The sequence below is a fragment of the Pseudomonas sp. MWU13-3659 genome, from assembly GCF_023757525.1.
Classification (GTDB): Bacteria; Pseudomonadota; Gammaproteobacteria; order Pseudomonadales; family Pseudomonadaceae; genus Aquipseudomonas; species Aquipseudomonas entomophila_E.
In genome coordinates, this window is sequence record NZ_JAMSHW010000002.1 from 437,829 (window position 1) to 528,830 (window position 91,002).

The window sequence follows — 91,002 nt, forward strand, 5'->3', positions numbered from 1 at the left end:
ATGGAGCGTTTGGCCGACTACATTGAGGAACGCAACACCCTGCGCGGCAAGATCATGACCGCGTTCATCTACCCCGGGGTGGTCGGCCTGGTGTCGGTGGGGATCGTCATCTTTCTGCTCAGCTACGTGGTGCCCCAGGTGGTCAGCGCCTTCACCCAGGCGCGCCAGGACCTGCCTGGGCTGACCCTGGCCATGCTCGCGGCCAGCGACTTCGTGCGGGCGTGGGGTGTGCTGTGCTTCGCCCTGCTGGCCGGGGTGTTCTGGGGCTGGCGCGCCTATTTGAAGGCGCCAGGGCCGCGCTTGGCCTGGCACAGGCGGGTGTTGCGGCTGCCATTGATCGGGCGCTTTGTGCTGGGCCTGAACACGGCGCGCTTCGCCTCGACCCTGGCGATCCTGGGCAGCGCCGGGGTGCCGCTGCTTCGTGCGTTGGAGGCGGCGCGCCAGACCTTGGGCAACGACTGCCTCGACCAGTGTGTCAGCGAGGCCACGGCGCGGGTGCGCGAGGGCGTGGGGCTGGCGTCGGCGCTGGCGGTCGGCAAGGTGTTCCCGCCGTTGCTGATCCACCTGATCGCCAGTGGCGAGAAGACCGGCGACCTGCCGCCGATGCTCGATCGGGCGGCCGACAGCCTGGCCAAGGATATCGAGCGGCGGGCGATGGGCATGACGGCGCTGCTCGAGCCGCTGATGATCGTGGTGATGGGCGCGGTGGTGCTGTTGATCGTGATGGCGGTGCTGATGCCGATCATCGAGATCAACCAGTTGGTGCAGTAACGCCCTGGGTTACTCGCCGAGGCGTTGCTCCCGCGAGGGCGGATAACCGAAGTAGGCGGCATAGCACTTGCTGAAGTGCGACACCGAGACGAACCCGCAGGCCACCGCGACTTCCATCACCGACAGGTCGGAATACTGCAGCAGGCGCCGGCTCTTGGTGATGCGCAGCTCCATGTAGTAGCGCCGCGGTGAGGTGCCGAGCTGGGCCTGGAACAGGCGGTCGATCTGCCGCCGCGAGCGGCCGGAGTAGGCCGCTAGCTGGTCGAGGCTCAGGGTTTCCTCGAGGTTGTTTTCCATCAGCTCGACGATGGTGCGCAGGTGCAGGCTCATGGACTTTTTCGCCCCGGGGCCGACCTGGCGATAACGCGCGCCGGAGAACGACAGGATCTCCTCGACACCTTCGGCCAGGGCGTCGCCGTGCAGGCGGCGGACCAGGCCGAGCATCAGCTCCATGGCGCCGTTGGGGCTGGCGGCGGTAAGGCGGTCGCGGTCGAGGGTGAAGCTGGCCGGGGTGATGCGGGTTTGCGGGCTGCATTCGGCCAGGCTGGCGCGTTGTTCGGGGTGGACGCTGCAGCCATAGTCGTCGAGCACCCCGGCGCGGCCGAGGAACCAGGCGCCGTTCCACAGCCCGCCGAGGGTCATGCCGTGGCTGGCGCAGTCGCCCAGCAGGCGGTCGAGCTCGGGGTATTTGAGCGGCGTGCGCAGGCCGCCGCAGATCACCAGCAGATCGAGCGCGTGCAGGGTATTCGGGGTGAGGGGAGTGGCGACCAGCTCAAGGCCCAGGTCGCTGAGCACCCGGTCGCCGCCCAGCGACAGCGGGGTGAAGGCGAAGCGCTCGGCGCGCAGCAGGTTGGCGGTGACCAGCACGTCCATGGCCACGGTGAAGCTGGCCATGGAGAAATGCTCCAGCAGCACGAAGGCGACCTGGTAGGGGCGTTCGGCGCTGCTGTCGGTGGGCTTGAGCCGCAGCATGTTGCTGGTGCTGGTCTTCTTGCTGAACTGGCGTGGCGTGGGCACTGCGGACTCCGCTTCCTGGCTGGCGGGGATGAGTGTGCGTCGGGGCGGGGGGAAAGACAACCGGGTGAGTGCGCGTTGGGCTATGCTGGGCGCCCGCTCACCCTGGACCTTTCTCACGATGAAATACGCCGCCGCCCTGTTGTTCAGCCTGCTCCCGTTGCTGGCCCAGGCCGTGGAGCCTGGCGACAGGCTCGCGCCCTGGACCTTGCTCGACCAGTACGACCAGCCCTACAGCCTGTCGGCCGACACCCGCATCCTGCTGGTGGCCCAGGACATGGACGGCGCCAAGCTGGTCAAGGCGGCGCTGGCGGGGCAGCCCAAGGGCTACCTGGAGGCGCGCGGTGCGGTGTTCGTCGCCGATATCCAGCGCATGCCGGCGCTGGTCAGCAAGCTGTTCGCCATACCGGCGATGCGTGACTACAGCTACCGGGTGATGCTGGACCGCGAAGGGCGGGTCGCCAGCCGTTATGCGGCGGCAGATGGCAAGGTGCAGTGGCTGACGTTGGACAACGGTGTGCTGGTGAAACGCCAGGCGTTTTCCGATACCCCGGCACTCAAGGCGGCCCTGGAACACCTGTAGGAGCCGGCCTTGCCGGCGAACACCGGCAAGGCCGGTGCCACCCACCGCGTCGCCTGGTTCGCCGGCAAGGCCAGCTCCTACAGGGAATGTGAACGACGACGCGCCGTGCTCCCCGTAGGAGCCGGCTTGCCGGCGAACACCGGCAAGGCCGGTGCCATCCACCGCGTCGCCTGGTTCGCCGGCAAGGCCGGCTCCTACAGGGTATGTAAACGACCACGCGCCGCGCTCCACCGTAGGAGCCGGCTTGCCGGCGAACACCGGCAAAGCCGGTGCCATCCAACGCGTCGTCTGGTTCGCCGGCAAAGCCGGCTCCTACAGGCCGTGTTCAGCTGAAGGCTTCCTCCAGCAACCTGGGCAACAATTCTCCCGCCTTGCCGGCCAGGGTGAACTCACGCGGATGGCTGGCCACCACCGGATGCGGATTGACATGCACCACCGTCGCGCCGGCCTGCAACGCTACCCGTGGTATCGACGCCGCAGGCTGCACCACCCCCGAGGTGCCTACCGATAGCAGCAAGTCGCAGTCTTCGGCAGCGGCAAAGGCCTGGTCCAAGGTCTGTTCGGGCAGCTGCTCACCGAACCAGACCACGCCGGGCCGCAGGTAGCCGCCACAGGTGTTGCAACGTGGCGGCTCAATACGCCGGCCTTGTTCGGCACCTTCTGCCAGGGGCAGGGCACTGCCGACGGGTTGTGCGCAACTGAAGCAGCGGAATGCATCCAGGCGCCCGTGCAAGTGCAACACTTCGCGGCTTCCGGCGCGCTCATGCAGGTCATCGACGTTCTGCGTCACCAGGGTGACTTTCGCCAGCCTGGCCTGAAGGTCAGCGATGGCCTGATGCGCAGGGTTGGGACGTGCCTGATTGATGCCCGCACGGCGCATCTCGTACCAGCCCCAGACTAGCGCAGGGTCTGCGGCAAAACCGTCGGCACTTGCCAGTTGCGCGGGGTCGAAGCGTTCCCACAGCCCATGGAGCTTGTCGCGAAAGGTGGCGATACCGCTCTCGGCCGACACCCCGGCACCGGTGAACACCACCAGGTGGCGGGCCTGGGCAAGCAGTCCGGGGTCGAAGGGCATGGTGGATCTCCAGAGGCAGGGCAGTCACTGTGCCAGCGGCTCGGCAGGCGAACAAGGTGAATTGACGCTTGACCTCGACTTAACCCGAGGTTTGATACTCGGCCGCTCTTCCCCTCGACGGAGCGATACCATGACCCAGCCACATGCCTTTCACCTGTCCAACCCGGAAGGCCTCTACGACCCCAGCGGCAACGCCTATTCCCACGTCGCCGACGTGCGCGCCGGCAGCCGCTTGCTGTATATCGCCGGGCAGGGCGGGGAAGATGCTCGGGGCGAGCTGTCGGCACATTTCGACGAGCAGGCCCGGCAGGCCCTGGCCAACCTGAAGACCGCCCTGGCTTCCAAGGGCGCGAGCCTGGCCGATGTGTTCAAGCTGACGTTGCTGGTAGTCGACCACTCGGAGGAACGCCTGCGCCAGTGGGTGGCCGAAGCCGAGCGGGCCTGGGGCGGGCGGATGGCGCCGACCTGCACCTTGATCCCGGTGCCGCGCCTGGCGCTGGGTGGCATGCTGGTGGAAGTCGATGCGGTGGCGGCGCTGCCCGCACAGTAGCATCGGCACGGACCTTGTAGGAGCGGCCTTGTGCCGCGAAAGGGATGCGTAGCAGCCCCCAGGGTTTCAGTGAAAAGCAAAGATCGCCGGGGCCGCTTTGCGGCCCTTTCGCGGCACAAGGCCGCTCCTACAGGGAGGTGCTTTCGCGGTGCAATCGGTGAAGATTTGATCGGATATGTTGTTTGCGTGAATGCCATCATTTGAATGGCACTTGTGCCTGCCAAATCTCCGGCGAACACATACAATCTCTCCTCACCAACGATCACCCACAGGCCCCCCGATCCATGGCGTTCGACGCTTCCACCTTGCTGACCCTGTCCATCGCCCTCGCGGCGGCGGCGGCGCTGTACCTGCTGATCGAGTGGCGCAGCGTGCGTGAACCTTCACTGCTGTGCTGGAGCATCGGCTTCGCCACCATCAGCATCGGTTCCTCGTTGGCCTTGCTGCGTGGCAGCGGCTACCTGTTCATCGGCATCTGGTTCGCCAATGGCCTGCTGGTCGGCGCCCACTGGCTGTTCCTGCTGGGGGTCTCGCGCTTTACCGAGACGCGCCTGTCACGGGCCTGGTACCTGGCGCTGGTCGCCTGGTCGGCGCTGCTCCTGCTGCCGCAATGGCCGACCTGGTCCAAGACCTTCCTGGTGCTCAACTCGCTGCTGGTCGCCCTGTTCACCCTGCGTGCCAGCGTGCTGCTGCGCCCCCATGGCCAGTCGTGGAGCGTGGGGGCGGCGCAGCTGCGCTATGTGCTGTTGCTGCATGGTGTGTTCTACCTGGCCAAGACCTTGCCTGCCCTGGTGCCGGGCACGCTGATCGACCTGACGGCCTTCCGCGGGCTGATCATCCAGGTGTCGCTGGTGGAGGGCACGATGGCGATCATGCTGATTGCCCTGTCGATGACCGGCACCGTGCGCTATCGCCGCGAGGAGCGCATCGAGCGCCTGGCCGCGCGTGACCCGCTCACTGCGCTGTACAACCGCCGCGCCCTGGAAGTGCGCGCGCCTAGCCTGTTCAATGGCGTCTCGCCGACGTGCCAAGGCGCGTTGCTGCTGATCGACATCGACCACTTCAAACAGGTCAACGACCTGCATGGCCATGTCGCCGGCGACCGACTGCTGGTGGCCTTGAGTGACCTGATCCGGGCAGTGCTGCCGGAGCGTTCGATCGCAGCCCGGCTGGGGGGCGACGAGTTCGTCATCTTGCTGGCCGGTGCATCGGCCGAGCATATCGAGGCGCTGGGCAGTCGCCTGCGCGAACAGTTCCAGCAGCTCGCCGCCCAGGCGTTCGCCACGCCCGAGGCGGTGACCCTGAGCATCGGCGCCCACCTGTTCGATCAGCCGCCCACCAGCCTGGCGGCGTTGATCGAGCAGGGCGACGTGCTGCTGTACGCCTCCAAGCGCGCCGGGCGCAACAGCTTGCAGATGCTCGACCGGGCCTCCATCCACGGCTGACCTACTTGTTGTTGATGCACTGCGACTGCACCGCGTAGCGCACGGTACGCAGGGTGCCCTGGCTGTCCTCGAAGGTCATCAGCCGCGGCACCACCTCGCAAGTACGCGGGTCCCCTGATTGGCGCACGAAGCGGGCGACATCCAGCTTCATGCCATAGCGGTAGTCGACGATCTCGGGCATCGGCTTGTCGCGTTTCGCCGCGTAGGCCGCCACGGCCTGCTGGTGGTCGGCGAACAGCTGCTCGTTGCGCTGCTCGGAAAAGCCGGTGGCCTGGGCCGAGAGTGAAAGCGCCAGCAGCGCGGCGCAGATGATCAGACGTTGCATGGGGTGGCTCCGAAAGGTCCGTGGTTTCGGAGCCCACCCTAATGAGGGCCGACCAACAGCGGCATGACGCCAGGGTTACAGATCTGCAAGGGTCGCCTTGTCCACTGTGCTCACCCCTAGAATGACGCGATTGTAATCCTCCCATCACCTTCCCGTTATCCGCCGGCGGCGAGCATCAGCCTCGGCCGAAGGGGCTGGGTGCGCCTGCATCTGGCCAAGCCAGGGACGCTCCAGCGCCAAGGGCCGACAACAAGAACAGCCGCAATCGAAGGAGCATCGGATGACAAACAGTCCCACATTTTCCCTGGCCGCGCTGCTGGCGCTGGCGAGTGCCGGCCCGGCCGCCTGGGCCGCCGAAGAGCAGCAGGAAGGGTTCATCGAGGGCAGCCGCCTGAGCGTGCTCAACCGCAACTACTACTTCAACCGTGACCACCGCGACGGCCCGGCCCCCACCTACAACCGTGGCAAGGAGAGCGATAACGGCTACTCCGAAGCCTGGGCCCACGCCATCATCACCCGCTTCGAATCCGGTTTCACCCAGGGCACCGTGGGGGTCGGCGTGGATGCCTTCGCCATGCTCGGGCTCAAGCTCGACACCGGCGGCGGGCGCAACGGCGGGCGCAGCTCGTTCGACGTGCTGCCGGTGGACAGCGACGGCCAGGCCCGCGACGAGTACAGCAAGGTCGGCGGCGCGGCCAAGCTGCGCCTGTTCGACACCGTGCTGCGGGTGGGCGATGTGTTCCCGGTCAACCCAGTGGTGGCGGCCGGCGACTCCCGCCTGCTGCCGGAGAGCTTTCGCGGCGTCACCCTGGAGAACACCAGCCTGCAGGGCCTGACGCTGCAGGCCGGGCGCCTGCATGCCATGAGCCAGCCGGTGTCCAGCGACTTGCGCGACAACTTCGTGACGTTCTACGGCGGCCCTGTGGATTCGCCGTGGATCGCCTACGGTGGCGGCGATTACGCGATCAACGAGAACGTCAGCGTGAGCCTGTTCGGCAGCCGCCTGAAGGACGTGTGGAACCAGTACTACGCCGGCACCAGCGTGACCTGGCCGCTGTCGGACGAACTGGCGCTGATCGGCGGCTTCAACTTCTACAACGCCAGGGATGAAGGGCGTCAGCGCCTGGGGCAGTTCGACAACGACATCTGGAGCGCCAAGCTCGGTGTGCGCTACGGCGCCCACACCCTCGCACTCACGCACCAGCGCAACAACGGTGACGACGACTTCGACTACCTGCGCCAGTCCGACTCGATCTTCCTCGACAACTCCATCCAGTACAGCGACTTCAACTCGCCGAAGGAGCGTTCGTGGATGCTGCGTTACGACCTGAACATGGCCGCCTATGGCGTGCCGGGGCTGTCGTTCATGACCCGCTACGGCCGCGGCAGCGACGCCGACTACAGCCACGCCAACGCCTACTACATGCGCCGCGACGACAACGGCGACCCGCTCACCGAGCAGAAGCGCTGGGAGCGCGACATCGAGGTCAAGTACGTGGTGCAGACCGGCGCGGCCAAGGACCTGTCGCTGCGCGTGCGCCAGGCCACGACCCGGGCCACGGCCTTCGAGTCGGACCTGGACGAGGTGCGGGTGATCGTCGAGTACCCGCTGTCGATTCTCTGATCACATCCTGGATTCACCTTGAGAAGCCTGCGTGCTCCTTTGGTTGAGGGTGAATGTTTTGGCGCCTCTTGCGAGGCGCCTTTTTTTATGGGTTTGAAGGTCGAATTGCAGCGACCATTTAACCGCGCGCCGCCCGCGCGGCGCATCGCGGCTAAAGCCGCTCCTACAAACATGCTGCGCTGCGCCTGTAGGAGCGGATTCATCCGCGATGCGCCGCGGGCGGCGCTCGACCTCAGCTGTCTTCCTTCGGCTGCACCACGATTGCCAGCGCATCCGGCTCGGGGCCGGCCTTCCAGCGCGCCTTCTCGGTCCAGTTGGTGGTGCTGATCACCGCGACTTCGTCGCCCCCGCTGATCGCCACATAGACCCGCTTGCCATCGGGCGAAACCACGGCCCCGATCGGTAGCGCCTCTTCACCGAGCATCGTGCGGCGGTACTCGGCACCCTCGCGGGCCAGGCCGATACGCTTGATCTCTTTCTTGGCCGCCACGTCGATGACGGCAAGCTCCGCCGATTTGGCGCAGGTGACCAACGCATGCTTGCCGTCCGGGGTCATGGCGACGCGGATCGGGAACAGGCCGGTGCGGATGCGGTCGGTGACCTCCAGGCGCTGGGCATCGACGATGACCACTTCGTTGCCGCCGCGGTTGCTGACCCACACCTGGCTGCCGCTGGGGGTGACCGCCACGCCTTCGCTGCCCGAGCCGGTCGGGATCTCGGCGATCTTCTTCTTGTGCAGCAGGTCGACCACCGACAGGGTGCCGCTGTCGACATGGGTGACATAGGCGCGGTCGGCGCCGGGCGACAGCGCGACCATGTGCGGCTTGCCGCCACCGACATCGATGCGGTCGAGCACCTTGCCCTGGGCCAGGTCGACGATCAGCAGCCGTTCGCTGGCTTCGGTGGTGACCACCACCCGCTGGCTGTCGGGCAGGAAGCGAATGCCATGGGGGCGGGCGTCCTGGCCCAGGTCGATGGTGCGGATGACCGTGCGTGTCGGCCAGTCGATCACGCTCAGGCTGTTGTTGGCCGTGCCTTGGGCGCCGTAGTTACCGACCACCGCCAGCAGGCCGTTGCCGCTGACCACCACTTCGTGGGGGCCGGTGCCGACCGGCAGGCGGGCCATCTCCTGGCCGTTGCGGGTGTCCAGGGCCGACACGCTGGCGTCGGCCTTGTTGCCGACCAGCAGTACGTCGTCGGCACTGGCCAGAGGTGCACAGGCGAGCAGGGCGCTGGCCAGGGCAGGAAGGAAGAAAGGGGGGCGCGAGTGAGGCATGGTCAATCTCCTTTGAGTGGCGTTCCTTGTTGCATGCTCAAAGGGTGTGACCGGTGATTCGGTGCCAGAGTTTCGAATCACATTGAACGGGCTGTATTGGCAGGCTAGTCGGGGAACAGTTCGTCCATGGGTTGCAGCGCTGCCAGCCTGGTCTGGAGCTCGACAATGCTTTGTTCGTGCCGGGCAATGTGCAGGCGGTGTTCCTCGATGCGCGCGCGCAAGCTGGCAGCAATGTCGTCGCTTGTTTCAGGTGCACACAGCCGGGTGATCTTCTTCGACAGTGAGATCTTCCTGTCCGCCTCCTGCCGCGCGGTGTCGTCCATCTGAGCAACCAGCCATTGGAGGTCGCCTGGCGATGTGATGGTCCGAAACTGTTCCAATGGCTTGAGATAGACCACGGACTTTTTCTGGCGCCCCAGCAGTTCGAGGACGTTGCCGAGGGTACCGGGGCTCTTGCAGTCCCAGATCATCAGGCCGTAGTCGCAGTCCGCCGCCATTGCCAGATCCTTGGCGGTATGGAAGGCGCGGCCTTTGGCGTTGGCCGGCGGCAGCACGGTCGTCAGCGGCCAGCCACCGTCGTTGTGGCGAGGGGTGTCGCCACTGCAGTAGACGGTGACGGCCGGGTAGAGGGCTTGATGGAAGTAGCGTTGCACGGCATGGTCCACACCGCCGGCATCCCCCACCAGCACGTCCAGCCCGGATGAGCGGATGTTGTCGAGCCTCGCCTCGACCTGTGGGGGGAGGCGCTTGATGGTGATGGAGCCGGCGATGAAGACCCTGGGCATTAGTGCCTCCGCGTCAGGGCGACGACAGAAATGCTGCGGATGCTAGCGTATTCGCGCAGGGCGGTACAGGCGGCCTCCAGCGATGCACCGGTGTCGTACAGGTCGTCCAGCACCAGGATGTCGGAGTCGGGCTGCAGGTTGGCGTTGACGGTGAAGCAGCCGGCCAGTGCCTTGACCCGCTCCTCGTAGCTGGCCAGGTCTTTCATCAGGCCGGTGCTCCAGCGTTTCTCCAGGGTTTGCTCGTTGTAGCCGGCGTCGAGCAGCGCGGCGGCCCGCTGGGCCACTTCATACACCGGCTGGCGCGGGCGCTGCTTGCTGGCGGGCATGGGCAGGACCACGTCGAAGCGGCGGCCGGCGAGTGCGCCGGCGACCGATTGGGCGAGGAATTCCACCTGTTTGTAGTTGTCCCGGTACTTGAGCTGGAACACCGCCTCGCCGATGGCGGTCCTGACCGTGTCGAACTGCATGTAGCCGTATTCGTTGGGGCCGACGGGGACGCTGGAGACGATGTGCTTGTCCAGGCTGATGCCAAAGTCCCAGGCGGAGTTGGCGGGGAGGGGATGGATGACCATGGAGTGCTTCCTTGTACGTCAGACTATGAGAGTGGCCCTCGTGGGCCGAGTTGCCATCTTGCGTCTGACTCGTGGTGGGATCGACTTCATGGTTTCCGTATTTGCTGTAGTCCTTTTCCTTGTTTTTCGGGGGCTTGCTGGATTCAACGTCGGCGTCTTTGGGGGCGGGAGAGTGGCAGAGACCATGAGATCGAGCGCCGCTCGCGCGGCGCTCGATCGCACTGACACTGCAACTCTCCCGTCGAACAGCCGAAAAACGCACGCTCCTCAAAGCGACCGCAGAAATGCAACCAAGGCCCGCCGCTCACCCGCCCTCAACCCGGCAAACCGCTGCCGCGCCGCCTGTGCCTCGCCGCCATGCCACAACACCGCCTCGCCCAACGTCCGCGCCCGCCCATCGTGCAGGTAGCCGCTGCCCGGCGCGATCACCTGGCTCAACCCCAGCCCCCACAGCGGCGGCGTCTTCCACTCACTGCCGCTGGCCTGGTAGTCCTCGCGGCCATCGGCCAGCCCTTCGCCCATGTCGTGAAGCAACAGGTCGCTATAGGGCGCGATACGTCGATGCGACAACCCCGGATAGTCAGGATGCATACCGGTTTCAAGGCTTGGCCTGTGGTACGCGGCACAGCCGATCTCAGTGAACAGCTGCTCGCCCCTGATCACCTCGGGGTTGTCGCGATCACGGCGTGGCGGCACGGCGAGGTGGGCGAAGTAGTAGTGCAGGTCGGCCAGTTGCAGGCCATCGAGCTCCGGCTCGCCACCGCTGATGGCTTGCTGGCAGGCCCGTTGGGCCGGGGAACAGTTCTGCAACGGATACAGCGGCGAGGTGATGCCCAGGTCACCGTGCAGGGCACTGGCGATCTGTTGGCGCAGATCGGGCTGGTTGGCCTTGAGGCCAAAACGCCCTGGCTCCAGGCGTTGACGCTCGATACTCCAGACCTGATTCACCCGGCCTTTAATACCATCGGGCTTGGGTTCAGTGGCCAGGGCCTGCAGGGTGGTGGCCTCGATCGCTTCCAGCAGACCGAGGCCGAACACCGGCGGGGCCACGCGCATCGAAGTCTTCACCTCGTTCAAAGGACCATACGCCAGCTCACCGAAGTGCACGCGCGGCTTGCGCAGTTCCACCTGTTCACCGTCGGCCAGGGTGACGGTATGCGTTTCCCAGCTCAGCGTGGCTCGACCACCACCGGGCACACCGGGAATGCCCTGTTCATTGAACTGGTCGCCATAAGCCGGGTGAGGACGTGGCCCGCCATGCCCATCACGGCCATCGACCGACAACCGCACCAGCATGCTACGCATCGGCTCGTCGACCTGGGACGGCGCTTGCCCCCGGCCATTGCGTGGATGGCAGGCGACGCAGGTGATGCGGTTGTACAACGGGCCGAGGCCATCCACGGCTTCATCGCGGGAGGGCGCTATCACCCAGGCCTGGTGGAACAAGCCACGCCCACGGAAGAAGCGCTCCAGCTGTGCATCCTCCGTCAATGACGGCAGCGGCCTGGCATACGCCTCGCGATCGCTGCGCGCCGCAACCGGGAGGCTCAGGCCCAGTGCCAACAGCAAAAGGGCGGGGCGCCTCACAGGCCCATTCCCGTGAGCAGGCGCTCGGCTTCGGCGAAGCGCAGCGCGGCCTGGAACTGCCAACCGATTTCCTGGCGACCGAGCGCGTCGATTTCGTTGCTGGGCGCCGGCTGCATGCCATGGTCCTGGCGCTGGGCGAACAGGGCCAGCAGTTCAGGCGAACGCGCCTGCTCGGCGTTGAGCGGCGGCTGGGTCAGGCAAGCGCGCACAGCCTGCAAGTCGTGCCCGCTGGCCTCGCCGGCGTGCACGCGGCCCCACAGCGCCACCAGCCTTGGGTGCGATTGGCCCAGCCACTGGCTGAACAGCGAAGTCACCAGCCCCAGGTGCTCGCGGGAGGCATCGTTGCCGTAGCGATAGGCACCCTGGCGCGCGGCGGCGAATGGGTCGTGGTAGCCCTGCGGCAACTGGGCATAAACGCTGGGGCGTGCCGGCAATTTGCGGATGTCCGGATCGGCCAGCAGTTTCTGGCCTTCCTCCGACAACACGAAGCCGACGAACGCACGTGCGCCTTCTGGGTGGCTGGCCTGGGCGGTGATGGCGATGTGCGCGGGGTTCAACCCGCCATGGGTGGGGTAGACGAAGCCCACGTCATCGCCATTGGCGATGGCCGAGGCGACGAAGAAATCAATGGACAACCCCACGGCGGCGCGCCCGCTGCCGACCTCGTCGCTGACCAATGTGCCGCCGCGGCTGACCAGGCGCGACTGCCCGGCCAGTTCGCTCCATAGCGCCCAGCCGCGCTCCCAGCCATAGGCGTCGAGCACGATGTCCAGCAAGACCGGGGCGAAGCCCACCCGCGCCGGGTCGGGCAAGGCGATGTGGCCACGCAGGCGTGAATCGAGCAGGTCCGGCCAGTCCCTTGGCGTGGGCACATCCAGCTGGCGCAGCAACCGAGGGTGGGTGGCAAAGCCGAACCCGGCCAGCTCGGTGGCCTGGTAGTGCTGCCCTGGGTCGCGCAATGCGGTGCCACCGATGCGCTTCGACAAGCCGGCGAGGTCGACCCCCAGCGGTTGCCAGCCTCCTTGCCGCGCCAGCCGGGCGAAGTTGCCCGGTGACGGCGCCCAGTACACATCCACGCCACCCTGGCCGGGTTGCAGGAGGAAGGGCAGGGCATCGAAGCCCTGGCGCCAGACCAGTTGCAGCCGGTGCTCGGGGTGAGCCCGGGCGAAGGCATCCTCGAAGCGGGTCATCATCGCCTCGGGGTAGCTGGTCAGCACCACCACCGGCTCGGCCCGGGCGACCCCGCAGAGCAGGGTCGCCGCCAGCAGCCAACCGTTACAGCGGCACATTGAACTGCACGAAGTAGTTGCGGCCCATTTCCGGATAGCCCTCGCTGTATTCATAGAGACGGTCGAACAGGTTGCGCACGCCGGCCTCGACGCGCAGGTCGTTGGCGAAGGTGTAGCCGGTCTTGAGGTTGTAGATGGCAAAGCCATCGGCGATCTGCGTGCCATCCGACGCGCTGTAGCGCCGCGACGCCGACTCGACACTGCCGGTGTGGCGCCAGGCGCCCTGGTTCCAGGTGGCCGAGGCGAACAGGTTGTGCCGTGGCGTATCCACCGGATGGATGTCGGGGTTGCTGCGGTTCTTGCGATCGAGGTAGGTGTAGCTGGCGCTCAGTTGCCAGTCGTCGATGTCGCCTTTCAGGCCCAGTTCCACCCCTTGGTTACGCGCCTTGGCGATGTTCTGGTACTGGCCGCAGGGGGCCGCGCAACCTGGCTGAGGCGCGACGGTGACCTGCTGGATGGAGTCTTCAATCTCGCTGACGAACAACGCCGCATCCATTGACCACAGGCTGCCGAGCGAGCCGGCATAGCCCAACTCGTAGTGGGTGGCGCGTTCGGACTTGAGGTCGGGGCTGGGGATCACCGTGCCGAAACGTGTCGAGTAACGGTCCTTGATGGTGGCGAAGCGGCTCTTGCGCGCCACGGTCAGGCGCACCTGGCCGTCATGGTCGATGTGCAGCAGGGGGCCGGTGTTCATGAACAGGCCCAGTTGCGCGTTGACCGCGTCGTCGCTGCCGGTGGGCTCGTCGTACAGGGTCTTGACCCGTGGCGAGGCGCTGCTGGTGCCGAAGTTCTCGGCGTCCAGGCTCTTGCGGTAGTTGTAGGAGACGCCGCCGACCACGCTGAAGATGTCGTCGAGTTTCCAGGTGTCCTCCAGGGCGAAGGACTGGGTCTGGTCGCGAAAATGCGTCCACGGATCACCGCCGTCGCGGGAGCGGTGCACGTCTTCCTTGAAGTGGTAGGCGATGCCCAGGCGGTTGCTGGCGGTCACGGCCAGGTCGCCTTCGATGGAGAAACCGCTGGACTCGTCGTCGTACTTGCTCGGGAAGCCCGGCTGCAGTGGCCCGACGATGCCGTTGTTGTAGACGAAGCTTTCCAGCGAGTTCTTGAAGGTGTCGTGGTAGACCCGGGTCTTCAGGCCGTGCTCGCCGAAGCGGGTGCTGGTGGCCAGGAACAGGCTGGTCTTGTCCCAGGTCGGCCACTCCCACCAGCGCTAGCGCTGGCCGGTGGCGGGCAGGTCGCCGGCGTAGGGCGGCTGGCCCTTGCGGCCTTGCTGCTGGACATAGCCGAGCACGTATTCGTCGGTGTCGTTGGGGGTGAGGCCGAGCTTGAAGCTGAACTTGCCGTCGCGCTTGTCGCTGTTTTCGCGGCGGCCTTCGCCTTGCTGGTTGTTGGTCGGCCTGAAGTCGTCCGGCAGCAGGGTGTAGTCGTAGTCGACATAGGACACGCCGCCCTGCATCCACCAGTTGCCCTGGTTGGAGCCGGCGTTGACGTAGCTGCGGTAGGCGTTGACGTTGCCGTGGTCGGTCAGCTCCAGGCCGCCACCCACTTCGCCTTCGAAGGCTTGGGTGGGGCGACGGGTCACCAGGTTGATCGCCCCGCCCAGGGTGTTGGGGCCGTACAGCAATGAGGAGAAGCCCTTGGCCACCTCGATGCGGGACAGGTCGTAGGTGGTGAAGCGGCCCAGGTCGATGTTGCCGTCATAAGGCACATAGGTGGGCACGCCATCGATGAACACCGGCACCTGCAGGCGATCGAAGCCGCGCACGAACACCACCTGCTCGGCGCGGCCCCCCATGTAGGCGACGTTCACCCCGGGTGCCAGGGCCAGGGCCTTGTCCACGGTCTCGCGATCGTGCAGGCGCATGTCGGCGGCCTCGACCACCGAGCTGCCGGTGGCCAGCTTGTCGTCCTGGGGGGCGGCGACGCGGATTTCACCAAGGGTGAAGGGGGCTTGCGGGTCGGCGGCGGGTGCGGCCGAAGTGGCCATGGCGGCGAGCGCGGCCAGGGACAGGCGGGGGGCTAGCGACTTCATGACAGCTCCTTGCTGGGCCTTGCCTCCAAGGGCGTGCGGCCTCGTTATAGATTTTTATATACAGCGATGGGCGTTAAAAAACCCGTCGATCAGCCCTCCCCAGGGGATCGACGGGTTAGTTTCACTTGACAATTAAAGGGAGCATTGTCGAGCGGCGCTCATCCTAGCCTTGGGTGTGCTGGGAATCAACGGTGTATACAAAAATATATATCGATTGGTGCGAGAAAGTATCTGCGCGCCACCCTCAAGATCAACGCTGCACCTGTAGGCGCCGGCTTTGCCGGCGAATGGGCCGGTGCGGACAGCCCAACTGCCTGCACAGGATTCAACTCACCCGCAACCAGATCGCCGAGGCGTCATCGCTCATTTTGAAGCGTGGATGGCGCAGGCAGGCGGCGTCCTCCTGCTCGATCTCCCGCAGCGTACGCGCCAGATCAATCAGGCCGTGGTTCAGCAGGCGCTCGACGAATGTAGCCGGTGCATACGCTTGATAGGTGTCGAACAGTGCGGCGAAGCCATCGCTCATCAACACGATGTCATCGCCCTGCGCCACCGGAGCACGGTTGTAGCAGGTGCCTGCCCGGGACAACTCGGCATCGACGCCGAGCACGGCCCGAGGCCGTTCGCGGGCCTGGCGGCGGTCGGCCAGCACCGCGGGCGTGCGCACGTTGTGGGCACCGGTGCCAGGGCCCAGGGCAGCCGCTTCGCCGCGTTCCGCCTCGCGATCGGGCTCCGGCGTGAGGAAGGCGACGCCTTGAGTGCTGCGGTGCAGGACCACGCAATCGGCCAGGTGCGCGCAGACCAGTTCGTCGCCTTCCAGCGCCACGGCGGCGAACGCGGCGCGTGGCAGTTCCCAATGGGCCACAGGTTCGCGTCGGCGGTCTTGCCGGTAATCGTTGGCCAAGGTGTGGAACACCGTTTCGCACAGCGTCTGCAAAGGGCCTGAGGCCGCGCTGAAGGCCCGCTGCGCCGCATTCGCCAGCCAGGCAGCGCCGCCGCGCTCGCCCAGTAAACCGGGCACGCCAAGGTCGGTGGCGCCGTCGATCACCCAGGCATGGCGGTCGCCGCAGCCGATACGATCATCATTGGGCACGTCCGGCTTGCCGGCCAGGCTGAGGGTCTGGATCAGGTCGAAATGCATGGGGATCTCCGTGTCGGGGCAGGGGCGTGCATTGGCCCCCGACCTTGAACCCTGTGCTGGCGCACGTCAAATCCAGGGCATGGCTGGCAGTCATCAGCGTTGACCGACGATACGTTCGGTATTCAGGCGAGGGTCTTGGCCATCTCCGTCGTGGCCGCCCAGCCGAGCCCTGCATAGACTGGCCTGCCAGCCTCGGTCGCATGCAGCACGGCAAAGCCAAGGCCACGCTGGGCGAACTCGGCCTCGGCCAGTTGCATCAGCCCGCGGGCCAAGCCACGGCGTCGATGGCTGTGCTCGACGTAGACATTCAGCACATAGCCACGCAAACCCAGGGTCGGGTGGTTCGGGTGCGGCGGCCATTCAATGTCCATCAGGCCGATGGCGGCGACCGGGCGCTCCTGGTCCAGCAGCACGAAACCGTAGTAGCGGCCGTCTTCCAGGCGTGGCCGCAGCCAGGGGGCGAAGTGTTCGGTCATCAGGCGCAGGCGCTCCGGTGCACCACCGGCCTCGAGGAACATGGCCTCGCGATGGGCACAGACCATGGCATGGTCTTCGGGGCGCACGCGGCGCACGGTCAGGCCTGGAACGTCGATGTGGGTGGGGATGTCGGTCATGTCGGCTACCGGGGCGGAGTGTTCGATGCTAGGGGTTGCAGCCCAAGGGCGGCAGATACAGATGCGCGCTGAATCCGGCATACAGCACGCTTGCCGCGGTCGTCGCAACGAGGCGATGATCGGCGCCAACACCACGCCCATCGACGAGGCTTGCATGTCCATCGCCTTGCTTCTGCGTTGCCCCGACCTGAACAACGTGCGCCGCCATTACCGTGACGTGCTGGGTTTTACCGTCACGGATACCGCCCAGGGCACCCTGACCGCGCGCCTGCAAGGTTGCAGCCTGGTCTTCACCGAGCAGGACCTGTGGCAGCAGCCGGTGGGCTGCTCGGGGACGTTCTACCTGGTGATCGACGATGTCGAGGGCTATTACGCACAGATCAGGGACAAGGCCGACATCGCCTGGGCGCTGCAGGACATGCCTTACGGTTCGCGCGAATTCGGTGTGCGTGATTGCAACGGTTATCACCTGGCGTTCAGTCAGCACCAGGCTGGGCGGGGCGTTGCTTGAAGGGGGCGTCATTAGCACCCTCTCTTGCAGTGCTTGCGAGATCGAGCGCCGCCGGCGCGGCGTATCGCGGATGAATCTGCTCCTACATTCGTTGCAACGTTCCTGTGCCTGCCAGGGCTGGCACGCGCAAGAACGATCAAACCGGCCTCGCGCACACTTGCTAAGGTGGCCGCGCTGACTGAGGAGCAATGGAATGCGCGGCATCGAACACATCCTGTGGTACATCGAATCGGCCCTGGATACTGACCTGGACCTGGCAAGTGTCGGCAGGCATTTCGGCCTGTCGCCGTTCGCCCTGGCGCGCCAGTTCGTCGCCGCCACCGGCTGGCCGGTGATGCGGTATGTCCGGGCCCGGCGGCTGAGCCGGGCGGCCCAAGCCCTGCGTGAAGGCCACCCGGACATCCTGGACGTCGCCCTGGCGGCCGGCTACGGCTCCCACGAAGCATTCACGCGGGCCTTCTGCGACCTGTTCGGCGTTGCGCCGAGCCAGGTGCGTGGGCAGGCCCATGAACCGATCAATCTGGTGGAGCCCCTTCGCATGAAAGCACTGAACTTCGTCTCCCTGTCTGAACCCCGTTTCGAACACCGTCCCGAATTCATCGTCGCCGGCCTGGGCGAACGTTTCACCTTCGAGCGCAACGAGGGCATTGTGGGGTTGTGGCAGGCCTTCGATCCCTATGTCGGCAGGGTGCCTGGCCAGGTGGGTGATTTCACTTACGGGCTGTGCTGCAACCCGGGGGAGGATGGCAGTTTCGAGTACATCGCCGGGGTCGAGGTGGCCCGTACCGCCGAGCTTGCGGCGAATTTTCGCTTCTTCCGGCTCGCGGCGCGGGATTATGCGGTGTTCCGCCACCTGGGCCACGTGTCGATGATCCACCAGACGGTATTCACCGTGTTCAACCAGTGGTTGCCGGCGTCCGGCTACCAGGCCGCCGACGCGCCGGAGTTCGAGCTGTACAGCCCGGATTTCGATCCGATGCACGGCGTCGGCTACGTCGACCTGTGGATCCCCCTGGCCGGCCGCTGATCGCACGAGGCACTCCACGCGAGGTAGAGGGCTAGACTCGACGGGACATGGCAAGGGCACAGGAGCCACCGACATGACCCCGAAGAACAGCATCTGCCTCTGGTTCGACGGCGACGCCGAAGCGGCGGCGAACTTCTATGCGCGCACCTTCCCCGACAGCAGGGTGACCGCGGTGCACCAGGCCCCCGGCGACTACCCGTCCGGCAAGCAGGGCGATGTGATCACGGTCGAGTTCACGGTGATGGGCATCCCCTGCATCGGCCTCAATGGCGGGCCGATGTTCAAGCACAGCGAGGCGTTCTCGTTCCAGGTGGCGACCGATGACCAGGCGGAAACCGACCGTTACTGGAACGCCATCATCGATAACGGCGGTGAGGCCAGCGTTTGTGGTTGGTGCAAGGACAAGTGGGGGCTGTCGTGGCAGATTTCGCCGCGCGTGCTCACCCAAGCGGTGGGTGGTGCTGACCGGGCTGCCGCCAAGCGGGCGTTCGAAGCGATGATGACCATGGGCAAGATCGATATCGCGGCGATCGAGCAGGCGCTCAAAGGCTGAGAACCGGGCGAGCGAGGCGCATCTCTGCGCCGGCCTGTTCGCCGGCAAGGCCGGCTCCTACAGGTGTGGGGCTGAAGCTGAGGTGATCATCGCGTCTGCGTCACTTTGGTCCCATGGGCGGCAATACGCTTGCCGGCCTGCAAGCCAACTTCCATTGCCTGGCCATCGCGTTGCTTGCCTTGGCGCGCCTGGCCGACCAGTTCGGGAATCAACGGCCCTTCGGGCAGGTGCCGCCAGAACCGGCCGGGCAGGTGCTGGCGCAGGGCGTCCGGGTTGAGTCGAGCGGGGTTGAAGGTGTGCCGGTAGTAGGTGAGCCACAGCTCGGCGTCTGGATCTTCGGCGTTACGTGCCCACTGGCGCCATTCATCCGGGCAGTGGCGGTGGTGGTGCAGGTTCTCTCCGTCGAAGCGGATGCCGTCGTGCGGTGTCGCGATCAGCCAGCGCTGCCGCCCCAGGCGCTCGGCGAAATGGCCGCTGGCACTGTCGAGGATGTCGTGGGCGGGTTCGTGATAGGCCACCAGGTCCAGTTGCAGGCGTTCGGCCAATGCGGCAGGCAGTGGCACGAAGCGTACGAAGGCGTGCAGGTGATGGGCCTCGCGACCGACCTGCTTGATACGCCGCTGCAGTTCACTGCCCAGGCGGTCACCGGCAAGCATGGCGGTACGGTCACCATGGGCGACACGCCAGAGCACTTCGTAGAGCAGGTTCCAGCGTTGCTCGCCGCGATAGCGTCCGGCCTGCTCCAGCTGGGCCAGCAAGGCCGCCGGCACGCGGGCGCGAAACGGGCCTGGGCCTTCGGGCGCAGGTGCCGCTACCGCGAGCAGATCATCCATCGGGCCTTGGCCCCAGGTGACCTCGGCCGGGTCGATACCATGGCCGAGCAGCTGCCGAGCCTGGTCGCGCCAGGTGGCGAAGTCATCGTCGCAGTCGAGCGCGATCATCCCCACAAACCCATCTGCACTGGTGCCTGGGGCTCGCGCAGGCGGGCGCGCAGCAGGCCGCTGCGAAGTTCGGCCTGGGCCGGGCGGTAATCGCTGGTGACGATGAACGGGCGGGCCTTTTCCAGTACACAACGCAACTGGATCAGGTCGTCGTAGCGCACCCGTCGTTCACGGCGCAGGGCCACCAGCCGCTGTACGCTGCGCAGGCCGATGCCGGGGATACGTGCCAGCAGCGCCGGTTCGGCGCGGTTCACGTCAAGCGGGAACACATCGCGATTGGCCAGCGCCCAGGCCAGCTTGGGGTCGATATCCAGCGCCAGGTTGCCGGCTTCGCCCAGCAGCTCACCGGCCTTGTAGCCATAGCCGCGCAACAGGAAGTCGGCCTGGTACAGCCTGTGCTCGCGCAGCAGCGGCGGGGCGGCCAAGGGGACGCTGCCGGGGCTGTCGGGGATGGGGCTGAAGGCCGAGTAGTAGACGCGCTTGAGCCCGTACCCCTGGTACAGCGACTCGGCGTTGCGCAGCAGCGTGCTGTCGTCGGTGGTGTCGGCACCGACGATCACCTGGGTACTTTGCCCGGCGGGCGTGAAGCGCGGTGCCCGGGGCTCGCCGGCCACGGCCTGTTGCCCCTGGTGGATCACCCCCATGGCCTGGCGGATGGTGCTGGCCTGCTTTTCCGGTGCCAGGCGCTTGAGGCTGGCGTCGGTGGGCAGTTCGATGTTGACGCTCAGGCGGTCGGCCAGGCGCCCGGCTTCCTCGATCAGCAGCGGGTCGGCGTCGGGAATGGTCTTGAGGTGGATGTAGCCGCGAAAGCCGTGCTCCTCGCGTAGCAGGCGCGCCACTCTGATCAGTTGCTCCATGGTGTAGTCGGCCGAACGGATGATGCCGGAGCTGAGGAACAGGCCGCTGATGCAGTTGCGCCGGTAGAAGTCGAGGGTCAGGCGTACCACTTCCTCGGGGGTGAAGCGCGCCCGTGGCACGTTGCTGGAACGGCGGTTGACGCAGTACTGGCAATCGTAGAGGCAGAAGTTGGTGAGCAGTACCTTGAGCAGGGATACGCAGCGGCCATCCGGGGTGAAACTGTGGCAGATCCCCATGCCATCGGTGGCGCCAAGCCCGTCACGGCCTCGCGAGCTGCGCTTGGGCGCGCCGCTGCTGGCGCAGGAGGCGTCGTACTTGGCGGCGTCGGCAAGGATGCCGAGCTTGGCGATCAGTTGCATGGGGATTCTCGAAATACTGATTATTCATACAGTATTTCGGGGAGTGACTGATTGCAAGTGCCAGCTCGATCATGCCTGAGCAAATCAGTCGACTAAGCTTGACCCAGGCTCAACACCGCAGGCCCTGTGCCTGTGGGTTGCCGGTGCAGGCAAAGGCGAACACGGGAGCGCACATGAACATTGTGAAAAGAACGAAATGGGCCTTGCTCGGATTGGTCCTGGCATTGGGCGTGGGGAGCGCCCAGGCCGCCGACACCAAGCGGGTCGACGTGCTGCTGGTGGGCGGCGGCATCATGAGTTCGACGCTGGCGGTCTGGCTCAATGAGCTGGAGCCCGGCTGGACGATGGAGATGGTCGAGCGCCTGGACAAGGTCGCCGAAGAGAGCTCCAACGGTTGGAACAATGCCGGCACTGGCCACTCCGCGCTGGCCGAGCTCAACTACACGCCGGAGAAGGACGGCAAGATCGACATCAGCAAGGCGGTGGAGATCAACGAGTCGTTCCAGGTCACCCGGCAGTTCCTGGCCTGGCAGGTGAAACAGGGTGTGCTGAAGAATCCGCGTTCGTTCATCAATACCACGCCGCACATGAGCTTCGTCTGGGGGGACGACAATATCCGTTTCCTCAGGAAACGCTACGAAGCCTTGCAGGCCAGCCCGCTGTTCAAGCCCATGCAGTACTCCGAGGACCCTGCGCAGATCGCCAAGTGGGTGCCGCTGATGATGGAGGGGCGCGACCCCAACCAGAAACTCGCGGTGACCTGGACGCCCATCGGCACCGACGTCAACTTCGGCGAGATCACCCGGCAATACGTGGGTTATCTGCAGACCCGGCCGAACTTCGACCTCAAGCTGTCCACCGAAGTCGAGGGCATCAGCCGTAACGACGATGGCAGCTGGCACGTCACGTACAAGAACCTCAAGGACGGCAGCACCGCGGCCACCGACGCCAAGTTCCTGTTCATCGGTGCCGGTGGCGCCGCGCTGCCGCTGCTGCAGAAGTCGGGCATCGATGAAGCCAAGGACTACGCCGGCTTCCCGGTGGGCGGCTCGTTCCTGGTCACGGACAACCCGGCCATCGCCCAGCGGCACATGGCCAAGGCCTATGGCATCGCCGCCACCGGCGCGCCGCCGATGTCGGTGCCGCACCTGGACACCCGGGTGCTCGACGGCAAGCGCATGATCCTGTTCGGGCCATTCGCCACGTTCTCCACCAAGTTCCTCAAGCAGGGCTCGTTGCTGGACCTGGTAGCCAGCATGTCGTTGCATAACACCTGGCCGATGGTGCGGGTCGGGGTGCGTGAATTCGACCTGGTGCAGTACCTGATCGGCCAGTTGATGCAGTCGGAAGATGATCGTTTCGCCGCGCTGCAGACCTACTTCCCTGAAGCGAAGAAGGAAGACTGGCGCTTGTGGCAGGCAGGGCAGCGGGTGCAGATCATCAAGCAGGATGAAAACCTGGGCGGGGTGCTGAAGCTGGGGACCGAGATCGTGACGTCGAAGGATGGCAGCATCGCCGGTTTGCTGGGGGCCTCGCCGGGCGCCTCCACCGCGCCGCCGATCATGCTCGACCTGCTCAACAAAGTGTTCAAGGACAAGGTCGCCACCCCAGAGTGGCAGGCCAAGATCAAGCGGATCATCCCGTCGTACGGGATCCGCCTGAACGAGCATCCGGACAAGGTGCAGGAGGAGTGGAACTACACCAGCGAGGTGCTGCAACTGGCGCCCGCCGAAGTGCCTTGAGTCGTTTGCGATCCAGGTAGGAGCCAGCTTGCTGGCGAACCGCTTTCGCCAGCAAGCTGGCTCCTACAGAATGGATTGCGCAACTGCCTGGATCTGCTGGCGAAACCACCGTCGCAACGGATCGGCATGGGTGCGCGCATGCCAGATCTGCATCACTTGCACTCTGGGCAAGTCGAGCGGCAACGGATGGATGCGCAGGTCCGGATCACGCTCGACCGCCTCTTCGGCCAATGACCTCAGGCAGGTCAGCAGCAGGTCGGTGCCGCGCACAAGCCGTGTGGGTGCAATGAAGCTGGACAGGCCGGCAATGATCCTGCGCTCACGGCCCAGGCGGCGCAGCGCGCGATCGACGCGGCCATCCAGGTCGCCGGTCAGGGTGGTGATCAGGTGCTCGCACTCCAGGAAAGCCTCGAGGTTCATGCCTGCGGCCAGATGCGGGTTACCGACCGATGCCAGCACGACGAAGTCCTCGCTGAGCAGATGCTGCTGGTGGAAGGTGTCCGGCAAGTCGGTGTAGAAGCCGGCGATGGCCAGGTCGCAGGTGCCTTTCTCCAGTGCCTCACGCGGCAGTTCGCCACGGGTGTTGTGGGTGACCAGGGTGAGGTTCGGTGCCTGGCTGCGCAGGGTCGGCAGCAGGCCAGGCAGCAGTGTCTGTTCGAGGTAGTCGGTGCTGTATAGATGAAGGCGGGCAGGGCGGGCCAGGAAGTCCTCGTTGTCGCAACGCTCGAAGAAACCCCTCAATTGCTCGGTCAGCGCCTGAACCTGGGGCGCCAGTTCGTGGGCGCGTGGCGTCGGGGTGAGGCCGCGTGGCGCACGCACGAACAGCGGGTCGCCGAACTGGTGCCGCAACTTGTTGAGTTTGTGGCTGAGGGCCGGCTGGCTGAGGGCCAGGCGCTCTGCGGCTCGGGAGGCGTTGCGCTCCTCGTAGAGCACCTGGAACAGGTGCAGCAGGTTGAGATCCTTGTTGGCGATATTCATAAATTGGATTACAGGAATAAAGGCTTTCGAATTATCGAATCTTAGCGCGATGGTTAGCATGTGCCCATTCACATCCATTCGGAGGCGCCAATGCCCATCGCCATCTTCGCCACTGTCCACCCCCGGCCTGAGCACCGCGACACCATCGAAGCGGCCTTGCGCCTGATGGTCGAAAACAGCCGCGCTGAACCCGGCAACCTGCGCTATGACCTGTTCGCCCACGAAGGCGACTCACCGGCATTCGAATTGTTCGAACTGTATGCCGACGAGGCTGCTGTCGAAGCCCACCGCGCCAGCTCCCATTACCAGGCTTATCGCGCCGCCACCGTCGACTGGCTGGCCGCACCGACACGGGTGCAACTGGCCCGTGTACTCGATATCAGCCCATTCAACTGATCAGGAGATCATCATGTCCAGACTCGCAACCGTCGCCCTGGCCAGCGCGCTCATGGCTGGCGGCGCCGTCGCCGCGCCCAAGGGCGAGGTGCTGGTGCTGCTGTCCAGCGAAAACCAGCTGGCGCTCAAGGATGGCAAGCACTACCCGACCGGTTACTACCTCAACGAATTCGGCGTGCCCGCCGACCAGTTGCTCAAGGCTGGCTACAGGTTGGTGCTGGTCACGCCCAAGGGCAATGCGCCGAGCGTCGACGAGCGTTCCGTCGACCCGATGTACTTCGGTGGCGACCAGGCGGAAATGCTGCGTATCCGTCAGGTCGTCGAAAACCTGCCGGGCATCCACGACACGTTGTCGTTGACCCAGGTGCTGGCGGGTGACCTGGACCGTTACGCCGGTATCTTCATCCCAGGCGGGCATGCGCCGCTGATCGACCTGGCCAACAACCCCCAGGTAGGGGCACTGCTGCACCACTTCCACCAGGCTGGCAAGCCCACCGCCGCCATCTGCCATGGCCCCATTACGTTGTTGTCCGCGCAGCAGGATCCGGTGGCCTACCGCGCGGCCCTGGCCCGTGGCGAGGCTCCGGCGGCCCGTGACTGGCGCTACCAGGGTTATCGCATGACCATTTTCTCCGACCCGGAGGAGCAGGTGTTCGAGGGTTCGCTGAAGGGGGAGCGCTTGCAGTTCTATCCGGCGAAAGCGATGGCTGGCGCCGGTGGTGACATGAGCTATGCCGATGCCTGGAAGCCCCATGTGGTGGTCGATCGCGAACTGATCACCGGGCAGAACCCATTCTCCGACAAGGCGCTGGCCAAGGCGTTGTTGGAAAAACTGGACCAGGATGGCAAGAACGGCGGTTGAATCGTTGGCAACAAGCAAAGGCCCTGCTCCTCTGTCAGGGCCCTTGTCGCTCAGGTGCCAGTACGCTTGTGCGGCTTATGCGGGCGACCTGCGTAGGCGGACGTTTCGATGCTGGAAAAGGCTGTAATGGCAGCGTCGGTGAGGAAACTGTCGTACTGTGCCGATGCACGCAAGCGAGCCAGCTTTTCATCGGCAATGGCCTTGAAGTGGTTGACCGATGCAGTGAAATCGCCGGGCTTGGTCATGTTCTGAGGTCCTCTTGATCGAGAGCAGCGTAACCATGGGCAAGGTTGTAGGCAAGGCCAATACCCCTGACCTGGCGGAAGCCATCCTGAGTGTAGGCGGCGCGCGCCTGGGGGAGCGGATTTCTGATCACCACCCACTTCAAGCCAAGCATCCAGGCGTAATAGCGCACGGCACTCAGGCAAAGCGGCGCCACGTATCCCTTGGTCGCGAGTGCGTCGTCCGGATTGCGCTGCAGATACAGCACCATGATCTTTTCCTTGCTGTCCAGTGGGGACGCCCAACACATGCCAGCCAGATGGTCGTCATGCCACAGGGCGATGTCGAGGGCACGGGCGTGGACGTGCCTGGTTTTCCAGCGCGGTACCCGTTCCCAACCGAAATCGTGCGGGTCGGGAAGCCACTGTTCGTGCGCCGAGATGGCGCGGGTGTCGATTTCGCCGATCTCCAGCAGGCTGGCCATTTGCCCGTTCATTCGCTCGATCTCCAGCAGCGCTTGCCCCCTAGCGGCCCGTTTGAGCCCGGTGAGTTGGGCCAGAAGCTGATCATCCATGTCGTTCCTGTTCGAAGCAGAAGTGAGGTGCAACGAGGGTAACGATGATTGTGCCAGGAGTGGCCTGAGAGTCTCGGAGGTAGTTTCCCTTAGGGCTGTAGTATTGGTCCGAGCGTGGTGAGCCGGGGCTACCTTCAGCGTTTGGTCGGTCTGGTCAATCCATCGACCACCAGCACCGCCGCACCGGCCATGATGGCGATATCGGCCAGGTTGAAGACGCCGGTGTGCAGCGAGCCGACATTGAGTACCAGGTAGTCGACCACATGGCCATCGCGAAACACCCGGTCGATCAGGTTGGACAGGCCGCCCATGGCGATGAACCAAGCTGCGCAAGCTTTGACGGGTGCCGTTTGCCAGTGCTTGTAGGCCCAGGCCATGGCCCAGCAGCACACGATGCCCACGGCGACCACGAAGACCAGTAGCTTGAGGCCGGGCGCCAACCCCGCGCCGAGGCTGAGGAAGGCCCCGGGATTGAGGCTCAGGGCCAGGTCCAGCCAGAAGTTCTGGTTGCCGAGAACATAACTGTGGCTTTTCAGGGCGACCAGGGCGATGAGCTTCACCCACTGGTCGAGAATGATGAAGGCGACGCCCAGGATCAGGACGAGGGTACGGCTGGAGAACATGCTGGCAATTCCTGTGCTGCGCGGGCGCGGCCGTCCGGTATTGGCGGGCATGCCGACAGCGCGGCGAAGATAGCGCAGGCGGGTCTAGACTTAAAGCCTGGACCCGCATGACGCGCGGGCTGTGCAACCCTTCGACCACCGCCCCCGGGCCGGACATCGCCGACGGTGGCCTTCCGCTAGAGGAGGTCAGGTCATGGACGAGGCAAGGCTTCAGGAATTCATGGGCAGGTTGGTGGGCGACATGGGCGCGGCGGCGACCTTGGCCAATGTGGTGCTCGGTGACGAGCTCGGGCTTTACAGGGCCATGGCCGACAGCCTGCCGGTCACGCCCGAGGTGCTGGCCGAGCGCACCGGCTGCCAGCCCCGCTTGGTGCGTGAGTGGCTCAATGGCCAGGCCGCGGCAGGTTATGTGGAGCATCGCAATGGCAGCTTCACCCTCCCCGAGGAGCAGGCACTGACCCTGGCGCTCGAGGATTCGCCTGCCTACATGGCCGGTGGCGCGGCGGTGCTGGCTGCATTGTTCCATGACAAGGACAAGCTGGTGGCGGCCATGCGCGGCGACGGCGGGCTGGCCTGGGGCGATCATCACCCCTGCATGTTCAGTGGTACCGAGCGCTTCTTCCGCCCCGGCTACCGGACGTTCCTGGTGGCCGACTGGTTGCCGGCGCTGGACGGTGTGGTGGCCAAGTTGCAGGCCGGGGCGCAGGTGGCCGATGTGGGGTGTGGCCATGGCGCCTCGACCATCGTCCTGGCCCAGGCATTTCCGGCCTCGCATTTCGTGGGCTACGACTACCATGCCCCTTCGGTGAGCACCGCCATCGAACGTGCCCGGGAAGCAGGCCTGGGCGACCGGGTGAGCTTCGTCCAGGCGTCGGCCAAGGATTATCCCGGCCATGATCTCGACCTGGTGTGCTTCTTCGATTGCCTGCACGACATGGGCGACCCGGTCGGCGCGGCGCGCCATGCCTACAAGGCGTTGAAAGAGGATGGTACGGTGATGTTGGTCGAGCCGTTCGCCGAGGATACGCTGGACGCCAATATCAATCCGGTCGGGCGGTTGTTCTACGCAGCCTCGACCTTCATCTGCACGCCGAATTCGCTGTCGCAGGAAGTGGGGCTCGGGCTGGGGGCGCAGGCTGGCGAAGCGCGGCTGCGGGCGGTGTTCGAGGAGGCGGGGTTCACGCGGTTCCGGCGGGCGACGCAAACGCCGTTCAACCTGATCCTGGAGGCCAGGAAATAGAAACCGGGCTGCGCAGAAAAGAGAAGGGGCGCCATTCGGCGCCCCTTCATCCTGCAGCTTAGGCTTCAGCGTCCCATGGACGGTCGCCTTTCTCATCCTTGACGCGGGTCGGCAGGCCCATCACATCCAACGCCTTGAGGAACGGCTCGGCTGGCAGCTCCTCGACGTTGACCATGCGCCCGGCATCCCACTGGCCGCGGGCGACCAGCAGGGCGGCAGCCACCGGCGGCACGCCGGCGGTGTAGGAGATGCCCTGGCTGTCGGTCTCGGCGTAGGCTTCTTCGTGGTCCGCCACGTTGTAGATGAACACCTCACGCGGCTGGCCGTCCTTGGTGCCCTTGACCAGGTCGCCGATGCAGGTCTTGCCGGTGTAGCCCGGGGCCAGCGAGGCGGGGTCGGGCAGCACGGCCTTGACCACTTTCAATGGCACCACTTCCAGGCCTTCGGCGGTCTTGACCGGCTGCTCGGAGAGCAGGCCGAGGTTCTTCAGCACGGTGAACACGTTGATGTAGTGTTCGCCGAAGCTCATCCAGAAGCGCACGTTCGGCACGTTGAGGTTCTTCGAGATCGAATGAACCTCGTCGTGGCCGGTCAGGTACAGGTTCTGCGAACCCACCACCGGCAGGTCGTCGGTACGCTTGACCTCGAACATGGTGTTGCTGGTCCACTGGCTGTTCTGCCAGCTCCATACTTGCCCGGTGAACTCGCGGAAGTTGATTTCCGGGTCGAAGTTGGTGGCGAAGTACTTGCCGTGGGAACCGGCATTGACGTCGAGGATGTCGATCGAGTCAATGTGGTCGAAATACTGCTGCTGCGCGAGTTTCGCGTAGCTGTTCACCACACCCGGGTCGAAGCCGACACCAAGAATGGCGGTAATGTTCTTCTGCTGGCACTCTTCGAGGTGTTTCCACTCGTAGTTGCCATACCAGGGCGGGGTTTCGCAGATCTTGCCCGGTTCTTCGTGAATCGCGGTGTCCAGGTAGGCAACACCAGTATCGATGCAGGCGCGCAGCACCGACATGTTGAGGAAGGCGGAACCAACGTTGATCACGATCTGCGATTCGGTTTCGCGGATCAGTGCCTTGGTTGCCTCGACATCGAGGGCGTTGAGCGAGAAGGCCTGGATGTCGGCGGGTACCTTGAGGCTACCCTTGGCCTTGACGCTGTCGATGATGGCCTGGCATTTGGAGATGTTCCGTGACGCAATCGCAATACGACCCAGTTCGTCGTTATGCTGTGCGCACTTGTGGGCCACCACCTTGGCGACACCTCCTGCACCAATGATAAGAACGTTCTTCTTCAATTCAGCTGCTCTCCTTCATGAAAGCCTGTCTTACGACAGGCTCGAAACGTAGTCGTCGAAACCGAACTCGCGCACCACCTCGACGCTGCCGTCGAGTTGCTTGACCGCGATGGACGGCATTTTCAGACCGTTGAACCAGTTTTTCTTGACCATGGTGTAGCCGGCGGTATCGACGAACGACAGGCGGTCACCGATCTGCAGCGGCTTGTCGAACTGATATTCGCCGAAGATATCGCCGGCCAGGCACGACTTGCCGCAGACCATATAGGTGTGCGCGCCGTCGTTGGGGGCCATCTTGGCGTTGAGGCGATAGATCAGCAGGTCGAGCAGGTGCGCCTCGATCGAGCTGTCCACCACGGCCAGGTGCTTGCCGTTGTACAGGGTGTCGAGCACGGTCACTTCCAGCGAGGCGCTGTTGGTGATGGCGGCTTCGCCCGGCTCCAGGTAGACCTGCACGGCGTATTTTTCCGCGAAGGCTTTCAGGCGCGCACAGAAGGCATCGACCGCATAGTCTTCGCCGGTGAAATGGATGCCGCCACCGAGGCTGACCCACTCGACCTTGTGCAGCAGGTGGCCGAAGCGCTCTTCGATGTGCGACAGCATCTTGTCGAACAGGCTGAAGTCGCCGTTCTCGCAGTTGTTGTGGAACATGAAGCCGGAGATCTTCTCGATCACCTTCTCGATCTTTTCCGGGTCCCATTCACCCAGGCGGCTGAACGGGCGCGCAGGGTCGGCCAGCAGGTAGTCGGAGCTGCTCACCTGCGGGTTGACGCGCAGGCCGCGGACCTTGCCTTCGGACTGTTCTGTGAAGCGCTCGAGCTGGCCGATGGAGTTGAAGATGATCTTGTCGCAGTTCTCGAGCATCTCTTCGACTTCATCGTCGGCCCAGGCCACGCTGTAGGCGTGGGTTTCGCCTTCGAACTTCTGGCGGCCGAGCTTGAGCTCGTACAGCGAAGACGAAGTGGTGCCATCCATGTACTGCTGCATCAGGTCGAACACCGACCAGGTGGCGAAGCACTTGAGGGCGAGCAGGGCCTTGGCCCCGGACTGCTGGCGCACGTAGGCAATCTTTTCCATGTTGCCCAGCAGCTTTTGTTTATCGATGAGGTAGTACGGCGTCTTGATCATTTAAAGGCCCCCGGCCAGGCCGGCCAAAAAAAGGACACGCATTGTGCCTTCACTTGCCACTATTCGAAAGGGCGCAAGGCGCATTTCGTCTGAGTTGCGTGGGTCAGAGGCCCAGTTGAACAGAAGATTGTGACTGTCCGGGGCTGCGCTCAGGCTCCGCGCCTGCACGATGTGTTGTTGATCCTGGCCCGAGGGCGTATAAACTGCACCCACTTTTGGCCGGTCGCTTCCTGAACCGGCCGCTGAAACAAAGAGAGTCGATATGGGCGCACAGTGGAAAGCCAAGCATAGAGAAACGGCGGCCAACGCCAAGGGCAAGATCATGGGCAAGCTGGCCAAGGAGATCCAGATCGCGGCCAAGTCCGGCGCCGACCCGGACATGAACCCACGCCTGCGCCTGGCCATCGTCCAGGCCAAGAAAGCCTCGATGACCCGTGAGACCCTGGAGCGTGCGATCAAGAAAGGCGCAGGCCTGGACGGCGAGGCCGTGCAGTACCATGCCGTCAGCTACGAAGGCTTCGCCCCGCACCAGGTGCCGCTGATCGTCGAGTGCCTGACCGACAACATCAACCGCACCGTGGCGCAGATCCGCGTGCTGTTCCGCAAGGGCCAGCTGGGCGCCAGCGGTTCGGTGGCCTGGGACTTCAACCATGTCGGCCTGATCGAGGCCACCCCGGAAGGTGACGCCGACCCGGAAATGGCGGCTATCGAAGCCGGTGCCCAGGACTTCGAGGAAGGCGAGGAAGAGGGTTCGACCCTGTTCATCACCGACACCACCGACCTGGACGCGGTGCAGAAGGCCCTGCCGGAGCAAGGCTTCACCGTGACGTCGGCGAAGATCGGCTACACCCCGAAGAACCCGGTGAGTGCCGCCAGCCTCAGCGCCGAAGCGTTGGCCGAGGTCGAGGCATTCCTCGAGGCGATCGACGAGAACGAAGACGTGCAGAACGTCTATGTCGGCCTGACCGACTGATCTACCCAGCGCTTCACCGGCAAGCCGGCTCCTACACGCAGTTCCCCCGTAGGAGCCGGCTTGCCGGCGAATGGGCACTTGGATTCAACACAGGGGAGCCTGCATGAACCCCACCTTCGCCTCCCTCAGCCTCGCCCACCTGCGCACCCTCGACTGCCTCCTGCACCTGAAGAACCTCAGCCACGCCGCCGAGCGCCTGGGCTGCAGCCAGCCCGCGCTCAGCCGCCAACTCGCCCACCTGCGCGAAGCCTTCGACGACCCGTTGCTGGTGCGCCAGGGCCGTGGTTACGTGCTCAGCGAGCACGCCGAGGCACTGGTAGAACCGCTACGCCAGGTGCTGGACGAGCTGAGCGCTTTGCGCCAGCCCGCCGCCTTCGACCCGGCCCGTTGTGAACGACGTTTCTGCCTGGCCGCGTCGGACTATGTGGCCGAGCACATGCTGCCATTGCTGGTGGCGGCACTTGAACGTGAAGCGCCGGGGGTGTCGCTGGAGTACCGCACCTGGCAGGCCGGGCAGTACGCCTTGCTGGCCAGTGGCGAGATCGACCTGGCCACCACGCTGTTCGACGAGTCGCCGCCCAACCTGCACGGTCGCCTGCTCGGCGAGGACCGTGCGGTGTGCCTGATGCGGCACGACCATCCACTGGCCGTATGCGCCGAACTCAGCCAGGACGACTACCTGGCGTTCAAGCACGTGCGGGTGTCCGGTGGCGGCGACAAGGACAGCTTCATCGACCGCCACCTGCGCGCCCAGGGCATGCAACGGCGAATCAGCCTGGAGGTACCGTTCTTCAGCGCCATGGTCCAGGTGCTCGGCAACGGCCAGGCGCTGGCCACGGTGCCCGAGCATATCGCCACGCAGTTGGCGCGGATCCATGGCCTGACGTGGCGGCCGATGGAGTTCATCACGCATACCCAGCGTTACTGGGTGGTCTGGCACCAGCGCCTGCAAGCCTCGGCCGAGCACCGCTGGTTGCGCAACCGGGTGTTCGAGCTGTGGCGTCAGTCGCAGTTCGGTGTGCAAGGCGGGCATGCAGCATTGCCATAGCAGGTATGCGCGATACGGGGTTATTCATTGGCAAGAGGCCGCCTAGACTGCTGGGCATCGAGTTGTCTGCAACAGCCAGTTCGCCGGCAAGCCGGCTCCTACGTAGGAGCCGGCTTGCCGGCGAACTGGCCGGTACAGGCAGCGGACAACCCACAGGAGACCGCCGAGTGACCCCCGAACAATTCCGCCAATACGGCCACCAGTTGATAGACCTGATCGCCGACTACCGCCAGACCGTCGCCGAGCGCCCGGTCATGGCCCAGGTCGAGCCCGGCTACCTCAAGGCCGCCTTGCCCGATACGGCTCCGCAACAGGCCGAACCCTTCGAGGCGATCCTTAAAGATGTCGACCAACTGCTGATGCCGGGGCTGTCCCACTGGCAACACCCGGACTTCTACGGCTACTTCCCCTCCAACGGCACGCTGTCGTCGGTGCTGGGCGATTTCCTCAGCACCGGCCTGGGCGTGCTCGGCCTGTCCTGGCAGTCCAGCCCGGCCTTGAGCGAGCTGGAGGAAACCACGCTCGACTGGCTGCGCCAACTGCTGGGGCTGTCCAGCCAGTGGAGCGGGGTGATCCAGGACACCGCCTCGACCAGCACCCTGGTGGCGTTGATCTGCGCCCGGGAACGGACCACCGACTACGCCCTGGTGCGTGGCGGCCTGCAGGCCCAGGCCAAGCCTCTGGTGGTTTACGTCAGCGCCCACGCCCACAGCTCGGTGGACAAGGCTGCGCTGCTGGCTGGTTTTGGTCGCGACAATATTCGCCTGATTCCCACCGACGAACAGTTCGCCATGCAGCCCGAAGCGCTGCGTGCAGCCATCGCCAAGGACCTGGCCGCGGGCAACCAGCCTTGTGCCGTGGTCGCCACCACCGGCACCACCACCACTACCGCGCTCGATCCGCTGCGCGCGATCGGTGAGATCGCCCAGGCCAACCAGCTGTGGCTGCATGTCGACTCGGCCATGGCCGGTTCGGCGATGATCCTGCCGGAATGCCGCTGGATGTGGGACGGCATCGAGCTGGCCGACTCGGTGGTGGTCAATGCCCACAAGTGGCTGGGCGTGGCGTTCGACTGCTCGATCTACTATGTGCGCGACCCGCAGCACCTGATCCGGGTGATGAGCACCAACCCCAGCTACCTGCAATCGGCCGTCGATGGCGAGGTGAAGAACCTGCGTGACTGGGGCATCCCGCTGGGGCGCCGGTTCCGCGCGTTGAAGCTGTGGTTCATGCTCCGTAGCGAGGGCGTGGAGAACCTGCAGCAGCGCCTGCGCCGCGACCTGGACAATGCCCGTTGGCTGGCCGAGCAGGTGCAGGCGTCGGGTGAGTGGGAATTGCTGGCACCGGTGCAGTTGCAGACCCTGTGCATTCGTCATCGGCCTGCCGGACTGGACGGTGAGGCGTTGGATGCCCATACCCGTGGTTGGGCGGATCGCTTGAATGCCTCGGGCGACGCCTATGTGACGCCCGCTACCCTGGAAGGGCGCTGGATGGTGCGGGTGTCCGTCGGCGCGCTGCCGACCGAACGCGAGCATGTGCAGCGCCTGTGGCAACGCCTGCAAACCGTCGTCGCCTGACCCTGTATGTAGGAGCCAGCTTGCTGGCGAACCGAAGGCACACCGAGTTGGCTGAGTTCGCCAGCAAGCTGGCTCCTACACCGATCCTTGCATCAACAGCTTGAGCGATGCGTCGAACTGCTTCAGCGCATCGGCCTGCACGGCTTGCTCTTCATCCAGTTGGCGCACCAGGTCGACCCCCTTGGCCTGCTTGCTCGCCACCCCCTCGGCGCGGCCGATGTAGGTCAGCTGGTCATCGAAGAACCGCGCCACCACGCTGGCCTGGATCGCCTCGCTGCCGGGGCTGGCCAGTTGGCTGCGGGCATCGAGCAGCACGATCACATCCGGACGGTCGGCGAGCAGGGTGTCGAGGTCGTCGTAGAACGTGACTTCGGCGAACGTCTGGGCGAGCGATTGCGCCAGCCATGCATAGGCCTGGCTGCCACCCAGGGTGGCTACCGGCGTGCCCTTGGTGGAGCCCGGCACGGCCTGGTCGCGATGACGTTGCAGGTAATCCAGGGTCGCGGCGGCGTTGCGCCCCAGCAGCACCGCCACATGCTGGCCATGGCTCAGGGTGACGCTGGACAACTCGGTGGCCGAGTAGAAGTGCCCGTAGGGTTGTGTCTGCTGCTGGCTGGCGGGCGCCGCGCAACCCGCAAGGGCGGCGAACAGGGCCAGCAGGGCGGCGAGCATGCCGGTTTTCATGGGAGTTGCCTCGTCGAAGTGCCAATGCCGCCATCTTCCTCGCGCGAAGCAGCGGACGGAACTCGATGGCAGGCATGGTGGCTATCGACGGCGTCGATGGTTCAGCGTGGCGCGCTCATGAACTGCAAGATGCGTTCGCGCAGCCAGCGCTCGGCCGGGTCATTGTCGTGGGCGCTGCTCCAGGCCATCGACAGTTCGGCCTCGCTGACATCGAAAGGCGCCGGGTCGGCGCGCAAACTGCCGTCGTCGGCCAGGGCGCAGGCGGCGTAGTCCGGCACGGTGGCGATCATTTCGGTGTTGCGCAGCAGTGCGCGCAGGCTGCCGAATTGCGGCACCGCCAGCACCACCTTGCGCGTGCGGCCGATGCGCGCCAGGTCCAGGTCGATATTGCCGCTCATGTCGCCGGAGAACGACACCATCACATGGGGGCGGGCGCAGTACTCGTCGAGGGTCAATGGCCCGGGGCGGTCGTCGGCGCGCAGCACCCGCACGCCAATGTCGCGCAGTGTGCGGCGTTTCGCGTTGGCCGGCAGGTCGGTGGTATAGCTGACCCCCACCGAGATCTCGCCGGAAGCGAGCAGGCCCGGCATCAGCAGGAAGTTGGCCCGGCGCACCACCACGCTGATTTGTGGTGCTTCCTGGCGCAAGGCTTCGAGCAGGGCGGGGAACAGGCCGAACTCGGCATCGTCCGACAGGCCCAGGCGGAACACGTTGCAGCTGCTGGCCGGGTCGAACGCCTTGGCCCGGCTGATCGCCGCCGAGATCACATCCATCGCCGGTGCCAGCTCACCGAAGATCTGCAACGCTCGTGGCGTGGGCTCCATGGCCCGGCCATTGCGGATTAGCAGCGGGTCGTCGAACAGGTCGCGCAGGCGGGCGAGGGCGGCGCTGACCGTGGGTTGGGTGATGAACAGCTTTTCGCCGACCCGGGTGAGGTTGCGTTCGAGCATCAACGCTTCGAACACCACCAGCAGGTTCATGTCGACGCGGCGCAGGTCGTTGCGGTTCATGCAGGGCCCTTGGACGGAGGAAAGTGCCGATTCAAGCACAGATCCGGGCGCGAGGCTTGTACCGATGTGCCTGGCGTGGCGGCTGACAGACCCACGCTATCAACCTTCAATACTGCCTCTATTAGACCTCTGCCCAAGCTCGACTAGTCTTTCCCCTGGCCCCGCGAAAAGCCGTCGCGGGATGCGTGGCGGTGCACACCGGCCACACCTGATGAGGGGTAGGCCCGGGCCTTGCGCCCGGCCGATCGAATACCTGGCGCCGCGTTCACAACAATGCCCGGAAACCTGGACAGATCCGACCCAAAAGGTAGAAGCAGATGTCGAACGAATCGAAATGCCCGTTCCATCAAACCGCTGGTGGTGGCACCAGCAACCGTGACTGGTGGCCCGACCAGCTCAACCTGAAGATCCTCCACCAGCACTCGCGCAAGTCCGATCCGATGGACCCGGACTTCGACTACGCCAAGGCGTTCAAGAGCCTCGATTTCCAGGCCCTGAAAAAAGACCTGAACGCCTTGATGACCGACTCTCAGGACTGGTGGCCGGCCGACTTCGGCCACTACGGCCCACTGTTCATCCGCATGGCCTGGCACAGCGCCGGCACCTACCGCATCGGTGATGGCCGCGGTGGCGCCGGCTCCGGCCAGCAACGCTTCGCCCCGCTCAACAGCTGGCCAGACAACGTCAGCCTGGACAAGGCCCGGCGCCTGCTGTGGCCGATCAAGCAGAAGTACGGCAACAAGATTTCCTGGGCTGACCTGATCGTGCTCACCGGCAACGTCGCCCTGGAGTCGATGGGCTTCAAGACTTTCGGCTTCTCCGGCGGCCGCGCCGATGTCTGGGAGCCGGACGAGGATGTGTACTGGGGCTCGGAAAAGGTCTGGCTGGGTGGCGACACCCGCTACGGCAAGGCCGAGGCGCCCGGCAAGGGCGACCTGGTAGCGGAACCGGCCAAGCACCCGCAAGAGCAGGGCCGCAACCTGGCCGGTGAGCGCAACCTGGAAAACCCGCTGGCCGCCGTGCAGATGGGTCTGATCTATGTCAACCCGGAAGGCCCGGAAGGCAACCCCGACCCGGTCGCCTCGGGCAAGGATATCCGCGACACCTTCGGCCGCATGGCCATGGACGATGAAGAGACCGTGGCCCTGATCGCCGGTGGCCACGCCTTCGGCAAGACCCACGGCGCGGGCCCCGCCGACAACGTCGGTCCCGAGCCGGAAGCGGCGGGCCTGGAGCAGCAAGGCTTTGGCTGGCACAACAAGTTCCGCTCCGGCAAGGGCGGCGACACCATCACCAGCGGCCTGGAAGTGACCTGGACCTCGACCCCGACGAAGTGGAGCAACGAGTACCTGAACAACCTGTTCAACTTCGACTGGGAACTGACCAAGAGCCCTGCAGGCGCGCACCAGTGGCGGCCGAAGGACGGCAAGGGCGCCGACACCGTGCCCGATGCCCATGACGCCACGAAACGCCATGCGCCTTCGATGCTCACCTCTGACCTGGCGCTGCGTTTCGACCCGATCTACGAACCCATCGCCCGGCGCTTCAAGGACAATCCCGACCAGCTCGCCGACGCGTTCGCCCGCGCCTGGTACAAGCTGATCCACCGCGACATGGGCCCGCTGGCGCGTTACCTGGGCCCGGAGATGCCCAATGAGGAACTGTTGTGGCAGGACCCGCTGCCCAAGGCGGGCCCTCAGCCAAGCGAAGCCGATATCGCCGGGCTCAAGGCCAAGGTGCTGGCGTCGGGGCTGAGTGTTGCCGAGCTGGTTGCCGCCGCCTGGGCCTCGGCCTCGACCTTCCGCGGTTCCGACAAGCGCGGTGGTGCCAACGGTGCCCGGGTGCGCCTGGCACCGCAGAATGGTTGGGCGGCGAACCAGGGTGTCGACAAGGTGCTGGCGGCACTGGAGAAGATCCGCAGCGAGGGAGGTAACAAGATCTCCCTGGCCGACCTGATCGTGCTGGCTGGCAGCGCGGCGGTGGAGAAGGCCGCCAAGGATGCCGGGCACACGATCAGCGTGCCGTTCCACCCGGGGCGCGTGGATGCCTCGCAGGAACAGACCGATGTCGAGTCGTTCGCCGTGCTGGAGCCCCTGGCTGACGGCTTCCGTAATTTCAGCAAGGCGCGCTACAGCGTCAAGGCCGAGAAATTGCTGCTGGACAAAGCCCAGTTGCTGACCCTCACCGCGCCGGAACTGACGGTGCTGGTTGGCGGCCTGCGTGTGCTCGGTGCCAACCATGGCGGCAACAAGGAGGGGGTGTTCACCGACAAGCCCGGCGTGCTGACCAACGACTTCTTCCGCAACCTGCTGGACATGGGCGTGGAGTGGAAGCCGACCTCGGCGGACAACGAGCACTTCGAGGGCCGTGACCGCAAGACCGGCGCGGTGAAGTGGACCGGTAGCCGGGTCGACCTGGTGTTCGGCTCCCATGCGCAGTTGCGTGCCCTGAGCGAGGTGTACGGCAGCAGTGATGCCGCCGCGAAGTTCGTCAAGGACTTCGTCGCGGCCTGGGCGAAGGTGATGGAGCTGGATCGCTTCGACCTCAAGTAGCCAACCTGTCGCAAAAAACCGCCCCACAGGTTTGCCGCCTGTGGGGCGGGCGCGTTTTCAGGCCATGCCGGGCGCTCTACAGCAGATCGGCCAGTTGCCTGCCGGCATGGCGCACTTGGGCAAGGGTCAAGGAGGCGTAGCCGAGCACTATCGCCGGTGGCGGTCGCACATCCATGCAGAACCGCTGCAGCGGTTGCAGGTGCAAGCCGACTTCCGCCGCCCGCTGGCACAGGTGGTCCGCGTCGCTGCCAGCGGGCAGTCGCAGCAGGCAATGCAGGCCGGCATGGTCGCCGTGAAGGGTGAACCGCCCGGGCGCGTGCTGTTGCAGCACGGCGGCCAGGGCGTCGCGGCGTTGCTGGTAGGTGTGCCGGGCGGTGCGCAGGTGGCGCAGCAGGCCGCCGCGCTCGATCAGGCTGGCCAGGGCAAGCTGTTCGGCCACGCCGACGGCGCGGCCGGTCAGTTCGACACGGGCCAGCAAGGCGGTGCGCCAGGCCTTGGGGACCAGTAGGTAACCGACCCGCAGGCCGGCGAACAGGGTCTTGTTGAAACAGCCGCAGAAGATCACCCGGTCACCTTGGTCCAGCGCCTTGAGCGCCGGCAATGGCGCGCTGTTGTAGTTGAACTCACTGTCGTAGTCGTCCTCGATGACCCAGGCCTGTTCACGCTGTGCCCAGTCCAGCAACGCCAGGCGCCGCGACACCGGCAGGGTGGCGCCGGTCGGTGCCTGGTGCGCAGGCGTGAGGTAGAGCAGGCGGGCGCCGCAGCCGGGCAGGGCGTCACTGCGCAGCCCGTCGTCATCCACCGGCACTGCCCGCACCTGGGCGCCGGCCTGGCGCAGCAGCGCGGCGGCGGCGGGGTAGCCGGGGTCTTCGACGGCGGCGATATCGCCTGGGCGCAGGAGCGTGGCGATGACCAGTTCCAGGCTGTCGCGAATGCCATGGGTGATGATCAGGTCGTCGGCCGAGCAGGCGATGCCACGGTGCTGGGCCAGGTAACCGGCCAACTGCTCACGCAACGCAGGCGAGCCTTGCGCCTTGGCGTGAGCGAGTTGGTCGGGCGAGGCGCCGTTCAAGGCCTGGGTCAGCAGTTGCGCCCATTGCCGAGGGGGAAACAGCGCGGGATCGGGCAAGCGGGCCACGAAAGGTACGCCGGCACGGACCCGGGTTTCCAGCGGGGACGGTATGCCGCTGGCCGCGAGTGCCGGTGTGGCGTTGCCCGCGCCGAGCAGATGCTCGGGCACCACGGCGCAGACACGGCTGCCGGAACCGCTGCGCCGTTCGATGTAGCCCTCACTGCGCAGACGGTCGAATACCACTTCCAGCGTGCCGCGCGACAGCCCCCAGCGTGCCGCCAGGGTACGGCTGGAGGGCAGCGCCGCCCCCGCGAGCAGGCGTCGTTCGAGGATGGCGTCGCGCAACGCCTGGTAGGCGCCTTGCTGCTTGCCGAGGCCAGGCGTGGAAGGCAGCGGCAGGTCGAGGGGCAGGGCAGTCTTGCCGCGAGACATAGTGGTCTACTCATTTCCGTGCCAAATGGCTCTGAATACTAGACCGCTTTCACTCTACCCTGCGAGCGTCTTGTGCTTGTGGAGCTGTGCCGATGTTCACCCTTCGTCCCCTGACCTCATGGGGCTGGTCGTGTTTGCTGCTGGCGTTGGTGTGCCTGCCCCGTGTCGCCCTGGACCTGTACCTGCCGGCCTGGCCGCAGATGGCCCGGGCATTGGAGGTGCCGCCCGCCCAGGTGCAATTCAGCCTGACCGCCTACATGCTTGGCTACGCCGTGTGCATGCTGCTGGCCGGGCCGTTGTGCGACCTTTGGGGGCGGCGGCCCCTGTTGCTGGCGGGGCTCGGCCTGTATGGCGTGGCCACCCTGGGCTGCCTGCTGGCGGTGGACCTGCCGAGCCTGTGCATCGCGCGTTTCTTCCAGGCCCTGGGCGGCTGTTGCGGGCCACTGGTGGCCAGGGTGATGGTGCGCGATCGGTTTGCCGCGCACGACCAGGCGCGCCTGCTGGGGCTGCTGTCCAGCGGCATGGCCATCGCGCCGCTGCTGGCACCTGTGTTCGGCAGCCTGCTGCTGGAGGTACTGGGGTGGCGCGGGTTGTTCGGCGGGTTGTTGATAATCGGCTTGCTGAGCCAGGTGCAGGCGATTCGTTACCTGCCGGAAACGCGCCCAGCCGATGCGCCACCGCCACGGCTGCGCCACGCCTGGCGCCAGGTGCTGGGCAGTCGGGTGTTCTGGCGCAGCTCGCTGGTGATCGGCTGCGCCTATTGCAGTTACTTTCCCTTCATCAGCGAATCTTCGTTGCTGCTGCAACACGGCCTGGGTTTGTCGCCGCAAGTCTATGGACTGGTGCTGGGCGGGACAGTGGCCGCCTATGCGGCAGGGTCGCGCGGCTATGGCCCGTTGGTCCGACGCCTGGGCAACGAGCGGGTGATCGCCCTTGGGTGCGCCATCAACCTGGCCGGCAGCGCAGGGCTGCTGGCCCTGCAACTGGCGGACGCGAGCCTGTGGGCACTGCCCCTGGCGCTGTTGCCGGTGATGCTTTCGGTGGGGCTGATCATCCCGGCGTGCCAGTGGGCCGTGCTGCAGCCCTTCGCTGCGATTGCCGGCACGGCCTCGGGCGGGTTCTTCTTCGTGCAGATGCTGCTCACGGCGCTGAGCAGCGCGCTGACCGGTGTATGGTCCGACGGTAGCGCATGGCCGATGGTGGGTATGACGGTGGCGGCGAGCGCCTTGTTGCCGGGGGTGTTGTGGGTGACCGCGAGCAGGCCACGGGCTCGGGCGAAACACGTGCTGCTGGCGGGGGAATGAGCCCAGACCTTCAAGGGGTTTGACGACAAGGTTGCAGCGCCTATGAGATCGAGCGCCGCCCACGCGGCGCATCGCGGATACAGGTATGTTTCGGGCCAGTTATGGCAGGGAGGGTTTGTCGGTTGGCGCTGTAGGAGCGGATTCATCCGCGATGTGCCGCGCGGGCGGCGCTCGATCCCAAGAGCACTGCCAGGCTAACGCCCAGCACACTGGCAACAACACCGTTCCATCATTCCCGGTCGCAACCGGTCGGTACCGGCCATGAATGCGCCGGACGCTGGTCCTTCACCGCCTCAGGCACATCTATCGGTGCTTCGCCCGGCCCCAGCAGCGTCTCGATCTCACGCACGCTGCGCAGGTAGGGCGTCAGGTCGGTGCCCAACCCGGCCTGGTGCGGGATCCACCAGGCGATGACTTGCGGCTGCCCAGCGTCATCCTCGGTCAACAGTACCTTCCAGAACACCTCCGGTGTGGCGATGCCATGGCTCTGGGCGAAGTAGTCATTGGCCAGCGCCTCGCCTTCATGGCCGAACACCACGCCGCCGATCACCTTGGTTGGATGCCGGTCCCGATAACATTCGCTGAGCAGTTCGGTCTGGTACCACGTCTGGCTATTGTGCGTGGCCAGCTGCGGGACGATATTGCTCATCAGGTTGGAGGCATCCATTGCCGCGCGGTCGTCATCGAAATGGTTGTTGGCCGCCAGGTGACCACGGTGGAAACCCTTGGGCTGCGAATAGGCCTTGGCCGACAGCTGGCCCACGCAGCCCGGGGGCAGGTCGCGATCGATGCGGAAGTTGTCCTTGCGCTCCAGGTGGCCCTCGTCCCGGTCGAGGGTGAAGGTGAAGCGGTGGGGCTCGCCACGCTGGCAGTCGTACCAGAGCTGGAAACGGCCGCGGTCGAGCAGGGTGAGCTTGGCAGGTGGTGAAGGCAGTGTCTCGGGTGGGGTGGGGGACGGTAGCCGAGGGGCGCAGGAAGTCAGGGTGAGAACGAACAGCAGGAACAGCAAACGGCGCATGGCGCGTCATCCTTGGACGAACAACGAAGGCGAGCTTGCTCCGCAAGGAAATACCTTGCGGAACAAACAGTTGGGCGCATTCTACCGACCTGCGCCCAATGCTTCACTCATCCAGGAGCGCGAGTATGGCGCCTGCTGGGCGGGTGATCGCGGCTGAAGCCGCTCCTACGGGGTTGCATGGCTTCAGAAGCGCACGTCCATCGCCACCTCGAAGGTGCGTGGCGCGCCCATGTAGTACTGGGTGCCGTAGGCCTGCTTGGCATATACCTCGTCGGTGAGGTTGCGTACCCGTCCGGTCAGGGTGGTGTGCGCGTCCAGGCGGTAGCGGGCGAAGGCGCCGAACAGGGTGTAGGCCGGGGCCTTGAGGGTGTTGGCGTTGTCGGCGTACACCGAGTCGACATAGCGTGCATCCACGCCGGCCGACCAGGCCGGGGTGAAGCTGTAGGTCAGCCACAGGTTGCCGACATTGGCCGGCACGTTGACCGGCGCATTGCCCTTGCGCGACACCGACACGCCATTGACCGCTTCGTTGAACTCATCGTACTGGGCATCGACGTAGGCGTAGTTGGCTTCGGCGAGCAGCTTCGGGGTGACCTGCAGGCGCCCGGACAACTCGATGCCACGCGAGGTCTGCTGGCCCGCCTGGACAGTCAGGTTGGGGTTGCTGGAGTCGCGCACGGCGAAGTCCTTGCGCACGATCTGGTACACCGCCACGGTCGCCGCGCCGCGCCCATCGAGGAAGTCGAACTTGCTGCCGGCTTCCCACTGTTCACCCTTGGACAGGTCGAACAACCCCACGTTGGAGTAGGTGGCTGCGGCCAGCGAGCCGGCCGGCAGGTCGGCGGCGGTGCTGTATTGCACATAGACGCTGGCCGATGGGGTCAGTGCGTAGGTCAGGCCGACCCGCCCGGACAGCGGCTCCCAGCGCCGCTCGAAGTAGGCGGGCGACGTGGGGCTGACGGCACCGTAGTTGTTCACCTCCATGTCCAGGTAGTCGTAGCGCAGGGCCGTGAGCAGGGCCAGGCGATCGGTCAGCGCCAGGCGGTTCTCGGCGAACAGGGCGCGGTTGACGACTTCGTGGTGACGCTGGCGGGTGAGGCCACGGTTCACGCCAGGGATGGCGTCGAAGCTGCCGGGGTCGAAATGGTCCGGGTCGACCACGTCGCTCCAACTGCTGGAGGTGGGGTAGAGGTCCTGGCGCATGCGTGACCAGTCCAGGCCCATGGCCCACTGGGTCGGCAGGCCGAACAGGCTGTTGTCGTGGCGCAACTCGACACGGTCGCCGAGCACGCTCTGGGCGTGGCGTTGCAGGTAGGGGCTGGCGCGCACCACGTTGCCTGCGCCGTTGTAGCGATAGTTCTCGACGTTGCGGTAATCGCGCTCGGCTTTGTAGTGGTACAGGGTGTTATGCACGCTGGTGCTGTCGCTGAACTGGTAGTCGAGCATCGAGCGCAGCCAGCGCACGCGTTGTTCGTAGCGGCCGTCGGCGACGTTGTAGTTTTCGAAGCGGCGGCTGTTGTCGATCTTCATGGTGCTGCGCCCAGGCAGGATCGGCGAGCCCCAGTATGGGCTGTCTTCCTTGTCCTCCTGGTACTCCACGGCGAAGGTGTGGGTGAGGTCGGGAGTGAGGTCGCTGAGCACGGAAAAGGCCAGGCTGTCGGTCTTGCGCTGGTTGCGGTCGATGTAGCCGTTGCCCTGGCTGCGGCTGAAGTCCAGGCGGGCGAAATGACGGGCGTCGGCGGGGTTGCTGGCCAGGGCCTGGTTGATGCCGAAGGTGTACTCGGCGTCGTCGTAGCTGCCATAGCGGATGCGCCCGTCGACGGTCTGCTGGTCGCGGCTGGCGAGCTTGGTGATGTAGTTGATCGAACCGCCCACGGAGCCAGCGCCGTGCAGGAACGACGACGGGCCTCCCAGCAGCTCGACACGGTCGATCACCCAGGCGTCGACCGGGCGGGTGGCGCTGCTGTAGCCCAGGTTGATGCCGTTGTAGAGCTGGGTCACCTGGCTCTGGGTGAAGCCCCGGTAGGTGACGAAACCGCCGTAGCCCGGGTTGGCCGAGGCGTTGACGCCGGTCATGGCGTTGATCACGTCCTGGGTGTCCTTGGCGTCGCGCTGCTCGATCACCCGGCGGTCGGAAACGCTTACCGAGGCAGGGGTTTCCCGAGCGGTCAAGCCAAGGCGCGAGCCGGTGCGGATCGGCTCGTCCAGTTGCACGCCCGAGGGGGCTTCGCGCTCACCGTCGACGGTGGTGGCAGAGAGTTCGACGGGTGCGTTTTGCGCCCAGGCACAGGTGCAGGTGGCGCCCATCAGGAGCACCAGGGAGGTGTTGCGGATCATGTTGTGTTTTCCACGCAAGGGTCATGGCAAGGCCCGACCGCCTTGGCGAGCACGCACGGGCGCGTCGGCCAAGGGTCAGGCGAACGGTTCGGTTGCGGGGAAAAGAGGCGGGGAGGCGCGGGGATTGATGGCGTGGCGCAGGTAGCGTGGCGGGGGCTGTGCCCAGCTGCGCACGACAATCGGGGAAGGGGCGTGGCCCTGCACTGCAGTGAACGACCAACCACCGCTGGCCAACGGCACCGCGAGGGCAAAGGACGAGCACACCGGGCAATCGAGCTGTGCCATGTGCTGGTCGCCCCCGGCACCGTCCAGGTCGATGGCCGAGCCGTGCTCACTGTCCAGCGAGCAGAAGCCACCTTCGAGGCCGGACAGGCGCAAGCCACTCATCTGGCCGTGGTGCATGCCGCACAGCAATAGGCTGAACAGGACGCTGGCATACAGCGCCCAGGCGGTCAGCGAACGTGTCCGACGGGTGGTTTTCATGGCGGCGAATCTACCATCCGGATGGATGGCGTGCTTCGCGCCATGCTGTGGCGGATTGTCGCAGCGAGGCTTGGACGAGCCCCAGGCCTCGGCCGCTCAAGGTGTCATTGGCCGACCGCGGAGTCATCCTGCGACAGCAGCGCCTTGGCCAGTTCCTCGTCGCTGATCTGCAACCCCGGGTTGTCATGGCGAGCCTGCGCCAGTGCCGATTCCAGGTAGGCGCCACGAATCGCGCCGCCACTGGCGACGAAGGCCGACAGCTCGTCGCGGGCCGGAATGATGCGCTTATCGTCCTTGAAGGTGGAGTACAGCGAGGCGGAGATGCCCGCCGAGGTGGCGACGTCACCGGCATCGACGCGGGCCAGGGCGGCACCGGCGGGCAACAGGAGCAGCAGCGATGAAGCGAGCAGTAAGGGGCGCATGGCGAGTCCTCCGGAAGGTGAGGCCAATGGGAGTTACTGCATGATGTTAAGAGCGGTGGGGCGGGGCCGGAGTTCCACAGAAAACCGAACCCACCGCATGACCCTGTAGGAGCCAGCCTTGCTGGCGAACACCGGCAAGGCCGGTGCCAGGCCCCCAATGCCTTTTTCATCGAGGCTGGCTAGATCAACGCGTGATGTTCAACCCATCAAGCAGCGCCAGCAACTTCGTCCTACCTGCTTCATCCAACCCGAACACCGGGCGCCGAGGCTCGCCGACCGGCAACCCGGTCAATCCCAGGCCGGCCTTGATGGTGGCCGGCAAGCCGCCCTTGAGGATGAAGTCCAGCAGGGGCAACTGACGGTAGAACAACGCCCTGGCCTGCTCCAGGTCACCCGCCAGCACCGCCTGGTACAGCCGCTGGTTGAGCGCGGGAATCAGGTTGGCCGCCGCCGTGCACCACCCCGTGGCACCCGCGACGAAGGCCTCCAGCGCCAGCGGGTTGCAGCCGTTGTAGAACGGCACCTGCCCCTCGCCAAGCAGCTGCAGCTTGTGCATGCGCTGGATGTCGCCGGTGCTCTCCTTGACCATGGTCACGTTGTCCACCTCGCGCACGATGCGCAGGATCAGCTCCACGGGCATGTCGGTGCCGCTGGTGGCGGGGTTGTTGTAGAGCATGATCGGCAGGTCGATGGCGGCGCCGATGGCCCGGTAGTGCTGCACGATCTCGGCTTCGCTGAGCTTCCAGTAAGCCGACGGCAGCACCATCACCGCGTCCGCGCCGTGTTGCTGGGCGAAACGCGCGCGGCGGATGGCACCGGCGGTAGTCAGGTCGGAGACGCTGACGATGCTGGGCACGCGCCTGGCGATGCGTTCGAGGCTGTACTGGGCGACCTGCTGCCATTCGCTGTCGCTCAGATAGGCACCTTCGCCAGTGCTGCCCAAGGGCGCGATGGCCTGCACGTCGCCTGCGATCAGGCGGTCGATGGACTGGCCCAGCGCAGGCAGGTCGAGCTGCGCGCCGTCCTGGCTGAACGGGGTGATGGTGTAGCCGATGATGCCGTGGAATCGAGTAGTCATTCTGGATGTCTCCGCAAGCAAGGCAAAAGAGGGTCAGGCAAGGCAGTCGGCGTGCTGGCGCAGGCACTGCCGGGCGAAGTAGTTGAAGGCTGCGCCGTGGCGCTTGGGGCGGTCGATCCAGTCATGGGCGTCGCGGCCCAGCGCCGGGTCGATCGGCTTGACGGTTCCGGCGGCCATGGCCAGCAATTGCAGGCGCGCGGCGCGTTCGATCAGTTGGGCGTAGACACAGGCCTGCTCGATGCTGGTGCCGGTGGAGAGCTGGCCGTGGTGCGACAGCAGGATGGCGCGCTTGTCGCCCAGGGCGTTGCTGATGATCTCGCCTTCCTCGTTGCCCACCGGCACACCGGGCCAGGCTTCGAGGAACGCGCAGTCTTCGTACAGCGGGCACAGGTCCATGTGCGAGACCACCAGGGGCACTTCGAGCATCGACAACGCGGCGACATGGGTGGGGTGGGTGTGGATGATGCAGTTGACGTCCGGGCGGGCGCGGTACACCCAGCTGTGGAAGCGGTTGGCCGGGTTGGGCATGCCTTCGCCCTCCAGCACTTCGAGGTCTTCGTTGACCAGCAGCAGGTTGCCGGCCGTGATCTCGTCGAAGCCCAGGCCCAGTTGTTGGGTGTAGAAGGTGCCCGGTTGCGGGCCTCGGGCGCTGATCTGCCCGGCCAGGCCCGAGTCGTGGCCATGGTCGAAGAGAATTCGGCAGGTCAGGGCCAGCTTTTCGCGTACGGTCCACGTATTATCCGCGAGCGAGCCTTGCATCTGTTTCAGTGCTTTTTGCACCAGCTGGTCTTTGCTGTGTGTCAGGGTATTGGCCATTGGGGGTCTATCCTCTGTGGCGTGACGGTGGATGTCATGGCTGGCTCGCCCCTTTGCTTTCGACGGTGGAGGGGCGATCAACTGATGACACAAATAATCCTATATGACACAAAGTGTCATAAGCAAGTGCGTTTGTTCGGGAAACCCGCGTCACATGTCCATTCGACTGAAACTGCTGCGAAAGAAACTGGGGATCACCCTCGAGGTGCTGGCCGAAAAGTCCGGCATGACCAAGAGCTACCTGTCCAAGGTCGAGCGTGGCCTGAACACGCCTTCGATTGCCGCCGCGCTAAAACTGGCGCGGGCGCTGAACGTCAATGTCGAGGAGTTGTTCGACGGCGAGCACACCGGCCAGGCGCGCTACAGCCTGGTGCGCCGCGGCGAGCGCCAGGCCCTGGTGGGCAGCGACGAAGGGCCGGGGTATGCGGTGCTGACCTCGCAGGTGGGGCAGCGCAGCTTGTTGCCGTTCCTGATCCAGCCGCCGACCGAATTCAGCGACCCGACGTTCAAGGCGCACGAGGGCGAGGAATTCCTGTTCGTCCACGAGGGGCAGGTGGAGGTGGACTTCATGAGTGAGCGGGTGCTGCTGGAGGCGGGGGATGCCTTGCACTTCAACGCCCAGACGCCGCATCGCCTGCGTTCGGTCGGTGAGCGCCAGGCTCAGTTGCTGGTGGTGGTGCAGGGCGGCGAAGGCTGAGGGCGGGGTGGTTCGCCGGCTGGCCGGCGAACCTTCGGTCGATCAGCCCTTGGCCGCCATCGCCGTCACTTCCACACGCATGCCTTCAAAAGCCAGCGAGGCGACGCCGACCGCCGCACGCACCGGCCACGGCTTGCTGAAGAAGCGCTGGTACACCTCGTTGAACGCCGGGCGGTCGGCCATGTCGGTCAGGTAGATGGTCAGGTGCAGTACCCGGTCCATCGAGCTGCCGGCGCGCTCCAGGGCGACCTTCAGCGCCTGCAGGGTGCATTCGCATTGCGTGGTGATGTCGCCCAGCTCCAGGCTGCCGTCGGCGTGTACAGGGATCTGGGTGCTGACCAGCACGCCGTTGTATTCGGCGACGTCGGAAGAAATGGAATCGGCGTCCGGGTCCGGGGTGAAGATGATGTCTGCGTTTGCCATGGGGTATTTGCCTTGCGACGGAAGGAAAACGGCAAGCCTACGCGAGCGGTCGGGGCGGGTCGAGTCGGGGCTCCGGTCGCGCGGATTTGAAAAGTCCGGCCGGGCTCGGCAGAATCGCGGGCCGCTCCGGCCATCGACGCCGGATCCTGGTTGTGAAATGAGGCTGCCGTTGAACGAACACACCTTGTCCATGCGTCTGCAACGCGTGGCCGCGCATGTGCCCGAGGGGGCGCGACTGGCCGATATCGGCTCCGACCACGGCTACCTGCCGGTGGCGTTGATGCGCCGTGGCGCGATCACCGCTGCGGTGGCCGGCGAAGTGGCGCTGACCCCGTTTCTCTCGGCGCAACGCACCGTGCGCGAGAATGGGCTCGAAGACCGCATCACCGTGCGCCAGGCCAACGGCCTGGCCGCCATCGAGCCGGCTGATGACATCACCGCCGTCAGCATGTGTGGCATGGGTGGCGAGACCATCTGCGCCATCCTCGACGCGGGCAAGCAGCACTTGCATGGCCAGGAGCGGCTGGTGCTGCAGCCCAACGGTGGCGAACAGCCGCTGCGCCAATGGCTGGCGGACAACGGCTATCGCATCCTCGGCGAGGAAGTGCTGCGGGAGAATCGCTTCGACTACGAGATCATCGTCGCTGAACGGGGCGAGGTGCCGTCTTACAGCGCCGAGCAATTGTATTTCGGGCCGCTGCTGATGCAGGAGCGCAGCCCGGCGTTCCTGTTCAAGTGGCAGCGTATGCTGCGCCAGAAGCAGCAGACCCTGGCCAACTTCACCCGTGCCCGCCAGGCGGTGCCGCAGGACAAATTTGACGACATCAGCCGCCAGGCCCGCTGGATCAGCGAGCTGCTGGCCTGATTTGCGATGACTGGGGCTGCTACGCAGCCCGTTCGCGGCACAAGGCCGCTCCTACAGAAGAGCGCGATTTCCTGTAGGAGCGGCCTTGTGCCGCGAACGGGCGCGTAGCGCCCCCAGCACCTTCAAAAATCGCTCAGTGCGGGTTGACCACCTCTGCTGGCACCTTCAGCACCAACCCCCCACCCAGCACGATGGCCACCGCCAGCACCTGCAGCGCCAACCCCGGGCTCTGCGTGGCATCGCGCATCCAGCCGATCAGGTAAGGCGCCAGGAACGAGGCGATACTGCCGAACGAGCTGATCATCGCGATGCCCGCCGCCTGGGCGCCCCCGGACAGGAACGCCGGGGGCAATTGCCAGAACATCGGCAACGCGGCGCTGGCACCCATGCCTGCCAGCACCAGCCCACTCATCACCAGCGCGGCATTGCCTGGCGCCAAGCCGGCCAGGGCGATACCTGCGGCCGCCATCAGCAACGGCAGGCACAGGTGCCAACGCCGCTCGCGACGGCGGTCCGACGAGCGTCCGCAGGCGAGCATGAACAGGCAGCCGGCCAGGTAAGGCACGGCGCTGAGCAGGCCGACCTGGCCGTCGCTGCCGATCCCGGCGCCGTGGATCAGGCTCGGCATCCAGAACGCCAAGGTGTTCACCGCCAGCATCACGGCGAAGTAGACCGCCACCAGCAACCACACGTGTCGGTCGGTGAAGAGCCCTGCGAGCGAAGCGATGGGTTTGTGCCGTTCCTCACGGTCGATCTCTGCGCGCAAGGCTTGCTTTTGCTCCGTGCTCAGCCAGTCGACCTGCTCGAAACTGTCTGGCAGCGTCTTGAGCACCACCAGCCCCAGCAGCACGACAGGCAGGCCTTCGATCAGGAACATCCACTGCCAGCCGCGCAAGCCGCCCTGATCGTGGAACGCTTGGAGGATGCCGCCGGACAATGGCCCGCCGACCACCCCGGCCAGGGGCACGGCGATGGCGAACAGCGCAGTGACCTGGGCCCGCCGCCGCGCCGGGTACCAGCGGTTGAGCACCACCAGGATGCCGGGGAAGAACCCCGCTTCGGCCACCCCAAGCAAGAACCGCAGGGCATAGAAGCCAGTGGCGTCCTGTACCCACATCATGCCCGTGGACAGCAGGCCCCAGACCACCATCAGGCTGGCGATCCAGCGGCGTGGCCCGACCCGGTCCAAGGCCAGGTTGCTGGGCACGCCGAACAGCGCGTAGGCGATGAAGAACAGGCCGGCGCCAAGGCCGTAGACCGTGTCGGAAAAACCCAGGTCGGCGCTCATCTGCATCTTGGCGAAGCCGATGTTGATGCGGTCGAGGTGGGCGAACAGGTAGCACACCAGCAGCAACGGCATCAGCCGCCAGGTGATGCGGGCATGGGTGGCGTCCGGCAAGTGCGCGGACGGTACGGCGCAGGTTTTTATCGTGTTCATGGTCCAGGACGTTCTTGTTGTTGTCCTGGAGGATCATGCGGCGGCGGGCGAGGGGGGCAAATGCACTTTCAGCAAGATGGCTGGTATTTTTCCCTCGCGTTCCGGGCGTGGCTTACAGCTGCGAGCAGTTGCCCATCTGGCGGTAGTCGATTTCGCGGGTCTGGCCTTGGTGGTCGACGTAGACCATGTGCGCGGTGCCCACCTGGCAATCCTCGGCGTTGCTGGCCGGGGTGATGGAGATGACCTTGGCAATGTCCAGCGGCATGCCGTATTCGTAACGGGCGGCTTCGGCCTGGCTGTCGGTAGCGGCGAGGGCGCCGAACGAGGCGAGGGTGGCGGTCAGGGCGACCAGTGCGATCGAACGTTTCATGGCAGGTTCCTCTTTCTCGGGATGTGCCTATGATTGATTCATTTACGTTTCACAATAAATGGTCTATCCCGTGATAGATTCCTGCCTTTCATGTATGAATGAGAGCGACGCCTCATGGATATGCTGCATGCGATGCGCACCTTCGCCCGGGTAGTGGAATGTGGCAGCTTTGCTGCGGCGGCCAACGCGCTGGACATCTCGTCGGCCCAGGTGTCGCGGATCGTCGCGGAGCTCGAGAACCAGCTGCAGACCCGCCTGCTGCACCGCACCACCCGCAGGCTGCGCATGAGCGAGGCGGGCGAACGCTTTCTCGAGCGCTCGCGGCAGATCATGCTGCTTACCGAAGAAGCCATGGACGAGGCGCGCGGCGCCCATCTCACGCCGCGCGGCCATTTGCGCTTTCACTGCACCCATGGCCTGGGGTTGCTGATGATGCCGCTGGTGGCCCGCTACAACGGCGCCAACCCCGAGGTGGTGATGGAGTTGACGCTCTCCCAGCGCAACCCCGACCCGTTGGCTGAAGGCCATGACGTGGTGATCACCATCGGCCAGGGGCTGCCGGACTCGCAACTGATCGCCATTCCCCTGGGCAGCATCCACAGTATTCTCTGCGCTTCGCCCGACTACCTGGCCCGCCACGGCGTGCCCAAGCACCCGGAAGACCTGCACGAGCACGTCTGCCTGCGTACGGTCGACCCTTTGTTCGAGGAAGACTGGTCGTTCGAGCAGGCGTCGGAGACGTGTGTGATCGTGCCGCAGGACACGTTCCTCACCAACGTCGCCGACGCGATGCTCAAGGCCACCGAGCTGGGCATGGGGGTGGGGCTGCTGCCGTACTATTCGGCCAGCCAGGCGATGGAGGAGGGCCGCCTGTGCCGTTTGCTGGCGCCTCACCGGCTGCGTCAGCGCGAGATCTATGCGATCTACCCGTCGCGGCACTACCTGGACGCCAAGGTGCGCACCTGGCTGGATTTTCTCAAGGAGCAGTTGCCGGTGTTGTTCCAGGAGCACCAGCGGGTGGCGGACGAGCCGCGTTATTGGCGTTAGGGCCTGCCTGTTGAACGACACCCGCCTGTAGGAGCCGGCTTGCCGGCGAACACCGGCAACGCCGGTGCCAGCCACCGCGTCGCCCGGTTCGCCGGCAAGCCGGCTCCTACAGGTTCAGCACAATCTTCACCAGGTGCCAGCCAGCGGATACTCCACCGCCAACCTGATCTGCTCCGCGTCCAGCTCCGCCTGGGCCGCATTCCCGCGGTGTACGTTGTGCCTCAGTGAAATCGCCAGCCCCTTGGCTGTGCCACCCTGCACCACGTAGCGTGCCTCCAGGTCCCGCTCCCAATGCTTGCCACCCTCGCCATAGCCCAGGTACGCGTAGCCACCGCTGCGGTCGACATGGCCGCCATCGATGTCGAACCCGCGCACATACAGCGCTGTCAGGCTCAGCCCAGGCACGCCATAGGCACCCAGGTTCAGGTCGTAGCGCGCCTGCCATGACTGCTCGTTGGGCGCATTGAAGTCGGACAGCTGTACCGCGTTGCCAAGGAAGACCGCCCCGCGGGTGACTTAGTCGAATGGCGTGTTGCCGGCCACCTGCTGCCAACCCAGGCTGAGCGTGTGCGGCCCCTGGGCATAGCGGGACACCAGGCTCCAGGTGGTGTTGTCGATGCTTCCTGACAACGCCTTGCCGATGTCGGTGGTGCGATACAGGTTCAGGTCGAGGCTGACGCTGCGCTGGTCGTCGATGGCGTGGCTGAGGGTGCCGCCGAGGTAATGCTGGCGCCAGGTGTCCTTGTAGCGCGAGGTGAAGAGGCTGGCGCTGACGCTGTTGGTCGGGCTCCACACCGCCCCGGCCAGGTCGAACGCACCGCCCTGGCGGCCATTGGAATAATTGACCACGAAGCCCTGACCGTGGCTCGAGGCATTGCGGTCGGTGCTTTCGTTGAAGTGCCCGGCGACCAGCTTGAACCGGTCGACTTCGTTGCTTGTGAGAAACCAGCCGGTGGCGGTCTCGGGCAGCAGACGGCTGTCGGAGGAACTGAACACCGGCGTTTTCACGCGTTGTTCGCCATACGCCAGCACCGTGTTCGACATCCTCAGTTTCACCGCGCCACCACCACGGCTGTACGCGTCCTTGGGATGGCCCTGGTTGTCGACCCCGAGCAGGCGCGCCTTGCCCGCGCGGCCACCGCCGCTGTCGAGCTGCACGCCCTGGTAGGCGTGGGCGTCGAAGCCGACGCCGATCAGGCCCTGGGTGAAGCCGGAGCTGAATGAGCCCATCAAGCCGTAGGCCCATTCCTCGCCCTTGCCGTTGCGTTCGGCACGTGGCTTGTAGGTGTTGCGCGCGGCGTTGTTGCGTCCACCGTGGCGGTAGTCGCGTTGGTCGAAGACGCTGCGGTTGAGCAGGCTCCAGGTGCTGTCTTCAAGCAGCCCCCTGGCCTGCGACTGGGCGGAGTCGGCCAGGGCCAGGGGGCTGAGGCCGAGCATGGGCAGGGCAAGGGCGAAGCGGCGCAGCGGCATGGTCAAGCTCCCCGGGTCAGAAGTACTTGAGCCAGGCAATATCGCGGCGGCGTGCCTTGAGACGCGCGAACCCGCGCACCGGCAGGTAGAGCGCAAGCGCCAGCAGCACCGCGACCAGCCACACCGCGCCGATGCCGTCGAAGCCGAAATAAGCCCCCTGGTTCAGGCCGAACAGGGCGACGCCTGCGAGGTACAGCAGCTTCAACACGTACAGGTGCAGCAGGTAGAAGAACATCGGCGCGGCGCCGAACACGGCCAGCATGCCGATCCAGCGAGCGCTGCCGGCGCGTTCGAAGCCGCGCAGCAACAGCAGGCCCAAACCCAGGGTCAGGGTCAGGAACAACAGCGACGGTGGGTACTTGGTGATGTTGAAGAAACTCATCAGGGTCTGGGTGGTGTTCGGGTACACGCTCCACGGCGCTTCGCCATAGCCATTGAGTACACGCAGCGCGACAAAGCCGAGCAGGGCGCCGGCACCGGCCACAAGCAAGTGCCGTTGACGCTGGCTGGCGCTGCCGCCGCGGGCGAACCACGGACCCAGGCCGTAGCCCAGGGCAATCACCCCGATCCAGGGCAGCACCGGGTAGGAGGTGCGCAGGCGCAAATGCTCGCCAACCGCCAGCCAGCCACGGTCATGCAGGATCGCCCACGGCACATGCAGCGCTGATGTGGCGTCGAAGTGCAGGCCATCGAGCAGGTTGTGCCCGCCGATGATCGCCACGCCAACCAGCACCAGCGCTGGCCGCGGCAGCCACACCAGCAGCGACAGGGCAATCATGCTGAGGCCGATGGCCCAGATCACCTGCAGGTAGATCACGCTCGGCGGCAACTGGAAGGTCCAGGCAAAGTTGACCAGGGTGAACTCCAGCACCACCAGGAACAACCCACGCTTGAACAGGAAGGCGGCGACATCGCCACGCCCCTGGTGTTTTTCGCCGTAGAGCCAGGCGGACAACCCGGTGAGCAGCACGAACACCGGCGCGCACAGGTGTGCCAGCGTACGGCTGGCGAACAAACCGGGGTCGGTGGCATCGATGGTCATAGGGTCGCTGACCTGGCGGTGCAGGTAGAAGGTTTCCCGCACGTGGTCCAGCAGCATGAACAGGATCACCAGGCCGCGCAGGGCATCGATGCTCTGCAGGCGCTGGGAGAGGAGGGAGGGCGGGGCGCTAGTCATCGAGGAGGGGTCGCTGAAGGATGGGAATGAATGCCGAATGAAATGTTATCCTATATCTTTTTCTGGGCGCCTGGATAGAGGTAGGAGCCGGCCTTGCCGGCGAAAAGGCCGCCCCCGAAGACCTCTATTCCAAATTCTGGCGCAATGCCTCGATAAACGCCCCTTCCACCCGACTCATGCGCTGGTTCCGTTCCACATTAGGTGAATTTCCACATCGGAAATCTCAAACATACTCACTTCTTGAACTCTGCTTTGAACTGGAATGTGGTCGCGCCATTTGTAAACCCCTCCATAAAAACTGCTGATCTACTCATCTGCTTCACCGCCAATTATTTATCAGCGGAATAGTACTTGTAGAACCTCCGTGTATTCGCTTTTAGAAGAGACCCTAACAACGCACCCGCCGACAGCGCCTCATCGGTTGCCAAGTAGGCCAGTGCCCCTCCCGCTCGATATAAATCGCTTCGAGACCTCCTGATAGCCTTTCCTGACAGGCCCCTCTACACATGGCCAAAACTTGGGATCAGTCAACGCTTCGCGAGGTCATAGCCCAAATATGGAAAAGAAACATTGTCACAGTAAGGAAAACCACGAGCCAGAAACCAAAATCAGTTATCGAATTGTAGGGAAATTGGATAAGCCCCTCCCCACCCAACATTTCAATATAAACGCCGCCCATAAAGCCGTGGAATAATAACGACCCTAAAAACTGCAAAAATCCATCCATATCCTTAAAAACGAATCTATTCAGAAATAAGCTAATTACGACATCACACATCGAAAAAAGCCCCAGAAGAAGCAGCTTCATTTCGTGTACTCATCCACCCACTGTTTAATTGTCAGGCCAGATGTGGAAAGCTCGACTGCAAGCCCTCCCTTACCTAGCTGTTTTATTTTTCGTTCTTTGTCAGCATCCATATATCGATATAGCCGCCATGCATCTCGCCTTGGAACCTTTCGCCACATCGCCCGCCCCGACAGGAAAAGATCCGCCGTGTAGTACGCGAGATTCCCATCCCGCTCGCTATACCCCAGGCTCTTAGCTGCATCCTGATAGAATTCCCTCACAGGCCCGACCACATCAGTTCGACCTTCGTAGAGACCCTGGGCATTCTCGTAGAGGTTATTACCCCCATGCATGATCAACGGCGCCCCGTGAATCGCGCATGTGGAGCCGAGACTCCCTATGCAGCTCCCTAACCCAGTAGCCAGTTGCGAGGCACCGCCAGCCATGCCTCCCAACTGAGTAAGTATCCGCGACGCTTGCGAGTAAAGACTTTTCTTCTCGGCCAGAATCCGCTCCAGCCCTTGCTCCGGGCTGATCCGTCGCTCATACACATCATCCATCACCCGCCGCGCGTAATAAGCCAGTTCCCGATTGAACTGCATCCGCGCCCGCCGATCGCTCAGGTATTTGGCACTGACCCCACAGCCATAACTGATCAACCGAGACGCCGCCGCATTCACCTCCCAATACGCCTCATCCAGCCGCCCACCATATTCTTCGCGCTGGCTCATAGCTCTTCCCCCCACGTGGCGTACCCGGTGGTACCGGCAGCGTGATGAATCCAGCTGATGGCCCGATAGCTGATAAGCAGCCGCTCCTCGGCATCCTGGTCGGTCAAGAGCGTCGCGTGGGGCACGTCCAGCTCCTGGCGGACGACAACCGCGCCCTCCAGCCGCACGGAGAAGTACTTCTCCCGATGGCCCGCCGAATGAATGCGGTACAGCTGGATATCGCAGTCGACCACTTCCCGGCTGTCTACGGCCTGGGCCAGCAAGGGTGTGGCTTTGTCGATGTGCTTGGTGATCGCCACGGGCTGATGCACAGCACGTTGGTTGGTATCAGGGGTGGCAATAGCGTGATTGAAGGACAGCACCGTTATTTCGTCCTGGTGCACAAGCTGGCATTTGTTGCCAATGGATGGCTGGGTATTGCACCCCGCCGAAATCAACCCCTGTCGATGGCCTTTGATATTCATGTAGCCGTTGAACGCCATGGTCTGCTCTCCCTGTAGACAAGGGATGCAGCCTACGAAAACGAGAACAGGTTGTATGCCAGACGCTTCCCAAATATTCACCGGGCGCGGAACGCTCTGTTTATTGCACCTAAGTGCTATAGGCTGTTAGCCATCGCACAAGCGTGCCAGGTGTACTTGAGTATGGGGATTCCCTTGATTGCCAGAGCAAGGGGGCGCCATGCGCCCCACCGCGACGAGCGCTACTTGGCCCACCACTGGGCACCGCCCTTCGGCCAGCTGATGCCACTGTACTTCAGGCGCACGAAGGGGTCGTTCGCCCAATTCATGCCAATGTCATTAAAGGCATCGCCACCCGAGACGAGTTCCAGATCGGCCTCGCTCAGCACCTGAGGGGCACTGCTGGCAGTGGTTTTTTCGGCTTCCGCAGTCTTGAACCTGAACATGGGGTTTCTCCTTGATTGTCTGCGCGCCGTGCTCCTGCACAACGCAGTGACAATCTAGGTGGGCACCTGCTTCGGCCTCAATAGTACGGGTAGGCTAGGTCAAAACGGCTATTGTCACAGCGCCCCGCGGCGCACGTGCTTGACCAGCACCTTCTCCAGCAACTCCCACATCGCAGGGTCGGCGCTGAACGCCACATTGAAACGCATCCACCCGGTCGCCTTGGCATCGACCATGAACAACTGCCCGGGGCCGAGCATGATGCCTTTTTCCATGGCGTCATCGAGCAGCGCCGCACTGTCCGGTATCGCCGGATGGCGGGTCCAGATGTACATCCCTTCGTCCGACTCGATGAACAGCTCGAAGCCCAGTCGGTGCAGGTGCCGGCCCACTTCCTGGTGCGCTTCGGCCAGGCGCTGGCGCAGGCGCTTGAGGTGCTTGCGCCAGCGGCCGTCGATGATCGCGGCGTACACCACCCGCTCCATCACCTGCGAGGTGGTCAGGCCCGAGCGCATCTTCAGGTGCAGCAACTGCTGGGTCAGCTCCGGGTTGGCCAGCAGGTAGCCGACCCGCACGTTGGGCGAGATGCTTTTCGAATAGCTGCCGACATACACCACTTGCTGCAGGTGGTCCAGGCTCGCCAGGCACGGCAGCGGGTCGGCGATCATGTCGGCGTAGAGGTTGTTCTCCACCAAGCGGAAACCGTGCTGGCTGGCCAGTTGCAGCAGGCGGTGCAACTGCGCCAGCGGGGTGCGCGAGCAGGTCGGGCTGTGCAGGTGCGGCTGGGTGAAGAACGTGGTGGGGCGGTGGTGCGCCAGCAGGCGTTCGAGGTGATCGAGGTCGTAGCCGGCCGGGGTGCGTGGCACGCCGATCAGGGTGGCGCCCTGGGTGCGCAGGATGCTCATCAGGTTGGGGTAGCCGGGGTCGTCCACCAGCACCACATCGCCCGGGCGCACTAGGGTGCGCACGGCCAGGTCCAGGGCCTGGCTGGCGCCGTGGGTGAGCATCAGCTGCGCCGGGTTGGCGACGATCGACAGTTCCTGTTGCAGGTTCTGCGCGGTCAGCGTACGCAATTCCGGCAGGCCCAGCGGGTCACCATAGCCGGACAGCTCCAGCGGGCTGCCGGCCACCTGGCGCAGGCCGCGACGCAGGCCTTCCTCGTACATCCAGTCGTTGGGCAGCCAGCCGCAACCTGGCTTGAACGGCAACTGGCGGATCTCGAAGATCTGTTGCAGGTACCACTCGGAATTGAAAGTGGGGCGGGTGGTGTCGGCCTCGACGTTGTGCTTGTCCAGCAGCTCGTTCGCTGCACGATTGACGAAGAAGCCCGCATTGCCCTTGCTCACCAGCAACCCCTGGGCCACCAGCCGGTCGTAGGCCTCGACCACGGTGAAGGTGCTCACCGAGTAGGTGGCGGCGAACGCCCGGATCGACGGCACCTTCGCCCCAGGCTTGAGGGTCTGGTCGTCGATCAGCGCGCGCAGTCCGTCGATGATCTGGTTGACCAGCGGGGTGGAGGAGTCCGGATGGAGCTGGAGCATTCGGGGGCCTTCAGGTGTGCGGGACGCCAGGCGCCGGCAGGGGTATCGCGGGTGTATTGGATCGGCGGCCTGTACAGTGCAGTGCGTTTTTCATGCCGCTGTGCATGGCTCAATGTGTTCGACATTTTTACATTACGTGTCAGATATAGCCAACACAGCACGTATCAGCGCCATGAATAATCACAACATCGCTGCTTTGCCGTCGGGGCCCGCCCCGCACCTTCTTCCCGCGTGGCCGGACCCCCAGCGTCCGTCCCCCGCATGGTTCAGTTCGCCCAGAGGGTTGCCTCTGGCCGCGTAAGCAGGCCGCCACGGATGGCCTGCGTGTGCACCGCACACCTCCCTGCCCGCACTGATGTACAGGTGAGACCGATAGCCATCGGGGTTTCACAGTTTTTCCTTGGATAAAAAGAAGCACGGGGTATTTAACTGATGGAAGCTACATCCACATCCACCACTGCGAAGGACGGGCACGAGAGCAAACTCAGTGCCTCGTTGAAGTCGCGCCACCTGACGATGATGTCCATCGCCGGGGTGATCGGCGGCGCCTTGTTCGTCGGCTCCGGCAGCGTGATCCACAGCGCCGGCCCAGCCGCCGTCCTGGCATATCTGGCCGGCGGCATCCTGGTGGTGCTGATCATGCGCATGCTGGGCGAGATGGCGACGTCCTCGCCGGACACCGGCTCGTTCTCCACTTACGCCGACCGTGCCATCGGGCGCTGGGCCGGTTTCACCATCGGCTGGCTGTACTGGTGGTACTGGGTGATCCTGATGGCCTGGGAGGCCTATGTCGCCGGCAAGATCCTGCATGGCTTCTTCCCCGACGTCAGCGTCAACGTGTTCGTGCTGGCCACCACGCTGCTGCTGATCACCGTCAACTTCTTCAACGTCAAGCACTACGGTGAGTTCGAGTTCTGGTTCGCGCTGATCAAGGTGGTGGCGATCGTCTGTTTCCTGGTGGTGTGCACCGCCGCAGTCATGAACGTCTGGCAGTTCGGTGAAGTGCGCGGCATCAGCCACCTGACCGCCGAAGGCTTCATGCCCAACGGCATCACCACGGTGATCGGCGCGCTGCTGGGGGTGATGTTCGCCTTCCTGGGCGCCGAGATCGTCACCATCGCCGCCTCCGAGGCCAAGGACCCGGCCACCCAGATCGTCAAGGCCACCAACTCGGTGGTGTGGCGTGTGTGCCTGTTCTACGTGGGCTCGATCTTCCTGATCGTCTGCCTGGTGCCGTGGAACGACCCGCAGCTGGGTGTCTCCGGTTACGGCGCCTACCGCCGCACCCTGGAGTTGTTGGGCGTGCCCTATGCCGAGTTGCTGATGAACTTCGTGGTGCTGACCTCGGTGAGCAGTTGCCTGATCTCCGGCCACTACACCGCCTCGCGCATGCTGTTCTCCCTGGCCCAGCGTGGCGACGCGCCACGTCTGTTCAAGTTCACCCGCACCGGCACCGGTGTACCGGTGAACGCGATCATCGGTTCGTGCCTGGTGGCGGTGTTCTGCGCACTGATCAACTTCAGCGACACCCTGCGCCCGAAAGACGTGCTGGAAACCCTGATGAACACCACCGGCATGATTGCCCTGCTGGTGTACCTGGTGATCGCCTTCTCGCAACTGCGCATGCGCCGCAAGCTGATCGCCGAGGGCAAGGAAGTGCGCCTGAAAATGTGGTTGTTCCCCTGGCTGACCTACCTGGTGATCGTGTTCATCGTGGCCGCCCTGGTGACCATGGCGTTCATGCCTGACTACCAGATCCTGGTGATCTCCACCGGCATCGCCGCGGCCATCGTGGTGGCCATGGGCGTGGTGCACCAGATCCGTAGCGCCAAGCGTCACTAAGCCTCAGGCGTTGCATGAAACGGCCGGATCCCTCCAGGGAGTCCGGCCGTTTTCGTTCGTTGTGGTGGCGACTTGGCTTATGCTGCACGCATCTGCCATCGAAGGAGCCCGCCCATGGCCTGGTCCGCCACCCAGTACTCACGCTTCGAAGATGAACGCACCCGCGCCGTGCGCGACTTGCTGGCCGCGGTACCGCCGCGTCCGGTGCGCCATGCCACTGATTTGGGCTGCGGCCCGGGCAACTCCACCGAAGTGCTGTTGCAGCGCCACCCTGATGCCCAGGTGACCGCGCTGGACCGCGACCCGGACATGATCGACAAGGCCCGGCAGCGCCCGCGCCTGAGTGTGCCGAGGGTGCGCTGCGATATTGCCGATATCGCCAGTTGGGTTGCCCAGGAGCCACAGGACCTGATCCTCGCCAACGCTTCGCTGCAGTGGCTGCCGGAGCATGGCAGCCTCTACCCGCACTTGGTGCGGCAGTTGAGCGAAGGGGCCAGCCTGGCCGTGCAGACGCCCGACAACCTCGACGAACCTGCTCACCGCCAGTTGCGCGAGATTGCCAGCCGGGGGCCGTGGGCCGACAAGTTCGCCGACTTCAGCTTGCCGCCCCGACATGGCGCGGCGTTCTACTACGACTTGCTCAGCCCGCTGTGCGCGCGGGTGGATGTGTGGCGCACCACCTACCACCACCCGTTGATGGGGGGCGCCGAGGCGGTCGTCGAGTGGTTCAAGGGTTCGGCGTTGCGGCCGTACCTGGCCAGGCTGGATGAGCAGGAGCAGGCGGACTTCCTGCAGTTGTACCTGCAGGCCATGCAGCATGATTATCCGCCGGCCAGCGATGGCAAGGTGCTGTTGCCGTTCCCGCGGTTATTCGTGGTGGCGACGCGCTAGGCACCAGAACACGTAGCCGTAGATTCCCAGGTTGAGCAGCAGGACGAAGGTGCCGAGCCAAAGCTGGATCTGTGGCGTGAGCCCGGCTGGGTAGATAACTGGCCAGATGTAGTGCTCGACGAATCCGCCGGGGTATCCGCTGTCGCCGGCAGCGGCGCGCAGGCGGTTCTCCCAGGCGGTGAGCGGGCACTCCAGGTGCAGGCCTTCCACTGCCAGGCCCCAGGCGAGAGCGGGCAGGTGGATGAACAGGGCACGGCGGTGCTTGAGCGCCAGCAGGCCGCCGAACAGGACCAGCAGGATGAAGGACAGGTGGGACAGGACCAGGGTGTCGGCGGCTAGGCGGTAGAGCATGGGTGGGGCCTTGGGGGTAGTCGGGTATGTTTGGGGTGCATTGTATTTGAGTTCCTGAGTTCCTGAGTTCCTGAGTTCCTGAGTCGTTAGTTGGTTTTTGTGTTTGTGGGCATATCCGTTTGCATTGTTGACGCAGAGTCACCTTTGCGCCCTTACGGCCAGGCCTTTCAAGGTGTTCGACGTTAGCGTTACAGCGCCTATGAGATCGAGCGCCGCCCGCGCGGCGCATCGCGGATGAATCCGCTCCTACATCGGTTGCAACGTGCCGCACCTGTCAGGCCATGGTTGCCAGCCTTGGCGCATGGCGTGAGCCGGGCGAGGCGGCGGCAGCGCCAGCCGAAAAACCGCGTCGTACAAACAAGGCGAACAACCATGGCCTATCGGTCATGGCCACGTTGCAACGAATGTAGGAGCGGATTCATCCGCGATGCGCCGCGCGGGCGGCGCTCGATCTGATAGACGCTGCAAGAATCCCGGCGGGCATCTGGCGGCCCTGATGCGGTCACGCCCCCTGCGTCCAAAGACCTTGAAAGGGATGGCCGTAGGGCGCAAAGGTGAATCAGCGTCTCCATCGCCAATGGATATGCTTACAAAACTCCAAACCCAAACTCTGAAAGCTGAAGCCAAAGCCGAAACCGAAGCCCAAATCAAAGCCCCTCCCGCACCATCTCCAGAAACGTAGCCACCACCCGCCGCGTGCGCTGCTCGCTCAGGCACACCAGCGTCTCGGTCAGGTGCCGCTGGCAATCGACAATCGGCAAGGCACAAACCCGGGCATCGGCCCCGAACTCCGCCGCCGACACCACCCCCACGCCAATCCCCACCACCACGGCCTCGCGCGCCGCCTCCCGGCCTTCCACCTGGATCGCCGGGCGAATGCGCAACCCGGCCCGTTGCATTTCCTCTTCCAGCGTCTGCCGCGTCACCGACCCCGGCTCGCGCAGCACCAGCGGCGTGTCGTCCAGGTCCGCCAGGCTGATCTCGCCACGGCTGGCCCACGGGTGCTGATGCGAAACGAACGCCACCATAGGGTCCCGACGCATCGGCACGCAATACAGGCGCTCGTCATCCACATCACGCCCCAGCAGGGCAAGGTCGGCCTGGTAGCTGAACAGCCGGGCCAGCGACTCGTCGGTGTTGCCGGTCTCGATCTTCACCTGGATGCCCGGGTAGCGCTGGCAGAAACGTGCAATCTGCGGCAGCACGTGCACCGGGGCATCCACCGCCAGCACCAGGCTGCCGGTGTGCAGGGCACGGGAATCCTGTAGCAGCTCCACAGCCTCGGCCTCGCAGGCGAACAGGCGCTGGGTCACCCCCAGCAGGCGCTCGCCCAGGTCGGTCAGTTGCACCGAGCGTTTGTTGCGGTGGAACAGCAATACCCCGAAGCGCTCCTCCAGCTTGCGCACCTGGTCGGACACCGCCGGCTGGGTGAGGAACAGCCGTTCGGCCGCGCGGGTGAAGCTGCCCTGTTCGGCGACGGCGTGGAAGGCCTTGAGTTGAGCGTGGGAGACCGACATTGAACACTCCTGTTACAAGCTGGGCTTATGAGTGAAATACGATAAATCGATTTTATTTATCAGTCTGCACCTGTTTCCATGTCTTACAACCCTGAACTGGCCGCCACAAGCGGTGTTCAAGGGCCATGGCTGCCGCGGGTCACGCTAGACCACCGAGCCATCTGACCAGGTGACGTCCCTCCGTCACGCAGTGCGCAACACAACAACAAGACAGGCGTTTCTTCACATTCTGCCGGCACACTCAAGCAAGAGGTCAGATCCACATGAATCAATCCCTGGGCGCCATCAAGCGGTGGCGCATGCAGATCTTCGCGATCACCTGGCTGGCCTACGCCGCCTTCTACTTCACCCGCAAGGCCTTCTCGGTCGCCAAGCTTGGTATCGCTGAAGACCCGGCATTCATGCTCGACAAGGCCGCCATGGCCAACCTCGATGCGATCTACCTGGCCGCCTATGCCGTGGGCCAGTTCACCTGGGGCATGCTCGCCGATCGCTTCGGGCCGCGCGTGGTGGTGCTGGGTGGCTTGTTGATCTCGGCCATCGCCGCCGTGGTGATGGGCAGCTACGCAACCTTCCCGATTTTCGCCACCTGCATGCTCATACAAGGGTTGGCGCAGTCCACGGGCTGGGCGGGGTTGTGCAAGAACATCGGCAGTTTCTTCCCCGCTTCGCAGCGTGGGCGGGTGCTTGGGCTGTGGAGCTCGTGCTATGCGTTCGGTGGGCTGGTCGCCTCGCCGTTTGCCGGCTGGTGGGCCTACACCCTGGTCGGCACCTGGCATGCGGCGTTCTTCTCCAGTGCCGCAGTGGTGGCCGGCGTCGCGGTGCTGTTCTTCATCTTCCAGCGCAACAAGCCTGAGGATGTCGGCTTGCCGGCAGTGGAGCCGGAGCCCCAGAGCATGGCCCCAGGCGCGAACCTGTGCAGCGTCTGGGCGCCACTGCGCGAGATCCTGCGTAACCGCACGGTGCTTACTCTCGGGCTTGCCTACTTCATGCTCAAGCCCGCGCGCTACGCCATCCTGCTCTGGGGGCCGGTGATCGTCTTCGAGCAGATGCCCTCGGTGGGCAAGGTGGGCGCGGCGATCATCCCCACCGCTTTCGAACTGGCCGGGCTGTTGGGGCCGATCATCATTGGCCTGGCCTCGGACAAGCTGTTTGGCGCCCGGCGCATGCCGGCCTGCGTGATCAGCCTGGTGCTGCTGACCGTGGCTCTGGCGGGCTTCATGGCGGCGATGCACAGCGGCAGTGTGGTGCTGGTGGTGGCCTTGCTGTTCGTCATGGGCCTGACCTTGTATGGCCCGGACTCCATGATCAGCGGCGCCGCGGCCATCGACTTCGGCACCGCCAAGGCCGGTGCCACGGCGGCTGGTTTCGTCAACGGCTGCGGCTCGGTGGGCGCGGTGCTCGGCGGCTTGCTGCCGGGCTACTTCGACAGCGTCACGGTGTTCATGATCTTCGCCGGCACCGCGCTGTTTTCCGCCCTGGTGCTGCTGCCGCACTGGAACAGCCGCCCGGCGACCGCGCCACAGGCCAACGACGTGGCACCCAACACCGGCATGGCGATCAAGCCACTGCGTACCTAGAGGAAAGCGAGTAGATGAGACCCTTCTGGCTGCAACAGGCCCTGGAGCAGGAAGACGAAGCACTGTGCCCACCGCTGCAAGGCGACGCCCGCTGCGATGTATGCATTGTCGGGGGTGGCTACACCGGGCTGTGGACGGCCCTGATGCTCAAGGAGCAGGCGCCGCAGCTCGATGTGCTGCTGGTCGAGGCGGATATCTGCGGCGCCGGTGCCAGTGGCCGCAATGGTGGTTGCGCGCTGTCCTGGTCGGCCAAGTACTTCACCCTCGAGCGCCTGTTCGGGGTGGCGGAGGCGATCCGCCTGGTGCGTGAGTCGGAACGCAGCATCGAAGCCATCGGCGCGTTCTGCCGCGCCAATGGCATCCACTGCGACTACCGCATGGACGGTACCCTGTACACCGCCACCAACCAGGCCCAGGTCGGCGGTACCGACGCGGTGATCGCCGCGCTGGAGCAGAAAGGGATCAATTCGTTCCAGCGTTTGCCGTTGGAACAGGTGCAGCGAGTGGCCGGCTCCAGCCGCCACCTCGAGGGCTGGTATTCGCCGGCGGCGGCCACGGTGCAGCCCGGGCGGCTGGTGCGTGGCCTGCGCCGAGTCGCCTTGCAGCGCGGCGTGCGCATTCATGAAGGCACGGCGATGACCGGGCTGGAGCATGGCGCGCCGGTGCAGGTGCGCACCCGGGGGGGGACCATCCGTGCCGACCGCGTGGTGCTGGGCCTCAATGCCTGGATGGCGCGGGCTTTCCCACAGTTCGAGCGCAGCGTGGCGATCGTCTCCAGCGACATGGTGATCACCGAGCCGTGCCCGGAGTTGCTGCGCCAGATCGGCCTGGACAGCGGGGTCAGTGTGCTCGACTCGCGGATCTTCGTGCACTACTACCACAACACCTCCGATGGCCGGCTGATGCTGGGCAAGGGCGGCAATACCTTTGCCTATGGCGGGCGCATGCTGCCGGTGTTCGACCAGCCATCGCCGTACCAGCCATTGCTGCGCGAGAGCCTGACAGACTTCTTCCCGGCGTTGGCCGACGTGCCCCTGGCGGCCAGCTGGAATGGCCCCTCGGATCGCTCGGTGACCGGCCTGCCGTTCTTCGGCCGGCTCGACGGGCAGGGCAACGTGTTCTATGGCTTCGGTTACTCCGGCAGCGGTGTCGGGCCGTGCCACATGGGCGGGCAGATCCTGGCGTCGCTGGCGCTGGGCCTGGACAATGACTGGACCCGGTCACCGCTGGTCAAGGGGCCGCTGGGGCAGTTCCCGCCGGAACCGATCCGCTACCTGGGGTCGTTGATGGTGCGTAACGCCATCCGGCGCAAGGAGCATGCCGAGGACCGCGGCGCGCGACCGCGCCGGCTGGATGTGCGGTTGGCGCGGTTCGCAGCGGCGGCGGGGAAGGCGGACAAGGGCTGAGTGGCACTTCAGCGCAGCTCGATCTGCGCGCACAGCCCGCCCTCCAGGCGATTGCTCAGGGTCAGGTTGCCGCCCATGGACTGGATCAATTGCTGGGCGATCGCCAGCCCCAGCCCGGTGCCGCCGGTGCTGCGGTTGCGCGAGGCCTCGACGCGGTAGAACGGCTTGAGCACCTCGTCCAGTTCGTCTGCCGGGATGCCCGGGCCGTCATCGAGCACGCGGATCAGCGTCACCCCCTGTTCGTGGTGCACTTCCAGGCGCGCGGCGCCGGCGAACTTCAAGGCGTTGTCCACCAGGTTCACCAGTACCCGGCGCAGGGCATGGGGGCGGGTTTCCAGGGTGGCCTGGGCGCTGCCATGGCGGTCCACCTTGGCGCCGCTGTCCTGGTAGTCGAAGACCAGGCTGTCGAGGAAGGCGTCGAGGTTGACCCGGCAGGGCGCTTCGGTGCTGCTGTCCATGCTGCGGGCGTAGGCCACGCCCTCGCGCACCAGGTGCTCCATGGCATCCAGGTCGTGCCACAGCTTTTCTTTCTCCAAGCCTTCGTCCATCTGCTCTACCCGCAGCTTCATGCGCGTGATCGGGGTCTGCAGGTCATGGGAGATGGCGGCCAGCAGTTGCATGCGCTCCTTGAGGTAGGCGGCGATGCGCGCCTGCAGGGCGTTGAAGGCGACTGCGGCATAACGCACTTCACGCGGGCCGCTCTCGTCGAGCAGCGGCCCGGGGCTGTTCGGGTCAAGGTTGTCGACCGCCTGCACCAGGCGGGTCAGTGGCCCGATGGCCAGGCGAACCGCCAGCCAGGTGCACGACAGCAGCACCAGCAACTGGATCAGCAGCACCCCAGGCAGCCAGGTGGCCACCGGCACCGGAGTGGGGGTGACGTCGATGGTCAGCGGCGCGCCATCGGCCAGGCGCAGGTGGGCCTGGAAATGCGCGTTGGGGCCGGGGATTTCCTGGAACGTCAGGCGGTACTGGCCGCCGATGGCCTTGACGATCGACTCGGCGGCCATGGGCGGGTCGGCGCTTGGCATTGCGGTGCCTTGCAAGCCTGAATCCAGGCGGTAGCGGTAGGTGCGTCGCTCCAGCCGCGTGAGCCAGGCCGGGCGTTCCGCCGCAGGCAGGCGGTCGAGGATGGCCACCGAGGTGGCGACGTCCATTTCCAGGTTGCTGAGCATCATCGAGCGGCTGCTGACGTAGCGCTCGTAGGCCTGCAGGCTGAACGACAGGCCGTAGGCCAGCACCAGGCCGGTGAAGAAGATCAGGGCCAGGCGCGAAGCCAGGGTGCGCGGCCATTTCATGCCGACGCCCCCAGCAGTTGCACCGCCAGCGAGAACACATAGCCCTCGCTGCGCACGGTCTTGATGCAGGTGGGCTCGCGGGCGTCGTCGCCCAGGCGCTGGCGCAGGCGACTGACCAGCAGGTCGATGGAGCGGTCGAAGATGTCCGCCTCGCGGCCCTGGGTGAGGTTGAGCAATTGTTCGCGGCTGAGCACCCGCTGGGGGTGGTCGAGGAACACCCGCAACAGGCGGTACTCGGCGCCGGATAACGCCACCAGGGTGCCTTCGCTGTCCAGCAGGTGGCGCGCGGTGGTGTCCAGGCGCCAGGGGCCGAAGGCGATCAGCTGGCTGCTTTCGCTGATGGTGAGGTTGGGCGGCAGCATGCGGGTGCGGCGCAGCACGGCGTTGATCCGCGCCAGCAGTTCGCGGGCGGAGAAGGGTTTGGTGAGGTAGTCGTCGGCGCCCATTTCCAGGCCGATGATGCGGTCGGTCTCGTCGTTGCGCGCGGTGAGCATCAGCACCGGCGTGTTGCGGTGCTTGCCGGCGCGCAGTTCGCGGCACAGCAGCAGGCCATCGTCGCCGGGCATCATGATGTCGAGGACGATCAGGTCGACGGTGTTGTTCTCCAGGAAGGCGCGCATCTGCCGGCCATCGGCGACGATGCTGGTGCGCAGGCCATTCTTCTTCAGGTAGTTGCCGACCAGTTCGCGGATCTCGCGGTCGTCGTCGACGACCAGGATGTGATCGACATGTTCCATCGGGCGGTGTCCTTGTACGTTGGGAGTGGGCGCAGTCTACCGAGGTGCTTGCGGCTTGCCTGCCCCGGTTTGTATTGCAGTGTATCTGTTGTATCCGCTGATACAGGAGGAGGCACGGCGGCCGGTGGGCCGACACAAGCGGGATACCTGGCGGGCATCAAATGGCGCTACCGGGAAGCACACGCCTTCCCACATGAAGCCGCACAAGGAGACACACCATGAACGCCAAGACCTTCGCCAGCGCCAGCCTGTTCGCCCTGCTCAGCCTGGGTGCCTTCGCCGCACAGGCCGCCACCCAGCCAGCCCCGGAGGCCATGCCGTATCACTACGGCGAGCATCTGGACGTGAAGAAAGTGCTGTCGATCCAGACGGATCCGAGTGTCAGCTGCGGGGTGGCCAACTCGCGCATGAACTACCTCGACTCCCAGGGCCGCCAGCACGACCTGCAATACCTGACCTATGCCACCGATGGCTGCCACGAACACTGATCGGGAGCCTGGCCGATGACTTCGATACCTGGCGGCGCCTGGCGCCGCCCAGGGCGCATGTTGCTGGTCGCCGTGACGGCCACTTGCGCCCTGGGCGGGCTGGCCCTGGCGGCCCGGTCGCCCGCGCCCGACCTGGGGGCCATGCCTTCGTTGGCCGGTGCGCAGCAGTGGCTGAATTCCCCCCCGCTGGATACCGCTGCGCTCAAGGGCAAGGTGGTACTGGTCGACTTCTGGACCTATGACTGCATCAACTGCCGGCGCAGCCTGCCGCATGTCAATGACTGGGCCCGGCGCTACGCCGACCAGGGGTTGGTGGTGATCGGGGTGCACACGCCGGAGTACGACTACGAGCACGATGTCGGCAACCTGCGCACGCAGGTCCGGCAGCTGGGCATCGGCTACCCGGTGGCGGTGGACAACGACTACCGCATCTGGAATGCCTGGGGTAATCAGTTCTGGCCCGCACATTACTTCGTCGACCGCCGTGGCCAGGTCCGTCATGTGCATTTTGGAGAGGGGAACTATGCAGGCCAGGAACAGGTGATCCGGCAGTTGCTGGACGAGCGGGATTGACCCTGGCCCGGGGAAAGTGGTCGATCAGCGAACGGAATGTACCAATTGGGACATAAAGCTTTGTCCATCCCCGGGGTTCTCTTCTAGAATCCGCGCATGCCCAGGCGCCATGCCGGGCCATCGCCCGAGAGCCCCATGAGTTCCAGTACGCCGCTGTCCGGAGTCAACCAGCCGCTGCGCGGCATCGCCCTGGTGGTGGTGGCCACCTTCCTGTTTGCCAGCCACGATGGGCTCTCGAAGTTTCTCGGTGGCGTGTATCCGATCATCATGGTGGTGTGGGCGCGCTATGTGGTGCACACGTTGCTGATGGCCGGGATCTTCCTGCCCAAGGCGGGCCTTGCCGTGTTGCGCACCCGCCGGCCGCTGCTGCAGACCCTGCGCGCACTCAGCTTGCTCAGCACCAGCCTGTTGTTCACCGCTGGCCTGCAGTATCTGCCGCTGGCGGAGGCGACCTCGGTCAACTTCCTTGCGCCGGTGCTGGTCACCGCGTTGTCGGTGCCCTTGCTCAAGGAGCGGGTCACGCTGGGGCAGTGGGTGGCGGTGGTGATGGGGTTCATCGGTGTGCTGGTGGTGGTTCACCCAGGGGGCGCCCTGTTCACGCCGGCCATTCTCTTCCCGTTCGGTTCGGCGCTGGGGTTCTGCTTCTATCAGTTGCTCACGCGCAAGTTGGCGGCCCATGACAGCCCGACCACCAGCAACTTCTACGCGGGGTTGTGCAATACCTTGATCATGACGGCGCTGGTGCCGTTCTTCTGGCAGGTGCCGGCTTGGCCGCATGTGTTGTTGATGTTGGCGTTGGGCGGTTGCGGGATGACGGCGCACCTGCTGTTGACCCAGGCGTTCCGCCATGCGGCGCCGGCGTTGCTGGCGCCGTTCAGTTACTGCCAGATCGTGTTTGCCGGGCTGCTGGGGGCGGTGGTGTTCGGGCAGGTGCCGGACGGGATGAGCCTGGTGGGGATTTCGGTCATTTGCCTGAGTGGGCTGGGCGCGGCCTGGATGCAGCGGCGCGGTTAGGATTTCGGGGTGCTATCGGGATTGCATTCGCCGGCAAGCCGGCTCCTACAGGGGCGCGCATGGCTTCAGGGCTGCGCTGTACTTGTAGGAGCCGGCTTGCCGGCGAACGGGTTTCGATGATCAAACCATATTAAAATTTATGTAAAGGCTCTGTTTGAAGTTCGGAGCGATTGCAGGCTATGGAAGACGGGTAATTATGTCCAATCATATTTCATGAACAGTTGATTGGTGTCATCTATCACGCTGGCATGATAGAGAAGGCCGATCATGTCGTCATAACTTTTGATTGGACGGTCATGTACGACATTCAATAGCCTGACAGGGTCGATAGTGTTGAAGTTGGTTATTCGGATAACTTGAACTTCGCGCTGGTAATTTCGCATGTCGCGATCACAGGTGACCCTGATGAACGAAGAAGAACATATCAAGAGTTACAATGGCCCGGCCGCCGGCTGGGGCGCGCTCAAGAGCGTGACCAAGGCCTGGCTGGGCAGCGAGAACGCCGTCAAGAACATCCGCATGATGCTCAAGACCAACCAGGACAGCGGTTTCGACTGCCCCGGCTGTGCCTGGGGCGAATCGCCCGAGAACGGCATGGTCAAGTTCTGCGAGAACGGCGCCAAGGCGGTCAACTGGGAAGCCACCGGTCGCTCGGTGGACCCGGCATTCTTTGCCAAGTACAGCGTCGGCGCACTATTTGAGCAGAGTGACTACTGGCTCGAATACCAGGGCCGGCTGACTCATCCGATGCGTTATGACGCCGCCACCGACCACTATGTCGAGATCAGTTGGGACGAAGCCTTCGCCCTGATCGCCCTGCACTTGAACCGCCTTGAGTCGCCCGACCAGGCCGACTTCTATACATCGGGTCGGGCCAGCAACGAAGCCGCCTTCCTTTATCAGTTGTTCGTGCGCACCTTCGGTACCAACAACTTTCCCGACTGCTCGAACATGTGTCACGAGGCCAGTGGCCTGGGCATGTCCAGCACCCTGGGCGTGGGCAAGGGCACCGTTGTGTTCCACGACCTGGAGCAGGCTGATGCGATCTTCGTCATTGGCCAGAACCCCGGCACCAACCACCCGCGCATGCTCGAACCCTTGCGTGAAGCGGTGGAGCGCGGTGCCCAGGTGGTGTGCTTCAACCCGCTGAAGGAGCGCGGCCTGGAGCGCTTCCAGCATCCGCAGCATCCGTTCGAGATGCTCAGCAACGGCTCCGAACCGACCAACACCGCTTACTTCCGCCCGGCCCTGGGCGGCGACATGGCGGTGCTGCGCGGCATGGCCAAGTTCCTCCTGCAGTGGGAGCGCGAGGCCCAGGCCAACGGCATGCCGGCGGTGTTCGACCATGCTTTCATCAAGGCCCATACCGATGGCATGGACGACTACCTGGCGCAGGTCGACGCCACCTCCTGGGAACATATCGTCGAGCAGTCCGGCCTGAGCAAGGCCGAGATCGAACTGGCCGCGCGCATGTACCGCAAGGCCGAGCGGGTGATCATGTGCTGGGCCATGGGCGTGACCCAGCACCGCCACTCGGTGCCGACCGTGCAGGAGATCGTCAACCTGCAATTGCTGCGCGGCAACGTCGGCCGCCCGGGCGCCGGGTTGTCGCCGGTGCGTGGCCACAGCAACGTGCAGGGCGACCGCAGCATGGGCATCGATGAGAAACCGCCGACCTGGCTGCTCGACAACCTGCAACAGCGGTTCGGCATCGAGGTGCCGCGCGGCCACGGGCACAACGCCGTGCTGGCGATCCAGGCCATGGAGGAGGGGCGCACCAAGGTGTTCGTCGCCCTGGGCGGCAACTTCGCCCAGGCCACCCCGGACACCCCGCGCACCCATGCGGCGCTGCGCAACTGCGAACTGACCGTGCACATCGCCACCAAGCTCAACCGCTCGCACCTGGTCACCGGCCGTGACGCGTTGATCCTGCCGTGCCTGGGGCGCACCGAGATCGATATCCAGGCTGAAGGCCCACAGGGCGTCACCGTGGAGGATACCTTCAGCATGGTGCACATTTCCCACGGCCAGCTGAAACCGCGCTCGCCGCACCTGCGCTCGGAGCCGGCGATCGTCGCTGGCATGGCCAAGGCCACCCTGGGCGACCGACCGATCGACTGGGACTGGGTGGTGGCCGACTATGGGCGCATCCGCGACCTGATCGCCGATACCATTCCCGGCTTCACCGACTTCAATGCACGCCTGCACCACCCGGGTGGCTTCTACCTGGGCAACGCCGCCGCCGAGCGTGAATGGAACACTGCCAGCGGCAAGGCGCAGTTCACCGCCTGCCCATTGCCGACGCAACTGGTCAACGAAGCGGTGCTGGCCCGGGGCGACAAGCCTGACCTGATCCTGCAGACCTTGCGCTCCCACGACCAGTACAACACCACCCTCTACGGCCTGGACGACCGCTACCGTGGCGTGTTCGGCCTGCGCGAAGTGGTCTTCGCCAATGAGGCGGATATCCGTCGGCTGGGCTTCGCGCCGGGTGACAAAGTGGACATGGTATCGCTGTGGGAGGACGGCCTCGAGCGGCGAGTCAGTGGTTTCACCCTGGTGGCCTATGACATTCCCACGGGCCAGGCAGCCGCCTACTACCCGGAGACCAACCCGCTGGTGCCCCTGGAGAGCTACGGCGACCAGACCTTCACGCCCACCTCGAAGTTTGTCGCCATTCGCCTCGACCGGGCCCAGCCGGATGCGTTGATCCACGCCGTCGCCGAATAACCCCCAACTTCCTTCATTCATTCATCGACTGCGGGCCCTCGGGCGTGCGGCGCGCTGCTGGCCGCCGCCCGGGAGGAGCCTGCCTGTCCACAAGGATATTGTCATGTCGACTCTGAGTGCGCTGGACCTGGCGCGGCTGCAGTTCGCCTTCACGGTCTCGTTCCACATCATTTTCCCGGCCATCACCATCGGGTTGGCCAGCTTCCTGGCCGTGCTCGAAGGCTGCTGGCTGAAAACCGGCAACGCGGTCTACAAGGACCTGTACACGTTCTGGTCGAAGATCTTCGCCGTCAACTTCGGCATGGGCGTGGTCTCGGGCCTGGTGATGGCCTACGAGTTCGGCACCAACTGGGCGCGGTTCTCCGACTTCGCCGGCAGCGTGACCGGCCCCTTGCTCACCTACGAGGTGCTCACCGCGTTCTTCCTCGAGGCGGGCTTCCTCGGGGTGATGCTGTTCGGCTGGGGCAGGGTGGGGCGCAAGCTGCATTTCTTCGCCACGATCATGGTGGCGATCGGCACGCTGATCTCGATGTTCTGGATCCTTTCGTCCAACAGCTGGATGCAGACCCCGCAGGGTATCGAGATCGTCGATGGCCGCGTGGTGCCACTGGACTGGTTCAAGATCGTCTTCAACCCGTCGTTCCCCTATCGCCTGGCGCATATGGCGCTGGCCGCGTTCCTCTCCACCGCGTTCTTCGTCGGCGCTTCGGCCGCCTGGCACTTGCTGCGCGGGCGCGACACCCCGCCAGTGCGCAAGATGCTGTCGATGGCCATGTGGATGGTGCTGGTCGCCACGCCCGTGCAGGTGGTGGTCGGTGACGCCCACGGCCTGAACACCCTGGAGCACCAGCCGGCGAAGATCGCCGCCATCGAAGGGCACTGGGAGAACAAGCCCGGCGAAGCCTCGCCGCTGGTGCTGTTCGGCCTGCCGGACATGGCCAGCGAAACCACCCGCTACAGCCTCGAGGTGCCTTACCTGGGCAGCCTGATCCTGACCCACAGCCTGGACAAACAGATCCCGGCGCTCAAGCGCTTCGCCAGGGAAGACCGCCCCAACTCGACGATCATCTTCTGGAGCTTCCGGGTCATGGCCGGGCTGGGCATGCTGATGCTGGCCTGCGCGCTGCTGGCCCTGGCGCTGCGCCGCAAGGGCGCGCTGTACCGCCAGCGTGCCTTCCTCTGGTTCGTCCTGCTGATGGGGCCGTCGGGGTTGATTGCCCTGCTGGCCGGCTGGTTCACCACCGAAGTGGGCCGCCAGCCCTGGGTGGTGTACGGCATGCTGCGCACCACCCAGGCGGCGTCCAACCATAGCGCCATGCAGATGAGCATCACCCTGGCGGCCTTCGTGGTCATCTACTGCCTGGTGTTCACCGTGGGCATCGGCTACATGATGCGCCTGGTGCGCAAGGGCCCGACCGCGCACCAGGCGCCGCCAACCCCCGAGCAACCGCAATCGCTGGCCAGCGCGCGTCGCCCGCTGTCCCTCGCCGACTGAAAAGGAGCAGGCAAATGGCAATTCAAGGTATCGACCTGTCGGTCATCTGGGGCGTGATCATTGCCTTCGGCCTGATGATGTACGTGATCATGGACGGCTTCGACCTGGGGCTGGGGATTCTCTTCCCGTTGATCGAGGACTCCAGTGACCGCGACGTGATGATGAACACCGTGGCACCGGTGTGGGACGGCAACGAGACCTGGGCGGTGCTGGGGGCGGCGGCGTTGTACGGCGCCTTCCCGCTGGCCTACTCGGTGATCCTCGAGGCCTTGTACCTGCCGCTGGTGCTGGTGCTGGCGGGGTTGATCTTCCGTGGCGTGGCCTTCGAGTTCCGCTTCAAGGCTCATCCACGCAAGCGCCATCTGTGGGACAAGGCGTTCATCGGCGGCTCGGTGCTGGCGACCTTCTTCCAGGGCGTGGCCATCGGCACCTACATCGGCGGCATCCCGGTGGTGGACCGCCAGTTCGCCGGCTCCGGCTGGGACTGGCTGGCGCCGTTCCCGTTGTTCTGCGGCGTCGGCCTGCTGCTGACCTACGCGCTGCTGGGCAGCACCTGGCTGCTGATCAAGACCGACGGCATGCTCGAGTCGCGCATGCGCCACTACAGCCGCCCGCTGACCTACCTGCTGGCGCTGGTGATCGTGGTGATCTGCGCCTGGACCGCCTGGCTGCATGACGACATCGCCCAGCGCTGGTTCGGCGCCAGCCACTGGCTGCGCTCGGCGCTGATAGCGGCGCTGGCGGTGGTGGCCGTGGTGGTGATCCAGAAGACCCTGCGCAAGCGCCATTCGCACCTGCCGTTCATGGCCGTGGTGGGGCTGGTGTTCCTCGGTTACCTGGGCCTGGCGATCAGTCTCTGGCCGAACATCGTGCCACCGGGCATCACCCTGTGGCAGGCGGCCGCGCCGCTGACCAGCCAGCTGTTCGCGCTGATCGGGGCGCTGTTCATCATCCCGATCATCCTGGGGTACACCTTCTGGAGCTATCACGTGTTCCGCGGCAAGGTGCAGGCGGGGGATGCGTATCACTGAGGAGGCTTTCGATCAAGGGGGGCCGGAGAGGTGCGGACGATAGACTTGCAGCATTTCCGAGATTGAGCGGCGCGCAGGCGGCGCTCGATCTGTAGGGCACTGCAAGTGATGTCGTCCAGCACCTGGCTGCCATCATGCGATAAAGAACCCGCCTTCAAAGATCCTGAAGGTGATGTGTTCTGGGCAGCTATGAAAGTCAGTGATGTCTGTCGTATCTGGTAACTTCTCAATGGCGTAATTTCGGACGCGTCCGACATACAACAGGATTTTAAGTTTTTACAGTGCGAACTTTTTACAGGGAGTTCGCAGCATGGCTTATCACGACTACATGACGATCACGGGCGCGCTTCAGGGCCTGATTTCGGCGGGGTGTTCCACCCAGGATTCCATCGGCAACAAATGCCAGGCGGGCCATCGGGACCAGATCATGGTCCTGGCCTTCGAACACAGCCTTTCCAACCTCGACAACGTCAGCCGAGCGCTGCACCGGCCGGTCTACCTCACCAAGTTCATCGACAAGTCCACCCCGTTGCTGGCGCAGGCGCTCGATTCGAGGGAGCGGGTGGAGTGTGACCTCACCTTTTCCGCACCAGTGCTGCGGGCCTGCAGGAACGGTACTACTCGGTAAGGCTCGGCGGCGGGCTGATCGTCCAGCAGAACGTGGTCATGCCCCATGCCGTGCTGCTCAACGAGCAGGAGCCGCAGGAACACCTGGCGATCCGCTATCGGGAGATTTCCTGGGTGCACCATGCGGCGGGAACCACCGGTTATTCGACCTGGGGTGAGGAATGACGGCGCGCAGCGAGCATGAGGTCCCGTGGGATGACGACTTCTGGGAAGTGAGCCATGCGGCGGCCCGGCTGACCCAATATGCCTGTGAGGTGGCCGCGCGGTGTTTGGATGACGGGATGTTGCGGCTGCAGTTCACGCAGGAGATGGCGTATGTCGGGAAAGGCATTGTGGAGGAGGTCCGGACCGGCAGGAACACTGCGGAGGAGGGGCTGAAGAAAATCAGGGAAGAACATCGCGCCCTCTACTCTGATGTTGTTGAATATATGAAAATTGTCGCGGGGCTAGGATCGGGGGTTTTACAGGTCGCGGGTGGCGCTGCCGTTTGTAAGTACTCCGCAGGCCTTATGTGCGGCACAGCGGGCATGGCGCTTGTTCAACATGGATTGAATAATGTTTATGAGAATGGGCGTAATATTATTCAGGGAGGGAACGATACCGTAGGGCCGCTTCGTAGAGGCTATCAAGAGATAGCCAAGTCCCTTGGCGGTAAAGCATCGCATGGAAATATCGCATACGGACTTGGTGATCTACTGCTGTCTGGTTATTCTCTAGGTCGATTTGTCGTCTTGCCTACCGCCAGGCGTTTATTTAGATATATCGATTCAGACAAGGTTCGGGCTCATATGGCGATGGGTGCCGGACCGTTGACGTTTGAGCTAGGGGTCAATGTGCTGACGGGTGACCTGATTTGGGTAGAATGGAACAAGGAATGATTGTTCTGCTCTTCGGGCTTTGTGTGGCGTTAGGTATCGTGCTGGCCTACGTTATGAAATTCAGGCTCTCTGGTCGACGGCTTAGTTCGTGGATGTTCTGGGGGTGCGTTGGATATAATGTGTTCTTTGTTAGCTATTATCTTAGGGTTGTTCAGTCCTCCTATTTTCTTTTCATAGGATATCGACCTGACTGGCTGGAAGGTAACGCCGTGGTTGGTTGGTTATGTGTTTTGGGTATGGTTTTGCATAGTTATGCCGTGCCTGTGCAAAGGCGGGGCCCTAGACGCTAGTGGCCTGTCTCGGAAACACGTTCTCTTTTGGCGAGTGGCTTGGAAGTTCCGCAACCCCTCATCCGCCAGGATGGGTAGGCGGGAACAGGACAGCTTCGGAAACTGCAGGTGAACACCGCTTGACCTCCCTGCGCAGATGGTCGCATGGCATACTGGTTAATGGCATGTGGCCATCGCGGTCTTCATGCCTATCCCAGTCTGATCTGCTCAAGGAAGATTCATGAAGTTCAAGTTCGCGTTGCTGGCCTCGCTGATTTTGCTATCACCCCTGGCCCTGGCTGACAGCTGCCGGTCCAATAACGTCGGCGGCCAGGATTGCCGTTACAGTGACGGCACCACCTCCAGAAGCAGGGCTAACACCTTTGGCGGTCAAGACACCACCTACAGCGATGGCAGCAGTTCCAGATCCAAGTCCAATTACTTCGGTGGCCAGGACACCACCTATAGCGATGGCCGCCGCTCCAGAAGCAAGGCCAACACCTCCGGCGGCCAGGACACCACCTATAGTGATGGCCGCAGCTCCAGAAGCAGATCCAACACCTTCGGCGGCCAGGACACGACCTATAGTGATGGCCGCAGCTCCAGAAGCAGATCCAACAAATTAGGTGGTCAGGACACAACCTACAGTGGAGGTAGCCGTTCGAGCGGCCGATCCAATAAGGATACCCGCCACCCCAATGCGAAGGGTGAGCGCTGGTAGTGATCCGCCGTTGTCCTGGGGGCCAGGGGCTGTTCGTTTAGCCGGCGCCCCTACACCGTGGCAGGGTTTCAGCATCGGGTAACTCGGCGGATTGCGGTGTTTTCTACTCATGGGTTTTTTTAGTGCTGGTCACTGTAGCGCCACTGGTCGACGAAGGGGGCTGGCCAGTGTCTCGCAAAAAGAGTACAAATGTACTCCATGGACAATCTGACCCCCAAACGCCGCGCCATCCTCGATTTCATCCGCGAGCGCATCACCGACCAGGCCCAGCCCCCCTCGCTGGCCGACATCGCCGAGCGCTTCGGTTTCGCCTCGCGCAGCGTGGCGCGCAAGCACATCACCGCCCTGTGCCAGGCCGGCTATATCGATGTCACGCCCAACCAGGCGCGGGGCATCCGCCTGGCCGAACCGCTGCGCCGGCCTGAAATACTCGAACTGCCGGTGCTGGGCCAGGTGGCCGCCGGTGCCCCCATCGGCCCCGACCTCGACATCCACGAGCAACTGTTGCTCGACCCCAGCCTGTTCCGGCGCACGCCCGACTACCTGCTCAAGGTACGCGGCGACTCGATGGTCGACGACGGCATCTTCGACGGCGACCTGGTCGGTATCCGCCAGCAGGGCGATGCCCGTGACGGGCAGATCGTGGTCGCCCGGCTCGACGGCGAGGTCACCATCAAGCGCCTGCAGCGCACCCGCGAGGGCTACCGCCTGCTGCCGCGCAACCCGCACTACCAGCCCATCGACGTGGGCCCCGAACGCGACTTCTTCATCGAAGGCGTGTTCTGCGGCCTGCTGAGGCGCGACTGATGGGCGCGGTGGTCGGCCTCGACCGCCTGCTCGACCAGCGCCAGGTCTGGCGTGGCCGGCAAGCGCAGGCACGCCCGCTCGGCCTGCAACCCACCGGCCACGCGGCATTGGACGCACGGCTGCCCGATGGCGGTTGGCCGGCGGCGGCGCTGAGCGAACTGTTGCTGGCTAGCCCGGGCTGCGGCGAGCTGCAGTTGCTCTGGCCGACCCTGGCGCGCTTGACTGGCGCGGGCGAGCGGGTGGTGCTGGTGGCACCACCGTTCATCCCCTTCGCGCCGGCCTGGCAGGCGGCAGGGGTGGACCTGCGCTGGCTGGCCCAGGTCGACGCCTCGGCGGGCGACGCCCTGTGGGCGGCCGAGCAGTGCCTGCGTTCGGGCAGTTGCGCGGCCGTGCTGTGCTGGCCGGAGCGCGTAGACGACCGCGCGCTGCGGCGCCTGCAGGTGGCGGCAGAAACCGGCGAGGCCCTGGCGTTTGCCTGCCGCACGCAGCAGGCCGCGCTCAACCCGTCGCCGGCTGCCCTGCGCATCGCCATCGACACCCGCCCGGCGCAGTGGCGGGTGCTCAAGTGCCGTGGCGGCCTGCCGCCCGCCACGCCCATCGCCTGCCCAGGGCGGGGCTGATGCATCATGCTCTGGGCCTGCATCCTGCTGCCGCAACTGGCGCTGGACACCGTCCTGCGCGAGCGTGACGACCCCGACACACCGCTGGTATTGATTGACGGGCCAGCCCAGCGCCGGGTGCTGCGTGCGGTCAACCCGGCCGCCAGCCGGCTGGGCCTGCGTGCCGGGCAGAGCCTGACCGCCGCCCGCGCCCTGGCCGATGGCTTCACCTGCGCCGAAGTCGAGCCGGCGCGTATCGAGCAGTTGCAGCAGTTGCTGGCTGCCTGGGCCTACCGCTTCAGCGCCCAGGTCAGCCTGCATTACCCCCGCGCCCTGTTGCTGGAAGTGGGGTCGGGCCTGCAACTGTTCGGGCCCTGGCCGCTGTTCGAGGCGCAGTTGCGCCAGGAATTGGCCGCGCTGGGGTTGCGCCAGCGCATCGTGCTGGCCAGCAATCCGGTGGCCGCGCGCATGCTCGCCAACGCTCACGATGGTCTGGCCGTGGCCAGCCCCGATGAAACCCGCGCCGCCGTGGCGAACCTGCCCATCGACCGCGCCGGCTTGCCGGCGGAGGCCAGCACCACGCTGGCGCGGATGGGCCTGCGACGGTTGGGGGAGGTGATCGCGCTGCCGCGCGAGGCGCTGGCCAAGCGCTTCAGCGCCCAGGTTCAGGTGCACCTGGACCAGTTGCTCGGCCTGCGCACACTGGGGTTGGACTTCTACCAGCCGCCCGACCGTTTCGAGGCGCGGCTGGAGCTGAATTTCGATGTCGAATCACACCAGGCGCTGTTGTTCCCCCTGCGCCGCCTGGTCACCGACCTGGCCGCCTTCCTGGCTGGGCGGGACTGCGGCGTGCAGCGTTTCGAGCTGCACCTGGAGCACGCCGAAGGCCCGGACACGCGGCTCACGGTCGGCCTGCTGGCCACCGAGCGCGACGCGGCGATGCTTTTCGAACTGGCCCGGGGGCGGCTTGAACCGCTGCGTATCCCGGCTCCCGTGCGCAACCTGCGCCTGGTCGCCACGGACCTGCCGGCCTTCGTGCCCCAGCATCGGGCCTTGTTCGACCCGCGTGCCCAGCAGGCCCAACCCTGGGAGCAGTTGCGCGAGCGGTTGCGGGCGCGCTTGGGCGACGAGGCAGTGAAGGGCCTGCGCGCCGAAGCCGATCATCGCCCGGAATGTGCCTGGCAGGGGACGTGGCAGGAGGGCGCGGGCCGGCTGGTCATCGCCCCGGGCAGCCGCCCCGGCTGGTTGTTGCCTGTGCCACGGGCCTTGCCCGAGGCCGGTCTGCGCCTGCTCGGCAATGCCGAGCGCATTGAGTCCGGCTGGTGGGACGGCGGCGATGTGCGCCGCGACTACTACCGCATCGAGACCCGCGACGGCCTGCGCGGCTGGGCCTACCGCGATCTGGCCCAGCCCGGGCCGCTATGGCTGCAGGGGTGGTTCGCATGAGCACGCCGGGCTATGCCGAGCTGCACTGCCTGTCGAACTTCAGTTTCCAGCGCGGTGCCTCCAGCGCCGACGAACTGTTCCGACGGGCCCGCGAGCAGGGCTACCAGGCCCTGGCAATCACCGACGAGTGCACGTTGGCCGGCATCGTCCGGGCCTGGCAGGCCGCCAAGGCGCATGGGTTACGGCTGGTCATCGGCAGCGAGGTGCAGGTGCATCAGGGGCCCAAGCTTGTGCTGCTGGTGCAGGATCTGCGCGGCTACCAGAACCTCTGCGCCCTGATCACCCGCGCCCGGCGCCGGGCACGCAAGGGCAGCTACCAGTTGCTCGGCGAGGACCTCGAGGCCCATCACCAGGGCCTGCTGGCATTGTGGGTCGCGGGCCCTGGCGAACCGTCGGAGTCTGGCCCGTGGTTGCGTGCACTGTTCGGCGAGCGCCTGTGGCTGGCGGCGCACCTGCACCGTGGTGCCGACGATCAGGCCCGGCTGGCGTGGCTGCGTGCCCAGGGCCTGCGCCTCGACGTACCGCTGGTGGCCTGCGGCGATGTGCACATGCATGCCCGTGGCCGCCGCGCCCTGCAGGACTGCATGACCGCCATCCGCGCTCATTGCACCGTGGCCGAGGCGGGTGGTTTGCTGTTCGCCAACGGCGAGCGCCACCTGCGCCCGCTCGACCAGCTACGGGAGCTGTACCCCGCACCATTGCTGGACGAGACGCTGAATATTGCCCGGCAGTGCACCTTCGATCTCTCGCAACTGAGATACCGGTACCCCCGCGAACTGGTGCCGGAAGGTCACAGCCCCGCCAGTTGGTTAAGGGCGCTGTGCGAGCAGGGGCTGCCCGGGCGCTGGCCCGACGGCCCGAGCGACAAGGTGCGCGCGGTGCTGGACAAGGAGCTGGCGCTGATCGAGGAACTGGGCTACGAAAGCTACTTCCTCACCGTCCACGACATCGTCGCGTTCGCCCGCCGCCAGCGCATCCTGTGTCAGGGGCGAGGGTCGGCGGCCAACTCGGTGGTGTGCTTCGTGCTGGGCATCACCGAACTCGACCCCATGGTGCACCGACTGCTGTTCGAGCGCTTCCTGTCCCGCGAGCGCAACGAGCCACCAGACATCGACGTGGACTTCGAGCACGACCGCCGCGAAGAAGTGATCCAGTACGTGTTCAGCCGCTATGGCCGGCACCGCGCCGCACTCACCGCCGTGGTCAGCAGTTACCACGCCGCCGGCGCGGTGCGTGATGTGGCGAGGGTGCTGGGGCTGCCGGCCGACCAGGTGGACGCCCTGGCCAAGTGCTGTGGGCGCTGGAGCGACCGCATCCCCGACGATCAACGCCTGGCCGAGGCCGGTTTCGATGGGCAGAGCCCGTCGTTGCGGCGCATCCTGGTGCTGGCCGGCGAGCTGATCGGTTTCCCCCGGCACCTGTCGCAGCACCCCGGTGGCTTCGTCATCAGCGAGCAGCCCCTCGACCAGTTGGTGCCGGTGGAGAACGCGACGATGGAGGCACGCACGGTGATCCAGTGGGACAAGGACGACCTGGACATGGTCGGCCTGCTCAAGGTCGACGTACTCGCCCTCGGCATGCTCAGTGCCCTGCGCCGCTGCTTCGACCTGCTGTACCGGCATCGGGGGTTTGAACTCACGCTTGCCACGATCCCTCCGGACGACCCGGCCACCTACGCGATGATCGGCCGCGCCGAGACCATGGGCGTGTTCCAGATCGAGTCGCGGGCGCAGATGGCCATGTTGCCCAGGTTGCGCCCGGAGAACTTCTACGACCTGGTGATCGAGGTGGCGATCGTGCGTCCGGGGCCGATCCAGGGCGACATGGTCCACCCGTATCTGCGCCGTCGCCTCAGGCAGGAGCCGGTGACCTACCCGTCGGAAAAGCTCAGGGAGGTGTTTCAGCGCACCTTGGGCGTGCCGTTGTTCCAGGAGCAGGTGATGGAGCTGGCCATGGTCGCCGCCGACTACACCCCCGGCGAGGCCGACCAGTTGCGCCGCAGCATGGCCGCCTGGAAACGCCATGGCGGCCTGGAGCCGCACCGGCAACGGCTGGTCTCGGGCATGCTGCGCAACGGTTACGAACTGGCTTTTGCCGAGCGTATCTTCGAGCAGATCAAGGGCTTCGGCAGCTACGGCTTCCCCGAGTCCCACGCCGCCAGCTTCGCCCTGTTGTGCTATGCCAGCAGCTGGCTGAAATGCCATCAGCCGGCGATCTTCACCTGCGCGCTGGTCAACAGCTGGCCCATGGGCTTCTACAGCCCCGACCAGCTGTTGCAGGAGGCGCGTCGGCAGGGCATCGAGGTGCGCCCGGTGGATGTGTTGCACAGTGCCTGGGACTGCACCCTGGAGCCGGTGGGCGAGGGCGAGCTGGCGATCCGCCTGGGGTTGCGCCAGGTGCGGGGCTTCAGCGAGGCCGACGCCCGGCGCCTGGAGCAGGCGCGAGCGCAGCGGCCCTGGCGCGATGTTGAGGACCTGTGCCTGCGCGCCGGGCTCGACAGCCGCGCCCGTGGGCGCCTGGCCGATGCCGGGGCGCTGCGGGCGCTGGCCGGCAACCGCCACCAGGCGCGCTGGCAGGTGGCGGCGGTGCAGGCACAGCTGCCGTTGTTCGCCCAGGTCGAGTCGGCCCCGGAGCAGGCGGTGGCATTGCCGGCGCCCACCGTGGCGCAGGACCTGCGCGCCGACTACGACACCCTGGGCACCACCCTCGGCCCCCATCCGCTGACCCTGTTGCGTTCACGGCTGCGGGTACTGGGTTGCCGCAGCTCCGGGGAACTGGTGGGTGTCGAGGATGGCGACAACATTGCCGTGGCCGGGCTGGTGGTCGGGCGCCAGCGGCCGCAGACGGCCAGTGGCGTGACCTTCGTCACCCTCGAGGATGAGCACGGCATGGTCAACGTGGTGGTCTGGCGCGACCTGGCCGAGCGCCAGCGGCGGGCGCTGGTGGGGTCACGGCTGCTCAAGGTCAGCGGGCGGCTGGAGCAGGAAAGTGGCGTGCGCCACCTGATAGCCCGCAAGTTGGAAGATCTCAGCCCGTTGCTACAGGGGCTGGAGGTGCGCAGCCGCGATTTTCACTGAGCCCGACGGTGCAAGGCGACAGGCTTCCCCCAGTTTTCCCCAACTCTGGGCTATAACCTGTAGATGGTGCCCAGCCGCGGAGCCCGCCATGGACCTCGCCCCTCGTCCCGACACACTGATGCCCGCCGCCGAGGCCAGCGCGGCACGGCGGCCGTTCGACCTGTTGCGCTGGTACGCCTGGGTCAGCCTGGCGTTCATCGTTTCGGTGGCCGTTGGGCTGGGGTTGATCTCCAGCCGCTTCATCATCGACGAGAGCGTCGAGCGCGACGCGCTGCTCACCGCCCAGTTCATCACCTCCATCGCCGACGCCGAAGTGCGCCACGTGTCGATCCCCAATGTGCGCACCATGGGCGAGTTGCTCGACCCTCGCCTCGACCAGACATTGCCAGACGTCGATCCCGAGGCCCGGCGCAAGGCCAGGGGCGAATTCCTTGACCATATCGCCCACCTGCCGGACATGCTCCTGGCCAATATCTACTCGCCCGACCGCACGGTGATCTGGTCGAGCAACCCGGCGCTGATCGGCAAGCTGATCCAGGCCGACGACGACCTTGACCAGGCTTTCGAATACAAGATGCGGGTGTCGGCCAGCTATCACGACTTCGACCAGGTGCGCAGCGAGCAGAAGTTCATCACGCCGCCGGAAAAACTGTTCATCGAGAACTACATCCCGCTGTTCGACGCCGACGGCGAGCAGGTCACGGCCATGGTGGAAATCTACAAGGAGCCCCACGACCTGATCGTGCGCATCGAGCATGGCCTGATATTGATCTGGCTGGCCATCACCGTGGGGGCCGGCATGGTCTATGTCGGGTTGTACGGCATCATGCGCCGGGCCGCGCGGATCATGGCGGTGCAGCAGAAGCGGCTGATCGGCAATGAAACCTTCGTGGCGTTGGGCGAGGTGTCGTCAGCGGTGGCCCATAGCCTGCGCAACCCGCTGGCGAGCATCCGTTCCAGCGCCGAACTGGCCCAGGCCTTCGACGAGGGGCCGGCGCAGCGGCACGTCAACGACATCATCAGCCAGGTCGACCGTATGTCGCAGTGGGTGCGGGAGCTGCTGCAGTCGCTGCGACCGCTCAATGACGAAGCGGTACCGGTAAACCTGGGGCAAGTGTTGCAAGAAAGCTTCCAGGTGTTTGCCGCGCCGCTGAGCAGGGGGCGGGTACGCGTGCACTTGCCGGAACTGCCAGGCGTGCGCGTATTGGGGCAGCCGGCGCTGCTTGCGCAGATCTTCAACAGCCTAATCGCCAATGCCCTGGAGTCGATGGGCGAGGGGGGCGACCTGCGTGTCGAGGTGATTCGGCGGGACCGGCGCAACCTGACCTTGCGCCTTTCCGATACCGGCAAGGGAATGAGCGAACAACAACAGCGCATGGCCTTCCGACCGTTCTTTTCCACCAAGCAAGGTGGCCTGGGGGTGGGGCTGATGTTGGTCAAGCGGATCATGGAGCGTTTCGGTGGTTCGGTGCGCTTGAGTAGCTATCCCGGCTCCGGTACCCGGGTGTCGCTGAGTTTCAGGTTGGTTTCTGGGTGAAGTAAATTATGCGATTTGAATTATAACTTCATGATTTTTAATGAATTAATTTCGCAAATTGATTTTCCCCGAATGTGGGGGTTTTTCTATAAATAGAATTAATAAAATCATATAAGCATCTGTTTTTTGTAGAGAAAGTATTTTTGGCTGATTTTTTGCTGCTATGTATCAGTGGCCCCGAACAGGCGTCCAGGCGGGAACGAAGCTATGCAGACGCTGGAGAACGAAACCCCTGACAGCACCCGTGGCCCCTCCGTTGGGGGGACCGTGCCGTTGCACGAATTCAACCTGCTGCGCTGGTTCTCCCTGATCAGCCTGTTGATCATCGCGTCGGTGGCCGGTGGCCTGGGCTATGTGTCGACCCGCTTCGTGGTGCGCGACAGCGTCGAGCGCGATGCCATGCTGACTGCCCAGTTCATCCAGGCCATGGCCCAGGCCGAGGTCCGCCACTCCCAACTGCCGCCAGGCACCACCATGGGCGAGCTGCTCGACCCGCGGCTGGACCAGCAACACCTGCAGTTCGGCGCCCCGTTGGCGGAGTCGACCCGGGTGGAGTTCCTCGACCATGTGGAACACTTGCCCGACACGCTGCTGGCCAATGTCTATGCCCGTGATCGCACGGTGGTCTGGTCGACCAACCCGCAGTTGATTGGCAAGCACATCGACGAGGACGACGACCTCGAGCACGCCTTCGGCTCGCGCAAGGCGGTCTCGGCCAGCTATCACAAGGCCGATGAGGACCGCGAGGAGCAGAAATTCCAGCGTGAACCCCGGCACCTGTTCATTGAGAACTACATCCCGCTGTTCGATAGCCAGGGCGAGCGGGTGCTGGCGATGGTCGAGATCTACAAGGAACCCCAGGACCTGGTGCGGCGCATCCAGCGTGGCTATGTGCTGATCTGGGCGTCCACCCTGGTGGGCGGCGCATTGATCTACTTCGGGCTGTTCTGGATCGTGCGCCGCGCGGCTGGCATGCTGCACCACCAGCAGGACCGCCTGGTGGCCAGCGAAACCTATGCCGCCCTGGGCGAAATGTCCTCGGCGGTGGCCCACAGCCTGCGCAACCCGTTGGCCAACATCCGCTCCAGCGCCGAACTCGCGCAGGAAATCGCCAACCCGCAGGCGCAGCGCAACATCACCGACATCATTACCCAGGTCGACCGCATGTCACGTTGGGTCCGCGACCTGCTGGTGTCGCTGCGTCCGGTCAGCGATGAGCCCGAGGCGGTGGACCTGATGGCCGCCCTCGAAGACACGCGCCAGGCCTTCGCCCCGCAGATCGAGCGCAATGCCGTGCAGTTCAGGCTGCAGGGGCCTGCCGAACAGTGGGTCGCCAGCCAGCCGCTGCAACTGACCCAGATTCTCAACAGCCTGTTCGCCAATGCCCTGGAGGCCATGCCCAGCGGCGGGCAGTTGGGCGCCGAGGTGCAGGTGCTGGAAAGCGGGCAGGCGCAACTGGTGCTCAGCGACACCGGCCAAGGCATGACCGAGCAGCAGCGGCGCATGGTGTTCAAGCCGTTCTTCACCACCAAGCAGGGTGGCCTGGGTGTGGGCCTGGCCCTGGTCAAACGCATCATGGAACGCTTTGGCGGCTCGGTCGAACTGAGCAGCCGCATCGAGGAAGGAACCCGCGTCAGCCTGACTTTCAACATTGCAGCGGGAGGGGACCATGGACCACAGCATCCTGGTGGTCGAGGATGACGACATCCTCGCCGACAACATTCGCACCTACCTGAGCCTCAAGGGCTTCGAGGTCTCGGTGTGTTCCAGTGCCGAGCTGGCCTTGGAGCAGATCCAGCGCGCCCGGCCCGACGCGGTGCTTACCGACAACTCGTTGCCCGGCATGAGCGGGCACGACCTGCTGCGCACCTTGGTCGCCCAGGCGCCGGAGCTCAAGGTGATCATGATGACTGGCTACGGCAACGTCGAGGACGCGGTGCAGGCGATGAAGGAGGGGGCTTTCCACTACCTCACCAAGCCGGTGGTGCTGGCCGAGCTCAAGTTGATGCTGGACAAGGCCCTGGCCACCGAACGCATGGAGCGCACGCTGTCGTTCTACCAGGAACGCGAGGCGCAGAAGTCCGGCCTGCAGGCGCTGATCGGCGAGTCGCCGGCCATGCTCGACTTCAAGCACACCTTGCGCCAGTTGCTCGACGCCGAGCGGCGCATGGCCAGTGACGACCTGCCGCCGGTGCTGGTGGAGGGCGAGACCGGCACCGGCAAGGAGCTGGTGGCGCGGGCCCTGCATTTCGACGGCAGCCGCGCCAAGGGGCCGTTCATCGAGTTCAACTGCGCATCAATCCCGGCCAACCTGCTCGAGGCGGAACTGTTCGGCCATGAGAAGGGCGCGTTCACCGATGCCAAGGAGCGCCGCGTTGGGCTGGTAGAGGCGGCGGATGGCGGCACCTTGTTCCTCGACGAGATCGGCGAGATGGACCTGGTGCTCCAGGCCAAGCTGCTCAAGCTGCTGGAGGACCGCACCATCCGCCGCATCGGCGCGGTGAAGGAGCGCAAGGTCGATTTGCGGGTGATCAGCGCGACCAACTGCAACCTGGAGCAGATGGTGCAGCAGGGCAAGTTTCGCCGCGACCTGTTCTTCCGCCTGCGCATCATTGCCCTGAAAGTGCCGCGGCTGCATGCCCGGGGCCAGGATATCTTGCGCCTGGCCCGGCATTTCCTCGCCCACCATGGTCGGCGTTATGGCAAGCCGGGCCTGCGTTTTTCCGCCGAGGCGGAAGCCTTGATGCTGGGTTACAGTTGGCCGGGCAATGTGCGTGAGCTGCGCAACATGCTTGAGCAGACCGTGCTGCTGGCGCCCAGCGAGGTGATCGGCGCGCATCAGTTGAACCTGTGCCTGACCCTGGTGGACGAGCCGCTGGCTCAGCCAGCGCCGTTGCCCACGTTCGACATCCCGCGGCATGAGCCGGAGACGACCGGCAGCCTCCCGGACATGGAACGCGACATGGTTTGCCGGACCCTCGACCGCACCGACTGGAATGTCACCAAGTCGGCACGCCTGCTGGGGCTGTCACGGGACATGCTGCGCTACAAGATCGAGAAACTGGGGCTGGCACGGCCGGACAAGCGGCAGTGGTGAGGTCTTTGGGCCCTGTTCGCCGGCTTTGCCGGGCGAACAGGGCCGGTACAGGCATCTCGATTTGCACTGATTGACGGTATGCAGGTAGGTTCCGCGAATCATTCTTGTGGAGCCTCCCTTTGGACTCACTCACCCAAGCCGTCCTCGGCGCCGCCCTGCAGGGCACCGTGCTGGGCCGCATCCAGGGCCGTCGTTCGCTGTTCTATGGCGCCGCCCTGGCCACCCTGCCGGACCTCGACGTGGTCATCCGCTACGCCGATCCGGTGTCACGGATGACCTACCACCGCGGGTTCTCCCATTCGCTGTTCGTGCTCACCGGCCTTGCGTTGCTGCTGGCCCTGTTGGTCACCTGGCTGGGGCAACGGCGCTGGCCCGAAAAGGGCTACACCTGGCCGAGGGCCTTCCTGGCGTTCTGGCTGGTGCTGGTCACCCACCCGATCCTCGATGCCTTCACCGTCTACGGCACCCAGCTGTTCTGGCCGTTGCAGCCGATACCGGCCAGTTGGGCGGCGGTGTTCATCATCGACCCGGTCTACACCGTGCCGTTGCTGCTGGCGGTGGGCTACGCGCTGGTTCGCGGCCTGGCCGGCAGGGCAATGCCGATGCTGGCGCTGGCGCTGGCCTTCAGCACCGCCTACCTGGGCTTCGGCCTGGCCGGGCGTGTGGCCGCCGAGCACCGCTTCCAGCAGGCGCTGGACCAGCAGGGTATTGCCGTCAGCGAGGTGCGTGCGGTGCCGCTGGCCTTCAACAGCCTGATCTGGCGGGTGCTGGCGAAGACGCCGGAGGGCGATTACTACGAGGGCGTGAGCAGCTGGTTCGACCGTGCGTCGCCAGAAATGCAGCGCCAGCCGCTGAACCTGGCGGCGGCGAAGGTGCTCGAAGGCGTGCCGCTGTATGAACGCCTGCGCTGGTTCACCGGCAACTGGCTACGCTACGACGTGGTGGGCGACTCGCTGGTGGTCAGCGACCTGCGCATGGGCACCCCCGGCAATTACAGTTTCCGCTTCGAGATGGCCCGCCGCGACGGGGCCGGGCAGTGGGCTGCGATCCAGCCACGGCCGTGGACTGGCGCTGGGGTCAGTTCCATGTTCAATGCCGAGGACCTCAAGCTGATCTGGCGGCGCATCCTCGAGCCGCAACCACCCTTGCCGCTGGCCAGCTGGATGGACAAATACCTGTCTCAGGTACGCTGACCCTTGCAATAGGCCCAAGCGCACCCATCTAGCAGGCCTTGTCTTGTCCAGGAGCCAACCATGGAACCCAACCGCTTCGGCGATATCGCCGCCTTCGTCAGCGCCGCGAAGGCCGGCAGCTTCACCGCCGCGGCGGCGAGCCTGGGGCTGACCCGCTCGGCCGTGGGCAAGAGCATCGCCCGCCTGGAGGCGCGCATGGCGGTGCGCCTGCTCAACCGCACCACGCGCAAGCTGAGCCTGACCGACGAGGGGCAGGTGGCGTTCGAGCGCTGGCGGCAGATCCTCGACGACCTGGACGAGGTCGAGACCACCATGGCCCAGCGCCGCAACAAGCCCACCGGCACCTTGCGTCTGACCGCGCCGTTGTCGTTCGGCCAGCGCCACGTGCTGCCGATTCTCGATGCCTACCTGAAGCAGTGGCCGGAGCTGCGCGCGGATATTCGTTTCACCGACCGCTTCGTCGACCTGGTCGAGGAGGGCGTCGACGTGGCCGTGCGCATCGGAGCGCCCAAGGAGGACTCGCAACTGTTGACCCGCACCGTGGCCTGGCAGCAGTTCGTGACCTGCGCCTCGCCAGAGTATCTACGCCAACATGGCACCCCGCAGGTGCCGGCGGACTTGTACGGGCACGACAAGATCGCGTTTCTGGCGGGGGAAAAGGCCAGCCCCTGGCGTTTTCGCACCGAGCAAGGCCTGCACTTGTGCGAAGAGCCAGGGCGGCTGAACATCGACAGTTCCGAGGCGATGCTCGACGGCGCGCGGGCGGGGTTCGGGCTGATTCACCTGCCGACCTACATCACTGGGGACGATCTGCGCAGCGGGGCATTGGTGGAGGTACTGCATGACTTCCGTCCGCCCGCCGACCCCATCCGCATCGTCTACCCAAGCCGCCGGCACCTGTCGCCGCGGGTGCGAGGGTTCATCGACCTGCTGGTGGCGCGTTGGGAAGGTGGCGTGCCCTGGGAGGTCTAGTGCGGTCTGTTCGTCGGCAAGCCGGCTCCTACACGACGAGTATTGGCCCGTCATCCGTAGGCGCCGGCTTGCCGGCGAACAGGGCCATTGGGGATTTCCCGGCCCCAGTCCCGGGCCGGCAAGCCGGTTTATCCCCTGGCCCCCACCTCCGACACTGTGCAGTCATCCGTATTCTCTCAGGAGCCCCCATGACTGCCCTGTCCGTACTGGACCTGGTCATGATCGGCGAAGGCCAGACCTTCGCTGACGCGATCGAAGCTTCCCGCCAACTCGCGCGCCATGTCGAACAGCACGACTATCGCCGCTACTGGATCGCCGAGCACCACGACATGCCCGGTATCGGTTCGGCCGCCACCTCGCTGGTGATCAATGAAATCGCCAACGCCACCCGGCAGATCCGCGTCGGTGCGGGCGGCATCATGCTACCCAACCATGCTCCGCTGGTGGTCGCCGAGCAGTTCGGCACCCTCGATACCCTGCATCCCGGGCGCATCGACCTGGGCCTGGGCCGCGCACCCGGCACCTCCGGCCCGACTGTGCGCGCCCTGCGCGGCGTGGCGCCGGAGCGTGAC

The 91,002-nt window shown here is 65.1% G+C and carries 84 protein-coding genes and 2 pseudogenes (1 of these 86 cut by a window edge); 43 read left to right on the forward strand and 43 right to left on the reverse strand.

Annotation, left to right across the window (positions count from 1 at the left end):
• On the forward strand, positions 1-771 hold the 3' portion of the coding sequence (gspF, locus tag NGM28_RS04700; RefSeq protein ID WP_252088859.1) for a type II secretion system inner membrane protein GspF. The gene continues 435 nt to the left of window position 1, outside the view; only the last 771 of its 1,206 coding nucleotides appear in the window; the start codon falls outside the window, past its left edge; it ends in the stop codon at positions 769-771.
• Positions 772-780: 9 nt separating this feature from the next.
• On the opposite strand, the gene NGM28_RS04705 is transcribed toward gspF, so the two are convergent.
• Positions 781-1,788 (reverse strand): GlxA family transcriptional regulator, encoded by a 1,008-nt coding sequence (locus NGM28_RS04705; RefSeq protein WP_252088860.1) that lies wholly within the window; start codon positions 1,786-1,788, stop codon positions 781-783.
• 118 nt (positions 1,789-1,906) lie between these two features.
• On the opposite strand from NGM28_RS04705, the gene NGM28_RS04710 reads away from it, so the two are divergent.
• Complete coding sequence (locus NGM28_RS04710) at positions 1,907-2,368, forward strand: FAD/FMN-containing dehydrogenase (RefSeq protein ID WP_252088861.1); 462 nt, start codon at positions 1,907-1,909, stop codon at positions 2,366-2,368.
• A 325-nt stretch (positions 2,369-2,693) separates the two neighbouring features.
• Here NGM28_RS04710 and NGM28_RS04715 read toward each other — a convergent pair whose 3' ends face one another.
• On the reverse strand, positions 2,694-3,443 hold the full coding sequence (locus NGM28_RS04715; protein ID WP_252088862.1) for an SIR2 family NAD-dependent protein deacylase: 750 nt from the start codon (positions 3,441-3,443) through the stop codon (positions 2,694-2,696).
• Between the two features lie 130 nt (positions 3,444-3,573).
• Here NGM28_RS04715 and NGM28_RS04720 point away from each other — a divergent pair, with 130 nt between their 5' ends.
• Positions 3,574-3,993 carry a RidA family protein gene (locus NGM28_RS04720; RefSeq protein ID WP_252088863.1) on the forward strand — a complete coding sequence of 140 codons (420 nt, stop codon included), beginning with the start codon at positions 3,574-3,576 and terminating at the stop codon, positions 3,991-3,993.
• Between the two features lie 284 nt (positions 3,994-4,277).
• Positions 4,278-5,438, forward strand: a complete 1,161-nt coding sequence (locus NGM28_RS04725) for a GGDEF domain-containing protein (RefSeq protein ID WP_240063551.1) — start codon at positions 4,278-4,280, stop codon at positions 5,436-5,438.
• A gap of 1 nt (position 5,439) precedes the next feature.
• On the opposite strand, the gene NGM28_RS04730 is transcribed toward NGM28_RS04725, so the two are convergent.
• Positions 5,440-5,763, reverse strand: a complete 324-nt coding sequence (locus NGM28_RS04730; RefSeq protein WP_240063552.1) for a DUF2790 domain-containing protein — start codon at positions 5,761-5,763, stop codon at positions 5,440-5,442.
• A 280-nt stretch (positions 5,764-6,043) separates the two neighbouring features.
• Between NGM28_RS04730 and NGM28_RS04735 the strand changes: the two genes are divergently transcribed.
• On the forward strand, positions 6,044-7,387 hold the full coding sequence (locus NGM28_RS04735; RefSeq protein ID WP_240063553.1) for an OprD family porin: 1,344 nt from the start codon (positions 6,044-6,046) through the stop codon (positions 7,385-7,387).
• A 232-nt stretch (positions 7,388-7,619) separates the two neighbouring features.
• On the opposite strand, the gene NGM28_RS04740 is transcribed toward NGM28_RS04735, so the two are convergent.
• The 9 genes from NGM28_RS04740 to NGM28_RS04780 form a co-directional block, all read right to left on the reverse strand.
• A complete protein-coding gene (locus NGM28_RS04740; RefSeq protein ID WP_240063554.1) occupies positions 7,620-8,663 on the reverse strand; it encodes a YVTN family beta-propeller repeat protein in 1,044 nt (347 codons plus the stop codon).
• 104 nt (positions 8,664-8,767) lie between these two features.
• The gene (locus NGM28_RS04745) at positions 8,768-9,448 is read right to left on the reverse strand and encodes a hypothetical protein (RefSeq protein ID WP_240063555.1); all 681 of its coding nucleotides are present in this window, start codon (positions 9,446-9,448) and stop codon (positions 8,768-8,770) included.
• Positions 9,448-10,020, reverse strand: coding sequence for a ComF family protein (locus NGM28_RS04750; RefSeq protein WP_240063556.1), 573 nt, complete (start codon positions 10,018-10,020; stop codon positions 9,448-9,450). Before NGM28_RS04750 ends, NGM28_RS04745 begins: the two co-directional genes overlap by 1 nt.
• Before the next feature lie 267 nt (positions 10,021-10,287).
• Positions 10,288-11,607, reverse strand: a complete 1,320-nt coding sequence (locus NGM28_RS04755) for a di-heme oxidoreductase family protein (RefSeq protein ID WP_252088864.1) — start codon at positions 11,605-11,607, stop codon at positions 10,288-10,290.
• Positions 11,604-12,896: an ABC transporter substrate-binding protein gene (locus tag NGM28_RS04760; protein WP_252088865.1), complete on the reverse strand. Its 1,293-nt coding sequence runs from the start codon at positions 12,894-12,896 to the stop codon at positions 11,604-11,606. Before NGM28_RS04760 ends, NGM28_RS04755 begins: the two co-directional genes overlap by 4 nt.
• Positions 12,883-14,070 (reverse strand): TonB-dependent receptor, encoded by a 1,188-nt coding sequence (locus NGM28_RS04765; protein ID WP_353620510.1) that lies wholly within the window; start codon positions 14,068-14,070, stop codon positions 12,883-12,885. The genes NGM28_RS04760 and NGM28_RS04765 overlap by 14 nt, the downstream gene beginning before the upstream one ends.
• Before the next feature lie 36 nt (positions 14,071-14,106).
• Positions 14,107-14,928, reverse strand: coding sequence for a TonB-dependent receptor plug domain-containing protein (locus tag NGM28_RS04770; protein WP_252088866.1), 822 nt, complete (start codon positions 14,926-14,928; stop codon positions 14,107-14,109).
• A gap of 325 nt (positions 14,929-15,253) precedes the next feature.
• Positions 15,254-16,069 carry a protein phosphatase 2C domain-containing protein gene (locus tag NGM28_RS04775; RefSeq protein WP_252088867.1) on the reverse strand — a complete coding sequence of 272 codons (816 nt, stop codon included), beginning with the start codon at positions 16,067-16,069 and terminating at the stop codon, positions 15,254-15,256.
• A gap of 122 nt (positions 16,070-16,191) precedes the next feature.
• Complete coding sequence (locus NGM28_RS04780; RefSeq protein ID WP_240063561.1) at positions 16,192-16,683, reverse strand: GNAT family N-acetyltransferase; 492 nt, start codon at positions 16,681-16,683, stop codon at positions 16,192-16,194.
• 61 nt (positions 16,684-16,744) lie between these two features.
• Here NGM28_RS04780 and NGM28_RS04785 point away from each other — a divergent pair, with 61 nt between their 5' ends.
• The 3 genes from NGM28_RS04785 to NGM28_RS04795 all read left to right on the forward strand — a co-directional run bounded on the left by NGM28_RS04785 (position 16,745) and on the right by NGM28_RS04795 (position 18,774).
• A complete protein-coding gene (locus NGM28_RS04785; protein ID WP_240063562.1) occupies positions 16,745-17,194 on the forward strand; it encodes a VOC family protein in 450 nt (149 codons plus the stop codon).
• 193 nt (positions 17,195-17,387) lie between these two features.
• Entirely contained in the window at positions 17,388-18,221 is an 834-nt protein-coding gene (locus NGM28_RS04790; RefSeq protein WP_252088868.1) for an AraC family transcriptional regulator, read from the forward strand.
• A 73-nt stretch (positions 18,222-18,294) separates the two neighbouring features.
• Complete coding sequence (locus tag NGM28_RS04795; protein ID WP_240063564.1) at positions 18,295-18,774, forward strand: VOC family protein; 480 nt, start codon at positions 18,295-18,297, stop codon at positions 18,772-18,774.
• Positions 18,775-18,860: 86 nt separating this feature from the next.
• Here the strand turns inward: NGM28_RS04795 and NGM28_RS04800 are convergent, their stop codons facing one another.
• Positions 18,861-19,715 (reverse strand): TIGR03915 family putative DNA repair protein, encoded by an 855-nt coding sequence (locus NGM28_RS04800; RefSeq protein WP_252088869.1) that lies wholly within the window; start codon positions 19,713-19,715, stop codon positions 18,861-18,863.
• Positions 19,712-20,932, reverse strand: a complete 1,221-nt coding sequence (locus NGM28_RS04805; RefSeq protein WP_011533565.1) for a putative DNA modification/repair radical SAM protein — start codon at positions 20,930-20,932, stop codon at positions 19,712-19,714. The genes NGM28_RS04800 and NGM28_RS04805 overlap by 4 nt, the downstream gene beginning before the upstream one ends.
• Before the next feature lie 173 nt (positions 20,933-21,105).
• Between NGM28_RS04805 and mqo the strand changes: the two genes are divergently transcribed.
• Positions 21,106-22,674, forward strand: a complete 1,569-nt coding sequence (gene mqo / locus NGM28_RS04810; RefSeq protein ID WP_252088870.1) for a malate dehydrogenase (quinone) — start codon at positions 21,106-21,108, stop codon at positions 22,672-22,674.
• A gap of 63 nt (positions 22,675-22,737) precedes the next feature.
• Here mqo and NGM28_RS04815 read toward each other — a convergent pair whose 3' ends face one another.
• Positions 22,738-23,652, reverse strand: coding sequence for a LysR family transcriptional regulator (locus tag NGM28_RS04815; protein WP_252088871.1), 915 nt, complete (start codon positions 23,650-23,652; stop codon positions 22,738-22,740).
• Positions 23,653-23,742: 90 nt separating this feature from the next.
• Here NGM28_RS04815 and NGM28_RS04820 point away from each other — a divergent pair, with 90 nt between their 5' ends.
• Together NGM28_RS04820 and NGM28_RS04825 are read left to right on the forward strand one after the other, a co-directional pair.
• Positions 23,743-24,048, forward strand: coding sequence for a putative quinol monooxygenase (locus NGM28_RS04820; RefSeq protein ID WP_240063568.1), 306 nt, complete (start codon positions 23,743-23,745; stop codon positions 24,046-24,048).
• Between the two features lie 13 nt (positions 24,049-24,061).
• Positions 24,062-24,910 carry a type 1 glutamine amidotransferase domain-containing protein gene (locus tag NGM28_RS04825; protein ID WP_252088872.1) on the forward strand — a complete coding sequence of 283 codons (849 nt, stop codon included), beginning with the start codon at positions 24,062-24,064 and terminating at the stop codon, positions 24,908-24,910.
• Positions 24,911-24,960: 50 nt separating this feature from the next.
• Here the strand turns inward: NGM28_RS04825 and NGM28_RS04830 are convergent, their stop codons facing one another.
• From NGM28_RS04830 to NGM28_RS04840, 3 genes are all read right to left on the reverse strand, one after another.
• On the reverse strand, positions 24,961-25,155 hold the full coding sequence (locus NGM28_RS04830) for a hypothetical protein (protein ID WP_252088873.1): 195 nt from the start codon (positions 25,153-25,155) through the stop codon (positions 24,961-24,963).
• Complete coding sequence (locus NGM28_RS04835) at positions 25,152-25,706, reverse strand: hypothetical protein (protein WP_252088874.1); 555 nt, start codon at positions 25,704-25,706, stop codon at positions 25,152-25,154. Before NGM28_RS04835 ends, NGM28_RS04830 begins: the two co-directional genes overlap by 4 nt.
• A gap of 134 nt (positions 25,707-25,840) precedes the next feature.
• Positions 25,841-26,329: a signal peptidase II gene (locus NGM28_RS04840; protein ID WP_252088875.1), complete on the reverse strand. Its 489-nt coding sequence runs from the start codon at positions 26,327-26,329 to the stop codon at positions 25,841-25,843.
• A gap of 193 nt (positions 26,330-26,522) precedes the next feature.
• Between NGM28_RS04840 and NGM28_RS04845 the strand changes: the two genes are divergently transcribed.
• On the forward strand, positions 26,523-27,569 hold the full coding sequence (locus tag NGM28_RS04845; RefSeq protein WP_252088876.1) for a class I SAM-dependent methyltransferase: 1,047 nt from the start codon (positions 26,523-26,525) through the stop codon (positions 27,567-27,569).
• Positions 27,570-27,627: 58 nt separating this feature from the next.
• On the opposite strand, the gene NGM28_RS04850 is transcribed toward NGM28_RS04845, so the two are convergent.
• Together NGM28_RS04850 and nspC are read right to left on the reverse strand one after the other, a co-directional pair.
• Entirely contained in the window at positions 27,628-28,872 is a 1,245-nt protein-coding gene (locus NGM28_RS04850) for a saccharopine dehydrogenase family protein (RefSeq protein WP_252088877.1), read from the reverse strand.
• 30 nt (positions 28,873-28,902) lie between these two features.
• Positions 28,903-30,000, reverse strand: a complete 1,098-nt coding sequence (nspC, locus tag NGM28_RS04855; protein ID WP_240063578.1) for a carboxynorspermidine decarboxylase — start codon at positions 29,998-30,000, stop codon at positions 28,903-28,905.
• 262 nt (positions 30,001-30,262) lie between these two features.
• Here nspC and NGM28_RS04860 point away from each other — a divergent pair, with 262 nt between their 5' ends.
• From NGM28_RS04860 to NGM28_RS04870, 3 genes are all read left to right on the forward strand, one after another.
• Entirely contained in the window at positions 30,263-30,973 is a 711-nt protein-coding gene (locus NGM28_RS04860; RefSeq protein WP_011533576.1) for a YebC/PmpR family DNA-binding transcriptional regulator, read from the forward strand.
• 103 nt (positions 30,974-31,076) lie between these two features.
• Complete coding sequence (locus tag NGM28_RS04865; RefSeq protein WP_252088878.1) at positions 31,077-32,021, forward strand: LysR family transcriptional regulator; 945 nt, start codon at positions 31,077-31,079, stop codon at positions 32,019-32,021.
• 167 nt (positions 32,022-32,188) lie between these two features.
• Positions 32,189-33,598, forward strand: coding sequence for a DOPA decarboxylase (locus NGM28_RS04870; protein ID WP_252088879.1), 1,410 nt, complete (start codon positions 32,189-32,191; stop codon positions 33,596-33,598).
• 75 nt (positions 33,599-33,673) lie between these two features.
• Here NGM28_RS04870 and NGM28_RS04875 read toward each other — a convergent pair whose 3' ends face one another.
• Positions 33,674-34,282 carry an ATPase gene (locus NGM28_RS04875; RefSeq protein ID WP_240063581.1) on the reverse strand — a complete coding sequence of 203 codons (609 nt, stop codon included), beginning with the start codon at positions 34,280-34,282 and terminating at the stop codon, positions 33,674-33,676.
• Between the two features lie 101 nt (positions 34,283-34,383).
• Positions 34,384-35,292, reverse strand: coding sequence for a LysR family transcriptional regulator (locus NGM28_RS04880; protein ID WP_252088880.1), 909 nt, complete (start codon positions 35,290-35,292; stop codon positions 34,384-34,386).
• Positions 35,293-35,609: 317 nt separating this feature from the next.
• Here NGM28_RS04880 and katG point away from each other — a divergent pair, with 317 nt between their 5' ends.
• Positions 35,610-37,844 (forward strand): catalase/peroxidase HPI, encoded by a 2,235-nt coding sequence (katG, locus tag NGM28_RS04885; protein ID WP_252088881.1) that lies wholly within the window; start codon positions 35,610-35,612, stop codon positions 37,842-37,844.
• A 76-nt stretch (positions 37,845-37,920) separates the two neighbouring features.
• Here the strand turns inward: katG and pdxR are convergent, their stop codons facing one another.
• The gene (gene pdxR, locus NGM28_RS04890) at positions 37,921-39,348 is read right to left on the reverse strand and encodes a MocR-like pyridoxine biosynthesis transcription factor PdxR (protein ID WP_252088882.1); all 1,428 of its coding nucleotides are present in this window, start codon (positions 39,346-39,348) and stop codon (positions 37,921-37,923) included.
• Between the two features lie 92 nt (positions 39,349-39,440).
• On the opposite strand from pdxR, the gene NGM28_RS04895 reads away from it, so the two are divergent.
• Positions 39,441-40,652, forward strand: coding sequence for a multidrug effflux MFS transporter (locus NGM28_RS04895; RefSeq protein ID WP_252088883.1), 1,212 nt, complete (start codon positions 39,441-39,443; stop codon positions 40,650-40,652).
• 229 nt (positions 40,653-40,881) lie between these two features.
• Here NGM28_RS04895 and NGM28_RS04900 read toward each other — a convergent pair whose 3' ends face one another.
• From NGM28_RS04900 to NGM28_RS04925, 6 genes are all read right to left on the reverse strand, one after another.
• Positions 40,882-41,670 carry a DNA/RNA non-specific endonuclease gene (locus tag NGM28_RS04900; protein WP_252088884.1) on the reverse strand — a complete coding sequence of 263 codons (789 nt, stop codon included), beginning with the start codon at positions 41,668-41,670 and terminating at the stop codon, positions 40,882-40,884.
• Positions 41,671-41,853: 183 nt separating this feature from the next.
• On the reverse strand, positions 41,854-44,007 hold the full coding sequence (locus NGM28_RS04905) for a TonB-dependent receptor (RefSeq protein ID WP_252088885.1): 2,154 nt from the start codon (positions 44,005-44,007) through the stop codon (positions 41,854-41,856).
• 75 nt (positions 44,008-44,082) lie between these two features.
• On the reverse strand, positions 44,083-44,490 hold the full coding sequence (locus NGM28_RS04910) for a DUF2946 family protein (protein ID WP_240063588.1): 408 nt from the start codon (positions 44,488-44,490) through the stop codon (positions 44,083-44,085).
• A gap of 104 nt (positions 44,491-44,594) precedes the next feature.
• Positions 44,595-44,912, reverse strand: a complete 318-nt coding sequence (locus tag NGM28_RS04915) for a DUF2388 domain-containing protein (RefSeq protein WP_240063589.1) — start codon at positions 44,910-44,912, stop codon at positions 44,595-44,597.
• A gap of 184 nt (positions 44,913-45,096) precedes the next feature.
• Positions 45,097-45,990, reverse strand: a complete 894-nt coding sequence (locus tag NGM28_RS04920; RefSeq protein ID WP_240063590.1) for a dihydrodipicolinate synthase family protein — start codon at positions 45,988-45,990, stop codon at positions 45,097-45,099.
• Positions 45,991-46,023: 33 nt separating this feature from the next.
• Entirely contained in the window at positions 46,024-46,806 is a 783-nt protein-coding gene (locus NGM28_RS04925; protein ID WP_240063591.1) for an aldolase, read from the reverse strand.
• A 154-nt stretch (positions 46,807-46,960) separates the two neighbouring features.
• On the opposite strand from NGM28_RS04925, the gene NGM28_RS04930 reads away from it, so the two are divergent.
• Positions 46,961-47,503 (forward strand): helix-turn-helix domain-containing protein, encoded by a 543-nt coding sequence (locus NGM28_RS04930; protein ID WP_240063592.1) that lies wholly within the window; start codon positions 46,961-46,963, stop codon positions 47,501-47,503.
• Between the two features lie 42 nt (positions 47,504-47,545).
• Here NGM28_RS04930 and NGM28_RS04935 read toward each other — a convergent pair whose 3' ends face one another.
• Positions 47,546-47,926: a RidA family protein gene (locus NGM28_RS04935; RefSeq protein ID WP_011533591.1), complete on the reverse strand. Its 381-nt coding sequence runs from the start codon at positions 47,924-47,926 to the stop codon at positions 47,546-47,548.
• A 169-nt stretch (positions 47,927-48,095) separates the two neighbouring features.
• Between NGM28_RS04935 and NGM28_RS04940 the strand changes: the two genes are divergently transcribed.
• On the forward strand, positions 48,096-48,791 hold the full coding sequence (locus NGM28_RS04940) for a tRNA (adenine(22)-N(1))-methyltransferase (RefSeq protein WP_286088894.1): 696 nt from the start codon (positions 48,096-48,098) through the stop codon (positions 48,789-48,791).
• A gap of 133 nt (positions 48,792-48,924) precedes the next feature.
• Here NGM28_RS04940 and NGM28_RS04945 read toward each other — a convergent pair whose 3' ends face one another.
• The gene (locus NGM28_RS04945) at positions 48,925-50,229 is read right to left on the reverse strand and encodes an MFS transporter (protein WP_252088887.1); all 1,305 of its coding nucleotides are present in this window, start codon (positions 50,227-50,229) and stop codon (positions 48,925-48,927) included.
• Positions 50,230-50,341: 112 nt separating this feature from the next.
• On the reverse strand, positions 50,342-50,599 hold the full coding sequence (locus tag NGM28_RS04950; protein WP_252088888.1) for a DUF2790 domain-containing protein: 258 nt from the start codon (positions 50,597-50,599) through the stop codon (positions 50,342-50,344).
• Between the two features lie 114 nt (positions 50,600-50,713).
• Here NGM28_RS04950 and NGM28_RS04955 point away from each other — a divergent pair, with 114 nt between their 5' ends.
• Positions 50,714-51,646: a LysR family transcriptional regulator gene (locus tag NGM28_RS04955; RefSeq protein ID WP_252088889.1), complete on the forward strand. Its 933-nt coding sequence runs from the start codon at positions 50,714-50,716 to the stop codon at positions 51,644-51,646.
• Between the two features lie 126 nt (positions 51,647-51,772).
• Here the strand turns inward: NGM28_RS04955 and NGM28_RS04960 are convergent.
• From NGM28_RS04960 to NGM28_RS04990, 7 genes and pseudogenes are all read right to left on the reverse strand, one after another.
• Positions 51,773-53,116, reverse strand: a pseudogene (locus NGM28_RS04960) (OprD family porin).
• Positions 53,117-53,132: 16 nt separating this feature from the next.
• Positions 53,133-54,293, reverse strand: coding sequence for an acetyltransferase domain-containing protein (locus tag NGM28_RS04965; RefSeq protein ID WP_252088890.1), 1,161 nt, complete (start codon positions 54,291-54,293; stop codon positions 53,133-53,135).
• Between the two features lie 523 nt (positions 54,294-54,816).
• Complete coding sequence (locus NGM28_RS04970) at positions 54,817-55,101, reverse strand: hypothetical protein (protein WP_252088891.1); 285 nt, start codon at positions 55,099-55,101, stop codon at positions 54,817-54,819.
• Complete coding sequence (locus tag NGM28_RS04975; RefSeq protein ID WP_252088892.1) at positions 55,098-55,811, reverse strand: DUF4225 domain-containing protein; 714 nt, start codon at positions 55,809-55,811, stop codon at positions 55,098-55,100. The genes NGM28_RS04970 and NGM28_RS04975 overlap by 4 nt, the downstream gene beginning before the upstream one ends.
• Positions 55,808-56,293, reverse strand: a complete 486-nt coding sequence (locus tag NGM28_RS04980) for an Hcp family type VI secretion system effector (RefSeq protein WP_252088893.1) — start codon at positions 56,291-56,293, stop codon at positions 55,808-55,810. The genes NGM28_RS04975 and NGM28_RS04980 overlap by 4 nt, the downstream gene beginning before the upstream one ends.
• A 221-nt stretch (positions 56,294-56,514) precedes the next feature.
• Positions 56,515-56,718 (reverse strand): hypothetical protein, encoded by a 204-nt coding sequence (locus NGM28_RS04985; RefSeq protein WP_252088894.1) that lies wholly within the window; start codon positions 56,716-56,718, stop codon positions 56,515-56,517.
• 114 nt (positions 56,719-56,832) lie between these two features.
• Positions 56,833-58,257 (reverse strand): aminotransferase-like domain-containing protein, encoded by a 1,425-nt coding sequence (locus tag NGM28_RS04990; RefSeq protein WP_252088895.1) that lies wholly within the window; start codon positions 58,255-58,257, stop codon positions 56,833-56,835.
• Between the two features lie 432 nt (positions 58,258-58,689).
• Here NGM28_RS04990 and NGM28_RS04995 point away from each other — a divergent pair, with 432 nt between their 5' ends.
• Both NGM28_RS04995 and tam read left to right on the forward strand, forming a co-directional pair.
• Complete coding sequence (locus tag NGM28_RS04995) at positions 58,690-60,099, forward strand: amino acid permease (RefSeq protein ID WP_044488010.1); 1,410 nt, start codon at positions 58,690-58,692, stop codon at positions 60,097-60,099.
• 114 nt (positions 60,100-60,213) lie between these two features.
• Positions 60,214-60,990 carry a trans-aconitate 2-methyltransferase gene (tam, locus tag NGM28_RS05000; protein WP_252088896.1) on the forward strand — a complete coding sequence of 259 codons (777 nt, stop codon included), beginning with the start codon at positions 60,214-60,216 and terminating at the stop codon, positions 60,988-60,990.
• Here tam and NGM28_RS05005 read toward each other — a convergent pair.
• Together NGM28_RS05005 and NGM28_RS05010 are read right to left on the reverse strand one after the other, a co-directional pair.
• Positions 60,967-61,341: a DUF2784 domain-containing protein gene (locus NGM28_RS05005; protein WP_252088897.1), complete on the reverse strand. Its 375-nt coding sequence runs from the start codon at positions 61,339-61,341 to the stop codon at positions 60,967-60,969. The two genes, tam and NGM28_RS05005, sit on opposite strands and share 24 nt — an antisense overlap.
• Positions 61,342-61,988: 647 nt before the next feature.
• Entirely contained in the window at positions 61,989-62,858 is an 870-nt protein-coding gene (locus NGM28_RS05010; protein ID WP_011533607.1) for a LysR substrate-binding domain-containing protein, read from the reverse strand.
• Between the two features lie 263 nt (positions 62,859-63,121).
• Here NGM28_RS05010 and NGM28_RS05015 point away from each other — a divergent pair, with 263 nt between their 5' ends.
• Together NGM28_RS05015 and NGM28_RS05020 are read left to right on the forward strand one after the other, a co-directional pair.
• On the forward strand, positions 63,122-64,438 hold the full coding sequence (locus NGM28_RS05015; protein WP_252088898.1) for an MFS transporter: 1,317 nt from the start codon (positions 63,122-63,124) through the stop codon (positions 64,436-64,438).
• A gap of 14 nt (positions 64,439-64,452) precedes the next feature.
• Positions 64,453-65,844: an FAD-dependent oxidoreductase gene (locus tag NGM28_RS05020; RefSeq protein WP_252088899.1), complete on the forward strand. Its 1,392-nt coding sequence runs from the start codon at positions 64,453-64,455 to the stop codon at positions 65,842-65,844.
• An 8-nt stretch (positions 65,845-65,852) separates the two neighbouring features.
• Here the strand turns inward: NGM28_RS05020 and NGM28_RS05025 are convergent, their stop codons facing one another.
• Together NGM28_RS05025 and NGM28_RS05030 are read right to left on the reverse strand one after the other, a co-directional pair.
• Positions 65,853-67,139 (reverse strand): sensor histidine kinase, encoded by a 1,287-nt coding sequence (locus tag NGM28_RS05025; RefSeq protein ID WP_252088900.1) that lies wholly within the window; start codon positions 67,137-67,139, stop codon positions 65,853-65,855.
• The gene (locus NGM28_RS05030) at positions 67,136-67,876 is read right to left on the reverse strand and encodes a response regulator (protein ID WP_240066065.1); all 741 of its coding nucleotides are present in this window, start codon (positions 67,874-67,876) and stop codon (positions 67,136-67,138) included. Before NGM28_RS05030 ends, NGM28_RS05025 begins: the two co-directional genes overlap by 4 nt.
• A 218-nt stretch (positions 67,877-68,094) precedes the next feature.
• Here NGM28_RS05030 and NGM28_RS05035 point away from each other — a divergent pair, with 218 nt between their 5' ends.
• The 19 genes and pseudogenes from NGM28_RS05035 to NGM28_RS05125 all read left to right on the forward strand — a co-directional run.
• A complete protein-coding gene (locus NGM28_RS05035) occupies positions 68,095-68,364 on the forward strand; it encodes a DUF2790 domain-containing protein (RefSeq protein ID WP_240066066.1) in 270 nt (89 codons plus the stop codon).
• A gap of 57 nt (positions 68,365-68,421) precedes the next feature.
• On the forward strand, positions 68,422-68,937 hold the full coding sequence (locus NGM28_RS05040; RefSeq protein WP_430624220.1) for a thioredoxin family protein: 516 nt from the start codon (positions 68,422-68,424) through the stop codon (positions 68,935-68,937).
• Between the two features lie 135 nt (positions 68,938-69,072).
• A complete protein-coding gene (locus NGM28_RS05045; protein WP_240066068.1) occupies positions 69,073-69,951 on the forward strand; it encodes a DMT family transporter in 879 nt (292 codons plus the stop codon).
• Positions 69,952-70,356: 405 nt separating this feature from the next.
• Positions 70,357-72,681 carry an FdhF/YdeP family oxidoreductase gene (locus tag NGM28_RS05050; RefSeq protein ID WP_252088901.1) on the forward strand — a complete coding sequence of 775 codons (2,325 nt, stop codon included), beginning with the start codon at positions 70,357-70,359 and terminating at the stop codon, positions 72,679-72,681.
• Positions 72,682-72,784: 103 nt separating this feature from the next.
• Positions 72,785-74,176 (forward strand): cytochrome ubiquinol oxidase subunit I, encoded by a 1,392-nt coding sequence (locus NGM28_RS05055; protein ID WP_252088902.1) that lies wholly within the window; start codon positions 72,785-72,787, stop codon positions 74,174-74,176.
• Positions 74,177-74,190: 14 nt separating this feature from the next.
• Positions 74,191-75,207, forward strand: coding sequence for a cytochrome d ubiquinol oxidase subunit II (gene cydB, locus NGM28_RS05060; RefSeq protein ID WP_252088903.1), 1,017 nt, complete (start codon positions 74,191-74,193; stop codon positions 75,205-75,207).
• A 310-nt stretch (positions 75,208-75,517) separates the two neighbouring features.
• Positions 75,518-75,999 (forward strand): annotated as a pseudogene (locus NGM28_RS05065) (Hcp family type VI secretion system effector).
• The gene (locus NGM28_RS05070; RefSeq protein WP_252088904.1) at positions 75,996-76,712 is read left to right on the forward strand and encodes a DUF4225 domain-containing protein; all 717 of its coding nucleotides are present in this window, start codon (positions 75,996-75,998) and stop codon (positions 76,710-76,712) included. The pseudogene NGM28_RS05065 and the gene NGM28_RS05070 overlap by 4 nt, the downstream one beginning before the upstream one ends.
• 510 nt (positions 76,713-77,222) lie before the next feature.
• Entirely contained in the window at positions 77,223-77,702 is a 480-nt protein-coding gene (locus NGM28_RS05075; RefSeq protein WP_252088905.1) for a hypothetical protein, read from the forward strand.
• Positions 77,703-77,900: 198 nt separating this feature from the next.
• On the forward strand, positions 77,901-78,509 hold the full coding sequence (gene lexA, locus NGM28_RS05080; protein ID WP_011533619.1) for a transcriptional repressor LexA: 609 nt from the start codon (positions 77,901-77,903) through the stop codon (positions 78,507-78,509).
• On the forward strand, positions 78,509-79,129 hold the full coding sequence (gene imuA / locus NGM28_RS05085; protein WP_240066073.1) for a translesion DNA synthesis-associated protein ImuA: 621 nt from the start codon (positions 78,509-78,511) through the stop codon (positions 79,127-79,129). Before lexA ends, imuA begins: the two co-directional genes overlap by 1 nt.
• Before the next feature lie 6 nt (positions 79,130-79,135).
• Positions 79,136-80,554 (forward strand): Y-family DNA polymerase, encoded by a 1,419-nt coding sequence (locus NGM28_RS05090; protein WP_252088906.1) that lies wholly within the window; start codon positions 79,136-79,138, stop codon positions 80,552-80,554.
• Positions 80,530-83,631, forward strand: a complete 3,102-nt coding sequence (locus NGM28_RS05095) for an error-prone DNA polymerase (RefSeq protein WP_252088907.1) — start codon at positions 80,530-80,532, stop codon at positions 83,629-83,631. Before NGM28_RS05090 ends, NGM28_RS05095 begins: the two co-directional genes overlap by 25 nt.
• A gap of 88 nt (positions 83,632-83,719) precedes the next feature.
• On the forward strand, positions 83,720-85,168 hold the full coding sequence (locus tag NGM28_RS05100; protein ID WP_252088908.1) for a sensor histidine kinase: 1,449 nt from the start codon (positions 83,720-83,722) through the stop codon (positions 85,166-85,168).
• A 207-nt stretch (positions 85,169-85,375) separates the two neighbouring features.
• Positions 85,376-86,869 (forward strand): sensor histidine kinase, encoded by a 1,494-nt coding sequence (locus NGM28_RS05105; RefSeq protein ID WP_240066077.1) that lies wholly within the window; start codon positions 85,376-85,378, stop codon positions 86,867-86,869.
• Entirely contained in the window at positions 86,838-88,265 is a 1,428-nt protein-coding gene (locus NGM28_RS05110) for a sigma-54-dependent transcriptional regulator (RefSeq protein ID WP_240066078.1), read from the forward strand. The genes NGM28_RS05105 and NGM28_RS05110 overlap by 32 nt, the downstream gene beginning before the upstream one ends.
• Positions 88,266-88,384: 119 nt before the next feature.
• Positions 88,385-89,458 (forward strand): metal-dependent hydrolase, encoded by a 1,074-nt coding sequence (locus NGM28_RS05115; RefSeq protein ID WP_252088909.1) that lies wholly within the window; start codon positions 88,385-88,387, stop codon positions 89,456-89,458.
• Between the two features lie 60 nt (positions 89,459-89,518).
• Complete coding sequence (locus NGM28_RS05120) at positions 89,519-90,430, forward strand: LysR family transcriptional regulator (protein WP_252088910.1); 912 nt, start codon at positions 89,519-89,521, stop codon at positions 90,428-90,430.
• Between the two features lie 188 nt (positions 90,431-90,618).
• The coding region (locus NGM28_RS05125) for an MsnO8 family LLM class oxidoreductase (RefSeq protein WP_252088911.1) at positions 90,619-91,002 on the forward strand (384 nt) is incomplete at its 3' end.

Excerpts from the sequence above, each read along its gene's own strand:
- NGM28_RS04845 (WP_252088876.1), top strand. The coding sequence starts at position 26,523 with ATGGACGAGGCAAGGCTTCAGGAATTCATGGGCAGGTTGGTGGGCGAC.
- imuA (WP_240066073.1), top strand. The coding sequence starts at position 78,509 with ATGGGCGCGGTGGTCGGCCTCGACCGCCTGCTCGACCAGCGCCAGGTC.
- NGM28_RS05055 (WP_252088902.1), top strand. The coding sequence starts at position 72,785 with ATGTCGACTCTGAGTGCGCTGGACCTGGCGCGGCTGCAGTTCGCCTTC.
- NGM28_RS04995 (WP_044488010.1), top strand. The coding sequence starts at position 58,690 with ATGGAAGCTACATCCACATCCACCACTGCGAAGGACGGGCACGAGAGC.
- NGM28_RS04910 (WP_240063588.1), bottom strand. The coding sequence starts at position 44,490 with ATGAAAACCACCCGTCGGACACGTTCGCTGACCGCCTGGGCGCTGTAT.
- NGM28_RS04785 (WP_240063562.1), top strand. The coding sequence starts at position 16,745 with ATGCGCGCTGAATCCGGCATACAGCACGCTTGCCGCGGTCGTCGCAAC.
- NGM28_RS05015 (WP_252088898.1), top strand. The coding sequence starts at position 63,122 with ATGAATCAATCCCTGGGCGCCATCAAGCGGTGGCGCATGCAGATCTTC.
- NGM28_RS04905 (WP_252088885.1), bottom strand. The coding sequence starts at position 44,007 with ATGATCCGCAACACCTCCCTGGTGCTCCTGATGGGCGCCACCTGCACC.
- NGM28_RS04895 (WP_252088883.1), top strand. The coding sequence starts at position 39,441 with ATGTTCACCCTTCGTCCCCTGACCTCATGGGGCTGGTCGTGTTTGCTG.
- NGM28_RS04860 (WP_011533576.1), top strand. The coding sequence starts at position 30,263 with ATGGGCGCACAGTGGAAAGCCAAGCATAGAGAAACGGCGGCCAACGCC.
- NGM28_RS04815 (WP_252088871.1), bottom strand. The coding sequence starts at position 23,652 with ATGAATATCGCCAACAAGGATCTCAACCTGCTGCACCTGTTCCAGGTG.
- NGM28_RS04880 (WP_252088880.1), bottom strand. The coding sequence starts at position 35,292 with ATGAACCGCAACGACCTGCGCCGCGTCGACATGAACCTGCTGGTGGTG.
- NGM28_RS05090 (WP_252088906.1), top strand. The coding sequence starts at position 79,136 with ATGCTCTGGGCCTGCATCCTGCTGCCGCAACTGGCGCTGGACACCGTC.
- NGM28_RS05045 (WP_240066068.1), top strand. The coding sequence starts at position 69,073 with ATGAGTTCCAGTACGCCGCTGTCCGGAGTCAACCAGCCGCTGCGCGGC.
- NGM28_RS05100 (WP_252088908.1), top strand. The coding sequence starts at position 83,720 with ATGGACCTCGCCCCTCGTCCCGACACACTGATGCCCGCCGCCGAGGCC.
- NGM28_RS04795 (WP_240063564.1), top strand. The coding sequence starts at position 18,295 with ATGACCCCGAAGAACAGCATCTGCCTCTGGTTCGACGGCGACGCCGAA.
- NGM28_RS04935 (WP_011533591.1), bottom strand. The coding sequence starts at position 47,926 with ATGGCAAACGCAGACATCATCTTCACCCCGGACCCGGACGCCGATTCC.
- NGM28_RS04900 (WP_252088884.1), bottom strand. The coding sequence starts at position 41,670 with ATGCGCCGTTTGCTGTTCCTGCTGTTCGTTCTCACCCTGACTTCCTGC.
- NGM28_RS04750 (WP_240063556.1), bottom strand. The coding sequence starts at position 10,020 with ATGGTCATCCATCCCCTCCCCGCCAACTCCGCCTGGGACTTTGGCATC.
- NGM28_RS04715 (WP_252088862.1), bottom strand. The coding sequence starts at position 3,443 with ATGCCCTTCGACCCCGGACTGCTTGCCCAGGCCCGCCACCTGGTGGTG.
- NGM28_RS05035 (WP_240066066.1), top strand. The coding sequence starts at position 68,095 with ATGAACGCCAAGACCTTCGCCAGCGCCAGCCTGTTCGCCCTGCTCAGC.
- pdxR (WP_252088882.1), bottom strand. The coding sequence starts at position 39,348 with ATGTCTCGCGGCAAGACTGCCCTGCCCCTCGACCTGCCGCTGCCTTCC.
- NGM28_RS05110 (WP_240066078.1), top strand. The coding sequence starts at position 86,838 with ATGGACCACAGCATCCTGGTGGTCGAGGATGACGACATCCTCGCCGAC.
- NGM28_RS04925 (WP_240063591.1), bottom strand. The coding sequence starts at position 46,806 with ATGGCCAATACCCTGACACACAGCAAAGACCAGCTGGTGCAAAAAGCA.
- NGM28_RS05010 (WP_011533607.1), bottom strand. The coding sequence starts at position 62,858 with ATGTCGGTCTCCCACGCTCAACTCAAGGCCTTCCACGCCGTCGCCGAA.
- NGM28_RS04830 (WP_252088873.1), bottom strand. The coding sequence starts at position 25,155 with ATGACCAAGCCCGGCGATTTCACTGCATCGGTCAACCACTTCAAGGCC.
- NGM28_RS05020 (WP_252088899.1), top strand. The coding sequence starts at position 64,453 with ATGAGACCCTTCTGGCTGCAACAGGCCCTGGAGCAGGAAGACGAAGCA.
- cydB (WP_252088903.1), top strand. The coding sequence starts at position 74,191 with ATGGCAATTCAAGGTATCGACCTGTCGGTCATCTGGGGCGTGATCATT.
- katG (WP_252088881.1), top strand. The coding sequence starts at position 35,610 with ATGTCGAACGAATCGAAATGCCCGTTCCATCAAACCGCTGGTGGTGGC.
- mqo (WP_252088870.1), top strand. The coding sequence starts at position 21,106 with ATGAACATTGTGAAAAGAACGAAATGGGCCTTGCTCGGATTGGTCCTG.
- NGM28_RS04730 (WP_240063552.1), bottom strand. The coding sequence starts at position 5,763 with ATGCAACGTCTGATCATCTGCGCCGCGCTGCTGGCGCTTTCACTCTCG.
- NGM28_RS05070 (WP_252088904.1), top strand. The coding sequence starts at position 75,996 with ATGACGGCGCGCAGCGAGCATGAGGTCCCGTGGGATGACGACTTCTGG.
- NGM28_RS05120 (WP_252088910.1), top strand. The coding sequence starts at position 89,519 with ATGGAACCCAACCGCTTCGGCGATATCGCCGCCTTCGTCAGCGCCGCG.
- NGM28_RS05025 (WP_252088900.1), bottom strand. The coding sequence starts at position 67,139 with ATGAAATGGCCGCGCACCCTGGCTTCGCGCCTGGCCCTGATCTTCTTC.
- NGM28_RS04975 (WP_252088892.1), bottom strand. The coding sequence starts at position 55,811 with ATGAGCCAGCGCGAAGAATATGGTGGGCGGCTGGATGAGGCGTATTGG.
- NGM28_RS05030 (WP_240066065.1), bottom strand. The coding sequence starts at position 67,876 with ATGGAACATGTCGATCACATCCTGGTCGTCGACGACGACCGCGAGATC.
- lexA (WP_011533619.1), top strand. The coding sequence starts at position 77,901 with ATGGACAATCTGACCCCCAAACGCCGCGCCATCCTCGATTTCATCCGC.
- NGM28_RS04945 (WP_252088887.1), bottom strand. The coding sequence starts at position 50,229 with ATGAACACGATAAAAACCTGCGCCGTACCGTCCGCGCACTTGCCGGAC.
- NGM28_RS04760 (WP_252088865.1), bottom strand. The coding sequence starts at position 12,896 with ATGTGCCGCTGTAACGGTTGGCTGCTGGCGGCGACCCTGCTCTGCGGG.
- NGM28_RS04790 (WP_252088868.1), top strand. The coding sequence starts at position 17,388 with ATGCGCGGCATCGAACACATCCTGTGGTACATCGAATCGGCCCTGGAT.
- tam (WP_252088896.1), top strand. The coding sequence starts at position 60,214 with ATGGCCTGGTCCGCCACCCAGTACTCACGCTTCGAAGATGAACGCACC.
- NGM28_RS05050 (WP_252088901.1), top strand. The coding sequence starts at position 70,357 with ATGAACGAAGAAGAACATATCAAGAGTTACAATGGCCCGGCCGCCGGC.
- NGM28_RS04835 (WP_252088874.1), bottom strand. The coding sequence starts at position 25,706 with ATGGATGATCAGCTTCTGGCCCAACTCACCGGGCTCAAACGGGCCGCT.
- NGM28_RS05005 (WP_252088897.1), bottom strand. The coding sequence starts at position 61,341 with ATGCTCTACCGCCTAGCCGCCGACACCCTGGTCCTGTCCCACCTGTCC.
- NGM28_RS04805 (WP_011533565.1), bottom strand. The coding sequence starts at position 20,932 with ATGCAACTGATCGCCAAGCTCGGCATCCTTGCCGACGCCGCCAAGTAC.
- NGM28_RS04955 (WP_252088889.1), top strand. The coding sequence starts at position 50,714 with ATGGATATGCTGCATGCGATGCGCACCTTCGCCCGGGTAGTGGAATGT.
- nspC (WP_240063578.1), bottom strand. The coding sequence starts at position 30,000 with ATGATCAAGACGCCGTACTACCTCATCGATAAACAAAAGCTGCTGGGC.
- NGM28_RS04915 (WP_240063589.1), bottom strand. The coding sequence starts at position 44,912 with ATGCGCCCCTTACTGCTCGCTTCATCGCTGCTGCTCCTGTTGCCCGCC.
- NGM28_RS04820 (WP_240063568.1), top strand. The coding sequence starts at position 23,743 with ATGCCCATCGCCATCTTCGCCACTGTCCACCCCCGGCCTGAGCACCGC.
- NGM28_RS04875 (WP_240063581.1), bottom strand. The coding sequence starts at position 34,282 with ATGAAAACCGGCATGCTCGCCGCCCTGCTGGCCCTGTTCGCCGCCCTT.
- NGM28_RS04735 (WP_240063553.1), top strand. The coding sequence starts at position 6,044 with ATGACAAACAGTCCCACATTTTCCCTGGCCGCGCTGCTGGCGCTGGCG.
- NGM28_RS04710 (WP_252088861.1), top strand. The coding sequence starts at position 1,907 with ATGAAATACGCCGCCGCCCTGTTGTTCAGCCTGCTCCCGTTGCTGGCC.
- NGM28_RS04740 (WP_240063554.1), bottom strand. The coding sequence starts at position 8,663 with ATGCCTCACTCGCGCCCCCCTTTCTTCCTTCCTGCCCTGGCCAGCGCC.
- NGM28_RS04970 (WP_252088891.1), bottom strand. The coding sequence starts at position 55,101 with ATGAAGCTGCTTCTTCTGGGGCTTTTTTCGATGTGTGATGTCGTAATT.
- NGM28_RS05040 (WP_430624220.1), top strand. The coding sequence starts at position 68,422 with ATGTTGCTGGTCGCCGTGACGGCCACTTGCGCCCTGGGCGGGCTGGCC.
- NGM28_RS04950 (WP_252088888.1), bottom strand. The coding sequence starts at position 50,599 with ATGAAACGTTCGATCGCACTGGTCGCCCTGACCGCCACCCTCGCCTCG.
- NGM28_RS04825 (WP_252088872.1), top strand. The coding sequence starts at position 24,062 with ATGTCCAGACTCGCAACCGTCGCCCTGGCCAGCGCGCTCATGGCTGGC.
- NGM28_RS04965 (WP_252088890.1), bottom strand. The coding sequence starts at position 54,293 with ATGACTAGCGCCCCGCCCTCCCTCCTCTCCCAGCGCCTGCAGAGCATC.
- NGM28_RS05095 (WP_252088907.1), top strand. The coding sequence starts at position 80,530 with ATGGCTGCAGGGGTGGTTCGCATGAGCACGCCGGGCTATGCCGAGCTG.
- NGM28_RS04920 (WP_240063590.1), bottom strand. The coding sequence starts at position 45,990 with ATGACTACTCGATTCCACGGCATCATCGGCTACACCATCACCCCGTTC.
- NGM28_RS04775 (WP_252088867.1), bottom strand. The coding sequence starts at position 16,069 with ATGCATTTCGACCTGATCCAGACCCTCAGCCTGGCCGGCAAGCCGGAC.
- NGM28_RS04745 (WP_240063555.1), bottom strand. The coding sequence starts at position 9,448 with ATGCCCAGGGTCTTCATCGCCGGCTCCATCACCATCAAGCGCCTCCCC.
- NGM28_RS04930 (WP_240063592.1), top strand. The coding sequence starts at position 46,961 with ATGTCCATTCGACTGAAACTGCTGCGAAAGAAACTGGGGATCACCCTC.
- NGM28_RS04980 (WP_252088893.1), bottom strand. The coding sequence starts at position 56,293 with ATGGCGTTCAACGGCTACATGAATATCAAAGGCCATCGACAGGGGTTG.
- NGM28_RS04865 (WP_252088878.1), top strand. The coding sequence starts at position 31,077 with ATGAACCCCACCTTCGCCTCCCTCAGCCTCGCCCACCTGCGCACCCTC.
- NGM28_RS04720 (WP_252088863.1), top strand. The coding sequence starts at position 3,574 with ATGACCCAGCCACATGCCTTTCACCTGTCCAACCCGGAAGGCCTCTAC.
- NGM28_RS04800 (WP_252088869.1), bottom strand. The coding sequence starts at position 19,715 with ATGATCGCGCTCGACTGCGACGATGACTTCGCCACCTGGCGCGACCAG.
- NGM28_RS05075 (WP_252088905.1), top strand. The coding sequence starts at position 77,223 with ATGAAGTTCAAGTTCGCGTTGCTGGCCTCGCTGATTTTGCTATCACCC.
- NGM28_RS04990 (WP_252088895.1), bottom strand. The coding sequence starts at position 58,257 with ATGCTCCAGCTCCATCCGGACTCCTCCACCCCGCTGGTCAACCAGATC.
- NGM28_RS04985 (WP_252088894.1), bottom strand. The coding sequence starts at position 56,718 with ATGTTCAGGTTCAAGACTGCGGAAGCCGAAAAAACCACTGCCAGCAGT.
- NGM28_RS04840 (WP_252088875.1), bottom strand. The coding sequence starts at position 26,329 with ATGTTCTCCAGCCGTACCCTCGTCCTGATCCTGGGCGTCGCCTTCATC.
- NGM28_RS04770 (WP_252088866.1), bottom strand. The coding sequence starts at position 14,928 with ATGAAGTCGCTAGCCCCCCGCCTGTCCCTGGCCGCGCTCGCCGCCATG.
- NGM28_RS04780 (WP_240063561.1), bottom strand. The coding sequence starts at position 16,683 with ATGACCGACATCCCCACCCACATCGACGTTCCAGGCCTGACCGTGCGC.
- NGM28_RS04725 (WP_240063551.1), top strand. The coding sequence starts at position 4,278 with ATGGCGTTCGACGCTTCCACCTTGCTGACCCTGTCCATCGCCCTCGCG.
- NGM28_RS05105 (WP_240066077.1), top strand. The coding sequence starts at position 85,376 with ATGCAGACGCTGGAGAACGAAACCCCTGACAGCACCCGTGGCCCCTCC.